The sequence below is a fragment of the Streptomyces sp. NPDC052701 genome, assembly GCF_040678355.1.
In the GTDB taxonomy this organism is placed as follows: domain Bacteria; phylum Actinomycetota; class Actinomycetes; order Streptomycetales; family Streptomycetaceae; genus Streptomyces.
The window spans coordinates 186508-288178 of record NZ_JBFATO010000006.1 but is presented as its reverse complement, the minus strand read 5'-3'; the positions used below and the strand labels follow the sequence as shown (position 1 = coordinate 288178).

Here is a 101671-nt window from a genome sequence, read left to right as displayed (position 1 = left end):
GGGGCCCGGGGCACCCGCCGGCCGGCGGGTGCCGCGGCGCAGGACGGAGGCAGCGGGCGCGCAAGAGGAGGCCGCCCGCGGGGCGGACGGCCTCCTCGGGGGCTCCGCGAGGGCTCCTCGGGAGTGTCAGTGGTTGCGCGGGAAGCCCAGGTCGACACCGGCCGGGGCGTCGGCCGGGTCGGGCCAGCGGGTGGTGACGACCTTGCCGCGGGTGTAGAAGTGCGTGCCGTCGTTGCCGTAGATGTGATGGTCGCCGAAGAGCGAGTCCTTCCAGCCGCCGAAGGAGTGGTAGCCCACGGGGACCGGGATCGGCACGTTCACGCCGACCATGCCGGCCTCGACCTCCAGCTGGAAGCGGCGGGCCGCGCCGCCGTCCCGGGTGAAGATCGCGGTGCCGTTGCCGAACGGCGAGGCGTTGATCAGGTCGACCGCCTCCTCGTACGTCTCGGCGCGCAGCACGCACAGCACCGGGCCGAAGATCTCGTCCTGGTACGCCTTCGCGCTGGTCGGCACCTTGTCCAGCAGGGAGATGCCGATCCAGTGGCCGTCCTCGTGGCCGTCGACGGTGTAGCCGGTGCCGTCCAGGACGACCTCGCAGCCCTCGGCCGCCGCGCCGGTCACGTAGGAGGCCACCTTGTCGCGGTGGGCCCTGGTGATCAGCGGGCCCATCTCGGAGGCCGGGTCGTCGCCGGGACCGATCTTGATCTTCTCGGCGCGCTCGCGGATCTTCTCCACCAGCTCGTCGCCGATCGCGCCGACCGCGACCACGGCCGAGATGGCCATGCAGCGCTCGCCCGCCGAGCCGTAGGCCGCCGAGACGGCCGCGTCGGCCGCCGCGTCGAGGTCGGCGTCGGGCAGCACCAGCATGTGGTTCTTGGCGCCGCCGAGAGCCTGGACGCGCTTGCCGTTCGCGGAGGCGGTGGTGTGGATATAGCGGGCGATCGGGGTGGAGCCGACGAAGGAGACCGCCTTGACGTCCGGGTGGGCCAGCAGGCGGTCGACGGCCACCTTGTCGCCGTGGACGACGTTGAACACGCCGTCCGGCAGCCCGGCCTCCGCCAGCAGCTCGGCGAGGCGGACCGAGGCCGACGGGTCCTTCTCGCTCGGCTTGAGCACGAAGGTGTTGCCGCACGCGATGGCGATCGGGAACATCCACATCGGCACCATCGCCGGGAAGTTGAACGGCGTGATGCCCGCGACGACGCCGAGCGGCTGGCGGATCGCGGCCACGTCGACCCGGCTGGCGACCTGGGTGGACAGCTCGCCCTTCAGCTGCACGGTGATGCCGCACGCCAGGTCGACGATCTCCAGGCCGCGCGCCACCTCGCCGAGGGCGTCGGAGTGCACCTTGCCGTGCTCGGCGGTGATCAGCTCGGCGATCTCGTCACGGTGGGCGTCGAGCAGCGCGCGGAACCGGAACAGGATGGACGTGCGCTGGGCCAGCGAGGACTGGCCCCAGGTCAGGTACGCCTCCTTGGCGGCGGCGACGGCCGCGTCCACCTCCGCCACGGAGGCGAAGGCGACCTTCGCGGTGACCGCGCCGGTCGCCGGGTTCGTCACCGGGCCGTACGTGCCCGAGGCGCCTTCGACGGTCCTGCCGCCGATCCAGTGATTGACGATCTTCGTCATGACCGAGTACTCCTTCACAGATGGCGGCGTCGGGTCGAGACATGCCGTTCGTACAGCTCACGTGCCGTGACCGCGGGCCGGGTGGTCGTGGTCCCGGCCACGGGTACATCCCACCAGGGCCGGGCGCGGGGCGCGCCCGACACTGTGTCTGCCGTTCGGGTCCCCGCGTAGACACATGTGGGGGTGCCGGCGGCCGGGCGGTCCGGGCGGGAACGGCCGCGCCGCCCCGGTGCTGCCCGGCCGCCCACTGCGCCCCGGCGGACCGTGCCCCCACTCCAGTGTGTTCCCTCCGGCACCGGACGGCCTCGGACGGACGGACCTCCGGCGCGGGACCGAAGCGGGCGGGGAGTCGTCGCCCGCGCTTCGCTCCTGCCAGGGCGAAGCGGTCTTCCGCGCCGGAGGCGCTGTGGGCCCGGGCGGGGCGGTGCCTGCCCGGGGAAACGGACCGGGATGACGGGGGCGCCGCCGGCGCCGGGGCGGGACGGGGCCGGGCGGGAACGTCCGGGGAGGCCGGCGCGCGGCGGGCCGCCGGAGGGCGTGACCCGGCGCGGCGGGACGCCCGTCCGGAGCGGGCGCGGGCCCCCTCCGGTCCGTCCCGCGGTGATCAGGTCGTACGCCATCGGCTCCCTTTCGGTGTCGGCTCCCCCGGCTTTGTAGTCCCGTACGCGAAGCCCTGTCAATATTTTGTCCGGACATACTGACGAGTTATGACCGTGTTCCCCCGATGTGCCGGTCCGGCTCACCTGCCGGTCACGGCGGGTCGAGCCCGCCGTCGGCGGTGAGCCGCGCGGCGCGGTGCGGTGCGGCGAGTGCACACGGCACCGCCCGCCGCCCGGCCCCGCGGCCCGTGTGCGGACCGGACACGCCCGTACGGCACCCCGGCCGCCCCCGAGTGGGCTTCGCGCCCCGCGGTCAACGCGCCCCGCCGACGGACCGGCGCACACCTTTGCTTCACCTGTGTCACAAACGCCCCCGCCGTGTCACATATGTCGCGCGTACGCGGCCCTTCCGTCACACCGGCGCACGGCCCCTGCCCCGCGGTCCCTCCGCCTCGTTCACCCGGCACAGGCTTGGTGATCGCCGACGCAGCGCCCGGCTCCCCCGGACGGCCGCCCCCGGCCGCCCCGGCCGCCGCCGCGGCGCTCGCAGGGAGGTACGACGCATGACCGACCGAAGGCTCTGGTCCTACAAGGAGATCGCGGCACACATCAAGGTGCAGCCGGACACCGTGCGGTCCTACCGCAAGCACGGGCTGCTGCCCCCGCCCGACCACGTGGAGGGCGGCAAACCCTACTGGTACGTGGACACGGTCCGGTCCTGGGTGGCCTCCCGGCCCGGCAACCGCGGCCGCCGGGAGGGCTGAACGCGCCCGCGGTTTCCCGTGCGCCCGTCCCGCTCCCGAGGAGTGGGGCGCGGTCGCGCGGCGAGGCCGGCCGCCGACACCACGGGCCGGCGGCCGGCCGTCAGCCCCACGGCTCGACGACCGTCACCCCGCCCGCCGGTGCCCACGGGGCCCCGGCGGGCGGAACCGTGGCGGTGACGACCAGGAGGTCGGGCCGCAGCACGCCCGCCCGGACCGGCACTAACACCGGAACCGGCACCGGCGGGTAGGTGTGGGCGGCCATGCCGTGGTTGTTGAGGAGTTTCGGACTCCAGGGCGATCAGGCGGGCCCTGTGGCCGGGGCGGTGCCGCTCGGCGAGGGCGGCGGGCCGACACGGACGTGCCGGCCGCGACGGCGCAGGCCGTTCACGGAGGCGGCACACCTGCCGGTCGCCCCCGCGCCCGCCCCGCCCTGTCCGGCCCGCGCCCGCCCCGCCCCGTCCGTCCCCGCCCCGTCCGGACCGGCGCGGGCCGGGTCCTCCCGGGCGATCGTCCGCATCCCGTGCCGCACGGCGACCGGACCGCCGGCCCCGGGGCCGGACCGGAGGCGGCCCTCGCCCACGAGGGCGCCGGGCGCGGGGCATACCGCGAGGCGTACGTACGGGCGCCGGAGAACGCCGTCCGCCGCCACCCCGCGCCCCCGTCGTGGATTAATACCCCCTAGGGGTATAAACTGAGCGGCAGGTCCCCAAGGGACCCCTCCGCCCCGCACACCTCGACGAGGAGTAACGCCATGACCGCCCAGACCGACCCCCAGGGCCCCGTCACCGCCGTCTACAAGGTGAGCGGGATGAGCTGCGGACACTGCGAGGGCGCCGTCTCCGGCGAGATCTCCCGGATCCCGGGGGTCAGTTCGGTGAAGGCCGTCGCCTCCAGCGGCGAGGTCACCGTCGTCTCCGCCGCGCCGCTCGACGAGGAGGCCGTCCGCACCGCCGTCGACGAGGCCGGCTTCGAGCTGGCGGGCAGGGCCTGAGGGCCTGGCACCGAGCCGCACCGCGCGGCACCGGGTCGTACCGGCCGACACCGGCCGGTACGACCCGGTGCCGCTTCCCCGACGCTCGCGGCAGGGGCGGCGTTCCCGGCGATTCCGGAGCACGGACCTGAGCGTCGACGCTCCTCGCCCCGCCCGTCGCCCTACCGGCGACGTCTCCCGCTCTTCATTTCGGCATCGACAACAGCCCGCGCCCACCCTTGCCATCCCCGCGGTCGGCTGCAACCGGGCCACTGAACCCGATGGCCGCGCCGCGGAAGTCGCGACGGTCTTCCGGCCGGCGTTCGCGGTACCGAACGGTCCGCGACCGCGGGCGTCCCACTGAGGCGGGATTCACTGCTTTTGAAGGGGGAGTCCCTCTGGAGTCCGGTACGACCCTCACATAAGCTCTTCACAAGCCTCGCGCATCATCCTTACGCTTGGGTCTCGTCCGCTACATCCGGGCTCTTGCGTACCTAACGGACAAATGCAAGAGACGCAGATCACAGTGATGTGAACGTAACCATCGAAGGGGTTCGAAGGTCTAAGTTGGCGATGTCGGGCAGCGTCTTGGGGGGCGCTTCCTGGCATCTGGGGATGTCTTGGGGGACTTCTCCAGAGGCGCGTTGCCGGGGCACGTACACCGGGAAGCTTTGAGCGGCCCTCCCGAAGTGCGCTGTCCCGGCAGACCGCACAGCACCACCACCCGAGCGCGGCGAGTTCTGCTCGTTTCGCTCACACAGCGATTCAGGCGCTGTCCTCTCAGACGCCCGGCCGGATCCCGTGGGGGGAATCCGCACCGGGACATGGGAAGGCGCCCTGGTCGCCGGCCCGTGGGGGGACCGGCGCCAGGGCGCCTTCTGCTGTGTACGGGCCTCAGGGCCCGCCCGGCGGGCGGGCCCTGAGGGTCACGAAGGGGTCAGCGCTCCTCGACCGGCACGAAGTCGCGCTCCACGACGCCCGTGTAGATCTGGCGCGGGCGGCCGATGCGGGAGCCCGGCTCCTTGATCATCTCGTGCCACTGGGCGATCCAGCCCGGCAGGCGGCCGAGGGCGAACAGGACCGTGAACATCTCGGTCGGGAAGCCCATGGCCCGGTAGATCAGACCGGTGTAGAAGTCGACGTTCGGGTAGAGGCTGCGCGAGACGAAGTAGTCGTCGGAGAGCGCGTGCTCCTCCAGCTTCAGCGCGATGTCCAGCAGCTCGTCGGACTTGCCGAGGGCGGACAGCACATCGTGCGCGGCGGCCTTGATGATCTTGGCGCGCGGGTCGAAGTTCTTGTAGACCCGGTGGCCGAAGCCCATCAGGCGAACGCCGTCCTCCTTGTTCTTCACCTTGCGGATGAAGGAGTCGACGTCGCCGCCGGAGTCGCGGATGCCCTCCAGCATCTCCAGCACGGACTGGTTGGCGCCGCCGTGCAGCGGGCCCCACAGGGCGTTGATGCCGGCGGAGATCGAGGCGAACATGTTCGCCTGCGAGGAGCCGACCAGGCGGACCGTGGAGGTCGAACAGTTCTGCTCGTGGTCCGCGTGCAGGATCAGCAGCTTGTCCAGGGCGGAGACCACGATCGGGTCGAGCTCGTACTCCTGCGCCGGGACCGAGAAGGTCATGCGCAGGAAGTTCTCCACATAGCCCAGGTCGTTGCGCGGGTAGACGAACGGGTGGCCGATCGACTTCTTGTACGCGTACGCCGCGATGGTCGGGAGCTTGGCGAGCAGGCGGATCGTGGAGAGGTTGCGCTGCCGCTCGTCGAAGGGGTTGTGGCTGTCCTGGTAGAAGGTGGACAGCGCCGAGACGACCGAGGACAGCATGGCCATCGGGTGGGCGTCGCGCGGGAAGCCCTTGTAGAAGTTCTTGACGTCCTCGTGCAGCAGGGTGTGCTGCGTGATGTCGTTCCTGAACGCGGTGAGCTGGTCGACGGTCGGCAGCTCGCCGTTGATGAGCAGGTAGGCGACCTCCAGGAAGGTGGAGCGCTCGGCCAGCTGCTCGATCGGGTAGCCGCGGTACCGCAGGATGCCCTTCTCACCGTCGAGATAGGTGATGGCGGATTTGTACGCGGCCGTGTTGCCGTAGCCGCTGTCCAGCGTCACCAGACCGGTCTGGGCGCGGAGCTTGCCGATGTCGAAGCCCTTGTCGCCGACGGTGCTGTCGATCACCGGGTAGGTGTACTCGTTGCCGTCGTACCGCAGTACTACAGAGTTGTCGCTCACGTCTTCCCTCACCGACGTTGTGCCTCATCTTCGAGGTGCCCTGACTGTCTCTACCATCCCCCACTTGGCTCAGGAGAGTGCACTCGGGGTCGACCATCGGGCCTATCGACGGCACTCAGTGCCGCCAACTTGCTCATCCTGCCCCTTGTGTTCCCCTTCTGGAAGTGCCTTGTGACCTTCGCGACTCATTTGATCGATCATTTTTCGCGGTATGTGGCCCGGGGGGCCGGTTCCGCCGGTGGAACGGCCGGAAGCGTGGTCAGGAGCCGGCGAGCCGGAAGTCCAGCGCCGTGCAGCGCCGGCCCGCCGACACCGTGCGCACCGCCTGCCCGATCGCCTTGCGCGAGCCCACCAGGACCACCAGCCGCTTGGCCCGCGTGACCGCCGTGTAGAGCAGGTTGCGCTGCAGCATCATCCAGGCGCCCGTGGTGACCGGGATGACGACCGCCGGGTACTCGCTGCCCTGGGAGCGGTGGATGGTCACGGCGTAGGCGTGGGCCAGCTCGTCCAGTTCGTCGAACTCGTACGGCACCTCCTCGTCCTCGTCCGTCAGCACCGTCAGGCGCTGCTCGACCGGGTCGAGCGAGGTGACCACGCCGACGGTGCCGTTGAAGACGCCGTTCTCGCCCTTCTCGTAATTGTTGCGAATCTGGGTGACCTTGTCGCCGACGCGGAAGACCCGGCCGCCGAACCGCTTCTCGGGCAGGTCGGGGCGGCCCGGGGTGATGGCCTGCTGGAGCAGGCCGTTGAGCGTGCCCGCGCCCGCGGGGCCCCGGTGCATGGGGGCCAGCACCTGGACGTCCCGGCGCGGGTCCAGGCCGAACTTGGCCGGAATGCGGCGGGCCGCCACGTCCACGGTGAGCCTTCCGGCGGCCTCCGTGTCGTCCTCGACGAAGAGGAAGAAGTCCTTCATGCCGTCGGTGACCGGGTGCTGTCCGGCGTTGATGCGGTGCGCGTTGGTGACCACCCCCGACTGCTGGGCCTGCCGGAAGACCCGGGTGAGGCGCACGGCCGGGATCGGGCCGCCGTCGGCCAGCAGGTCCCGCAGGACCTCGCCGGCGCCGACGCTGGGCAGCTGGTCCACGTCCCCGACGAACAGCAGGTGCGCTCCCGGGGGCACCGCCTTGACGAGCTTGTTGGCGAGCAGCAGGTCCAGCATGGACGCCTCGTCGACCACCACCAGGTCGGCGTCGAGCGGGCGGTCGCGGTCGTAGGCCGCGTCGCCGCCGGGCTTGAGCTCCAGCAGGCGGTGGACCGTGGAGGCCTCGGCGCCGGTGAGCTCGGACAGGCGCTTGGCGGCCCGGCCGGTCGGGGCGGCCAGCACCACCTTCGCCTTCTTGGCGCGGGCCAGCTCCACGATCGAGCGGACGGTGAAGGACTTGCCGCAGCCCGGGCCGCCGGTGAGGACCGCCACCTTCTCGGTGAGGGCGAGCTTCACGGCCGCCTCCTGCTCGGGGGCGAGGTCGGTCCCCGTGCGTCCCCTGAGCCAGCCCAGCGCCTTGGCCCAGTCCACCTGCCGGAAGCCCGGCATGCGGTCCTCCCCGGTGCGCAGCAGGCGCAGCAGCTGCGCGGACAGGGAGAGCTCGGCGCGGTGGAACGGCACGAGGTAGACGGCCGTCACCGGCTCCCCGCCGTCCGGGCCGGGCACCTTCTCCCGGACGACGCCGGGGTCCCCGCCCTCCTCCGGGGGCTCGGCCAGCTCGGCGAGGCACTCGATGACCAGGCCCGTGTCGACCTGGAGCAGCTTGACCGCGTCCTTGATCAGCTGCTCCTCGGGCAGGAAGCAGTTGCCCTGGTCGGCGGACTGGGACAGGGCGTACTGCAGGCCGGCCTTGACGCGCTCCGGGCTGTCGTGCGGGATGCCGACGGACTGGGCGATCTTGTCGGCGGTCAGGAAGCCGATGCCCCAGACGTCGGCGGCGAGCCGGTAGGGCTGGTTCTTCACGACGGAGATCGAGGCGTCGCCGTACTTCTTGTAGATGCGCACCGCGATCGACGTGGAGACCTCGACGGTCTGCAGGAAGAGCATGACCTCCTTGATCGCCTTCTGCTCCTCCCAGGCGTCGGCGATCCGCTTGGTGCGCTTGGGGCCCAGTCCGGGGACCTCGATCAGCCGCTCGGGCTCCTCCTCGATGATCCTCAGGGTGTCCAGGCCGAAGTGCTGCGTGATGCGGTCGGCGAAGACCGGCCCGATGCCCTTGACCAGGCCGGACCCCAGGTAGCGGCGGATGCCCTGGACGGTGGCCGGCAGCACCGTCGTGTAGTTCTCCACGTGGAACTGCTTGCCGTACTGCGGGTGCGAACCCCAGCGGCCCTCCATGCGCAGGGACTCGCCGACCTGGGCGCCGAGCAGCGCGCCGACGACCGTGAGCAGGTCGCCGGCGCCGCGTCCGGTGTCGACGCGGGCGACCGTGTAGCCGTTCTCCTCGTTGGCGTACGTGATCCTCTCCAGCACGCCTTCCAGCACGGCCAGCCGCCGCTCGCCCGTGGGGTTCCCCGACTGGTTGGTCATGATCCGACGGTACCGGTGAGGTGTGACAGGGGGCGGGGCTCAGGACCTCTTGAGGGCTTCGAGGAAGGGGGTGAAGACGGCGGTGGGGAAGGTGAGGACGGCTCGGGCGGGCACCTTCGAGTCGCGTATGGCTGTCCGAGTGGGGCCATGGGCGATCTCCACGCAGGAGTCGCCGTCACCGGGTCCGGAGTAGGACGACTTCCGCCAGTTCTCGGGGGTGTCCATGAGGACTCACAGCTCCTTCGCCAGCCTGTGGATGAAGTCGCGCGATCGCTCGGGAGGGAGCGACGCGACCTCCACTTTACGAAAGAGCGTTCGAAACACGGCAAGCTGGGCCTGGGAGTGAAGGAAGGTCGCACCGTGCGGGCCGTCCCGTACCACCGTGTCGAGCTCGGACACGGGGCCTCCCGCGTACGTCATCGCGCTCGCGGCACCGGCGAAGCCCTCCACCTCGAAGGGGATGACACGAACGGTGACATGCTCCCCTTCGGAGAATTCCAGGAGACGGGCGAGCTGGACCTGCGAGGCGGTCCGGTCGCTCACCATGATGCGCAGCGCCGCCTCGTGGACGACCGCTTCGTACGGCGTCGGCTCGGGCCCTTCGAAGATGGTCTTCCGCTGCATCCGGTGCCGGACCCGCGCCTCCAGCTCCTCTCGCGGGAGTTCGGGGATCCGGTAGGCGAAGACGGCACGGGCGTAGTCCTCCGTCTGGAGCAGGCCGGGGACGTAGAGGAACTGGACCTCACGCAGGAACGTGGCGTGGTGCTCCAGTTCGGCGAGGTCGAGGAACGGCGTGGGCAACAGTGTCCGGTACTCCTCCCACCACCCACGCGTCCGATCGGTCGCCATCGCCACGAGGGCGTCCACGAACGCCTCGTCCGAACAGGCGTAGTGAGCCGCGATGCGGCGCAGACGCTTCTCGCTCACGCCCGTGAGGCCCGTCTCGATCTGGCTGATCTGCGGGGCACTCACCCCGAGCAGCGCCGCCGCCTCACGAGCGGTGAGACCTGCCGCGTCACGGAGCCTGCGCAGTTCGGCCGCCAGGCGCATCTGACGCGCCGTCGGCTCGCTCCTCAGTACCATCGCCCGCTTCTCCCAACGCGCCCCCGTGACGCGACCCGTTCGAGGTCAGAGTACGCGACCGGCTTGCAGAACTTAAACATTAAGTCCTACCGTCAGTGACGCGACGCACACCGTGCGAAACGCCGGGCCACCGGAAGCGCACCGCCCCGTCCTGCCGCGACGGCTGCGGCAATGACACCGCCCGCTCTCATAACTCCCCTATCAAATAACGGAGTTGACGCATGCCCGAAAACGAGTCCTGGGAGTACTCCCTCCACATCCCCAACGACCTCCGCGCCGTCACCGTCAGCCGCCGCACCCTCCGTCTGATCCTGACCATGCACGGACTGATCGGCCTCGTCGACGTGGCCGAACTGCTGGCGGCCGAGCTGGTCGCCAACGCCGTACGGCACACCGGGGGGCCCGCCGCGATGCGGGTGCGCTGGTCACCGCCGGGGACGCTGCGGATCGGGGCGTGGGACGCGAGTCCGGAGCCGCCGGAGCCACCGGTGACCTCGGAGCGGGTCGAGGAGTTGGAGGAGGGGCGAGGGCTCGCGCTGGTGCGGGCCTGTTCCAGTCTGTGGGGGTGGCAGCCGTTGTCCCGGTACGGCAACCGCGGGAAGTACGTGTGGTGCGAGTTGGAGGCGGTGTGATGGTCGGCTCGTCGCACGAGGCGCTGCACCGGATCTTCCAGAAGGATCCGGCGTTGCTGACCCGGGCGTTACAGCGGGTGCTGCACGTGCCCTTCCCCGAGCCACGGGAGATCGCCGCGCTGAACGTGGACCTGACGGAGATCGAACCGGTCGAGCGCCGGGTGGACACGCTGCTGCGGGCGGAGACGGACGAGGGGACGTACCTCCTCGTGGTCGAGTCGCAGGGGAAGGCGGACGAGCGGAAGCGGGGCAGCTGGCCCTACTACCTGTCCTACCTCTACGAGAAGTACCGGTGCGAGCCGGTGCTCATCGTCATCACCCAGAGCAGCGCCACGGCGAAGTGGGCCTCGCGGCCGATCCGGCTCGGCTTCGCGGGCTGGGAGTCGCTGACGGTACGTCCGCTCGTGCTGGGCCCGGACAACGTCCCGGTGATCGCGGACGAGCAGCAGGCCGAGAAGGACGTGCCCCTGGCGGTCCTCTCGGCCATGACACACGGGCGTGGCCCGCAGGCCCCGGCCATACTGGAATCGCTGGCGTCCGCCCTGCGGACCATCGACTCCGACAGCGCCGCGGTCTTCGTGCAGTTCGTCGACTCGTGCCTGGCCGACCCCCAGGCGAAGCAGATGTGGAGGGACCTGATGACGGCGATCCAGTACTTCTGGCGGCACCCGCTGGCCGAGCAGGTACGCGCGGAAGGCCGGGAAGAGGGCCGTATCGAGGAATGCCGGCAGATGATCCTCCGCATCCTGGAGTGGCGCGGCGTCCCGGTGTCCGACGCCGTCCGGCAGCGCGTCGGCGCCTGTGCCGATCTCGGCCTGCTGGAAGCCTGGGCCCGGCGGGCCGTGCACGCCACGGACGCGGCCGAGGTGTTCGCCGGGGAGTGAGCGGTGAGGACGGGGCCGCCGGCGTTCCGCTCGCCGGCGGCCCCGTCCCCTTCGGTACCACGGCTCATCACGATCCGGTCTCGACGTCGCCCCGAGGCCTTGCTCTGTCCTCGTGTAATCGATTCCAATCCTTCGTGTCGTCGATGTAATCGATTCCACGAGGAGGTGGAGCGGCGATGGCGAGCATCAAGGACGTCGCCGCCGAGGCGGGCGTCTCCGTCGCCACGGTCTCGCGCGTCCTGAACGACCACCCGTCGGTCAGCGCCCGGGCACGCACGCGCGTGCTGGCCGCCGTCGAGGCCCTGGGCTACCGCCCGAACGCCGTCGCCCGCTCCCTGCGCACCGACCAGACCCGCACCCTCGGCCTGGTCATCAGCGACGTGCTGAACCCGTACTTCACCGAACTGGCCCGCGCGGTCGAGGAGGAGGCCCGCGCGCTCGGCTACAGCGTCGTCATCGGCAACGCCGACGAGCGGCCCGACCTGCAGGACCACCACGTACGGACCCTGCTGGACCGTCGTATCGACGGCCTGCTCGTCTCCCCCACCGACGGCGGCTCGCCGCTGATGCTGGAGGCCGCGCGCGCGGGGACGCCGATGGTGTTCGTCGACCGGTGGATCCCGGGCGTGGACGTGCCGGTGGTGAGGGCGGACGGGCGGGCCGCGGTGCGGGACCTCGTGGCGCATCTGCACGGGCTCGGGCACCGGCGGCTGGCCATCATCGCGGGCCCCGCGGCGACCACGACCGGACGGGAGCGCGTCGAGGCGTTCGGGGAGGCGCTCGGCGCGTACGGGCTCGCCCTGCCCGACGCCTACATCGGCCGGGGCGACTTCCAGGCCGAGAGCGGCCGCCGCGTCACCGAGGGCTTCCTCGACCTGCCCGAGCCGCCCGAGGTCGTCTTCGCCGCCGACAACCTGATGGCGCTGGGCGCACTGGACGCGATCCGCGCGCGCGGGCTGCGGGTTCCCGACGACGTCGCGCTGGCCGCGTTCGACGACATCCGGTGGTTCGTGCACACCGACCCGCCCGTCACCGCGATCGCCCAGCCCACCGGCGAGCTGGGGCGCGCCGCCGTGCGCGCGCTGGTCGACCGCATCGAGGGACGGCCCGGCGAGTCCGTCACCCTCCCCGCCCGGCTCGTCGTGCGCCGCTCGTGCGGCGCGCCGGGCCCCGCACAGTCCCCCGTACGAAGGAGTACGACGTGAGCGACCCGGACGAGTTGCTGCGCATCGAGGGCATCCGCAAGACCTTTCCCGGCGTGGTCGCGCTCGACGGCGTCGACTTCGACCTGCGCCGCGGTGAGGTGCACGTGCTGCTCGGCGAGAACGGCGCGGGCAAGAGCACCCTCATCAAGATGCTGTCGGGTGCCCACACGCCCGACGCCGGGCGGATCCTGGTCGGCGGGGAGGAGGTGCGCATCCAGGGCGCGCAGGACTCCGAACGGCTGGGGATCGCCACGATCCACCAGGAGTTCAACCTGGTCCCGGATCTGACGGTCGCCGAGAACATCTTCCTGGGGCGGCAGCCGCGCCGCTTCGGGATGATCGACCGCAAGCGGATGGAGGCCGAGGCCGCCGTCCTGCTGGAACGGGTCGGGGTGAGCGTGTCGCCCCGCGCGCGCGTGCGCAACCTGGGCATCGCGCGCCTGCAGATGGTCGAGATCGCCAAGGCGCTCAGCCTCGACGCGCGCGTGCTCGTCATGGACGAGCCGACCGCCGTGCTCACCTCCGGGGAGGTGGACAGGCTCTTCTCGATCGTGCGCCGGCTGCGCGCGGACGGCGTGGGCATCGTGTTCATCACCCACCACCTGGAGGAGATCGCCGCCCTGGGCGACCGGGTCACCGTCATCCGCGACGGCAGGAGCGTCGGCCAGGTGCCGGCCACCACGCCCGAGGGCGAGCTGGTGCGGCTCATGGTGGGGCGGCCGATCGAGCAGCAGTACCCGCGCGAACGGCCCGGGGCCGGCGAGGTGCTGCTCCGGGTCGAGGGGCTCACGCGCGACGGCGTCTTCCACGACGTCGGCTTCGAGGTGCGCGCGGGCGAGGTCGTCGGCGTCGCGGGCCTGGTCGGGGCCGGGCGTACGGAGGTGGCGCGGGCCGTGTTCGGCGCCGATCCGTACGATCGGGGCACCGTGGAGGTGGCGGGCACGCCGCTCAGGCGCCACGACGTGAACGCCGCCCTGGAGGCGGGCATCGGGCTGGTGCCCGAGGACCGCAAGGGCCAGGGGCTCGTCCTGGACGCCTCGGTGGCGGAGAACCTCGGCCTGGTGACGCTGCGGTCGGCCACCCGCGCGGGGCTGGTCGACCTCAAGGGGCAGCGGGCGGCCGCCGCCCGGATCGCCGGGCAGCTCGGCGTGCGCATGGCCGGGCTCGGCCAGCACGTGCGGACGCTGTCCGGCGGCAACCAGCAGAAGGTCGTCATCGGCAAATGGCTGCTGGCGAACACCCGGGTGCTGATCCTCGACGAGCCGACGCGCGGCGTCGACGTCGGCGCCAAGGTCGAGATCTACCAGCTCGTCAACGAACTCACCGCGCAGGGCGCCGCCGTCCTGATGATCTCCAGCGACCTGCCCGAGGTGCTCGGCATGAGCGACCGGGTGCTGGTGATGGCGCAGGGCCGGATCGCGGGCGAGCTCGCGGCCGGCGAGGCCACGCAGGACGCCGTGATGGCGCTCGCCGTCGGCGCGCCCGGTACCGAAGCCACGACCGAAGAGGAGGCCACCCGTGGCCACTGACACGCTCAAGAGCACGACGGGCGCGGGTGGCGCCCCCGGCGGCCTGCGCCGCCTGCTGCTCGACAACGGCGCGCTCACCGCGCTCATCGTCCTCGTCGTCGCCCTGTCGGCGCTGTCCGGCGACTTCCTGACGGCCGACAACCTCCTGAACGTCGGCGTCCAGGCGGCGGTCACCGCGATCCTCGCCTTCGGCGTCACCTTCGTGATCGTCTCGGCGGGCATCGACCTCTCGGTCGGTTCGGTGGCCGCCCTGTCGGCCACCGTCCTCGCCTGGAGCGCCACCTCGCAGGGCGTCCCGGTCGCCCTCGCCGTCCTCCTGGCCGTCGCGACCGGCATCGTGTGCGGCCTGGTCAACGGCTTCCTGGTCGCGTACGGCAAACTGCCGCCGTTCATCGCGACGCTGGCCATGCTGTCGGTGGCGCGCGGCCTGTCCCTGGTGATCTCGCAGGGCTCGCCCATCGCCCTGCCCGACCCGGTCTCGCGCCTCGGCGACACGCTGGGCGGCTGGCTGCCGGTGCCGGTGCTCGTGATGGTCGTCATGGGGCTGCTCACCGCGTTCGTGCTGGGCCGGACCTACCTCGGCCGTTCGATGTACGCGATCGGCGGCAACGAGGAGGCGGCCCGCCTGTCCGGCCTGCGGGTGAGGAAGCAGAAGCTCGCCGTCTACGCCCTGTCCGGCCTGTTCGCCGCCGCCGCGGGCGTCGTGCTCGCCGCCCGGCTGTCCTCCGCGCAGCCGCAGGCCGCGCAGGGCTACGAGCTCGACGCGATCGCCGCGGTCGTCATCGGCGGCGCCTCGCTCGCGGGCGGCACCGGCAAGGCGTCGGGAACGCTGATCGGCGCGCTGATCCTGGCGGTGCTCAGGAACGGCCTCAACCTGCTGTCCGTGTCGGCCTTCTGGCAGCAGGTCGTGATCGGCGTCGTCATCGCGCTGGCGGTGCTGCTGGACACGGTGCGGCGCAAGGCGGGGGCGACGCCGGCGGCGGCCGGCACGCCGAGCGGCGGCCGGGGCCGGCAGGCGGCGACGTACGTGCTGGCCGCCGTGGTCGCGGCGGCGGTCGTGGGCGCGATGTCCTTCCTGCACGACGGCTCCTCGTCGGCGAAGACGCAGAAGGTCGGCCTGTCCCTGTCGACGCTCAACAACCCGTTCTTCGTGCAGATCCGGGCCGGGGCCCAGGCCGAGGCGAGGAAGCGGGGCGTGGACCTGACCGTCACGGACGCGCAGAACGACGCCTCGCAGCAGGCCAACCAGCTGCAGAACTTCACCAGCGAGGGCCTCGGCTCGATCATCGTCAACCCGGTCGACTCGGACGCGGCGGGCCCGTCGGTCCGCTCCGCGAACCGGGCCGACATCCCCGTCGTCGCCGTCGACCGGGGCGTCAACCAGGCCGACACGGCCGCGCTGGTCGCCTCCGACAACGTCGAGGGCGGCAGGCTCGGCGCCAGGGCGCTCGCCGAGAAGCTCGGCGGCAAGGGCACCGTCGTCGTCCTGCAGGGCCAGGCCGGCACCTCCGCCAGCCGCGAGCGCGGCGCCGGCTTCGCCGAGGGCCTCAAGGCCTACCCGGGCATCGAGGTCGTCGCCCGGCAGCCCGCCGACTTCGACCGCGCCAAGGGCCTGGACGTCATGACCAACCTCCTCCAGGCCCACCCCGACGTCGACGGCGTCTTCGCCGAGAACGACGAGATGGCGCTCGGCGCGATCAAGGCGCTCGGCCCGAAGGCCGGGAAGTCCGTCCAGGTCGTCGGCTTCGACGGCACGCCTGACGGCCTCGAGGCGGTCCGGGCGGGCACGCTGTACGCGTCCGTGGCGCAGCAGCCGCGGGAACTGGGCAGGATCGCGGTGGACAACGCGCTGCGGGCGGCCGAGGGCAGGAAGACCGGCGAGCTGGTGAAGGTGCCGGTGAAGGTGGTCACCCGGCAGAACGTGGCCGGCTTCGGCGGCTGACGCCCCGACTCATCCCACAGGGAGACGCTTCATGTACGACTACGACCTCCTGGTCGTGGGGTCGGCCAACGCCGACCTGGTGATCGGTGTCGAGCGGCGGCCGGGTCCCGGCGAGACGGTGCTCGGCTCCGACCTGGCCGTCCACCCGGGCGGCAAGGGCGCGAACCAGGCGGTCGCGGCCGCCCGGCTCGGGGCCCGCACGGCGCTGCTGGCCCGGGTCGGCGACGACGCGTACGGCAGGCTGCTGCTGGACTCGCAGCGGGCGGCCGGGGTCGACACGGTGGGCGTCCTGGTCGGCGGTGCGCCGACCGGGGTCGCGCTGATCACGGTGGACCCGTCCGGCGACAACAGCATCGTGGTCTCGCCGGGTGCCAACGGCCGTCTGACGCCCCAGGACGTCCGCGCGGCCGGGAGCCTCTTCCAGGCCTCCCGGGTGGTCTCCGTCCAGCTGGAGATCCCGCTGGAGACGGTCGTGGAGGTCGTGCGGAACCTGGCGCCGGGCAGCCGTTTCGTGCTGAACCCCTCGCCGCCGCGCCCCCTGCCCCGGGAGGTGCTGGCCGCCTGCGACCCGCTGATCGTCAACGAGCACGAGGCGAAGGTGATCCTCGGCGACGCGGCCGTGGGGGACTCCCCCGAGGACTGGGCGCGGATCCTGCTGGCCAAGGGCCCGCGCTCGGTGGTGGTGACGCTGGGCGCGCAGGGCGCGCTGGCGGCCTCCCCGGAGGGTGTCTCCCGGGTGCCGTCCGTGAAGGTGGACGCCGTGGACACGACCGGCGCGGGCGACGCGTTCACCGCCGCGCTGGCCTTCCGGCTGGGCGCGGGCGCGCCGCTCGCCGAGGCGGCGGCGTACGCGGCCCGGGTGGGGGCGGCGGCCGTCACCAGGGAGGGCGCGCAGGCGTCCTTCCCGACGGCGCAGGAGGTCGCCGTGCCGTGAGGAAGGGCGGGACCCGGAACCGCACCTGTGCGGCGCGCAGGCCGAGCCGGGCCACGGACGCCCGGAGCCGGCGGGTACTTCGAGGGGGCCCGGTCCATGGACCGGGCCCCCTCGGCTTTCCTCCCCCATCAGAACCCCCGTGATCCCCCCGGATCCCCCTCCCAGAAGCCCTGATGCCACGTATGACCCGCCGGGTGGGGGAAGGGTTGCACGGTCTCCGGGAATTTTTTTCGCGGATCCCCGACGGGACGCCGCGGACGCGGGTGCGCCCTCCCTCCGGGGCCGGGCTCGTCCAGGGCGGCCTTTCAGGGACTGTCGCAGTCCTCCTTGCCGTCGCCGTACGCCAGGGCGGTCAGTTCCTTGGTCCGCCTCGGCTCGGCGAAGTACAGAAGGACGGCCTGCCGCACCGCCCCCTCGACCGGAGTCCGCCGCCCCACCACCCGGCGCGGCCGCCCCGTACGGCGCCGTGTCCCATGGGCGGCTCCTCGGTCTCGGGCGGAAGAGGCACAACTCCGAGCACGCTTTCGCCGGTCCCCGGAGGGTGGGAGTCAGGCTGAGGCGACTCGTAGGATGCGTGGAACACCAGTGAGCGTTGCCATCTGCTGTTGCGACGCCGTCGAGTTGAGGACTGGGGAGACGCGTCATGGGGGTGCCCGGCATACCGAGCAGTCAAGGCGGAAAAGCAGATCTTCGCGTGTCCAGCCACGACCTCACCAAACTTGCCGATGACCTGGGAGACATGCAGGATCACCTGGACGAGCAGGTCAAGCGCATGGACGCGGTCGTCGACCGTATCGAGGCAGGGTGGCGCGGCCCTGCCGCGTCCGCCTACCGCGAGTTCCACCGGGCGGCGGCCGAGGACGCCGTGCGCATTCGTGAAGTGATGAAACACCTTGAGAAGGCCGTGCGTCTGGGCAGGGACGGATTCACGCAGCACGACCTGGACGTGCTCGCCCGGCTACGGAGGATCCAAGTAGACGTCGACAGCGAGGTCGACAGACTGTCCGCGCCCGATCCGGACACCGCACCGCCTCGCGGCCACAGCAGCCTGGACTCGTTCTGACCGACCCGGCCCAATCAGCCCGACCTACATACACAGTCGCCGACATACGGGGGAAAAATGCCAGGCAAGGTCCCTGCCGACGACCGCATAACCGTCTCCTTCGCCACCCTTCACGAGCTCGCCATCGAGTTGGAGGACATCCTCAGAAAACTCAACGGCAAGCTGGACGACCTCTATGACCGTGTCGTCCCGGTCGTCCTGTCCTGGGAGGGCGAGGCCCGCGAGGTCTTCGTCGACAAGCTCGACGAATGGGACCGTTCGGCCCAGGATCTCCAGGCCGCCCAGAAATGGCTGCACGACATCGTCACCACCGGGCACACGAACTACGCGGCAGCGCACCAGGCGGTGCTGCGCGGCTGGGGGGCGGCCTGATGAGCACGCCGCAGCCGGCCGCGGGCCCTCAAAACGGCACGGTCGACGTCACTCCCTCGGTGCTCTATGGAGTCTCGTCGAGAGTCGCCGACCAACAGGATTTCCTCCACCGGGGAGCCAAGGCATTCCTGGACGAGTTGGCACGCTATCCGGACGGCGGAGGCAGAGGAACGGCCGTCAAGGGCTTCACCACCGCCTACAAGGAAGTCAGCGAACGCTTTCTCGAGGTATGGGCCAAGGCGGTGGTCAGCGTAGGCGGTGCCGCAGTCGGTTTCACGTCCACGGGAAACAATTACGCCGCGGCCGATGCCGCCACCAATCCGTCCTCCACCGCTCGGCCACAACAGCAGCCGGTTCCGGTCGTCATCGACAGCCCTCCCTCGTACGGGCCCGTCACGGACTTCAAATGGGGAGATGCCGACGACGGCCAGGACTTCGTACAGCGCGCGCTGGAGGGCTTGGAGGCCGCGGTCCTGACCGTGCTGCGCCCGTTACTGGAAGACGCCTGCCGCTGGGGCAAGGCGGCCGAGATACTGCCGTTGCCGAACCATCACCGCGTCAACTCGATCTCCGAGGCCTGGCGGATGCCGCAGGTGACCCTGTCCACGGTCGAAGACACGCTGACCGCTCTTCTGAGCAGCATCACCGATCAGCACAACAGCGAGTGGTACAGCGCCATGCGTACGTTCTGCAGCACGCTGTGGGGTACTTCCGCCTGGGGAAAAGACCGGCACGGTTACAGCTGGAAGAACGACACCGCCGGTAGCCCCGGGGTGAATCATCCGGTCTTCGCTGTACTGTTCGACACCTGTGAAGTAATGGTCGATGCCGTCCATCACTTCGCCAAGGCCGCCGAAGACGTCCGCGAGGACCTCCACCGGATCTATCGCAAAGCAGTCATCGACACTTTGCCTCAAATCGACCTGAGCGACGGTGTCGACCTGAAGGACGTCAAGAACCTGGGCAAAGGGCTATGGAACCTCGGCAGGGGATTGGCCACCGACCTCTCGGCCGGAATCGTCCTCAATATCGACGAGGAGGCAATGAACAACGCGGTGGCGGAGTACAACAACCGAATAAGCCGCCAAACGCACCGCATCAAGGATCTGTTGGAAGCTCTGGAAGAGGCTTCCAAGAGTGCACCGTCCTTCAACGCAGAGGAGGCCCGGGCCGAGGCGTTCGGCGCTCGGGCGCTCACCGATTTCAAGGGGGACCCGCTCTATACGGTTCGAGGGGACGACGAGTCACGACACAGGTACCCGGTCGACCTGGCCAACCAGGAAGGCGTTTCAGGCGCTCATGTCATCGACAAACACGTCGGCAAGACGGACGAACAACTGGAACAGCGGCTCCGGGATCAGGCGAGGCTCTATCCGGACGGGGTCACGAGACCCATCGCGGTTTCCACCTTCAACAACCTCAACGAAGCACAGCGTTACACGCAGGCCGTACTGGACGATCCTAACAACCAGCGCAAGATCGAGAGATGGCTGAGCAGAAATCCCACCCAGTCCAATCAGACCAGGAACATCGGCCTTGATTTCAACCACCCTGTCGGCCGCTCCTGGACACGAGGAGATACCCAGGCACACGACTCCGATAAGGTGCTCGTGACTCTTCGCCCCGCCCCGGGAGGCCGGCCCCCGTACGTCGTCCTCACTGCGATGCCCAGTGACACTCTTCCGCAGTCATGAACAGGAATTTCGTGCCACAACAAGAACCCGCCGTTGATGCCGCTTCCTGGAAAGCAGCCGTGCTCGACCTCTTCGGAGGCGGCTGGACATTTGCGCGTGTGGGACCGAGGCGCCATGCCGACTGGCGCCGTGACGCGGCAGCGGTCATGGCGCTCGAAGCGACCGATCCAAGACGCTGGCTTTCCATCAACTACGCCCCGGAAGTCGGCGAGGACCGCAGCGGTACAGGATCCCCGTTCATGCCGTGGAGCCTTGATGAGCTCGGAAACTGCTTGTACGAAATCAGAAGGAGGCCGGCCGGCCAACTACTGGTCGCACTCAAGGGGGATTCATACCAGGCAGCCGGAATTCCGGACTTCGCGAAACGAAAGGACGGGCTGTTCACGAGCTCTCGAACAGTCTTGTCGCGCTTCGGTCCGGACGGGCGCTTCTTCACCAACGCGTCAGACGCCCGGGAGAACCCTGATGCCGATCTACTGAATCCCGATACCGCATGGGAGTGCCTTTCCGTCTACACCACCGACTGTGGTCTCGTTGCCGTGTCCGACACCGAGGTCGGTGTCTTCTGGGCGTTCTGGGAAGACTGAGAGGATCTCGACATTGCGTACGCGCTCCGCCACCTACCCCGACCGCGAAACTGCCCAGTGGGCCACCCAGCGGGTCGTTGATGCCAACGAACAGCTGATTCACCGCTGGCTGGCCCAGTCCACACGGGCCCGGCTGACAATCGAGGCGTCCTGGCCCTCGCGTCCCGACCCGGTGGGACGCGTGTTGCTACAGGCGATGATGCTGGCCGGGCGGGAACCCGTGGATGTACGCGCGGCCCGGGTGATCCTCAAACGGGACGCTACCCGTCCGCACGGTTTCGCCGTCCACGCCACCTTCCCCGTCTACCTCTAGAAGGCGGATCGCCATGCCCATGAGTCCCCTCGACCACGACCGCCGCTACGGCGAACTCGACCAAGTGGTCCGCGCTTATGCCGGGCAGCCCGCCGACGATACCCCTGAGCAGGCCGGTCGGGCCCTGACCGCGTACCTTCGGCATACCTGGCACACCCGTCCGTGGGCACTGGCCACGGCCGAGCGGCAGCTGCGTGAGTACGCCGAGCATCCGCCGGGGCGGTTGCGACTGAAGCTGGGCGAGTACTACGCGATCCCGGATGTCGGCCTTGCCGACGGTGAGATCCAGCAATGGCTGCGCTGCCTGGCCGACCACGTCAGGCGCAGCATCGAGGAAGGTGACGCGCCACCCCCGGCCATGCCCGTCACCCATTGGGAGTGGCATGCCCGCTTCCCGGAGACCGGGCAGTTCCTGGCGGGCTGGTTCTCGCAGGACATGCCGGACGAGTTCGCCGACCATGACGCGGCCGTCGAGGACTACCGGGCCTCCACCGACCCGCAGCTCGTGGCACGCCTCGTCGGTGAGCTGCGGGAGTTGCTCACCCTTGGTCTGGAGGAGTCCGACTACGCCCTGGCCGTGGCCGAACTGGGCATGGAGGTCGACCCGCCGGCACCGTACGGCCCGAGCGCGTGGTTGTCACTGGTCGCCGACCGGCTCAGCAACCCGCGGGCCGAATACGGGCCCGCCCCCCAAGAAAGTCCGTAACGATCCCCGGAAGGGCGAGCCCGGAGTGGGGCCGGGCCCGCCCCCCGCGGTCACGCCGCGTGTTCCAGGAACCGCGACGCCGTCTCGGCCAGTACCTCCCGGCCGTCCCGGGCCCACAGGCCGTCGTTGAAGAGTTCCACCTCGATGGGGCCGGTGTAGCCCGCCGCCTCCACGTGGTCCTTCCACGCCCGCAGGTCGATCGAGCCGTCGCCGAGCTGGCCGCGGCCGTTGAGCACGCCCTCGGGCAGCGGGGTCGTCCAGTCGGCGAGCTGGAAGGTGTGGATCCGGCCGGCGGCGCCGGCCCGGGCGATCTGCGCCGGGGCCGTGTCGTCCCACCAGACGTGGTAGGTGTCCACGGCCACCCCCACCTGGTGGGCCGGGAAGCGTTCGGCCAGGTCGAGGGCCTGGGCGAGGGTGGAGACCACGCAGCGGTCGGCGGCGAACATGGGGTGGAGGGGTTCGACGGCCAGGCGCACGCCGTGGGACGCGGCGTACGGCCCCAGGTCCGCCAGCGCGTCCGCGACGCGCTCCCGCGCGCCGCGCAGGTCCCTGGAGCCGGGCGGCAGGCCGCCCGAGACCAGGACCAGGGTGTCCGTGCCCAGCGTCGCGGCCTCGTCGATCGCGCGGCGGTTGTCGGCCAGGGCCCCGGCCCGCTCCCCGGGGTCGACGGCGGTGAGGAAGCCGCCCCGGCACAGCGTCGACACCGCCAGGCCCGCGTCGCGGACCAGTTTCGCCGTCGCCTCCAGGCCGTGGGAGCGGACCGGCTCGCGCCACAGGCCCACGTGGCGCACGCCCAGCCGGCCGCAGGCGTCCACCAGTTCCGGTACGGACAGCTGCCTCACCGTCATCTGGTTGACGGAGAAGCGCTCCAGCCCGGTGCCGCTCACTGCTCCACCCCGTACAGGTTCAGCAGGGTCCGCATCCGCTCCTCCGCCAGCTTCGGGTCCGGGAACAGGCCCAGGCCGTCGGCGAGTTCGTAGGCGCGGGCGAGGTGCGGCAGGGAGCGGGCCGACTGCAGGCCGCCGACCATCGTGAAGTGGGACTGGTGGCCCGCCAGCCAGGCCAGGAACACGACCCCCGTCTTGTAGAAGCGGGTGGGGGCCTGGAAGAGGTGGCGGGACAGCTCGACCGTGGGGTCGAGCAGGGCGCGGAAGCCCCGCACGTCGCCGGTGTCCAGGACCCGTACCGCCCGGGCCGCCAGCGGGCCCAGCGGGTCGAAGACGCCCAGCAGGGCGTGGCTGAAGCCCTGCTCGTCGCCCGCGATCAGCCCGGGGTAGTGGAAGTCGTCGCCCGTGTAGCAGCGGACGCCCTCGGGGAGGCGGCGGCGCAGGTCGCTCTCGCGCCGCGCGTCCAGCAGGGAGATCTTCACGCCGTCCACCTTGCCGGGGTGGGCGGCGACGACCTCCAGGAAGGTGTCCGTGGCCGCGTCGAGGTCCGCCGAGCCCCAGTAGCCCTCCAGCGCCGGGTCGAACATCGGGCCGAGCCAGTGCAGGATCACCGGCTGGGACGCCTGGCGCAGGAGGTGGCCGTAGGTCTCCAGGTAGTCCTCCGGGCCCCGCGCCGTGGCGGCCAGGGCGCGGGAGGCCATCAGGACGGCCTGGGCGCCGGCCTCCTCGACGAGGGCGAGCTGTTCCTCGTAGGCCGCGCGGACCTCGGCCGGGGAGGCCGCGGTGGTGAGCTGGTCGGTGCCGGCCCCGCAGGCGATCCGGCCGCCGGCCGCCCTGGCCTCGGCGGCGGACCGGCGGATCAGTTCCGCCGCGCCCGCCCAGTCCAGGCCCATGCCGCGCTGGGCGGTGTCCATGGCCTCGGCGACGCCCAGCCCGTGGGACCACAGGTGGCGGCGGAAGGCGAGGGTGGCGTCCCAGTCGACGGCGGCCGGCGAGTCGGGCGACACGTCCGCGCGGGGGTCGGCGACGACGTGCGCCGCGGCGAAGACGGTGCGGGAGGTGAAGGGCGCCGCGGGGGTGAGGGCGAGGGGCTCCGTGCGGGGCTCGTACGTCCTCAGCCCGCCGTCCGCGCCGGGCAGGTGGAGGGTCACAGGGCGATCTCCGGCACGTCGAGGCGGCGGCCCTCGGCCGAGGACCTCAGGCCCAGCTCGGCGAGCTGGACGCCGCGGGCGCCGGCCAGCAGGTCCCAGTGGTAGGGGGCGTCGGCGTAGACGTGCCTGAGGAACAGCTCCCACTGCGCCTTGAAGCCGTTGTCGAACTCGCCGTTGTCCGGGACCTCCTGCCACTGGTCGCGGAAGACCTCGGTGGCGGGGACGTCCGGGTTCCAGACGGGTTTGGGGGTGGCGCTGCGGTGCTGGACCCGGCAGGTGCGCAGGCCCGCCACGGCCGAGCCCTCGGTGCCGTCGACCTGGAACTCGACCAGTTCGTCGCGGTGGACGCGGACGGTCCAGGAGGAGTTGATCTGGGCGATCGCGCCGCCCTCGAGTTCGAAGACGCCGTAGGCGGCGTCGTCGGCGGTGGCGTCGTAGGGCTTGCCGTTCTCGTCCCAGCGCTGCGGGATGTGGGTGACGGCCAGGGCCTGGACGGACTTCACACGGCCGAACAGCTCGTGCAGGACGTACTCCCAGTGCGGGAACATGTCGACGACGATGCCGCCGCCGTCCTCGGCGCGGTAGTTCCAGGACGGGCGCTGGGCGGGCTGCCAGTCGCCCTCGAAGACCCAGTAGCCGAACTCGCCGCGCACGGACAGGACCCGGCCGAAGAAGCCGCCGTCGACCAGGCGCTTCAGCTTGAGCAGGCCCGGCAGGAAGATCTTGTCCTGGACGACGCCGTGCCTGATGCCCGCCTCGTTCGCGAGGCGGGCGAGTTCCAGGGCGCCGTCCAGGCCGGTGGCCGTCGGTTTCTCGGTGTAGACGTGCTTGCCCGCGGCGATCGCCTTCCGGAGGGCCTCCTCGCGGGCGGAGGTGACCTGGGAGTCGAAGTAGACGTCGACCGCCGGGTCGGCGAGGACGGCGTCCACGTCGGTCGAGACGTGCTCCAGGCCGTGCCGGCCGGCAAGCGCCTTCAGCGCGTGCTCGCGGCGGCCGACCAGGACCGGCTCCGGCCACAGCACGGTGCCGTCGCCGAGGTCGAGGCCGCCCTGCTCGCGGATGGCCAGGATGGAGCGGACCAGGTGCTGGCGGTAGCCCATGCGCCCGGTCACGCCGTTCATGGCGATACGCACCGTCTTGCGTGTCACGTCATTCCCTTCGTACGCGGTCCGCGCGCCGCGTACGCCCCACCCGTCACCGGGTTGACCGCGAGCGGTGCAGCAAGCGCTTTCTACATGGTGAGAAGCTAGCCTCTGCACAGCGGTCCGGACAAGACCGCGGCAAGGACGAGCTTTGTTCGAGGGGGCGAACAACCGGGGCCGGGGGCCATAGGGTCTGCTCGGAACCGTGGCCTCGGACCCGTGTGTGTCCGAGGGCGTACGACGAGATGCGCGACCGGAGGACGACGAGATGACGGTGACCCTGGCGGACGTGGCGGCCCGCGCACAGGTCTCCCCCGCGACGGTGTCGCGCGTGCTGAACGGGAACTACCCCGTGGCGGCCTCCACCCGCGAACGGGTGCTGAAGGCCGTGGACGAGCTGGACTACGTGCTCAACGGTCCCGCCAGCGCCCTGGCCGCCGCCACGTCCGACCTGGTCGGGATCCTGGTGAACGACATCGCCGACCCGTTCTTCGGGATCATGGCGAGCGCGATCCAGTCCGAGATCGGCGGGCCGGGCGGCCGGGCGGGCGGGGAGAGGCTCGCGGTCGTCTGCAACACGGGCGGTTCGCCGGAGCGGGAGCTGACCTACCTCACGCTGCTGCAGCGGCAGCGGGCGGCGGCCGTCGTCCTGACCGGCGGCGCCGTCGAGGACGCGGCGCACCAGGCGGCGATGGCGGCGAAGCTGCGGAAGCTGGCGGACGCCGGGACGAGAGTGGTGCTGTGCGGACGGCCGCCCGCGCCGGACACCGGGGCGATCGCGCTGACCTTCGACAACCGCGGGGGCGGGCAGGAGCTCACCGAGCACCTGCTCGGGCTCGGGCACCGGCGGCTCGGCTACATCGCGGGGCCCGAGGAGCGCACCACCACCCGGCACCGGCTGGAGGGCCACCGGGCCGCGCTGGCCGCGCACGGCATCGAGGAGGACCCGCGCCGGACGGTCCACGGCCGCTACGACCGCCGGTCCGGCTACGAGGCCACGCTGGAGCTGCTGCGCCGCGACCCGTCGCTGACGGCCGTCGTCGCCGCGAACGACTCCGTCGCGCTCGGCGCCTGCGCGGCGCTGCGGGACTCCGGGCTGCGGATCCCGGAGGACGTCTCGGTGGCCGGCTTCGACGACCTGCCGTTCAGCATCGACGCGGTGCCGTCCCTCACGACGGTCCGGCTGCCGCTGGCCGAGGCGGGCGCGCGGGCCGGCCGCATCGCGATGGGCCGCGAGGAGCCGCCGCCCGGCGGGATCGCCTCGGTGCGGGGGGAGTTGATGGTGCGGGGGTCCACGGCGGTGCCGCGGGGCTGACCGCGAGGGGCGGCGGGGGAAGGCCGTCCGCGGCGTGGTGTCCGCCCTGCCGCGCGCGGCACCGGGGCCCCTGCCGGACGCGGCTCCTTTCCCGTCCCGGACGATCCCGGGGCGGGGCGCCCCCGGGATCCGCCTGGGGAATCCGCCCGGGGATCTTTTCTCCCCGGCGGCGATGAGTTCTCGGGCCGCCGCCGGTCTTCCATGCCGTACCGACCGTGCCGTACCGACCGTGCCGTACCGACCGTGCCGTACCGACCGGCCAGAAAAGCGGAGTGAGTCCCATGCGCATCGTGATCAGCGAGTTCATCAGCCTCGACGGCGTCGTGCAGGCCCCCGGCGGCCCTCAGGAGGACACCGACGGCGGCTTCGCGCACGGCGGCTGGACCCACGCCTTCTTCGACCCGGAGGTCGTCGGCGGCGCCTTCGACGCGGCGCTGGGCGAGGCCGACGCGCTGCTGTTCGGCCGGCGCACCTGGCAGAACATGGCGGCGGCGTGGCCGGAGCGGGCCGGGGACCCGTTCGCCGACCGGATGAACGCCATCCGGAAGTACGTGGTGACCAGCACGCTCGGCGACTCCGACCTGACCTGGGAGAACACCGTCCGCGTCCCCGGCGACGACGCCGTGGCCCACCTGCGCAAGCTGCACGGGAGCGAGGGCGGCAACCTGCTGGTCATGGGCAGCCCCGCCCTCGCCCGCCTGCTCCTCACCGAAGGCCTGGTCGACGAGTTGCGGCTGATCGTGATGCCGGTGATCCTCGGCGGCGGCAAGTCGATCTTCCCGGACGACGGCACGAAGGCCGCCTTCGAGCTGGTCTCCACGGCCCAGGCTCCGACGGGCGCGCAGGTGTGCGTATACCGGGCGGCGACCCCGGGCTCCTGAACCGGACCACGCGAGGGGCCGTCCCGCGGGAGGGCCGGCCCCGCCTCGCCGAGGCGATGGGCACGGTCCGCGCGTTCCTCTCCGCCGGGCGCCCGCCCCGCGCCGAGGACGTCGTCCTGCGCGGGCCCGGCCCCGGCGACCTCGGCTGGATCGTGCAGCGCAACGCCGCCCTCTACGCCGCCGAGTACGGCCGGAACGCCGACCACGAGGGGCTGGTCGCCCGGATCGTCGCCGACTTCGCCGAGGACCACGTCCCGCGTAAGGACCTGGTCGGCCGGGACCGGAGGCTGGACCCGTGCGCAACGCCCGGATGACGAGGAGCAGGAATGGCCTGCGAGGTGCCGGGTAGGGTCCGTGCACATGAAGCTGGCGTTCTCCACTCTCGGTGTCCCCGGCCTGCCCCTGACCGATGTCCTGGGGCTCGCGACCGCGCACGGCTACCACGGCGTCGAACTGCGCGCACACCCCGAGGAGCCGGTGCACCCCGGCCTCGGCCCCGGCGAACGGGCCGGCGTGGCCGCCGAGTTCAAGGCGGCCGGCGTCGAGATCCTGGGCCTGGCGGGATACACGCGGGTCGCCGCGCCGGGCGACGACGGCCCCGTGCTCACCGAGCTCCGTGCCCTCCTCGACCTCGCCCGCGACCTGGGCGCCCCGTACGTCCGGGTCCTCCCCGGCGGTGACCCGTCCCAGAGCCCCGAGGAGGCCGACGCGACGGCCGCCCGGCGCCTCGGCACGGCCGCCGAGTACGCCACCGACGCGGGCGTCCGCATCCTCCTGGAGACCCACGACTCGCACCGCACGGCCGCCGACGCCATCCGCGTCCTCGGCCTGGTCGGCCACCGCCAGGTCGGCGCCCTGTGGGACGTGATGCACACCTGGCTCGGCGGCGAGCAGCCCTCGGAGAGCTTCGCGGCGCTCTCCCCGTACCTCGGATACGTCCAGGTCAAGGACATCGCCTCCGCCGAGGACAGCACCCCGCTGCCGCTCGGCACCGGTGTGCTGCCGCTGGCCGAGTCCGTGGAGGTCCTCTCCCGGCACGGCTGGGACGGCTGGCTGTGCTGGGAGTACGAGAAGCGGTGGTACGAGTCCGCCGCCCCGCTGCCCGGCCTGCTGGACGCCGGGCGCGAGCACCTGTCCCGGCTGCTCAACGACTCGGCGTAGCGGCGCGGGGCCCCGGCACGGCGGGGCGTGGCACGGCGGAGCGGCGGGAGCGCGGCACGGCGGGGGCGGTCGTGAGCGGGGGCATGGCACGGCGGGGCGGTCGTGAGCGAGGGCGTGGCGCCGCGGGGGCGGTCGTAAATCGCTGGCCCGGGCCGCGCGGGGCCGGATAGCGTTCCGCCCCGTGCCCCAGCCCGTCTTCCCGCCCGCCGTCCCCTCATGAGCCTCACCCGCGCGCTGATCGACGTGGGCCCGCTGCGCACGTCGCCGGCCTTCCGGCGGCTGCTGGTCGGGCGGACCGTGTCCACGCTGGGCGGCTTCATGACCATGGTCACCGTGCTGTACCAGGTCTGGGACATGACCCACAGCGCGGTGTGGAGCGGGGCGGTGGGTCTCGCGCAGGCGCTGCCGCTGGTGGTCTTCGGCCTGTTCGCCGGTTCGTGGGCCGACCGGGGCGACCGGCGGCGCATCTACCTGCGTGCCACGGCCGGCCAGGCCGTCTGCTCGCTGCTGCTGGCGGTGCAGGGCTTCACCGGGCACGTCCCGGTGGCCGGAGTGCTCGCCCTGGTCGCCGCCCAGTCGTCCTTCGCCGCGGTCGCCGGCCCGGCGGCCGGGGTGTTCGTCCCCCGGCTGCTGCCCAAGGACCAGGTGGCCCCCGGCCTCGCGCTCCTCCAGGCGACCGCGCAGTCGTCGATGCTGGTGGGGCCCGCGCTGGGCGGGCTGTTCCTCGGCTGGTTCGGCATCGGCGTCTGCTACCTGCTGGACGCCCTCAGTTTCCTGGCCGCCTGCTACGGCGCCTTCGGCCTGCCCGCCCTGCCCCCGGAGGGCGAACCGTCCCGGGCCGGCCTGCACGGCGTCCTGGACGGGCTGCGCTTCCTGGCCGGCCACCGGGTGGTGCGCGGGGCGCTCGTCACCGACCTCGCCGCCACGCTGCTGTCCATGCCGGTCAGCCTGTTCCCGCTGGTCAACGAGGAACGCTTCGGCGGCGACCCGCGCACCCTCGGCCTGTTCCTGTCGGCCCTGGCGGTCGGCGGGGTCGCGGCGACCGCGCTGTCCGGCCCGGTGACCCGGCTCGCCCGCCCCGGCCCGGTGATGCTGTGCGGGGCGGGGACCTGGGGCGTGGCCCTCGCCCTGTTCGGCCTCGTGAGCAGCCCCTGGGCGGGCCTCGGGCTGCTCGCCCTGGCGGGCGCCGCCGACGCCCTGTCGGTCCTGTCCCGCACCACGCTCGTGCAGACCCGCACCCCGGACGCCCTGCTGGGCCGGGTGAGCGCCGCCGAGCAGATCGTCGGCCAGGCCGGCCCCCACCTCGGCAACCTGCGCGCGGGCCTGGTGGCCGGCTGGACCTCGGGCGCGACGGCCCTGGTGACGGGAGGCGTGCTGTGCCTGCTGGCGGTGGTGTACGTCGGCACGAACGCGCCCGAACTGCGCTCCGGCGCGCCCGGGGCGGACGGGCGGTGAACCCCCCGTCACGGCACGGGCGGCGGTGACCCCACCGCCGCCCCCTCCTCCGCCCTCTCCTTGCGGCCCCGCTCCCGCCCGCGACCCGCCGGTGCCGCCGTCCCCGCCCCCGAGGCCGTCGCCACCCCGCCCACCAGCAGCGCCGTACGGACCCTGCGGGCGCACTGGCCCCGGGTGTCGGTCCACGCATCTCACCGGCCCCCGCACCACCGGCTCGGGGAAACCGGGCCGGACGCGGGAACCCGGTCCGGCCCCCGCCCGTCCAATGCGCGGACTGCCGGATGAGTCCCCGTGGCGCGGTGTCGGCTCTCGCTGCCGGCTGCGATCGCCGACCACCCTCTCCGCCGCGCCCCGGCCGGCAGCACGCCGTCATCGGCGCGCCCCTCCCACTGCGCCGATGGCGGCCCTCCGGGCGACAGCCGCCGTCCTTCCCGGGCCCCGGCCGCGTGCCGGGTTACTGTGCATTCCCTTGACCGGCAAAAACTTCCCGGTTATTGGTGACTCCCTGGAAGTTTCCTTCAGCGGTTCCCCTCCGGAAGGAGCGCACGTGCCCGACACCAGCACGGCCAGCACAGGAAACACCGCGATCCCCTCCAGACGCACGGTCCTCGCCGCCACGGCGGGCCTGTCCGCCGCCCTGGCGGCCGGCGGCACCGCCCACGCCGGCGCCGCCCCCGGCGACGCCGCGCTCCGCGCCCTCGTCTCCCGGATGACCCTTGCGGAGAAGGTCGGCCAGCTCTTCGTCATGCGGGTCTACGGCCACTCCGCCACCGCCCCCGACCAGGCCGACGTCGACGCCAACCTCAAGGAGATCGGCGTGCGCACCGCCGCCGAGCTGATCGCCAAGTACCGGGTCGGCGGCGTCATCTACTTCACCTGGGCGCACAACACCCGCGACCCCCACCAGATCGCCGACCTGTCCGACGGCATCCAGAAGGCCTCCCTGGAGCTGCCGCGCGGACTGCCCGTGCTGATCTCCACCGACCAGGAGCACGGGGCGGTCGCGCGCGTGGGCGAGCCCGCCACCCTGTTCCCGGGCGCGATGGCGGTCGGGGCCGGCGGTTCGCGGTCCGACGCCCGCAGGCTCGGCCGGATCGCGGGCCGCGAGCTGCGCGCGATGGGCATCCGGCAGAACTACTCCCCCGTCGCCGACGTGAACGTGAACCCGGCCAACCCGGTCATCGGCGTACGGTCCTTCGGCGCCGACCCGCGGGCGGTGGCCCGGCTGGTGGCCGCCGAGGTCGCCGGGTACCAGCGCTCGGGGGTCGCGGCGACCGCGAAGCACTTCCCCGGGCACGGCGACACCGCCGTCGACAGCCACACCGGCTTCCCCGTCATCACGCACAGCCGTGCGCAGTGGGAGACGCTGGACGCGCCGCCCTTCCGCGCCGCGATCGCGGCGGGCATCGACTCGATCATGACCGCCCACCTGATGGTCCCGGCGCTCGACGACTCCGGCGACCCGGCCACCCTCTCCCGCGCGATCATCACCGGCATCCTGCGCGAGGAACTCGGCTACGACGGGGTCGTGGTCACCGACTCCCTCGGCATGGAGGGCGTGCGGACGAAGTACGGCGACGACCGGGTGCCGGTGCTCGCCCTGAAGGCGGGCGTGGACCAGCTCCTCAACCCGCCCGACCTGGACCTGGCCTGGAACGCCGTCCTGGAGGCCGTGCGGGGCGGCGAGCTGACCGAGGCACGGCTCGACGCGTCGGTCCTGCGCGTCCTGCGGCTCAAGGCGAGGCTCGGACTGTTCCGCGACCCGTACGCCGGCCACGGCGGCGTCGACCGCGCGGTGGGCGTCGCGCCGCACCGGGCGGCGGCGGACCGGATCGCCGAACGGACGACCACGCTGCTGGTCAACGAGGGGCGGCTGCTGCCGTTGTCGCGGCGCACGCACGCCAGGGTCCTGGTCGTCGGCGCCGATCCGGCCTCGCCGTCGGGCACCACCGGGCCGCCGACGGGCGTGCTCGCGGGCGCGCTGGGCGAACTGGGCTTCACCGCGACCGCGCTGCCGACCGGCACGGCACCCTCCGCGGCGACCGTCGCCAGGGCGGTCGCGGCGGCCCGGGAGGCGGACGCGGTGGTGGTCGGGACGTACAACGTGACGGCGGGCAGCGGCCAGCGGACGCTGGTCGAGCAGCTCGTGGCGACCGGGAGGCCGGTGGTGGCGGTCGCGATCCGCAACCCCTACGACGTGGCCCTGCTGCCCTCCGTCCGCGCCTTCCTGGCGGCCTACTCCTGGACCGACGTCGAACTGCGGGCCGCCGCACGCGTGATCGCGGGCCGGGTCGGGCCGCGCGGGAAGCTGCCGGTGCCGGTGCCCCGGGCGGAGGACCCCGCGCAGGTGCTGTACCCCCTCGGGCACGGACTGTCGTACTAGGCGTACGCCGCGGGCCGGGCGCACCGCCCCCACCGTGCGCAAAACCTCCCGTATGTCTGGCGTGCGCCCGCCGCGGCGGGTCACGCTGGAGCGGGTACTCGGGGGGACGGCAATGCGTAAGAGATGGTCCGTGGGGATGGCGTGCGGGCTGCTGGGTCTGCTCGGAGCCCTGCTGACAGGCTGTCAGAGTCCGCCGGGGACCGGCGGGACGGACGCCCGGCCGGCCGGGCGGGCGACGGCGGCCGCGGCACCGCCGCCGGCCCGGACGGCCGGACACGGGGCGGTCTTCCTCGCGGTGGGCGAGTGCAGTTCCTTCGGCAGGACGAGCTTCACCGAGGTGTCGTGCGACGGGGAGCGGGCGGCGGCGCGGGTGGCGGCCCGGCACGACGGCACGGTGGACGACGGGCCGCGCTGCCCGGCGACCACGGACTTCGTGCTGCACATCGGCGAGCAGCGCCCCGCGTCCGGCGAGGACGGCGGCGGGAGGGTGCCGCGGGGCTACGCCTGCATGCGCAACCTGCAGCCGCCGCATCCGGGCGACCCGGGCGGCGGGGGCGGTCCCCGCACCATCGTCGGCGACTGCGTCCACCGCGTCGGCGACGGGCGGGTCCGTGAGACGGCCTGCGACGGCACGGGCGAGCGGAAGCCGGAGTACCGGGTGACCGAGGCGGTGACCGCCCGCTCCCGTTGCCCGGCCGCCACCGCCCTGTACGTCCGGCTCGGCGGCGGGACCCCGGTGGGCTGCGCCCGGCCGGTGTGAGCGGCGGCCGGGCGCGGCACCGGGGTCAGGGACGCGGGGTCACGGGCGCAGCGCCGGCTCGCGCTGCACGTCCCGCTTGTCCAGCTTCGCGTCGAACTTCGCCAGCGGCCTCGCCGCCGACGGGTCCGCCTGGACCGAGGCCGGGGCGACGCCCGCCCAGTCGAGGATGCGGGCCGTGGCGAGGGCCCTCTCCTCGGGGACGAGACCGGCCACGTTCGCGCCGTGGTTCATGCCGGGGGCCGTGAGGACGTAGGAGTCCTCGGCGCCCCTGCCCAGCCGGAAGGGCTCGGCGCCCCACGGGTCGTTCTCGCCGTAGACGAAGAGCATGTGGCGGGCGTTGTGCCGCACCCAGGTGTCGACGTCCCGCATCGCCCACGGCTGGAACCGCATCGGGATCTCCCGCGGGACGAAGTTGCGCGGCGGCTGGTAGCCGTAGCGGACGTACTTCTTCTCGATGTGCGGGAAGCGGATCGTCGGCGCGCCCAGCTGGGTGCCGGCCTGGTAGTAGTACGGCGTGTACGGCGCCAGGCCCTGGTCGGTGTAGAAGGAGAAGCCGGAGATCGTGTCGATCGACGTCCAGATCTCCTCGTCGGTGGCCTTCTCGGCGTCGGCCGGGATCTGGTCGCAGTCCTGCAGCAGGCTGTACTGCCAGAAGCCCCACACGTAGTCCAGGACGACGGCCTCGAAGGCCCGGTCCAGGCTGCCGATGGTCTCGAAGGTGTAGCCGTTCTCGGCCGCGTACGCCGCGTACCTCTCCTCCAGCGGCTCCCGGCGCACCAGCGCCTCGCGCTGCACGGCGTTCAGCCGGTCGCGGCACTCCTGGGTGCCGACGGTGGCGAAGAAGCGGTCGTAGGCCGAGTCCTCCTTGTTCACCACGTCGTTGGGGGCGACGTAGGCGACGACGCCGTCCATGTCACGCGGGTAGAAGCGCTCGTAGTACGTGGCGGTCATGCCGCCCTTCGAACCGCCCGTGGAGATCCACTTCTTGGGGTAGATGCGCTTCAGGGCCGTGAAGATGCGGTGCTGGTCGCTGGCGGCCTGCCAGATGTCCAGCTTGGACCAGTTCGCCGGGTCGGGCCGGGAGGGGGTGAAGAAGCGGTACTCCATGGAGACCTGGTTGCCGTCCACGATCTGGGTCGGCTCCCGGCGGCCGGGGCTGGTGGAGACGTTGTAGCCGCCGGTGTAGAAGACGGTCGGCCGTGCGACGTCCTTGTGCAGCACGGTGATGCGCTGCTGGAACGTGCCCGCCGCGGGGCGGCGGTGGTCGACCGGCTGGGCGTAGGTGAGGACGAAGAAGCGGTAGCCGGGGTACGGCTTCTCCTCGACCAGGCTCATGCCCGGTACGGAGAGCAGTCTCTCCTTGATGTCGGTGGTGCCGGCCGGGCCGGTGGCTCCCGGCTCGGCGGCGGTGGCCGCTCCCGCCGTGCTCAACGTGCCTATGAGCACCGTGAGCGCCAGCAGCCATCTGAGCGCCTTGCGCATGCGCACTCCCCTGTGAGACAGATGTGCGCCGGAAGCTATCGGACCAACTCACCGGCGCACCAGGGGAATAGGGGAATCCCTCTACCGGGGCCTGTCGTCGAACTCCCGTCGTCCGCCCGGAGGGCGGGCCCCGCGGCGTCGGGTGCGTGCTCCCGGTGTGCCGGGCGCCGGCCCTCGTACGGGATGTACTCGGGTCTGCGCCCGGTGCGGCGAGAGTGCGTGCAGGGCGTCGCGGGGCAGGCGGGAGTCCGCCGACAGGCCCTGGGGCGGGGCGGTCAGCACAGGATCCAGCCCGAGCTGACCGACCCCCGGCCCACCCGGCCCTTGACCCACACGCAGCGCTGCCCGGCGTACACGGTCACCGGGCCGGCCCGGTACCTGTACCGTCCCTCGTCCACGACCGGCCGCCCGCCGCGCGCCCGCACGCTGACCGACATGACGCGCTTCGTCCCGGCCTCGTGGGGTAGGGTGACGGCACAGACGTAGCCGTCCCGCTTGTAGACGAACACCGAGCCGGTGGAGAACGGAAGCGTCCTGACCTTGCGTCCGGCACAGTGCGCGGCGGCCTGCGCCTCACCGGGCGCGGCGACGGCGAGCAGCCCCGACGCGGTCAGCACGGCCAGGCCGGCCGCGAGCCGCCGGCGTATCGCTCCACTGTCCACTTCAGCCCCTCCGTACCACGACTACGGCGAATCGACGTACGGATGTACGGACGCACGGCGTATGCCGGATGGTTGCACGACCGTCACGGGGACACCGCCGGACGGCCGGTGTCACGGGGGTGCGCAACGGCGCCCCGCCGTGGGGCGGTTGCCGCAGCGCCCCCGCCGTGGAGCGGTTGCCGCAGCGCCCCCGCCGTGGAGCGGTTGCCGCAGCGCCCCCGCCGTGGAGCGGTTGCCGCAGCGCCGCACCGCGGGCGCCGCGGCCCGCCTCACCGGGACGCGCCCACCGGCTCCTCCGGTCCGGTCCGGCCGACGAACGTGCGCCACAGCCGGGCGTACCGGCCGCCGCGTGCCAGCAGCTCCTCGTGCGTGCCGTCCTCCACGACCCGGCCGTGGTCCATGACGACGACCCGGTCCGCGCGGGCGGCGGTGGTGAGGCGGTGGGCGACGACCAGGGTCGTGCGGCGGCCCGCCAGACGGTCCGTCGCCCGGTTCACCTGCGCCTCGGTGGCCAGGTCCAGCGCGGCCGTGGCCTCGTCGAGGAGCAGGATGTCCGGGTCGACCAGCTCGGCGCGGGCCAGGGCGATCAACTGCCGTTGCCCGGCGGAGAGGTTGCGGCCGCGTTCGGCGACCTCGTGGAGGTAGCCGCCCTCCAGCCCGGCGATCATCTCGTGCGCGCCGACCGCCCGGGCCGCCGCCTCCACCTCGGCGTCGGTGGCGTCGGGGCGGCCGTAGGCGATGGCGTCGCGGACGGTGCCCGGGAAGAGGTACGCCTCCTGCGGGACCACGCCCAGACGGTGCCGGTAGGAGGCGAGGTCGAGGTCGCGCAGGTCCGTGCCGTCGACGGTGACCCGCCCGCCGGTCGGGTCGTAGAACCGGGCCACCAGCTTCACCAGGGTCGACTTGCCGGCGCCGGTCTCGCCGACGAACGCGACGGTCTGCCCGGCCGGGACGCGCAGGTCGACTCCGCTCAGCGCCTCCTCGCCGTCGCCGTAGGCGAAGTGCACGTCCTCGAAGGCGATCTCGCCGCGCAGGGAGAGCACTTCGAGCGGCTCGGCGGCGCTCTTCGTCGACGTCGGCTCCCGCAGCAGCTCCTGGATGCGGCCCAGTGAGACCGACGCCTGCTGGTAGCCGTCGAAGACCTGCGAGAGCTGCTGCACCGGCGCGAAGAACAGGTCGATGTACAGCAGGTAGGCGACCAGCGCGCCGACCGTCAGCGTGCCCTCGTCGACCCGGGCGCCGCCCACCACCAGCACGGCCACCGCCGCGATCGACGACAGGAACTGCACGAACGGGAAGTACACCGAGATCAGCCACTGGCCGCGGATCCGGGCGCGCCGGTAGTCGTCGCTGCGCTCGGCGAACCGCCGCCCGCCGTCCCGCTCGCGCCGGAAGGCCTGCACGATCCGCAGCCCGGCGACCGACTCCTGCAGGTCGGCGTTGACCACCGAGACCCGCTCGCGGGCCAGTTCGTACGCCTTCACGCTGGCCCGGCGGAAGAAGAAGGTGGCGACGGCCAGCGGGGGCAGGGTCGCGAAGACGACGAGCGCGAGCTGCACGTCGATGACGAGCAGGGCGGCCATGATGCCGAAGAAGGTGACCACCGAGACGAAGGCCGTGACCAGGCCCGTCTGCAGGAACGTCGACAGCGCGTCGACGTCGGTGGTCATCCGGGTCATGATCCGGCCGGTCAGCTCCCGCTCGTAGTAGTCGAGGCCGAGCCGCTGGAGCTGGGCGAAGATCTTCAGCCGGAGCGCGTACAGGACGCGTTCGCCGGTGCGCCCGGTCATGCGGATCTCACCGCTCTGCGCCGCCCACTGGACGATCACCGTCAGCAGCGCGAGCAGCGAGGCCGACCAGACGGCGCCCAGGGCGAGCCGGGTGACGCCGTCGTCGATGCCGTTGCGGATCAGGAGGGGCAGCAGCAGGCCCATGCCTGCGTCCACGGCGACCAGCCCGAGGCTGACCAGCAGCGGGACGCCGAAACCGCGCAGGAGGCGCCGCAGCCCGTACGACTCCTCCGGCTGCACGGCACGCGCCTCGTCGACGTCCGGGGTGTCGGTGGCCGGCGGCAGCGCCTCGACCTGGGCGAGGAGCTCGGGGGTGGCGGGACTGCCGGACATCGCCGTGTCCCTGGGCTCGCGCTCCCCGGCCCACAGCCGCGGTGTGATGCCGCGCTCGGCGTCGAACTCGGCGTCCAGCTCCTCGCGTACGGAGGTGTCCTCCCGCGGGGCCGCGGGCGGGGTGCGGCCCGGGGAGACGGCGCCCAGCTCGTCGGGGTCGGTGAGGAGGTGCCGGTACAGGGCGGACCGCTCCTGGAGCTCCTCGTGGGTGCCGATGTCGGCGAGGCGTCCGCCGTCGAGGACGGCGATGCGGTCGGCGAGGTTCAGGGTGGAGCGGCGGTGGGCGATCAGCAGGGTGGTGCGGCCCCGCATGACCTCCTTGAGCGCCTCGTGGATCTCGTGCTCGACGCGGGCGTCCACGGCGGAGGTCGCGTCGTCCAGGACCAGCAGGCGCGGATCGGCGAGGATCGCGCGGGCGAGCGCGATGCGCTGGCGCTGGCCGCCGGAGAGGGTCAGGCCGTGCTCGCCGACCTTGGTGTCGTAGCCGTCGGGCAGCTCGGCGATGAACCGGTCGGCCTGGGCGGTCCGGGCGGCGGCCTCGATCTGCTCCTGGGTGGCGTCCGGACGGCCGTAGGCGATGTTGTTGCGGACGGTGTCGGAGAAGAGGAAGGAGTCCTCGGGGACCAGCCCGATCGCGGCCCGCAGCGACTCGAGCGTCAGTTCGCGCACGTCGTGGCCGCCGACCAGGACGGCGCCGTGCGTGACGTCGTAGAAGCGCGGCAGCAGGAGGGAGACCGTGGACTTGCCGGAGCCGGAGGAGCCGACGACGGCGAGGGTCTCGCCGGGACGGATCTCGAAGGAGAGCCCGTCCAGGACGGGGCGGGCGGGGTCGTAGCCGAAGGAGACGTCGTCGAACTCGACGGTGGCGGGCGCGTCGGCGGGCAGTTCCCTGGTGCCGTCGGCCAGGGACGGTTCGGTGTCGATCAGCTCCAGGACCCGCTCGGTGCCCGCCCGGGCCTGCTGGCCGACGGTGAGGACCATGGCGAGCATGCGGACCGGGCCGACGAGCTGGGCGAGGTAGGTCGAGAAGGCGACGAACGTGCCGAGCGTGATCTCCCCGCGCACCGCGAGCCAGCCGCCGAGCGCCAGCATGGCGACCTGGCCGAGGGCGGGGACCGCCTGGAGGGCCGGGGTGTACCGGGCGTTCAGCCGGATGGTGCGCAGCCGCCCGGCGAACAGCCGCCGGCCGACCTCCCTCAGCTTCCCGGTCTCCTGCTCCTCCTGCCCGAAGCCCTTGACCACGCGTACGCCGCCGACGGCGCCGTCGACCACGCCCGCGACGGCGGCGGCCTGGGCCTGGGCGTACCAGGTGGCGGGGTGCAGCCGGGTGCGGCTGCGCCGGGCGATCCACCACAGGGCGGGGGCTACGGCGAGCGCCACGAGCGTGAGCGGCGGCGACAGCCACGCCATGATCACCAGGGAGATCAGGAACAGCAGGACGTTGCCGATGGTCATCGGCAGCATGAAGAGCAGGCCCTGGATCAGCTGCAGGTCGCTGGTGGCCCGGCCGACGACCTGCCCGGTGGACAGTTCGTCCTGGCGGCGCCCGTCGAGCCGGGTGATCGTCGCGTACATCGCCGTGCGCAGGTCGTGCTGGACGTCGAGGGCGACCCGTCCGCCGTAGTAGCGGCGGACGTAGGTCAGGACGTAGACCAGCAGCGCGGCGCCGATCAGGGCGGCCGCCCAGGGGGTCATCGCGCGGCTGTGGTCGCCGACCACGTCGTCGACGATCACCTTGGTGATCAGCGGGATCAGCGCCATGACCGCCATGCCGGCCAGGGAGGAGCCGAGGGCGAGGACCACGTCCCTGGGGTAGCGCCAGGCGTGGCTCCACAGTCGCCGCGCCCAGCCGGGTTTCCCCTGCCCGCTCCCGCCCCGTTGCGATGCCACGCCGGTGCCCTCCGATCGTCCTGATCTTCCGGAAGGCACCAACACGGGCGGAAGCGGATTTCATCCCTCCGCAACAAATCCGGGACCGCGGTCGCAGCGGTCTCCGGCCGGGGTCCTACGACCCCGGCCGGGACCGGTCGGAGGCGGACGCGCAGGTGCAGGAAGCGGGCCGTCCGGACGGCGTTCCGGTCGCCGACGCCGACCAGGGGCATCTTCAGCCGACCCCTGGCGCGGCCCGTGACCGCCCTGCCCTCGATGTCGTCCAGGAGCGGGCCGGGCTGCGACTGCCTGGCGACGGGCCCCGGGTCCGGGCAGACGGCGAGGTCGGCGAGCAGGGTCCTGCGCACCGGCCGCACCCCACCCCACCCTGCCCGGTCAGGCACCCGACACCGCCGGCGTCCGTGGCGCGGCGCGGGCCGGCGAGGCGGAGGCAGATGCGGAGGCGGACCGTGGTGCCGACGCCGGCGGTGAAGCCGCGCTCCAGGGCGAGGAGGCGGCCACCGGGCGTCGCGGCGACCTCGGTGATCCCGGAGGGCACTGCGCACAGCGCGCCCCGGCGCTGCGGCGGGATCGCTGCGGGTGATATCGGGAGCGACGGTTTCGCCGGCCACAGGAACAGGACGAGCCATCACCCTGTCCAGCCGGTGAGCCTATGTGTAGATGCCACCCTCAAGATTGTCGAACATTTCCACCCATTCACTGTACTCGTGGGCGAACGGCAGCGGATCGACGCTTTGGATCTCGTCCATCAATGCGCCCACTTCACGCTTGCGCCGTGCATACTCGGCATCGTCGTCCTCACCGTCCACACGAGCATAGGCCTGGATGTATCCGAGGAAGGACGCCATGGTCTTCGCCAGCGAGGAAAGATCCCGATGCACCGGAATCAACGACTTCGTGGCATCCGTGTACTGATAGACGATTCCACTGACCGGATCGACGGTCACGGCGTTGACAGGAAAGTTGCCGACCGGGACGACGTGTTCCACTCCGTCCGGGAACTGCCAACCTCGCTCCTCGCGTGAAGCACGGTCCCAGACCAGATCGGCGTCGAACTCGACGGGGAGAGCGAACGACAACTCGAACTCCTCGGCATCGGGAAGCCCCACTTCGGCGAGGAACTCCACCGCCTCCCCGGTGAAGCCGTATCGTGCCGCGGTCTCGGCCGGCAGAAGGTGCACGTTGTCCTCGCCCACCACCGCGGCCAAAAGTTCGTGATCCACATCGAAGAGCATGTGTCAGCCTCGCCTGTTCTTCCTCGCCGCCTGCTCAACCTTCGCGGGTCCACGACACCGCCGTGCTTCACGAGGCCGCCGGCCGCACCTCTCATCCCGGGCCCCACAGGCCCGCGCCGATGGACATGACGATCTCCAGCCACTCGCTGTGCTCGTCACCGAAGGGACGCGGGTCACGGGCGGTGATCTCCCGCTTCAGCCCGTCGAGCACCCCCTCGAGTTCCTCGAGGGCCTCGTCGTCGTCCTCGTAGCCCTCGGGCAGCCCCCGGACCACCTGCGTCAGCCGCGTGACGGTGTGGACGAGGGAGGAGACGTCACCGTGCAGCGGAACGGGCCGCATCACGCCTTCCGCCATCTGGTGCAGCTCCCCCGATGCCGCGTCAAGGACGATGGCGCTGATCTCGAAGTTCCCGGCGAAGAGCCAGTCCGAGGCCGCCGACGGAAGATCCCACGTATCACCGAGCTCCTCCACCGACACCTTCCTGAGCGAGTTGCGCGAGTCGTCGAGCCCCGCAAAGGAAACGAAGTCGTTGTCCGGCAGTCCGACTTCGGTGAGAAACCTCAGGGTCTCTCCTGTGATACCGCTCGCGCCTGCCGCCTCGTACGGGACGCACCTGATGTTCCCCGCTCCGAAGACATCGGCGAGGTCGTCGTGGGTGATGTCGAAGATCATCCGGTTCCTGTTCGTGTCGCGGTGCGCAATCAGCCCGTTCAAGGAGTCACCGGAGGGTTTTCACCGGAGTGCTTCCCGGTCCACCGGTCGTAGCAGGAGGGCAGCTTCCGGCAGGGTTCTCACTCGGTGTGGCGACTGTACAGGTGGTTCCCTTGTGCCGATTTCGGGGCGCGCCCCGGCGCAACCGGGCCAAAGGGGGACTGCACGACTTCCCGGCTTGAGGGGAAGTTCACCGCTCGACGTCCGACAGAGCGTCGACGACCACCTCCCGTCCCGCCTCGCGATTCGTTCACCACATCTCGTCGAGGAATTCCTCCAAAATGGTGTTCCACTCCGATTCCTCATGCCGCAGGGGGGTGGGATCAAAGGCCGTCACCGCCTGACGGAACCGGTGGGCAATCCCCTCCCGGCCGCCTCCCTGCGCCGAGGAGTCCTGGAGCTTGCGCAGCTCGTTCAGACAGAAGGCCAGCGACTCCACGTCGCGGTGCAGGGGAATGCAGTCCTCCTCGCCTTCCGGGTAGCCGTACACGGCACCGGTCGCCGGATCGACGACGATCAGGGTCGTCCTGAGGTAGCCCAGGGTCTGCCAGTGCCGACGCTCGGCCGGGCACTTGTCCCCCACTAACTCAAACAGCGCGCCGAGCTCCACCGGGTCCGCCTCGTCGACGGCATCGTCCGCCCGCACCGTGCAGAGACGGTTCACCGGGAGTCCCACGCTGCTGAGAAACCTCGCCGTATCAGGCTCGAAAACCCCGCCGGGCGGCTGCGGGAAGAAGATGACAGCATCCAGCCCGTGGAGGCGCACGAGCTGTTCACCGTCGAGAACCTTCTTCATGGAGGATTCCTCTGATTCCTTCCGTGCGCCTTCTTGAGTCGGTCCATGCAGGCGTCGTGTTCCTTGTTCTGGGTCGACTTGTCACTCTGATCACAGTTCGCGGCGTGCGTCACCGCCAGGTCCGGGTTCGCTGGCTTGAAGAAGCAGTCCGACCATTCATTGCGTCTGGGATTCTTCTGGCATGGCTCACGTTCCGTGACATCTCTCGGGCAGCTTCTTGCCCACGCGCCGCATCCCCCTCGTAGATCAACTCCCTTCACCCTTGCAATCGATCATGCATTCTTCAACACGGCGTATGGCCGACAGCGGGGAGCCGAGGAGTCGTCAGCGCGGTCGCAGGCGGATCAGTGACCCGTCCGTGCCGATCAGCCATTCCTCCGTGCCGGACAGGGCGAGCGCGTCGACCGGTGCGCCGGGGCGGAAGGCGCGCTCCTCGTGCGCGTCCGGGCGGCGGTACGGGACGAGGCCGTCCGCCCGGACGACGGCCAGGGCGAGGCCGGTCGTCGTCATCGCCGCCGCCAACGCGCTGATAGGACAACGACGTTCACCCATCGGCACGGTCAGCGGGTCGTTGCCGGGGCGCCACGCCCGGACCCGGCCGTCCGCTCCCCCGCTGTGGACCAGCGGGACGCTCTCCCCCGCCGCCGGGCCGGGTTCCCCCACCGGCACGTCCACCGAGGCCAGGGCCGTGCCGGCCCCCTCCCCGGGCGGCCCCTGACATGCCGTCGGGTCCCGTCGGCCCGTTTCGGCGTGTTCGCCGGTTGCCGTCACCCGATGGACACACCGATTTCCTTTACACGGCTGCATGTCCATGCCACTCTCCCGGTGCCGCCCCCCCCTCAACCCGCGTAGAACGGACCCCACATGCCGCGCACACGCATACGCCCCCGCAAGCCGGTGGCGCTGGCCACCGCCGCCGTCCTGGCCGCTCTCACCACCCCCGCCCTGACCGCCGCCCCGGCCGCCGCGACCAGCACCGCCGCGACCACCACCGCGTACGACACGACGTACTACAGGACCGCGGTCGGCAAGACGGGCACGGCGCTGAAGTCGTCCCTGCACACCATCATCAGCAGCCAGACCAGGCTGTCGTACTCGGCGCTGTGGGAGGCCCTCAAGGTCACCGACCAGGACCCGGCCAACAGCGCCAACGTCATCCTGCTGTACTCCGGCAAGTCCCGCAGCAAGAGCCTCAACGGCGGTGACGTCGGCGACTGGAACCGCGAGCACGTCTGGGCGATCTCCCACGGCGACCTCACCACCTCGACCGGCCCGGGCACCGATCTGCACCACATCCGCCCCGAGGACGTGACCGTCAACTCCGTGCGCGGCAACAAGGACTTCGACGAGGGCGGCAGCCCGGTCGGTGGCACGTCGACCAGCTACACCGACTCCGACTCCTTCGAGCCCCGCGACGCCGTCAAGGGCGACGTGGCCCGCATGATCCTCTACATGGCCGTCCGCTACGAGGGCGACGACGCCTGGGCCGACCTGGAGCCCAACGACCGGGTGGGCAACGGCAGTGCGCCCTACACCGGCAAGCTGTCCGTCCTGAAGCGGTGGAACGAGCAGGACCCGCCGGACGCCTTCGAGGAGCGCCGCAACCAGGTCATCTACGACAGCTACCAGAAGAACCGCAACCCGTTCGTCGACCACCCGGAGTGGGTCGAGGCGATCTGGTGACACCGGGCGCCGGTGCTGCGCGGGCCCGCACGCCCCGCGCGTCAGCGCCCGCCGCCCGGCGGAGAACTATCCCGCCGGGCCTCCGGTTCACTCCATGAGGTGGTGTGGACGACCGCCCCGGGCGGCCCGCCCCACCCCGCCGGGACCATGGCATCACCCCGGCACGTCCGCCGGGGCGATCCGATTCCCCGACACCTCACCGGAGAGTGCCGTGAAGACTCGTTCCTGGTCCCTTGCCGCCGTCCTCGCCCTGACCGCGCTCCTGCTGCCGGCCCACGCGGCGTCCGCCGCGCCGGCCGCACCCCCGTCCTGTCCCGACGGCTCGGTGTGCTTCTGGAGCGGCGAGGGCTTCGGCGGCGACTACTGGGAGTGGACCGCGCGCAGCGGCTACCGCGACATGCCGCCCCGCCTCCACGACCGCGTCGGCTCGTTCGTGGCCAGCACCCGGGCCTGCTTCATCAACTGGCAGCCGGTCGAGAAGCGGGACGTGTTCAACGGCGACTGGCGCTCCCGCTACCGCGGCGACTTCGGCGGCCGCATCGACGGGGTCGGACCGGGCGGCTGCTGACCCGCCGGACTCAGCCCAGGTGCGTCGGCGCGAACATCCGCAGCACGGCGGGGAGGACGACCACCGACGGCCCCGGTGAGGCGAGTGCCTTCGCCAGGTCCGTCTCCAGGGCGTCCGGGGTCGTCCGCACCCCCGGCACCCCGAACGACTCCGCCAGCGCCACGTAGTCCGGCCGGGCCAGTTCCGTCGCCGTCGCCTGCCCGAACGCGTCCGTCATGTACTCGCGCAGGATGCCGTAGCCGCCGTCGTCGACGATCAGCCAGGTGACGTTCAGATCGTGCTGCCGCGCGGTCGCGAGTTCGGCGACGGAGTACAGCGCCCCTCCGTCGCCGGAGACCGCCAGCACCGGCTGGGAGGGGTCGGCGACCGCCGCGCCGAGGGCCGCCGGGAAGGCGTAGCCGAGGCCGCCGGCGCCCTGGGCGGAGTGCATGGTGTTCGGCTTCTTCGGGTCGAAGGCCGACCACGCCCAGTACGCCAGGATCGTCATGTCCCAGAAGGAGGGGGCGCTCGCGGGCAGGGCCCGGCGGACCGACGCCAGCAGCTCCTGTTCCAGGGTGAGTTCCTGGGACGCGATGCGCTCGCCCACCCGGGAGAGCAGCGCCCGTACGCGTTCCGGGGCGGCCGGGTCCCGGCGCTCGCGGACCGTCTCCAGCAGCGCCTGCAGCGCCAGGCGCGCGTCCGCGTGGATGCCGAGGGCCGGGTGGTTGGACTCCAGCTTGCCGAGGTCCGCCTCGATCTGGACGACGCGGCCGCGCGGCCTGAACGTGTGGTAGTTCGAGGAGAGTTCGCCGAGGCCGGAGCCGACGACCAGCAGGACGTCGGCGTCCTCCAGGAAGTCGGTGGTGTGGCGGTCCTCCAGCCAGGACTGCAGGGACAGCGGGTGGTTCCAGGGGAAGGCGCCCTTGCCGCCGAAGGTGGTGACGACGGGGGCCTGGAGCCGTTCCGCCAGCTCCCTCAGCTTGCCCGAGGCGTCCGAACGAACCACTCCCCCGCCCGCGATGATCGCCGGGCGGGCGGCGCGCGACAGCAGGTCGGCGGCCACGGCGGTCAGTTCGGGGCGCGGCGGCAGGTCCTCCGGAGCGGCGTCCAGGCCGGTCACCACCGGCAGGGAGGCCGGCGCCAGCAGCACGTCCTGCGGGATCTCCACCCACACCGGGCCGTGCGGGGCGGTCAGCGCCGACTGCCAGGCCGCGGCGATCGCGGAGGGGATCTGCGACTGGGTGCGGACCGTGTGCACGGACTTCACCACGCCCCGGAACGAGGCTGCCTGGTCGGGGAGTTCGTGCAGGTAGCCGTGGCGTCCGCCGCCCAGGCCCGCCGTCGGGACCTGGCTGCCGATCGCCAGCACGGGGGCCGAGGCCGCCGCCGCCTCCTGCAGCGCGGCCAGCGACATCAGCGCGCCGGGACCGGTCGACAGCAGCAGCGGGGCCGCCTCGCCCGTGATCCGGCCGTACGCGTCCGCCGCGAAGCCGGCGTTGTTCTCCACCCGCAGGCCGACGTACCTGAGGTCCGAGCGGCGCAGGGCGTCGAACATGCCGAGGGCGTGCTGGCCGGGCAGGCCGAAGACGGTCGTCGCGCCGAGCCCGGCCAGCGTCTCCACGACCAGGTCTCCGCCGTTGCGGCCGGGGGGAGGGTTCAGGGCGGCCTCCGTCTGGGCGGCCATCGGACGGAGTACCAGGTCGTGGTCGTGGGTCACTGCGCTGCCTTCTCCTGGGCGATCCGGCGGGACATGAGCGTCGTCAGTTCGTACGCCGTGTGGGACGCGGCCACCGACGTGATCTCGGCGTGGTCGTAGGCGGGCGCCACCTCGACGACGTCCGCGGAGACCAGGTTGCACGACGCCAGCCCGCGCAGGATCTCCAGCAGTTCGCGGGAGGTCATGCCGCCCGCCTCCGGGGTGCCCGTGCCGGGCGCGTGGGCCGGGTCGAGGCAGTCGATGTCGATGGAGATGTACAGCGGGCGGTCGCCGATGCGCTGGCGCAGCTGGTCGGCCACCTCGTCGGCGCCCCGGCGGTAGACGTCCGCCGAGGTGACGATGCCGAAGCCCATCTTCTCGTCGTCGGTCAGGTCCTGCTTGCCGTACAGCGGGCCGCGGGTGCCGACGTGGGAGAGCGCCTCGGTGTCGAGGATGCCCTCCTCCACCGCGCGCCGGAACGGGGTGCCGTGGGTGTACTCGGCGCCGAAGTAGGTGTCCCAGGTGTCGAGGTGGGCGTCGAAGTGGAGCAGGGCGACCGGGCCGTGCTTCCTGGCGACGGACCTCAGCAGCGGCAGGGCGATGGTGTGGTCGCCGCCCAGCGTCATCAGGCGGGCGCCGGTGCCGAGCAGTTCGTCGGCCGCCGCCTCGATCGTCTCCACGGCCTCGTTGATGTTGAACGGGTTCACCGCGATGTCGCCGCCGTCGGCGACCTGGGCGAGGGCGAAGGGGGAGGCGTCCTGCGCCGGGTTGTAGGGGCGCAGCAGCCGGGACGCCTCGCGGATCGCGTTGCCGCCGAAGCGGGCGCCCGGCCGGTAGGAGACGCCCGAGTCGAACGGCACGCCCACCACGGCGACGTCGGCGCGGCCGACCTCGTCGAGGCGGGGCAGCCGGGCGAAGGTCGCGGGACCGGCGTACCGCGGGACGCGGGAGGAGTCGACGGGGCCGCGGGGCGTCTCGGTGCTGCTCATGGGAACTGCCTTCTTTCTTAAGCTTTCTTACGCTTCGTCGCGTATGTGCTGCTTGCTTCCCGACTCTACCGGGGAGCCGGGACCGGTTCGGACAGGGGTTCGGGAGACCGGCCGGCCAGGCGTTCGCGCCAGGCGGCGAGCACGGCGGCGTCGGTGGCCGGGGTGGCCAGGGAGACGACCAGGTAGGCGGCCAGGGAGGACAGCAGGCCGTAGTAGACGGGCTCGTTGGCGAGGATGCCGTAGCCGGCCATCAGGCCGATGACCGCGAGGCCGCCGACCACGACGGAGGCCAGGGCGCCCTGCACGGTGCCGCGCTTCCACAGCAGCCCGCCGAGGATGGGGACGAGGAGACCGCCGACCAGGAGGTTGTAGGCGACGGTCAGCGCCTCGACGACGTCGTCGATCGCGATGGCGGTGCCGATGACGGCGATGCCCATGATCAGGATGAACGCTCGGTTGCCCCTGACCTCGTCGTGCTGTTGCCCGCCGGAGGACGTCACGACGCCCCGCAGCCGCGCCCAGATGTCGTTGTTGGCGACGGTCGCGCAGGCGATCAGCGCGCCGGAGGAGGTCGACATCACGGCCGCGAGCGCCGCCGCGAGCACCAGGCCCCGCACCCCGGCCGGGAGTTCGTCCTTCACGATGGTCGCGAAGGCGTCGTCGGCACTGGACAGCTTCGGGTAGAGCACCTTGGCCGCCGTGCCGATGACCGCGCCGGCGAGGGCGTACGCGAGGCAGTAGGTGCCCGCGACGGTTCCGCCCCACCGGGCCGTGCGGTCGCTGCGGGCGGTGAAGACGCGCTGCCAGATGTCCTGTCCGATGAGCATGCCGAAGGTGTAGATCAGCACGTAGGTGAAGATCGTCTCGCCGCCGATGCCCAGCGGGTCGAAGTACTCGGTCGGCAGCTGCGCCCGCATCTCGGAGAAACCGCCCGCCCTGACGACGGCGATGGGCAGCAGGAGCAGCAGCACGCCGACCGTCTTGACCACGAACTGCACCATGTCGGTGAGCGTGATCGACCACATGCCGCCGAGCGTGGAGTACGCGACGACGATCGAGCCGCCGAGGACGATCGCCGCGGTCCGGTCCATGTCGAACAGGACGTCGAAGATGGTGGCGTAGGCGATGGTGGACGTCACGGCGAGCATGAGGGTGTACGCCCACATCACGACGCCGGAGATGACGCCCGCGCGGCCGCCGTAGCGCAGGTCCAGCATCTCGGAGACGGTGTAGACCCTCAGCCGGGCGATGCGGGCGGAGAAGAACACCGACAGCGCGAGCAGGCCGAGGCCGATGGTGAGGACCATCCAGGCGCCGGACAGGCCGTACTGGTAGCCGAGGCCGACGCCGCCGATGGTGGAGGCGCCGCCGAGCACGATCGCCGCCATGGTGCCGGAGTACATCGCGGGCCCGAGGCGGCGGCCGGCCACCAGGAACTCGCTCTTGGACCCGGCGCGGCGCATGCCCCACCAGCCCATGGCCAGCATGCCGGCCAGGTAGACGACGATGACGGTGTAGTCGACGGCCATGTGGGGCCTCCTTCACGCACTCTCGGTGGCGTGTCGTGCGGTTGCCGGGGAAGCCGGCAGCGGCTCGCGGGGACATCCGCCCGTACCCGTGGCTGCCGGTCTGGGTCGACCCTAGGTGGCCGGAAAGCGACTGCGAAGTGTACTTTTCCTCCATTCGGATCCCGGTGGACGGAGGAAACGCACACCATGCCGGATCCCGCGGTCCCGCCCGCTCCCCCGGTGCCCCTGGCGGCTCTGCTGGCCCGCGAGGACCTGGCCCTGCGCCGGATCGCCGGACCGCGGGACCCGGACACCGTGATCCACTGGGTGCACACCTCGGAGATGGCGGACCCGTATCCGTACCTGCTGGGCGGGGAGCTGCTGCTGACGGCGGGCGTCCACATCCCGCAGGAGGCGGACCCGGCCGGGAGCGCCCAGGGCCCGCGGGACTACTTCGACGCCTACGTCTCCCGGATCGTGGCCGCGGGCGGCGCGGCGCTCGGCTTCGGTCTCGCGCCGGTGCACGACACCGTGCCGCACGCCCTGGCCGCGGCCTGCGAGGCGTACGGACTCCCCCTGCTGGAGGTCCCGCCGCACACCACCTTCTCGGGCGTGGCCCGCGCGGTCTGGCAGCTGATGGCCCAGGCCCGCCTGGCCGAGCTGCGCCGGGTGACCGAGGCCCAGCAGAGCCTGGCCGCCGCCGCGGCCCGGCCCGACCCGGTGCCGGCCGTGCTGCGGCAGCTCGCCGGGCGGCTGGGCGGCCGGGCGGTGCTGTACGGACCGGAGGGGGCCCCTCTGGCGGCGGCCGGGCGGGAAGTGCCGGCCGAGGTCGCCGAGGCGATGGCGGCCCTGGCCCGGGAGGTCACCCGCCGCGCCTCCTCCACCGCCACCGACACCCTGGCCGGCACCCACCTCGCCGCCTACGCCCTCGGCACCGGGCAGGGCTTCGTCCTCGGGGTCGCGGCCCCGCAGCGCGCCGCCGGCGACCACACCGTGGCCTCCGTCGCCGCCGTCCTCCTCTCCCTGCTCACCGGCGAACACCAGAGCACCGCGGGCGCGGCCCGCTCCTCCGCCCTGGTACGGCTCCTGCTGGGCGCCCCGCCCGAGGAGGTGGCCCCGCTGCTCGGCGCCGGGACGTGGCGCGTCGTGCACGCCCGCCCGGACACCGGCGCCCCGGACGCCGTCGCCGCCTCCGCGCTGGGCGCCGCCCTGGGCTCCCCCCTGGTCGACGCGGCCGGGGACGTCGTACGCGTCCTCGTCCCCGCCGGCCGGGCACCCGCCCCGCTGCCCGGCTGGACCCTGGGCGTCAGCGCCGCCGCCGGCCCGCCGGACTGGCCGGCCGCCGACACGCAGGCCGCCCGCGCCCTGGCCCGGGCCCGCGCCACCCGCGCCCCCCTGGTCCGGCACGGCGACCGCCCGGTCCTCGCCGACCTGGTCCCGCCCGACGAGGCGGCGGCCCACGCCCGCGCCCTGCTCGCCCCGCTCGCCGGGCGGCCCGCCCTGGCCGAGACCCTGCGCACCTGGCTGTCCCTGCACGGCAGCTGGGACCGCACCGCGGTCGCCCTGTCGGTGCACCGCAACACCGTGCGGCAGCGCATCGCCCGCTGCGCCGCGCTGCTGGAGGCCGACCTGGACGACCCGGACGTACGGATGGAACTGTGGTTCGCGCTGCGCCGGGCCTGAGTACGTGACGCGCGTCCCAGCGTCCGATACGCCAAGGACGGCCCCCGGCCGCTGCCTCACAATGGATGCCATGCCGATACCCGGGACACCCAGCCGCGCCGAACTCGTCGAGCACCTCGTGAAGACCCGTATCGCGGGGAAGGTGGCCACACCGCGCGAGAACAACCTCTCCCACTACCGGAAACTGGCCAACGGCGACCGCCACTACTGGCTCGGACTGGAACTCGGCGACCGCTGGACCGACGAGCAGGACGTGCTCGCGGTGATGGCGGAGCGGTGCGGCGTCAGCGACGACCCCGGGCACCGGTACGGCCAGGACACCATCGACCCCGAGCTGACCGTCGCCGCGCTGGAGCGGATGGCCGGGCGGCTGCGCAAGGCGGCCGACGGCGGGCAGCGGGTGCTGTTCGCCACCGGGCACCCCGGCGGCCTGCTGGACGTGCACCGCGCCACGGCCGCCGCCCTGCGCGCGGCGGGCTGCGAGATCGTCGTCATCCCGGACGGGCTGCAGACGGACGAGGGGTACGTCATGCAGTTCGCTGACGTGGCGGTGCTGGAGCACGGCGCCACGCTGTGGCACACCCACTCCGGCGAGCCGATGAAGGCGATCCTGACCGGCCTGGAGCGCGCGGGCCGCCCGCTGCCCGACCTGGTCGTCGCCGACCACGGCTGGGCGGGGTACGCCGGCCAGCACGGCGTGGACTCGGTCGGCTACGCCGACTGCAACGATCCGGCGCTGTTCCTCGCGGAGGCCGAGGGCACCGTGCAGGTGACGGTCCCTCTCGACGACCACGTGGTCAGTCCGCGCTTCTACGACCCGATGACGCGGTACCTGCTGACGGAGGCGGGCCTGCTCTGAGGAGGAGCCAGGCCCTGTCGTCCGGATCTTCCCGGCGTCGCGGCGCCCGGCACGCACATCCGCGGCGTCGTCGCCGGCCTCCGACGCTCCGCGTCGGCTCCCTCCTCCGCCTTGCAGCCGCACGCACCAGGCCCCGCCCGGGTCGGCTGAAAGGTGCCGCACCTCACAGCCGGCCCGATCCGGACAACAGGCCCTAGGTCCGCGGCACGCGGACCACGCCCTCCTGGACGACCGAGATCGCCAGTCGCCCGTCCTGCGTGTAGATGCGGGCCTGGCCCAGGCCGCGCCCGCCGTACGCGGACGGCGACTCCTGGTCGTACAGCAGCCACTCGTCGGCGCGGAACGGCCGGTGGAACCACATCGCGTGGTCCAGCGACGCCCCGACCACGTCGCCGACGGCCCAGCCGCCGCGGCCGTGCGCGAGCAGCACCGAGTCCAGCAGGGTCATGTCGGAGACGTAGGTGGCGAGGACGACGTGCAGCAGCGGGTCGTCGACCTCGCGGTCCAGCTTGCCGTCGGTGCGGAACCAGACCTGGGAGCGCGGCTCGCGCGGCTCGCCGAACCGGCCGAACGGCGGCTCGCCGACGTAGCGCAGGTCGACCGCGGCCCGCGCCTCGACAAACCGCTCCACGATCTCCGGGTCGAGGTGGGCGTAGCCGCGCAGCCGCTCCTCGGAGGTGGGCAGCGTGGCCGGGTCCGGCGCGGGCGGCATCGGCGCCTGGTGGTCCAGGCCCTCCTCGTACGCCTGGAAGGACGCCGAGAGGTGGAAGATCGGCTTGCCGTGCTGGACCGCGACCACCCGGCGGGTGGTGAAGGAGCGGCCGTCGCGGATCCGGTCGACCGTGTAGACGATGGGGGCGCCCGGGTCGCCGGGGCGCAGGAAGTACGCGTGCAGGGAGTGCGCCGGCCGGTCCGCGGGGACCGTGCGCCCGGCGGCGAGGAGCGCCTGGGCCGCGACCTGTCCGCCGAAGACGCGCGGGACGACGGCGGAGCGGGACCGGCCGCGGAAGACGTCCTCCTCGACCCGCTCCAGGTCGAGCAGGTCGAGGAGGCCCTGAAGTGCCTGGCTCATGGGGGCGGTGGTGTGCGGCGGGGGTTCCGGCGGCCCTACAGCCCCATGTCCTTGGCGATGATCGTCTTCATGATCTCGCTGGTGCCGCCGTAGATGCGGTTGACGCGGTTGTCGGCGTACAGGCGGGCGATCGGGTACTCGTTCATGTAGCCGTAGCCGCCGTGCAGCTGGAGGCAGCGGTCGATGACGCGGTGCGCGACCTCGGTGCAGAACAGCTTGGCGCTGGCGGCCTCGGCGGGGGTGAGCTCGCCGGCGTCGAGGGCCTCCAGCGCGCGGTCGGCGACGGCCTCGGCCGCGTCCACCTCGGCCTGGCAGGCGGCCAGTTCGAACTTGGTGTTCTGGAAGTGGGCGACCGGCTTGCCGAAGACGGTGCGCTCCTGCACGTACTGCTTGGCGAACCGGACGGCGGCCTTGGCCTGCGCGTAGGCGCCGTAGGCGATGCCCCAGCGCTCGGAGGGCAGGTTGGCGCCGAGGTAGGAGAAGCCCTTGTTCTCCTCGCCGAGCAGGTCCTCGACGGGCACCTTGACGTCGACGAAGGCGAGTTCGGCGGTGTCGGAGGTCTTCAGGCCGAGCTTGTCGAGCTTGCGGCCGACGGAGTAGCCCTCGGACTTGGTGTCGACGGCGAACAGGGAGATGCCGTGGCGGCGGTCCTCGGCCGTGGGCGCGGCCGTGCGGGCGCAGACGATGACCTTGTCGGCGTGGACGCCGCCGGTGATGAAGGTCTTGGCGCCGTTGAGGACGTAGTGGGTGCCGTCCTCGCTCAGCTTGGCGGTGGTCTTCATGCCCGCGAGGTCGGAGCCGGTGCCCGGCTCGGTCATCGCGATGGCCCACATCTCCTCGCCGGAGACGAACTTGGGCAGGAACCGCTTCTTCTGCTCGTCGGTGGCGAGCATCTTGATGTACGGCAGGGCGAGCAGGACGTGCACGCCGGAGCCGCCGAAGGTGACGCCCGCGCGGGCGGTCTCCTCGTACTGGATGGCCTCGAACTTGTGGGTCTCCAGGCCGGCGCCGCCGTACTCCTCGGGGACGTTGATGCCGAAGACGCCCAGCTCGCCGAGCTTGTAGTAGAAGTCGCGGGGCGCCTGACCCGCCGCGAACCACTCGTCGTAGACCGGGACGACCTCGGCCTCGATGAAGGCGCGGATGGTCTCCCGGAACGCCTCGTGATCCTCGTTGAACACCGTACGGCGCACGCCGCCACCTCCACGGACTCTGGGCATGTCTAAGCGCTTGCTCAGACTCAAGGTACCGGCGAGTACGAAGCCCGTCCAGGGTGACCTTGCCCACCTCGCGCCCGCGGCGGGCCGGCGTCGGCCACGGCCCGTCCCGTGCCCCGCGCGGGGCACGGGACGGGCCGCGCCGCTCAGCCCGCCAGCCCCAACTCCCGTGCGATCAGCATCCGCTGGACCTCGCTCGTGCCCTCGCCGATCTCCAGGATCTTGGAGTCGCGCCACATGCGGGCGACCGGGTACTCGTTCATGAAGCCGTAGCCGCCGTGGATCTGGGTGGCGTCGCGGGCGTTGTCGACCGCGACGGTGGAGCAGTAGAGCTTCGCCAGCGCCGCCTCCTTCTTGAAGGGTTCGCCGGCGACCAGGCGGCTGGCCGCGTCCCGCCAGGCCAGCCGGGCCGTGTGGGCCTTCATCTCCATGTCGGCGATCTTGAACTGGACGGCCTGGTTGGCGCCGATGGGCCGGCCGAAGGCGTGACGTTCCTTCGCGTAGGCCAGCGACTCGTCCACGCAGCCCTGCGCCAGGCCCGTCGCGAGCGCCGCGATGGCGATGCGGCCCTCGTCGAGGATGCGCAGGAACTGGGCGTAGCCGCGGCCCTCCTCGCCCAGCAGGTTGGCGGCCGGGACCCGGACGTCCGCGAAGGAGAGTTCGCGGGTGTCCGAGGCGTTCCAGCCGACCTTGGAGTACGGGGCCGCGACCGTGAAGCCGGGGGTGCCCGACGGGACGATGATCGCCGAGATCTCGGGCCTTCCGTCCGGCTTGCGGCCCGTGACCGCCGTGACCGTCACCAGGCCCGTGATGTCCGTGCCCGAGTTGGTGATGAAGCACTTGGTGCCGTTGATGACCCACTCGTCGGTCGAGGGGTCCAGGCGGGCCGTGGTGCGGGTCGCGCCCGCGTCCGAGCCGCCGTCCGGTTCCGTCAGGCCGAAGGCGCCCAGCATCTCGCCGGAGCACATGCGCGGGAGCCACCGGCGCTTCTGCTCCTCGGTGCCGAAGAGGTGGATGGGCATCGCACCCAGGGAGACCCCGGCCTCGAGCGTGATGGCGACCGAGGAGTCGACCCGGGCCAGTTCCTCCAGCGCCACCCCGAGGGCCAGGTAGTCCCCGCCCATGCCGCCGTACTCCTCGGGGAACGGCAGCCCGAACAGGCCCATGCGGCCCATCTCGCGGACGATCTCGTAGGGGAACTCGTGCCGCTCGTAGAAGTCGCCGATCTTGGGCGCCACGATGTCGTGCGCGAACGCCTCGACGGTGCGCCGCAGTTCCTCCAGCTCGGGGGAGAGACGGTGGTCCATGGTGATCACTGCTCCTCGGAGTCCTCGTGGGACAGGGCTCGGACGGTGCGGGACGGGCTGGGCCGGCCCAGGTGATCGGCCATCCACACGCTTGTGGCGACGAGACGGCCGAGGTCGACCCCGGTGTCGATGCCGAGGCCCCGCAGCATCCACACGAGGTCTTCGGTGGCGAGGTTGCCGGTGGCGGACTTGGCGTAGGGGCAGCCGCCGAGTCCGCCGGCGGAGGCGTCGACGGTGGTGACGCCGTGCCGGAGCGCGGCCAGGGTGTTGGCGAGGGCCTGGCCGTAGGTGTCGTGGAAGTGGACGCCCAGGGCCGGGGTCGGGACGCCGGCCTCGTTCAGCGCCGTCAGCAGCGCGGTGACGTGGCCCGGGGTCGCCACCCCGATGGTGTCGCCGAGGCTCAGCTCGTCGCAGCCCATGTCGAGCAGCGCCCGGCATACCCGGACGACCCGGGGGACCGGGACCGCGCCCTCCCACGGGTCGCCGAAGCACATCGACAGGTAGCCGCGGACATGGCCGCCCGCCGCCTTCGCGCGCGCCACCACCGGCTCGAACATGGCCAGGGCCTCGTCCACCGTGCGGTTGAGGTTGGCCCTGGCGAAGGACTCGGTGGCGCTGGCGAAGACGGCCACGCGGCGGGCGCCGAGCGCCAGCGCCCGGTCCAGGCCGCGTTCGTTGGGGACGAGGACCGGGAGCGCCACCGGCAGGCCGGCGACCATCGGGTACAGCCGCTCGGCGTCCGCCAGTTGGGGCACCCACTTGGGGTGCACGAAGCTGGTCGCCTCGATCGTGGTCAGTCCGGCGCCGGCCAGGCGGCGGACGAACTCCGCCTTGACCTCCGTCGGGACGGTCGCCGGCTCGTTCTGCAGGCCGTCGCGCGCGCCGACCTCGTGGATCCGGACGCGGGCGGGCAGGCCCTCGGCCGGTACGGCCATGGGAAGGCCCTCGGCTGTCATTCCGTCTCCTCCCCACGGGGTGCGATGACGGCCAGCACCTGGTCCATGGCGACCGTCGTGCCCGGCGCCACGTCCAGTTCGGTGACCGTGCCGGCGTGCGGGGCGGAGATGACGTGCTCCATCTTCATCGCCTCCACCACCAGCAGGCTCTGACCGGCCGCGACCTCGTCGCCGACGGCGACCTTCACGACCGTGACCGTCCCCGGCATGGGCGCGGTGAGGGAGTCGGCGCCCGCGTGGGCCGCGCGGGTCAGGGACGCGGCGACCGGGTCGTGGTCGCGCACCTGCCAGGCGTCGCCGTCGCGGCCGAGCCAGTCGGCGGCGCGGTGGAAGGTGTGGCGGACGCCGTCCAGGGTCACGGACACCCGGTCGCCGGTGACGGTGTGGGTGCCGCGCGGGACGTACGCCACGGGGTCGCCGAGGGCCCGCAGGTGGAAGGTGACGGGCTTCGGCTCGCCGCCCAGCCGCCAGCCGCTCGGCACGGAGAAGGGGTCGGTCCAGCCGTCGTCCTCCGGCTTCAGCGCCTCCAGCCGTACGGCCGCCGCCGCCTCGTACACCTCCTCCGGTACGCCGGCGGGGACGAGCCCCGCCACCTCCCGCTCCACCAGCCCGGTGTCCAGCTCCCCGGCGACCACCGCCGGATGCGCCAGCAGCCGGCGCAGGAACCCGGCGTTGGTCTGCACGCCCAGCGTCACCGTCCGCGCGAGGGCCGCGCGGAGCCTGCGCAGGGCCGTGGCGCGGTCGGGTCCGTAGGCGATCACCTTGGAGAGCATGGGGTCGTACAGGCTGCCGACCTCGGTGCCCTCGCTGAGCCCGGAGTCGGTGCGGACCCCCTCGCCCTGCGGCTCGTGCAGCCGCAGCACCGTGCCGCCGGAGGGCAGGAATCCGCGGGCGGGGTCCTCGGCGCAGATGCGGGCCTCGATCGCGTGCCCGGTGAGGCGGACGTCGTCCTGCCCGAACAGCAGCGGCTCGCCCGCCGCCACCCGCAGCTGCCACTCCACCAGGTCCAGGCCGGTGATCAGCTCGGTGACCGGGTGCTCCACCTGCAGACGGGTGTTCATCTCCATGAAGTAGTACGACGTCGGGTCGCCGCCGGACACGATGAACTCCACCGTGCCCGCGCCCCGGTAGCCGCAGGAGCGGGCCGCCTGGACCGCCGCCTCGCCCATCGCCGCGCGGGTGCGCTCGTCCAGGAGGACGGAGGGCGCCTCTTCGATGATCTTCTGGTGGCGGCGCTGCAGGGAGCACTCGCGCTCGCCCAGGTGGACGACGTTGCCGTGGCCGTCGGCCAGGACCTGGATCTCGATGTGCCGGGGGCGGTCGATCCACCGCTCGACCAGGAGGGTGTCGTCGCCGAAGGAGACGCGGGCCTCGCGGCGGGCCGCGGCGATCTCCTCCTCCAGCAGGGCCAGGTCCCGCACCAGGCGCATGCCCTTGCCGCCGCCGCCCGCCGAGGGCTTCAGCAGCACGGGCGCGCCCAGCTCGCGGGCCGCCTCGGCCAGCTCGGGGTCGCGTCCGCCGGGGACGACCGGGACCCCGGCGGCCCGCACGGTCTCCTTGGCGCGGATCTTGTCGCCCATGAGGGAGATCGCGTCGGCCGGAGGGCCGATGAAGACCAGCCCCGCCGCGGCGCAGGCGCGCGCGAAGCCGGCGTTCTCGGCGAGGAAGCCGTAGCCGGGGTGGACGGCCTGGGCGCCGCTGCGGGCGGCGGCGTCGAGGATCCGCTCGACGCAGAGGTAGCTCTCGGCCGCCGGCGCCGGTCCGATCCGGACCGCCGTGTCGGCCTCGCGCACGTGCCGGGCGTCGGCGTCCGCGTCGGAGAAGACGGCCACCGAGCGCACGCCCATCGCCCGCAGGGTGCGGATGACGCGGACGGCGATCTCGCCCCGGTTGGCCACGAGTACGGTGTCGAACATCTGTCCAAGTCCCCCTGTCACATCCGGAAGACGCCGAACTGGGGGTCACCCAGCGGGGCGTTGGCGCACGCGGTCAGGGCCAGTCCCAGCACCTGCCGGGTCTCCAGCGGGTCGATCACGCCGTCGTCCCACAGGCGTGCGGTGGCGTAGTAGGCGTTGCCCTGGCGCTCGTACTGGGCGCGGATCGGCGCCTTGAAGGCCTCTTCCTCCTCCGGGGGCCACTGCTCGCCCCGGGCCTCCAGCTGGTCCCGCTTGACGGTGGCGAGGACCGAGGCGGCCTGCTCGCCGCCCATCACGGAGATCTTGGCGTTGGGCCACATCCACAGGAAGCGGGGCGAGTACGCCCGCCCGCACATGGAGTAGTTCCCGGCGCCGTACGAGCCGCCGACCACCACCGTCAGCTTCGGCACGCGCGTGCAGGCGACGGCCGTGACCATCTTGGCGCCGTGCTTGGCGATGCCGCCCGCCTCGTAGTCGCGCCCCACCATGAAGCCGGAGATGTTCTGCAGGAAGACCAGCGGGATCCCGCGCTGGTCGCACAGCTCGACGAAGTGGGCGCCCTTCTGGGCGGACTCGGCGAACAGGATGCCGTTGTTGGCGACGATGCCGACCGGGTGGCCGTGGATCCGGGCGAAGCCGGTGACCAGGGTCTGCCCGAACTCGGACTTGAACTCGGCGAAGCGCGAGCCGTCGACCACGCGCGCGATGACCTCGCGGACGTCGTAGGGGGTGCGGGGGTCGACGGGGACCGCGCCGTAGAGCCCGTACGGATCGACCTTCGGTTCGGCCGGCCGGGTGACCTCCCACGGCGGCGTCCCGCGCGCGGGGAGGGTCGAGACGATGGTCCGGACGATCCGCAGCGCGTGGGCGTCGTCCTCGGCGAGGTGGTCGGTGACGCCGGAGATCCGGGAGTGGACCTCGCCGCCGCCGAGCTCCTCCGCGGTGACGACCTCCCCGGTGGCCGCCTTCACCAGCGGGGGGCCGCCGAGGAAGATCGTGCCCTGGTTGCGGACGATCACGGCCTCGTCGCTCATGGCCGGGACGTACGCCCCGCCGGCCGTGCAGGAGCCGAGCACGGCCGCGATCTGCGGGATGCCGGCGCCGGACATGCGGGCCTGGTTGTAGAAGATCCGGCCGAAGTGGTCGCGGTCCGGGAAGACCTCGTCCTGCAGGGGCAGGAACGCTCCCCCGGAGTCGACGAGGTACAGACAGGGAAGCCGGTTCTCCAGGGCCACCTCCTGGGCCCTCAGGTGCTTCTTCACGGTCATCGGGTAGTACGTGCCGCCCTTGACGGTCGCGTCGTTGGCGACGATCACGCACTCGCGCCCCGAGACCCGCCCGATGCCCGCGATGACGCCCGCGGCCGGGGCCTGCCCGTCGTACATCCCGTCCGCCGCGAGCGGGGCCAGCTCCAGGAACGGCGAGCCGGGGTCGAGGAGGGCGTCGACCCGGTCGCGCGGGAGCAGCTTTCCGCGCGCGGTGTGCCGCGCCCGGGCCTTCTCCCCGCCCCCCAGTCGCGCCGCCGCCAGTTTGGCGCGCAGCTCCTCGACGAGGGCGCGGTGCGCCTCCTCGTTGGCCCGAAAGGCCTCCGACGCGGGATCTGCCGCGCTGTGAAGCTCCGGTGCCTCGTGCATCCTGCGGTCCCCTCACCTTGTTAATGAGCGTTAACGCATTTCCTTCAGGTTAACGACCGCTAACCTCGCTGTCTAGAATTACCTCCATGGCCACCAGAACCGACGCCCCCACCCGCCGCGAGCAGATCCTGAAGGAGGCCGCCCGACTGTTCGCCGAGCGCGGCTTCCACGGCGTCGGGGTCGACGAGATAGGCGCCGCGGTCGGCATCAGCGGACCCGGGCTGTACCGGCACTTCGCGGGCAAGGACGCGATGCTCGCGGAGCTGCTGGTCGGGATCAGCGGGCAGCTGCTGACCGGTGCGAAGCGACGCCTGGCGGAGGCCGACGGGGCGGCCCCGGAGGCGGTCCTCGACTCGCTGATCGAGGGGCACATCGACTTCGCGCTCGACGACCGTCCCCTCATCACCCTGCACGACCGCGAGCTGGACCGCCTCCGGGACAGCGACCGCAAGCTGGTGCGCCAGTTCCAGCGGCAGTACGTCGAGCTGTGGGTGGGGGTGGTGCGCAGGGTCTACCCGGCCCTCGCCGAGCCGCCCGCCCGTTCGGCGGTCCACTCGGTCTTCGGCCTGCTGAACTCGACACCCCACCTGGGCCGGCCGGGGTCGCTGCCGGGGCGGGACGCGACGGCGGAGCTGCTGCACCGGATGGCGCGGGGGGCACTCGCGGCAGCGGCGGCCCAGTCGTGACGACGGGCCCGCCGGCGGGCCTCCGGCTCACTGCCTTGGGGCCATGGGCATGGACTACGCGAAGATGCGCGCGATCGCCGAGCAGCTCGGGGCCTACGCCGAGCAGCTCGAAGGCGCCTGGAGCGTCGAGATCGGCCCGTCCGGCCCGATACTGGCCATGACGTGTCCGTCGAAGCGTCACGAGGGCACGGTCCGCCGCATCTGCAAGCAGCTGGACGACCAGCTCCTCGGCACTCACCCCGGCTGCATCTGCGCCAGCGGTCCCGAGATCGAGCACCCGGCGATCGGCCGCATGCGCCTGCCCGACGCGGTCGTCATCCCGGAGGCGACCCTCGACGAGGAGGGCCTCGCCGTCGATGCGGCGGAGGTCCTGGCGGTCGTCGAGATCGTCCCCCCGTCCAACCCCCACAACGACTACGTCGAGAAGCTCGCCGACTACCCGGCCATGGGCATCGCCCACTACCTGATCGTCGATCCGCGCACCGGCACGATCGAGGTGCACTCCGATCCGTGCAAGGGGCGCTACACCCGCAAGGACTCCTACATCTACGGCGATCCGGTGCCGTTCGGCCCGTGGACGGTGGAGACGTCCGCGTTCCGCCGCTACGGCAGGAACGCGGACGGGGACGGGGCGGCCTGAGGGCCCGCCCCCGGCCGCCCCGCGCGAAGCCCCGGGAACGCGGGCGGCGCCGGCGGGAGCGGCGCCGCCCGCGTCCGGCGTGTGACGGGGACGACCGCACGCCGGCGCATCACCGGTCCGTCACCGGGGCACTGTGTACCGGACGCCCTCTGGACAAGACGTGAGGTTAGGCTAACCTAAGGCTGCTCAGCCACATGGCCCAATCGGCGCGCACGCCGTGGCCCCGTACGCACGAAAGCAGATCCACCCATGTCGAATGCCAGAACCGCCCGCTTCTCCCGTCGCGGACTCCTCGCCTCCGGCGGCGCCCTCGGCCTCGGCGCCCTCGTGACCGCGTGCGGCGGCAGCGACAAGAAGGACGGCGGCTCGGACTCGACGGCGGCGGGCAAGGCCAAGTCCGGCCCCTGGACCTTCAAGGACGACCGCGGCACCACCGTGAAGCTCGACAAGGTCCCCGCGAACATCGTGGCCTTCACGGGTGTCGCCGCGGCCCTCCACGACTACGGCGTCCAGGTCAAGGGCGTCTTCGGCCCGACCAGGACCGCGGACGGCAAGGCCGACGTCCAGGCCGGCGACATGGACGTCAGCAAGGTGACCGTCCTCGGCAACGCCTGGGACCAGTTCAACGTCGAGAAGTACGCGACCCTCGCGCCCGACGTCCTGATCAGCACGATGTTCGACGACGCCGGCACCCTCTGGTACGTCCCCGAGGCCTCCAAGGAGAAGATCGCCAAGCTCGCCCCGAGCGTGGGCATCTCCGTCTACGACCGCCAGCTGACCGCGCCCCTGCAGCGCGTGTGGGAGCTGGCCGAGTCGCTCGGCGCGGACATGAAGGCCGCCAAGGCCACCGACGCCAAGAAGCGCTTCGAGGAGGCCTCGGAGCGGCTGCGCAAGGCCGCCAAGGCGCACCCCGACATCAAGGTGATGGCCGGTTCCGCCAGCCAGGAGCTGTTCTACGTCTCCGGCACCAACCTTTCCGTCGACCTGGAGTACTTCAAGGCGCTCGGCGTGAACTTCGTCGAGCCGCCGGAGAAGGCCAAGTCCGAGGGCGGCGGCTGGTTCGAGTCCCTGAGCTGGGAGAACGTCGACAAGTACCGGGCCGACATCATCATGATGGACGACCGCTCCTCGGCCATCCAGCCCGCCGACATCACCGAGGCGACCTGGAAGAAACTGCCCGCGGTCAAGGCCGGCCAGGTCATTCCCCGCTCCGCCGAGCCGATCCTGTCCTACGACAAGTGCGCCCCACTGGTCGAGAACCTCGCCAAGGCCATCGAGACGGCCAAGAAGGTCAGCTGACCCCCACCCCCTCAGCCCCCTGACGAAGCATCGGGAGCACCCATGACGACGGCCGTGGCCGCCCCGTTCCGTTTCTTCTCCCTCCAGGTCGTGCGGACGAGGCGGCTCGGCCCGTCGCTGCTCCGGGTCACCTTCGCGGGACCGGATCTGCACGCCTTCCACTCCGACGGGCGCGACCAGTCGCTGTCGCTGTTCCTGCCGCATCCGGGGCAGAGCGAGCCGGTCGTCCCGCTGGAGCTCGGCGACGGATGGTGGCAGGGCTGGCGGGAACTCCCGGACGACGTACGGGCCGTGATGCGCTCGTACACGCTGCGGGCCCTGCGGCGGAACCCCGACGAGATCGACATCGACTTCGCGCTGCACGGCGTGGAGCCGGGCTCCGGCACCCTGGCCGGTCCCGCCTCCCGGTGGGCCGCCGGGGCCGCCGCCGGCGACCGGGTGCTGCTGCTCGGTCCGGCGGTCGCGGACAACCGGGCGATCCGCTTCCGGCCGCCGGAGGGAACCGACCTGGTGCTCGTGTGGGGCGACGAGACCGCCGTCCCGGCCGTCTCGGCCATCGTCGAGTCGCTGCCGGCCGGCACCCGCGCCCGGGTCTGGCTGGAGGTCCCCCGCGCCGGGGACATCCAGGACCTCGCCACCGAGGCCGACGCCGAGATCACCTGGCTGGTGCGGGACGAGCACCGCGCCGGGAGCTCCCCCGCGGCCCTCGACGTGCTGCGCGCCGCCGAACTGCCGCGCGCCGAGCGGCCGTACGTCTGGATCGCGGGCGAGTCGGGCTGCGTGAAGCAGCTGCGCCGGCACTTCGTGGGCGAGCGCGGGATCGACCGCCGGTCGGTCACGTTCGTGGGCTACTGGCGCCAGGGCCTGACGGAGGAACAACTGCGCGAGCAGGGCGAGTAGTTGCCCTCCGCGCCTGTCCGTCGCCCCTGAGGCCGCAGTGATCGCGGTCACGGCGGGGACGGGGTCTGGCAAGGGTTACTTAGGTTAGGCTAACCTAAGTCGAACTTGTGGCTCGACCCCGTTTCCGTCCCGCACCGGACTGTCCCCACCGGAGGACCCCCACATGCGCTCGCACCTGCTCAACGACACCACCGCGGAGCAGTACCGCCGCTCCGTGACCCAAGGAGTCGAGCGGGTGGCCGCAAAACTCGCCACCACCGACCGGCCGTTCACCGGCGTCACGGTCGACGCCCTCGCTCCCCGCATCGACGAGATCGACCTCGACCAGCCGCTGCACGACACCACCGCGGTGCTCGACGAACTGGAGGACGTCTACCTCCGGGACGCGGTCTACTTCCACCACCCCCGCTACCTGGCCCACCTCAACTGCCCGGTCGTCATCCCGGCCGTGCTCGGCGAGGCCGTCCTGTCCGCCGTCAACTCCTCCCTGGACACCTGGGACCAGTCGGCCGGCGGCACCCTCATCGAGCGCAAACTGATCGACTGGACGGCCGGCCGCATCGGCCTCGGCCCGGCCGCCGACGGCGTGTTCACCTCCGGCGGCACCCAGTCCAACCTCCAGGCGCTGCTGCTGGCCCGCGAGGAGGCCAAGACCGACGACCTGGCGAGACTGCGCGTCTTCGCCTCCGAGGTCAGCCACTTCAGCGTGCAGAAGTCGGCGAAACTGCTCGGCCTCGGCCAGGACGCCGTGGTCTCGGTCCCCGTCGACCACGACAAGCGGATGCAGACCGTCGCGCTCGCCCGCGAGCTGGAGCGCTGCAGGCGGGACGGCCTCGTCCCGATGGCCGTCGTCGCCACCGCCGGCACCACCGACTTCGGCTCCATCGACCCGCTGCCCGAGATCGCCGGGCTGTGCGAGCAGTTCGACGCCTGGATGCACGTCGACGCCGCCTACGGCTGCGGTCTGCTCGCCTCCCTGAAGTACCGGGACCGCCTGGCCGGCATCGAGCACGCCGACTCCGTCACCGTCGACTACCACAAGTCCTTCTTCCAGCCGGTGAGTTCGTCGGCCGTGCTCGTCAAGGACGCCTCGACGCTCCGTCACGCCACCTACCACGCCGAGTACCTCAACCCGCGCCGCATGGTGCAGGAACGCATCCCCAACCAGGTGGACAAGTCCCTGCAGACCACCCGCCGCTTCGACGCGCTCAAGCTGTGGGTGACCCTGCGCGTGATGGGCGCCGACGGCATCGGGCAGCTCTTCGACGAGGTGTGCGACCTCGCGCGGGAGGGCTGGGAGCTGCTGGCCGCCGACCCGCGCTTCGACGTGGTCGTCGAGCCGAGCCTGTCCACCCTGGTCTTCCGCTACGTCCCGGCGTCCGTCACCGACCCCGCCGAGATCGACCGGGCCAACCTCCACGCCCGCAAGGCCCTGTTCGCCTCGGGCGACGCCGTCGTCGCGGGCACCAAGGTCGCCGGGCGCCACTACCTGAAGTTCACCCTGCTCAACCCCGAGACCACGACGGCCGACATCACCGCCGTCCTCGATCTGATCGCCGGCCACGCCGAGCAGTACCTGGGAGAATCCCTTGACCGCGCTTCCTGAAGCCGCTGCGTCCACCGACAAGACCTACGACTTCGTGGGGATCGGGCTCGGCCCCTTCAACCTCGGACTGGCGTGCCTGACCGAGCCCATCGCCGAACTGGACGGTCTCTTCCTGGAGTCGAAGCCCGACTTCGCGTGGCACGCCGGCATGTTCCTCGACGGCGCCCACCTCCAGACGCCGTTCATGTCGGACCTGGTCACCCTCGCCGACCCGACGTCCCCCTACTCCTTCCTCAACTACCTGAAGGAGAAGGGCCGGCTGTACTCGTTCTACATCCGCGAGAACTTCTACCCGCTGCGGGTGGAGTACGACGACTACTGCCGCTGGGCCGCCTCCAAGCTGAGCAGCGTCCGCTTCGGCACGACCGTCACCGAGGTGACGTACGACGAGGCCGACGGGCTGTACGCGGTGCGGACGGCCGCCGGTGACACCCACCGCGCCCGCCACCTGGTCCTGGGCACCGGCACCGTGCCCTTCGTCCCGGAGCCGTGCCGCGGCCTGGAGGGCGACCTGTTCCACAACGCGCAGTACATGCACCGCAAGGCGGAGCTGCTCACCAAGAAGTCGATCACCATCGTCGGCAGCGGCCAGAGCGCGGCGGAGATCTACCACGAGCTGCTCTCCGGGATCGACGTCCACGGCTACCGGCTCAACTGGGTCACCCGCTCCCCGCGGTTCTTCCCGCTGGAGTACACCAAGCTGACGCTGGAGATGACGTCCCCGGACTACATCGACTACTTCCGCGCGCTGCCCGAGGAGACCCGCTACCGGCTGGAGAAGCAGCAGAAGGGCCTGTTCAAGGGCATCAACTCGGACCTGATCGACGCGATCTTCGACCTGCTGTACCAGAAGAACGTCGAGAGCGGCGGCCGCGGCGTCCCCACCCGGCTGCTCACCAACTCCTCCCTGACCTCGGCCCGGTACGAGGACGGCGGTTACACGCTCGGCTTCCACCAGGACGAGCAGGACAAGGACTTCGAGATCCGCACCGAGGGCCTGGTGCTGGCCACCGGCTACCACTACGAGCCGCCGGCCTTCCTCGACCCGATCCGCGACCGCCTCCGCTTCGACGGCCACGGCCGCTTCGACGTCGCCCGCAACTACGCCGTCGACGTCACCGGCAGAGGGGTGTTCCTGCAGAACGCCGGCGTCCACACCCACAGCATCACCAGCCCCGACCTGGGCATGGGCGCGTACCGGAACGCGTACATCATCCGTGAGCTGCTGGGCAGCGAGTACTACCCGGTCGAGAAGAGCATCGCCTTCCAGGAGTTCGCCGTATGAGCGCCACCACCGTCGGCACCCTCGCCCTGCGCCCCCTCGACCCCCTGAAGGACGCCGGGCTGCTGCACGGCTGGGTCACCCACCCCAAGGCCGCGTTCTGGATGATGCAGGACGCGCGGCTCCAGGACGTCGAGCGCGCCTACCTGGAGATCGCCGCCGACGAGCACCACCACGCCTACCTCGGGCTGCACGACGGCGAGCCGGCCTTCCTGATGGAGAAGTACGACCCCGCCCACCGCGAGCTGGTCGGCCTGTACGAGCCGCAGCCCGGCGACGTCGGCATGCACTTCCTGGTCGCGCCGACGGACCGGCCGGTCCACGGGTTCACCAGGGCCGTCATCACCGCCGTGATGGAGTTCCTGTTCCAGGACCCGGCGACCCGGCGCGTGGTCGTCGAGCCGGACGTGGACAACAAGGCGGTGCACGCCCTGAACGAGGCCGTCGGCTTCGTTCCCGAGCGCGAGATCCAGAAACCGGAGAAGAAGGCGTTGCTGAGTTTCTGCACCCGCGAGCAGTTCGAGAGGGCGGTGCGCGCATGACCCTCGCCGACGCGGTCGCCCACCTCTCCCCCGAGCGCTGGGAGCAGGCCAACCGGCTCCTGCTCCGCAAGGCGCTCGCCGAGTTCGCGCACGAGCGGCTGATCACGCCGGAGCGGGACGGGCAGGAGTACGTCGTCCGCAGCGACGACGGCCTGACCTCGTACCGCTTCCGCGCCGTCCGCCGCGCCCTGGACCACTGGCAGGTGGACGCCGGCTCGATCACCCGGCACCGGGACGGCGCCGGACTCCCGCTCGCCGCCCTGGACTTCTTCGTCGAACTGAAGGAGTCCCTGGGCCTGAGCGACGAGATCCTCCCCGTCTACCTGGAGGAGATCTCCTCCACGCTCTCCGGCACCTGCTACAAGCTCACCAAGCCGAAGGTGACCTCCGCCGAGCTGGCCAGGAGCGGCTTCCAGGACGTCGAGACCGGCATGACCGAGGGCCACCCCTGCTTCGTCGCCAACAACGGGCGGCTCGGCTTCGGCGTCCACGAGTACCTGTCGTACGCGCCGGAGACCGCGAGCCCCGTCCGCCTGGTCTGGCTGGCCGCCCACCGCTCCCGGGCCGCCTTCACGGCCGGCGCCGGCATCGAGTACGAGTCGTTCGTGCGGCAGGAGCTGGGCGAGGAGACCGTCGAGCGCTTCCACGGCGTCCTGCGCGGCCAGGGCCTGGACCCGGCCGACTACCTCCTCGTCCCCGTCCACCCCTGGCAGTGGTGGAACAAGCTCACCGTCACCTTCGCCGCCGAGGTCGCCCGCAGGCACCTGGTCTGCCTGGGCGAGGGCGACGACGAGTACCTGGCCCAGCAGTCCATCCGGACCTTCTTCAACACCTCGCACCCCGAGAAGCACTACGTGAAGACGGCCCTGTCCGTCCTCAACATGGGCTTCATGCGCGGGCTGTCGGCCGCCTACATGGAGGCCACCCCGGCGATCAACGACTGGCTGGCCCAGCTCATCGAGGGCGACCCGGTGCTGAAGGCGACGGGCCTGTCGATCATCCGGGAGCGGGCGGCCGTCGGCTACCGGCACCTGGAGTACGAGAAGGCGACCGACCGCTACTCGCCGTACCGCAAGATGCTCGCCGCGCTGTGGCGGGAGAGCCCGGTGCCCTCGCTGCGGGAGGGCGAGACGCTGGCGACCATGGCCTCCCTGCTGCACGTCGACCACGAGGGGGCGTCCTTCGCGGGCGCGCTGATCGAGCGGTCGGGACTGGCCCCGAAGGAGTGGCTGCGCCGCTACCTGCGGGCGTACTACACCCCGCTGCTGCACAGCTTCTACGCCTACGACCTGGTCTACATGCCGCACGGCGAGAACGTCATCCTGGTGCTGGAGGACGGGGTCGTGCGGCGCGCGATCTACAAGGACATCGCCGAGGAGATCGCGGTCATGGACCCGGACGCCGTGCTGCCGCCCGAGGTCGCCCGGATCCGGGTCGAGGTCCCCGACGACACGAAGCTCCTGTCGATCTTCACGGACGTCTTCGACTGCTTCTTCCGCTTCCTCGCCGCGAACCTCGCCGCCGAGGGGATCCTCCCCGAGGACGACTTCTGGCGCACGGTCGCGGAGGTCACCCGCGAGTACCAGGAGTCGGTGCCCGAACTCGCCGACAAGTTCGCGCAGTACGACATGTTCGCGCCCGAGTTCGCGCTGTCCTGCCTCAACCGCCTCCAGCTGCGCAACAACCGGCAGATGGTGGACCTGGCCGACCCGTCCGGCGCGCTCCAGCTGGTCGGCACGCTGAAGAACCCGATCGCGGGCCGGTAGGCCCTCCGCAAACGGGCGGGCACCCCGGAGTACGGTCCTCCGGGGTGCCCGTCGCGCGTTGCCCGGGCCGTCGGCCGGGGCACTCAGGCCGTCGGCCAGGGCACCTGGGGCGACCGGTAGTACCCGATGCCCAGCGCGTCCCAGCGCGGCCCCTGCGCCGCGAGCCGCACCCGGTACTCCTCCCAGTCGTGCGTGGCCGCCGGCGACCAGCCCAGCTCGGCGACGCCGGGCAGCCGGGGGAAGGCCATCTGCTCGACGTGGGCGGAATTCTCGATCGTCTCCGTCCACAGCGGCGCCTCGACCCCGCGGACCGCCGAGGCGGGCACGCCCGGCAGATAGGCGCCCGGGTCCCAGTCGTAGGACCGCCGCACCTCCACGTATCCGGCCCAGGACAGGCCCAGCGGGGTGTCCTCGGTGTACTTCATGTCGAGGTAGACCCGGTCGGCCGGGGACAGGATCAGCCCCGTGCCGCCGCGCGCGGCCCTCGCCACCTGCTCCTTCTCCCCGGCGCCGGTGCCGTCCAGGCCCCAGTACTGGGCGAGCGCGCCCTTCGCGGGGGTGGCGCCGGTCAGCTGGTGCCAGCCGACGACCGTCTTGCCGTACTTCGCGACGACCGGCTGCACCCGGTCCATGAACCTCACGTAGTCGGCGTGGCTGGTGGAGTGCGCCTCGTCGCCGCCGATGTGGAGGTAGCGGCCGGGGGTGAGCGCGGCGAGTTCGCGGACCACGTCGTCCACGAAGTCGTAGGTGATCTCCTTGTCCACGCACAGCGAGCTGAAGCCGACCGCGGTGCCGGTGTAGAGCGGGGGTGCCACGCCGTCGCAGTTCAGCTCGGCGTAGGAGGCGAGGGCCGCGTTGGTGTGGCCCGGCATGTCGATCTCGGGGACGACCTCCAGGTACCGGGAGGCGGCGTACCGGACGATCTCCCGGTAGTCGGCCTTGGTGTAGTGGCCGCCGGGGCCGCCGCCGACCTCGGTCGAGCCGCCGTGGGCGGCCAGGCGCGGCCAGGAGTCGACGGCGATGCGCCAGCCCTGGTCGTCGCTGAGGTGCAGGTGCAGCTTGTTGAACTTGTAGAGGGCGAGCTGGTCGATGTAGCGCTTGACCTCCTCGACGGTGAGGAAGTGGCGGGAGACGTCGAGCATGGCGCCGCGCCAGCCGTAGCGCGGGGCGTCCTCGACGGTGCCGCCCGCGACCAGCCAGGGGCCCGGCTGCACGGAGTCCTTCTCGACGGCCGCCGGCAGGAGCTGACGCAGGGTCTGCACGCCGTGGAACAGGCCGGCGGGCGAGCCGGCGCTGATCGTGACGCTCCGGCGGTCGCTGTCCAGGCGGTAGCCCTCGGCCGGGAACCCGCCCTTCACCAGCCGCAGCCGGATGCCTCCCGGGCCGTGGGCGGTGACCGGCAGGCGGTAGCCGGTGGAGGGGCGCAGGAGGTCCGCGAGGTAGGCGCCGATGCGGCGGACCTCGCGCGAGTCGTCGACGCGGATGCGCGTGCCGCGCGTGATGCGGTACGGGGACCCGCCGGGGTCGGCCGAGGCGGGGGCCGGGACGACCCGGTCGAGCGGGGTGGGGGCCGCGGCCCGCGCGGGGGCGGCCCCGGTGACGCCGACACCCGCCGCGACGAGCAGCAGGGAACCGAGAAGGCGCAACGTTCTGTGGTGCTGTCTCACAAAACCGTTCCTTCCGTGAGCCGTTGAGCTCCAAGAGGTCTGGACCACTCTCTCGTGGGACTGGTGGAACAATCCACCCCATGGCGGAAATCATCCAGAAGGACGGCACCTGGGCCTTCGACGGCGACACCCTGCGCCTGACTCCCGGACGGGACAAGAACGTCGGCCTGTTGCGCAGGACCCTGGGCGAACTCGTCGTCCCGCTCCGGGCGTTGGCGGGCATCTCCTTCGAGCAGGGCAAGAAGGCCGGGCGGCTGCGGCTGCGGCTGCGGGACGGCGCCGACCCGCTGCTGCACGCGACCGGCGGCCGGCTCACCGAGCCCCACGACCCGTACCGGCTGATCGTCGAGCCCGACCGCTACGGCGTCGCCGAGTACTTCACCGACGAGGTGCGCAACGCCCTGCTGCTGGACGAGGTGCCGTCCGGCCCGGTGGGCGAGTACCTGCTGCCGGGCCCGTCCGTGCCGCTGTCCGCGTCGGCCGGGGACGGCACCGCGAGCTTCGACGGGGAGCGCGTCCGCCTGGAGTGGAACTGGAAGACGGAGGACGCCAAGGCCGCCGCCGGCACCCGCACCCTGGCGCTGGGCGACATCGCCGCCGTGGAGTGGCACCCGGCGGTCGGTCTGGAGAACGGCTGCCTCCGCTTCACCGTGCGGAACGCGCCCACCGAGGCGCCGCCCAAGTACGACCCGAACGCCGTCGAGCTGTGGGGCTTCCGGAAGGACCCGCTGATGGCCCTGGTCGCCGCCGCCGTGCAGGCCCGGCTGCCCCATCCGGCCGCCGCCGGGGATCCGGCCCCGCGGGAGATCGAAGCCCAGGAGCGCGTCGCATCCGCGGGCGCGGAGGACCACGACGCACTGCTGCGGCGGCTGCGCGAACTGGGCGAGCTGCACCGCGACGGCGTCCTGACGGAGGAGGAGTTCACCCTGGCCAAGCAGGCGGTCCTGAAGCGGATGCAGTGAGGTGATGCGACGCCCGCACAGGGATCACACCCAGCCCCTGCCCGGAATCGGGCAGGATTCTTGCAAAACCATGCCCCTTACCTCAGGATCTACCGGGTGCACGACGAACTCGTTGATCATCTGACGCGGTCCACGCCCCTCAGCCGGGGCGAGGCGCTGCGCGTGGTCCAGGACGTGCTCGCCTACTTCGACGAGACGACCGAGGAGTACGTCCGTCGCCGCCACCGCGAGCTCCAGGCCCAGGGCCTGGTCAACGCGGCGATCTTCGAACGGATCGAGGCGGATCTCAGGTACCGCGCCGTGGCACCGCCGGAGCTCACGCTCCGGCAGCTGCGGCGGATCGTCTACGGCTAGGAATACCCATACATGTGCGGAATCGTCGGATACATCGGTAAGCGGGACGTGGCACCGCTGCTCCTCGAAGGCCTGCAGCGCCTGGAGTACCGCGGCTACGACTCCGCGGGCATCGCCGTCACGTCCCCGAAGGCCGCCGGCCTGAGGACGGTCAAGGCCAAGGGCCGGGTCCGCGACCTGGAGGCCAAGGTGCCCGCCCGCTTCAAGGGCACCACCGGCATAGCCCACACCCGCTGGGCCACCCACGGCGCTCCCTCCGACGTCAACGCCCACCCGCACCTGGACGCCGAGGGCAAGGTCGCCGTCGTCCACAACGGCATCATCGACAACGCCGCCGACCTGCGCCGCAAGCTGGAGGCGGACGGCGTGGAGTTCCTCTCCGAGACCGACACCGAGGTCCTCGTCCACCTCATCGCCCGCTCGCAGGCGGAGAAGCTGGAGGACAAGGTCCGCGAGACCCTCCGGCTCATCGAGGGCACGTACGGCATCGCCGTGCTGCACGCCGACTTCCCCGACCGGATCGTCGTCGCCCGCAACGGCTCCCCGGTCGTGCTCGGCATCGGCGAGAAGGAGATGTTCGTCGCCTCCGACATCGCCGCCCTGGTCGCCCACACGCGCCAGATCGTCACCCTCGACGACGGCGAGATGGCCACCCTCAAGGCGGACGACTTCCGCACCTACACCACCGAGGGCACCCGCACCACGTCCGAGCCGACCACCGTGGAGTGGGAGGCGGCCTCCTACGACATGGGCGGCCACGACACCTACATGCACAAGGAGATCCACGAGCAGGCCGACGCCGTGGACCGCGTGCTGCGCGGCCGCATCGACGACCGCTTCTCCACCGTGCACCTCGGCGGCCTGAACCTGGACGCCCGCGAGGCGCGCCGGATCCGCCGGGTGAAGATCCTCGGCTGCGGCACCTCGTACCACGCGGGCATGATCGGCGCCCAGATGATCGAGGAGCTGGCCCGCATCCCCGCCGACGCCGAGCCGGCCTCCGAGTTCCGCTACCGCAACGCCGTCGTCGACCCCGACACCCTCTACATCGCGGTCTCCCAGTCCGGTGAGACGTACGACGTGCTGGCGGCCGTGCAGGAGCTCAAGCGCAAGGGCGCCCGGGTGCTGGGCGTGGTCAACGTGGTCGGCTCCGCGATCGCCCGCGAGGCGGACGGCGGCATCTACGTCCACGCCGGCCCGGAGGTCTGCGTGGTGTCCACCAAGTGCTTCACCAACACCACCGTCGCCTTCGCCCTGCTCGCCCTGCACCTGGGCCGCACCCGCGACCTGTCCGTGCGGGACGGCAAGCGGATCATCGAGGGCCTGCGCAGGCTGCCGGGGCAGATCGCCGAGATCCTGGAGCAGGAGGAGGAGATCAGGAAGCTGGCCCTGCAGTACGCCGAGGCCCGCTCGATGCTCTTCATCGGCCGCGTGCGGGGCTACCCGGTGGCCCGCGAGGCCTCCCTGAAGCTCAAGGAGGTCTCGTACATCCACGCCGAGGCCTACCCGGCCTCCGAGCTCAAGCACGGCCCGCTGGCACTGATCGAGCCCGCCCTGCCGACGGTCGCGATCGTCCCGGACGACGACCTGCTGGAGAAGAACCGCGCGGCCATGGAGGAGATCAAGGCCCGTCAGGGCCGGATCCTGGCCGTCGCCCACCAGGAGCAGGAGAAGGCCGACCACACCGTCGTCGTCCCGAAGAACGAGGACGAGCTCGACCCGATCCTCATGGGCATCCCGCTGCAACTCCTCGCGTACCACACGGCCCTGGCCCTGGGCCGGGACATCGACAAGCCGCGGAACCTGGCGAAGTCCGTGACGGTGGAGTAACGCGGGCCGGAAGGAGCGGACCCCCGCGTGTCACCACCGGACACGCGGGGGTCCGCTCCGCCGTGCCGGGGCCGCCCGCGCCCCGCGGCCGGTGCGCGAGCACCGCGGGTCCCTCCCCCGCGTGGGCGCGGTGACACGGGGACGCGGGGACCGGCCCGGCCTCGTCACGCCCAGGAGGGCGGGCGGGTCACGGAATGACGACGACGGGCCGCTGCGCCCGCTTGGCCAGCCGCCCGGCGACGGAGCCGAAGATCCGGCCGGCGATGCCGTGCGTGGAGCCGACGACGATCGCGTCGGCCTCGTACTCCCGGCCCACCTCTTCGAGTTCGTGGCAGATGTCACCGCCGCGCTCGACCAGGATCCAGGGCACCTCGGCGAGGTAGTCCGCGCACGCGAGCTCCAGTCCCAGCACCTCGGTGCGGTGGTCGGGGACGTCGACGAAGACCGGCGGCTCGCAGCCGGCCCACACCGTGGTGGGCAGCCGGTTGGCGACGTGGACGATGATCAGGCCCGAACCGGAGCGCTGTGCCATGCCGATGGCGTACGCGAGGGCGCGTTCACTGGAGGTGGAGCCGTCGAAGCCGACGACCACGCCGTGCCTGAAGGCGGGGTCGCACGCGTGGCGCGGCTCTTCCGCCGCCAGGGGATCGGCCGCCGTCGGGTCGGCGACCGGCCGCTTGCGGTCCGCGGGTTCGAAGAATTCGTGACCGGCCATGGCTGTCTCGGCGTTGTGATCCTTGTCGGGTGGGACGACCGGGTGCGGCGGAGCCGTGTCCGGGAATCATCTTCCCGACCCCATACCCCCAAGGGTACGGCGGCACGCCTCCTTCGCCCAGGGCCCGCGCGCCCACCGCGCGGGTTCCCCGGAGCATGCACGAGGGGGCGCCCGCAACGCAATGGTTGCTGCGCCGTACAGCGGTTCGCGCGGGATCCGCCCCTCCCCGGCAGGGAGGCAGCGACCTGCGGGCGGACGGTGACCGACGGTCCGGCCGCGCGTTGAACCCCGTGAGCCACGCCACAGGGAGCACGCATGTCCGGACCCCGCCCGGCCCCGGGGCCGGCCGCGCGGCCCCACCGTCCCGGGGCACCGCGACCGGCGTGATCCGCCGGGCGGCCTCCGGCTGCCTCCTCGTGCCGGCCGCGCTGCTCCGGTGCGGCGCGTCCCCGGCCGGCGCCGCCGGCACGGCCCCCGGTCTCGCGGCCGTCACGGGCGCCTGCCGCGTCCTGCTGCGCCGCTCCGCGCACGGCGGAGGAGATACACCGGTCAGCTGACCGGTTTCCGCGCCCACGCCCGTATCTTTTCAGCCAACTTCTGATTCCTGTCCCTCACCCTCGGGAAGCACCCCCCAACCCCCGTTCGACCTGCACGGAAAGGGCCTCGGGGGCCCTGCGCACCCTACGGGGATTGGCCACCGCGACGAGGCGCACTTCTCCGCCCCCTCCCCGAGCGCAACGCTTCGTGATCGAATGCTTCACGCCAAGTTGCCAAGTCGACAATGTGCCGAGTGCCGAACCGGCCACCTCGGCACGACGGGACACAGTAGATTCGATCTTGACTGTCTACGGCGGGGGACTCGTGCAGGACCGAGGGGAAACGTGCAGGAGCGACACAACCGAGGAGCCGCGACCACCGAGGGGGGCTTAGCAGTATGAGCCACGACTCCACTGCCGCGCCGGAGGGCGCAGTCCGGAAACTGTCCGGGCGACGCCGCAAGGAGATCGTCGCGGTGCTGCTGTTCAGCGGCGGCCCCATCTTCGAGAGTTCCATACCGCTGTCGGTGTTCGGGATCGACCGCCAGGACGCCGGCGTGCCGCGCTACCGCCTGCTGGTGTGTGCCGGCGAGGAAGGCCCGCTGCGGACCACGGGGGCCTGGAACTCACCGCACCGCATGGCCTGGAAGCGATCTCGCGCGCGGGCACGGTCGTCGTGCCGGCCTGGCGCTCGATCACTTCGCCACCGCCGGAGGAGGCGCTCGACGCGCTGCGCCGGGCCCACGAGGAGGGCGCCCGCATCGTCGGGCTGTGCACGGGCGCCTTCGTCCTCGCGGCGGCGGGCCTGCTGGACGGCCGTCCCGCGACCACACACTGGATGTACGCGCCGACGCTGGCCAAGCGCTACCCGTCGGTGCACGTCGATCCACGGGAACTCTTCGTCGACGACGGAGACGTACTGACGTCGGCGGGCACGGCGGCCGGGATCGACCTGTGCCTGCACATCGTGCGCACGGACCACGGCAACGAGGCGGCCGGCGCGCTCGCCCGCCGCCTGGTGGTCCCGCCGCGCCGCAGCGGAGGCCAGGAGCGCTATCTCGACAGGTCTTTACCCGAGGAGATCGGCGCCGACCCGCTCGCCGAGGTCGTCGCCTGGGCGCTGGAGCACCTCCACGAGCAGTTCGACGTGGAGACGCTGGCGGCCCGCGCGTACATGAGCCGGCGTACGTTCGACCGCCGGTTCCGCTCGCTCACCGGGAGCGCGCCGCTGCAGTGGCTGATCACGCAGCGGGTGCTGCAGGCGCAGCGGCTGCTGGAGACGTCGGACTACTCGGTGGACGAGGTGGCGGGCCGCTGCGGCTTCCGCTCGCCGGTGGCGCTGCGCGGGCACTTCCGGCGCCAGCTGGGTTCGTCCCCGGCCGCGTACCGGGCCGCCTACCGGGCCCGGCGCCCGCAGGGCGAGCGCGCGCCGGACACCGACGGGTCCCCGACCCCGCCGCCGTCCGGCGCGCAGGGCCACGCCGGCCAGCCCGCCCACGCCGGCCAGCCGGGGCAGTCACCCGCCGCCCCGCACCCGGAAAGTCCGGTTCCGCTCCAGTCCCGCCGCACGGCGGCCGCGAGCGCCGTCGGATCGCCGGCCGCCCTGTCCGCCCCGGCGCCGTCCGAGAACGGACGCGAGGCGTACGCGGGAAGCCGGGCGAGCCTGCCGGGGCAGCGCAGCGCGACCTGAGCCGGCCCGCCGCGCGGACACCACCGGGCCCGTGAGGGGAGTCCCCCCACGGGCCCGGTGCCGTGCGCGGCCGCCGGTCACCGCACGGGCGGCTCACCTCGCACCGCGCGCGCCGTATGGTGAGACACATGAACGATCGCATGGTGTGGATCGACTGCGAGATGACCGGCCTCTCGCTGTCGGACGACGCGCTCATCGAGGTGGCCGCCCTCGTCACCGACTCCGAGCTGAACGTGCTCGGCGAGGGTGTGGACATCGTCATCCGCCCGCCGGAGCGGGCGCTGGAGACGATGCCGGAGGTGGTGCGTCAGATGCACACCGCGTCCGGGCTGCTCGCGGAGCTCCCGAACGGCACGACCCTGCAGGACGCCGAGGAGCAGGTCCTGGCGTACGTGAGGGAGTACGTCAAGGAGCCCGGCAAGGCCCCGCTGTGCGGCAACTCGGTCGGCACCGACCGCGGCTTCCTGCTGCGGGACATGCCCACCCTGGAGAGCTACCTCCACTACCGGATCGTCGACGTCTCCTCCATCAAGGAGCTGGCCCGCCGCTGGTACCCGCGGGCGTACTTCAACAGCCCCGAGAAGAACGGCAACCACCGCGCCCTCGCCGACATCCGCGAGTCCATCGCGGAGCTGCGCTACTACCGCGAGGCCGTCTTCGTCCCGCAGCCCGGCCCCGACTCCGACACCGCCAAGGCGATCGCCGCGAAGCACGTCCTGCCCGCCCAGCAGGCGTGACGGGGCCGTTCGGGGGGGGCGCCGCGAAAGCCGGGCGCGAGCACCCCTTCGGACCCTGTACACTTTTTCTCGGCCGGTCGGGGAGAACACTGATTCCCACGCCGGTCATGGTGGGTGTAGCTCAGCTGGTAGAGCACCTGGTTGTGGTCCAGGATGCCGCGGGTTCGAGTCCCGTCACTCACCCTGAGCAGTCGGCCGGTGACCTTGCGTGAAGGTCACCGGCCGACTGGCGTTCCCGGGGCTCCACGCCCTTGCCGCCGGGGCCGAGGACGGCGCCACAGCGGTGCGGCGCGCCTCCGCGGTGGCCGGCTCCCCCGCCGTGCGGGGAGGTCACCCGTTTGCCGGCCGCTCACGAGGACGTGCGGTGCACCAGTTCCGTGGCCAGCACCACCTGCCGCCGCTCCAGCCCCCGGGACGCCGACGGGCGGCGGTCGGCGATCTCGGCCAGCAGGAGGTCGATCATCCGGCGGCCCATCTCCTCTATGGGCTGGCGGACGCTGGTGAGCGGCGGGTCCATGTGGCGGGCGATGGCGGAGTCGTCGTAGCCGACCAGCGCCACGTCGTCGGGGATGCGGCGGCCCGCCTCGCGCAGCGCCTGGCGGGCGCCGGCCGCGGTCACGTCGGAGGCGGCGAAGACGGCGTCCAGGGCGGGGCGGCGCTGCAGCAGGGCCGCCATCGCCCGGCGACCGCCCTCCTCCGTGAAGTCGCCCGCCTCGATGAGCAGTTCGTCCACCTCGTGGCCCGCGTCGCGCAGGGCGCCGCGGTAGCCGTCGACGCGGCGCTGGGCGCCGTACACGTCGAGGCGGCCGGTGATGTGGGCTATGCGGCGGCGGCCCCGCTGGAGCAGGTGCTCGACGGCCTGGCGGGCGCCGCCGTAGTTGTCCGAGTCCACCGAGGTCAGGGTCTCCGCGGCCGATCTCGGGCCGCTGATCACCGCCGGGATCTCCAGCTGGGACAGCAGGTCGGGCAGCGGGTCGTCGGCGTGCACCGAGACCAGCAGGACGCCGTCCACGCGGTGCGCCGCCAGGTACTGGGCCAGCCTGCGCCGCTCCCGGTCGCTGCCCGCGAAGATCAGCAGCAGCTGCATCTCCGTCTCCGACAGCTCGGACCCGACGCCCCTCAGCATGTCCGAGAAGTACGGCTCCGCGAAGAACCGGGTCTCCGGCTCGGGCACGACCAGGGCGATCGCGTCCGTGCGGTTGGCGGCCAGGGCGCGGGCCGCGGTGTTCGGGACGTAGCCGAGCTCCGCGACCGCCGCTTCGACGGCCGCGCGGGTCGCGTCGCTGACCCGGGGTGAGCCGTTGATCACCCGGGAGACGGTTCCGCGGCCGACGCCCGCACGCGCCGCCACCTCTTCGAGGGTGGGCCGGCCTCCGCCGCGGCCCCGCGCTCCGTGGCCTGCCATGGGCTCCGCCTTCCGTCGTGTGTCACGCTGGCCTGGAATCTAACAGCCCCGTCGGGGGTGGTGACCGTCGCCGGGAGCCGTCCCGTCCGGACCTCCATCCGGGTCCGGGCGGGACGGTTCCCGGATGCCGGACCGGCTGAAACGAGTCAGTCCGGGCCGTGGGCGCACCGCCCCCGGCGTCCAGTTAACAGCCCGATAACTGAACACATCTCGCGGTGTCCGGTCCCTTGACACCCCCGCCGCAACCGGGGACTCTTCAACACATCACCGGTGGGAGCGCTCCCACGGTACCTGACACATACACATCCCGCACGTTCCCCGCCCGAGCCGCAGCGACTGAAGCAAGACAACTAACGGGCCCAACAATGCCGTTGGCCGGGGGGTCGGCACGTCAGGGCAACAGGAGGACGCAATGCGAGCAGCACGCACTCGATCCGCCCGCAAGGCGCTGGCCCTCGCGGCCGTCGCGTCGCTGGGCACCGGGCTGCTGGCCGGCTGTGCCGACGACGGCGGAGACGACGGCTCGTCGTCCGGCGACGGCAAGGGCAAGACCACGATCACGCTCGGCCTGTTCGGCACCATGGGCTTCAAGGAAGCGGGCCTGTACGCCGAGTACGAGAAGCTCAACCCGAACATCAAGATCGCCGAGAACGTCGTCGAGCGGAACGAGAACTACTACCCGTCGCTGCTGAACCACCTGACCACCAACAGCGGCCTGCAGGACGTCCAGGCCGTCGAGGTCGGCAACATCGCCGAGATCGTGAACACCCAGGCCGCCAAGCTGGAGGACCTGTCCAAGGTCTCCGGCGTGAACAAGGGCGACTGGCTGGACTGGAAGTGGCAGCAGGCCACCACCAAGGACGGCCAGACCATCGGCCTGGGCACCGACATCGGCCCGATGGCGATCTGCTACCGCAAGGACATGTTCGAGAAGGCCGGGCTGCCCACCGACCGCGCGGAGGTCGCCAAGCTGTGGGCGGGCGACTGGGCCAAGTTCGTCGACGTCGGTGAGCGCTACCAGAAGAACGGGCCCAAGGGCACCACCTTCCTGGACTCCCCCGGCGGTCTGATCAACGCCATCCTGAGCAGTGAGGAGGAGAAGTTCTACGACGCCTCCGGCAAGGTCGTCTACAAGACCAACCCGGCCGTCCGCAACGCCTTCGACCTGACCGCTGAGGCCGCGGAGAAGGGCCTGGTCGGCGCCCAGACGCAGTTCCAGCCGGCCTGGGACCAGACGATCGCCAACAACAAGTTCGCCGCGATGGCCTGCCCGCCGTGGATGCTCGGCTACATCAAGGGCAAGTCGCAGCCCGACGCCAAGGGCAAGTGGGACGTGGCCGTGGCGCCCAAGTCCGGCAACTGGGGCGGCTCCTTCCTGACCGTGCCCAAGAGCGGCAAGAACGTCGAGGAGGCCAAGAAGCTGGTCGCCTGGCTGACCGCGCCGCAGCAGCAGGCGAAGCTGTTCAAGGTGCAGGGCAGCTTCCCGAGCGCGCAGGCCGCCTACGACAGCCCCGAGGTGACGGGCGCGAAGAACGACATGACCGGGGACGCCCCGATCGGTGAGATCTTCGCCGAGGCCGCGAAGCAGATCCCGGTCCAGGTGATCGGCCCGAAGGACCAGATCATCCAGCAGGGCCTGACGGACAACGGCGTCATCCTCGTCACCAAGGGCAAGTCGGCGGAGGAGGCCTGGAAGACGGCGACGAAGACCATCGACAACAACCTGGACCAGTGACCCGCATGGCCACCCGTCACGACACCGCCGCGCCCCCCGCCAAGGAGGGGGGCGCGGCCCCGGGCCGCCCGCCCGCCGACGCCGCCTTCGAGCAGGAGCAGCGGCGCCGGGCCAAGCTGTCCCGCCGCTGGCAGCGGGACGTGCGCTGGAGCCCGTACACCTTCGTCTCGCCGTTCTTCCTGCTGTTCGTGGCCTTCGGCCTGTTCCCGCTGATCTACACGGGCTGGGCCTCGCTGCACCAGGTGGAGCTGACCGCGCCCACCGACATGAACTGGGTGGGGCTGCGCAACTACACCCGCATCTTCGACGACGACTTCTTCTGGAACGCGGCGAAGAACACCCTGACCATCGGCATCATCTCCACCGTCCCGCAGCTGCTGATGGCGATGGGCATCGCCCACATCCTCAACTACAAGCTGCGCGCCTCGACCTTCTACCGGGTCGCGATGCTCGCGCCGTACGCGACGTCGATCGCGGCGGCCTCGCTGGTGTTCGTGCTGCTCTTCGGGCGCGACTACGGAATGATCAACTGGGCGCTCGACACCGTCGGCATCGACCCGGTGGACTGGCAGAACGACAAGTGGCCCTCGCAGATCGCCGTCTCGTCGATCATCATCTGGCGGTGGACCGGCTACAACGCGCTGATCTACCTGGCCGCGATGCAGGCGATCCCGCAGGACCTGTACGAGTCGGCGGCGCTGGACGGCGCCAGCCGCTGGCAGCAGTTCCTGCACGTGACCCTGCCGTCGCTGCGTCCGACGATCCTGTTCACGACCGTGGTGTCGACGATCGGCGCGAGCCAGGTCTTCGGCGAGCCGCTGCTGTTCGACGCCAACAAGGGCGCCTCCGGCGGCGCGGAGCACCAGTTCCAGACGCTCGGCCTGTACCTGTACGAGCAGGGCTGGGTGAACCAGCACCTGGGCCGCGCCTCGGCGATCGCCTGGACGATGTTCCTGATCCTGATCGTCATCGGCATCGTCAACTACGTCATCTCGCGCCGGCTGCGCGCCAGTAGTTAAGGAGTTGTGGCCGTGACGACGACTGTGACGCCCCCCGAGACCGCACCCGCCCAGCAGACCAGGCGTTCGCGCCTGCCGAAGTCGGCGCGGGCCGGCGGGACCCTGCACGGCGGCCCGATCGCGTACGCGATCCTGATCCTGTTCACGATCGTGTCGCTGTTCCCGCTGGTGTGGACGGCGATCGCCGCCTCCCGCGACAACCAGCGCCTGGCGCAGACCCCGCCGCCGTTCTGGTTCGGCTCCAACCTGTTCAAGAACCTGGAGATCGCCTGGACGGACGCCAACCTCGGCGAGGCGTTCCTCAACACCACGATCGTGGCGGGCATCTCCGCGGCGACCATCGTGGTGCTGTCGACGATCGCCGGGTTCGCCTTCGCCAAGCTGCGCTTCAAGGGCCGCAACGCGCTGATGCTGATCGTCATCGGCACGATGATGGTGCCGCCGCAGCTGAGTGTGATCCCGCTGTACATGATGGTCGCCAAGCTCGACTGGACCGACCAGCTCCAGGCGGTGATCTTCCCGTCGCTGGTGAGCGCGTTCGGTGTGTTCTTCATGCGGCAGTACCTGATCCAGGCGCTGCCGGACGAGATCATCGAGGCCGCCCGGGTCGACGGCGCGAGCAGCTGGCGGGTGGTGTGGCACGTGGTGTTCCCCGCCGCCCGGCCGGCGATGGCCGTGCTCGGCATGCTGATGTTCGTGCAGACCTGGAACGACTTCCTGTGGCCGTTCCTGGTGCTGACCCAGACCGGCAACCCGACCGTGCAGGTCGCGGTCGCGGGTCTGGGCCGCGGCTACACGCCCGACCAGTCCCTGATCATGGCGGGCGCGCTGCTGGGCACGCTGCCGCTGCTGCTGGTCTTCGCGATCTTCGGCAAGCAGATCGTGGGCGGCATCATGCAGGGCGCGGTCAAGGGCTGAGGCCCCGCGCCTCCCCACGTCCCGGGGGCCGGGCCGTCGCCGCCTCGGCCCCCTTCCCTCCCTTCCCGCCCTCCCCCCCATCCCTCCTCCCCTCCTACCCGCCGGTCTCCACGACCTCAAATGGGAGCGCTTCCATGCCTGACTCCGAAAAGCCGGTGACCCCGGCGACGTTTCCTCCCGCCTTCCTCTGGGGCGCCGCGACCTCCGCGTACCAGATCGAGGGAGCGGTGCGGGAGGACGGCCGTACGCCGTCGATCTGGGACACCTTCAGCCACACGCCGGGCAAGACGGCCGGCGGCGAGACCGGTGACATCGCCGTGGACCACTACCACCGCTACCGCGAGGACGTGGCGATGATGGCGGAGCTGGGCCTGAACGCCTACCGCTTCTCCGTCTCCTGGTCCCGGGTGCAGCCGACGGGCCGCGGCCCGGCCGTCCAGAAGGGCCTGGACTTCTACCGCCGTCTGGTCGACGAACTGCTCGCGCACGGCATCAAGCCGGCCCTCACCCTCTACCACTGGGACCTCCCGCAGGAGCTGGAGGACGCGGGCGGCTGGCCCGAGCGCGACACGGCGCACCGGTTCGCCGAGTACGCGCAGCTGGTCGGCGAGGCGCTCGGCGACCGCGTGGAGCAGTGGATCACGCTCAACGAGCCCTGGTGCAGCGCCTTCCTGGGGTACGCCTCCGGGGTGCACGCGCCCGGCCGCACGGACGCCGCGGCCTCGCTCCGGGCCGCCCACCACCTCAACCTCGCGCACGGCCTGGGCGTCTCGGCCCTGCGCTCGGTGATGCCGGCCCGCAACTCGGTGGCGGTGAGCCTCAACTCCTCGGTGGTGCGGCCCCTGTCGCAGGACCCGGCGGACCTCGCGGCGGCCCGCCGGATCGACGACCTGGCCAGCGGCGTCTTCCACGGCCCGATGCTGCGGGGCGCCTACCCCGAGTCGCTGTTCGCGGCGACGGCGTCGGTCACGGACTGGTCGTACGTCCTCGACGGCGACCTGGAGCTGATCAACCAGCCGCTGGACGCGCTGGGCCTCAACTACTACACGCCCACCCTGGTGTCGGCGGCCGACGCGGCGCCGAAGGGGCCGCGGGCGGACGGGCACGGGACGAGCGACCACTCGCCGTGGCCGGCCGCGGACGACGTGCTGTTCCACCAGACGCCGGGCGAGCGCACCGAGATGGGCTGGACCATCGACCCGACGGGCCTGTACGACCTGATCATGCGGTACACGCGGGAGGCCCCGGGCCTGCCGCTGTACATCACGGAGAACGGCGCGGCCTACGACGACAAGGTCGACGACGACGGCCGCGTCCACGACCCCGAGCGCATCTCCTACCTCCACGCCCACCTGTCGGAGGTCCGCCGCGCCCTCACCCACGGCGCGGACGTGCGCGGCTACTTCCTGTGGTCCCTGATGGACAACTTCGAGTGGGCGTACGGCTACGGCAAGCGCTTCGGCGCGGTGTACGTCGACTACGCCACGCTGGAGCGGACCCCGAAGTCCAGCGCCCACTGGTACGCCCGGGCGGCCCGCAGCGGGACGCTGCCGGAGGTGGAGGCCGTCTAGCCACCGGGGGAAACGGGGGGACGGGGCGCGGCGCCCGAGGTGCCGCGCCCCGTGGCCGTCGCGCGGGGCCGGATCCCCGCGCGGTCACGGGCCTACCGGTAGGCCGCGAACGCCTTGGTGAAGGCGAAGGCGTCCTGGAGGACCGAGCTGCAGGTGGCGTCCGCCGCGGGCTTCTCGCCGCCGGGGCACTGCTTGTCGCGGGTGGCGGACCACATCGACAGCCAGCCCAGCCCCTTGGCCTTGGCGAAGTCGACCAGCTGCCTGGCGTCGTCGACCTTGAAGATCTCGGACGTGACGTCGTTGACGCCGATCATGGGGGTGACGGCGACCGTCTTCCAGGCGGCGCTGTCGGACAGCCCGAGGACGCCCTTGACCTGGGCCTGGGTGGCGGTGGCGGCCTGCTCGGCGTAGGTGCCCATGTCACCGCTGTAGGCGGGGCCGTAGTCCATCGCCATGATGTTGACGGCGTCGATCCTCACGCCGTTCTTCTTCGCGTCCGCCAGCAGGTTGACGCCGTCCTGGGTCAGGCCCTCCGGCATGACCGGGAGGGTGAAGGAGACGTCGAGGCCGGGGTGCTGCTGCTGGAGCTTGGCGATGGCCTGCGCGCGGCGGGTGTTGGCCGCCGCGTTCGGCAGCGCGCCGCCCTCCACGTCGAAGTCGACCTTGGTCAGCTTGTACGCGTCCACGACCTTGCCGTACGCCGCCGCCAGCGCGTCCGCCGACGAGCACGTCGTGCCCAGCTCGGAGCCGGCCGCGCCGCCGAAGGAGACGCGGACGTCGCCGCCCTTGGCGCGCAGGGCGCCTATCTGGGCGGCCACCGCGTCGTTCGCCAGGTCGGTCACACCGCCCCACTTGGGCGTGCAGCCGCCGCCGTCCGTGACGAAGGCCAGGTTGTACTGCTTCACGCCGGTCGCCTCCGCGCTCGCGACCAGGTCGAAGGCCGGGTAGAGGGAGGTGTCGACGTACGGGGCGAAGCCGGCGGTGGCGGGGGTGCCGCTGCCGGTGGTCTCGGAGGGCTTCGCGGTGGGGGCGGGGCTCTGCGAGGGCTGCTGCGTGGCCGGCGCGGTCGGGGTCGGCGCGTCGGTGGGGCGGCCGGAGGGCTCGGGGACCGGGCCGCCGTCCGCGGAGCACGCCTCGCCGTCGATGCGGCAGCCGGCCGGGGCGCCGCTGCCGGTGACGACGAATCCGACGGTGACCGACTCGCCGGCGGCCAGCCCGTCCGTGTCCCACTTCGGCGGCTTCACGGTGACGTGCCGCCCGCTGACGTCCGACGTGCCGTTCCACACCGAGCCGAGCGTCGATCCGGACGGCAGGTCGAACTCCAGCGTCCAGTCGCTCTTGGTCTGCCCGCTGTTGTTGGTGACGACGTACTGCGCGGTGTACCCCGTGCCCCAGTCACTGGTCTTCGTGTACGCCGCGCCGATCCCGGCCGCCTGAGCGGTACCGGTGACCAGGAGCGCGCCGCCGCCGGCCACGGCCGTGGCCACGACGGCGCCGATCACCTTGTTTCTCCCGCTCACCTTGCGCCGGTGCGTGCTCATCGCGTGCCTGCCTTCGTCGTTCGGGGGTTTCGGGGGGTGCGGCAGCACGCTAGCGACGCCGATCCAGGCAAAGCGCCTGATCCGGGCGGGCACCGGTGATCTTAGGGTGCGCTTAAGGAAGGGATCGGGACCGATTAAAGGTGGGGACCAGCACCGGCCGCCGCCGGCGCCGTACGGCTCCCCGGTGCCCCTTGCGCACCGGCTTGCGCCCGTCCAGCTGGATCCACACCCGCACCTCGGTCCCGCCGAGCACCGACGACCCGATCCGCACGTCCCCGCCGGTCGACTCCGCGAGCCTGCGCACGATGTCCAGGCCGAGTCCGGTCGACCCGTCGGTGCCCGAGCCCCGGCCGCGCGCCATCGCCGCCTCCGGGTCGGATATGCCGGGGCCCGCGTCGGACACCAGCACGATCACCGCGTCCTCGCCGTTGTGCACGTCGACCGCGAAGGCCGTGCCCTCGGGCGTGTGGCGGAAGACGTTGCCGAGCAGCGCGTCGAGCGCGGCGGCCAGGTCGGCGCGGGCCACGGGGATGCGCACCGGCCGGTCGGCCCCGGCCACCCGCCACTTGCGGCCCTCGTCCTCCGCGAGCGCCGACCAGAACGCCATCCGTTCGCGCACCACCTCGGCCGCGTCGCACCCGGCGCCGGGGCCGGCCGCGGCCGTCTGCGGCTTGGCCTCCCGGGCGGTGCGGATGATCGTGTCGACCTCGCGCTCGAGCTGCTCGACCGCGGTCCGCGTCTGCTCGGCGGCCGGCCCGTCCCCGAGCGAGGCGGCGTTCAGCCGCAGCACGGTCAGGGGCGTACGCAGCCGGTGCGACAGATCGGCCGCCAGTTCCCGCTCGTTCGCCAGCAGTTGCACCACCTGGTCGGCCATGGAGTTGAACGCCACGGCCGCCAGCCGCAGTTCGGTCGGGCCCTCCTCCGGGACGCGGGCGCCCAGCTTGCCCTCCCCCAGCTCGTGCGCCCCCTCGACCAGGCGCTGCGCGGGCCGCACCATCCGCACGCCCAGCCGGTCGGCCACCGCCACCGAGCCGACGACGAGCGCGGCACCGACGGCGGCGAGCACCGCCCAGGCCGTGCCGACGCCGTTGGTGACCTCGGACTCGGGCACGTACACCTCGACGACGGCGATGCCGGAGCCCAGCGCCACCGGCTGGAGCAGCGTGGAACCGCCGGGCACCATGCTGGTGGAGGCCCGGCCCAGCTCCCGTACGGCCGCGATGTCCTCGTCGGCGGCCCGCTGGCGCCCCAGGTCGAAGGCGGCCTCGCCGTCGCCCGCCGGTATGTGCACGGCCATGTCGGCGTCGGAGCCGGCCGAGGCGACGACGCGTTCGAGCTGGTCGCGGTCGGTGGTGATGGACAGGGCCGGGGCGAGGGCCGCGGCCTGGCGTTCGGCGCTGGAGAAGGCGCGGTCGCGGGCCATCTCCCGGATGACGAGTCCGAGCGGCACCGCGAAGGCGACCACCACCATGGTGGTCACCGCCAGCGACACCTTCACCAGGGCCCACCTCATCGCGGCGGCTCCGCTCCGGAGAACTCCGGGGCGGGCGGCTCGAGTTTCACGCCGACGCCCCGCAGGGTGTGCAGATAACGGGGGTTGGCGGCCGTCTCCCCCAGCTTCCGGCGCAGCCAGGACAGATGGACGTCTATGGTCTGGTCGTCGCCGTACGACTGCTGCCACACCTCGGCGAGCAGCTCCCGGCGGGGCACGACGACTCCGGGCCGGCGCGCCAGGAAGGCGAGCAGGTCGAACTCGCGCCGGGTCAGGTCGAGCCGTACGCCGTCCAGTTCGGCCTGGCGGCGCAGCGGGTCGACGGTCAGGCCGCCGACGCGCAGCACGCTCGACGGCTGGGCGTCGGGGGCGCCGGACCGGGCCCGCCGCAGCACGGCCGCCATGCGCGCCGACAGGTGTTCGACCGAGAACGGCTTGGTGAGGTAGTCGTCGGCCCCGGCGTTCAGCAGCCGGACGACTTCCGTCTCGTCGTCCCGGGCGGTGGCGACGATCACCGGTACGTCCGTGATGCCGCGCAGCATCTTCAAGGCCTCGGACCCGTCGAGATCGGGCAGTCCGAGGTCCAAAATCACCACGTCGAAGCGGAGATGGGCGACCTCGCGCAGCGCCTCCAGCGCCGTCCCGACGCTGCGCACGGTGTGCGAGGCGTCGGTCAGGTGCCGGATGAGCGCCGAGCGCACGAACTGGTCGTCCTCGACCACGAGCACACTTGCCATGCGCCGCACCGTACGCCATTCGGCGGACCCCGGCGCGAGCCTGTGGACAACTTCCGGTGGGCGACACCCGTGGGACGCGTGAGGCAGTATGGCCCACGATGCGCAGAGGACTCGTACATGTACTGGCCTGGCTGCTCGCCACGGGCGCGGCGGTCACGCTGTCGTGGTGGGGCGTCCACACGGTGATGGCGGGCACCGCCTACGACCCGCCGCGGGCCCTGCCCGTCACGGCGGTCGACGCGGCCGCGCGGGAGTCGGAGCCGCTGGCGTCCTCGACCCGCCGGCCGGCGCCCTCGCGCAGCCCGTCGCACCGCCCGTCGCGCAGTCCCTCGCCGGAGCCGTCGCCGAGCGCGGACGTGCCGAGCAGCCCCGCTCCCGCTCCGTCCGGGACGCCGGTGCATAGCCCGAGCCCGTCCCCCACCGCCTCGGGCCGGATCAAGAGCTATGACACCAAGGGCGGGCGCGCGGTCTTCGACCTCGGCACCGCGTCCGCGTCCCTCGTCTCCGCCACGCCCGGTGCGGGCTGGTCGATGCAGGTGTGGAAGACGCAGACGTGGATCCGGGTGGACTTCGCCTCCGGTGCGGACCGGGTGTCGGTGTTCTGCACCTGGCACGACGGCCCGCCCCGGGTGGAGATCGGCACCTACTGAGTGCGGTGCGGGGTCACCCTCAGCGGGATCGCCCTCAGCGAGGTCGCCCTCAGCGGGGACGCCCTCACCCGAAGACGGACGGGGGCGGCGCCGGGGACGCCACCGCCGCGCCGTCCGTGACCGGTGCGGCCCCTCCGGCGAGGTCCGTGAGCGCCTTGCCGTGCTCGACCCGGCCGGGATGCGGGTCGCAGGCGGCGCGGCGGGTCAGTTCGGCGACCGGCAGGGGGCGGTCGGAGGCGACGAGGACGGCGTTGCCGAAGCGTCTGCCGCGCAGTACCGCCGGATCGGCGACCAGCGCGAGCTCGGCGAAACGGGCGGCGGCGGTGGCGATCTGGCCGCGCAGATGGGCCAGCGGCGGCCCGTCGGCGAGGTTGGCGGCGTAGACGCCGCCGGGTGCCAGCGCCCTGCGCACGTCGTCGAGGAACTCGGCCGAGGTCAGATGGGCCGGTGTGCGGGCCCCGCTGAACACGTCGGCGACGACGAGGTCGGCCCACCCGTCGGGCACCTTGGCGAGTCCGGCACGCGCGTCGGCCGAGCGCACCCGGATCCGGGCGTTCGGATCCAGCGGCAGCTCCCGGCGGACCAGCTGGACGAGGGCCGCGTCCCGCTCGACGACCTGCTGGGTGGAGCGGGGGCGGGTGGCGGCGACGTAGCGGGCGAGCGTGAAGGCGCCACCGCCGAGGTGCACGGCGCGGACGGGCCTGCCCGGCGGGGCGAGGAGGTCGACGACGTGCCCGAGGCGCCGCTGGTACTCGAAGGACAGGTGCGCCGGGTCGTCGAGGTCGACGTGCGACTGCGGCGCCCCGTCGATCAGCAGGGTCCAGGCCCGCGCCCGCTCCCGGTCGGGCACCAGCTCGGCGCGGCCGCCGTCGACGTTCTCGACGACGGTCTCGGGGGCGGCCCGGCGGCGCCGGGGGTTCCTGGACTTTCCCATGGGGTCATTATCGGCGGGCGGACCGGGCGCCCACGGGGTCCCGCCGTCCGGGCCGGGCAGCGGGAGGCCGCGGGACCGGCGGGGCGTCCGCCGGGGCCGGCCGGGCCGCGCGCCCCGCTCCGGCGCCGTTCGCGGCCCCGGGGCGCCTTCCCGCCCGTCCTCACCGGCAGTTGTCCGCCGCCTCGATCGTCCGTGCCGCCTCCCCCAGCGCCGCCCGCAGCACCACGGGATCCGTCGCCGGCTCCGCCTCCCCGGGCGGCAGCAGCCAGTCCGCGCCCTCCACCGGGGGCTCCGGCACCGGACACGGTCCGCGCCCCTCGGTCCGCGTGCACGTGCTGCCCGGCAGGTCCCATCCCGCGGCGGTGCCCGGTGGCACCAGGAACGCCAGCGTGCCACCGCAGCCGTCGTGCATCACCGGCCCCACCGCGTCCCCGGCCCCGCGCCGCAGGATGTCGACCGCCTCCAGTCCCTGCCGCTCCGGGACCGTGACGACATCGCACCCGCCCGGAGCGGGCGGCGACGTACGTGGATCGTTGCTCTGGCTGGTCTTCATCCCGGCCTCCACCGCGAGAACCCCTGCTTGGACGAGCGGGTCGGGAGTCGGGGGCAGCCTCCCGGTCCACGGGGTTCAACGCGCCGGACCGTCAACGGCTACGGCACGGGTCCGCCGCAAAGGATGGCACTTCATGGCAGATCGTGGGAGAGATATCCGGTTTACTCCCAAACCCCGCGTGGCGGCTGCGGCACAGCAGGTACGTTCTTGCCCGCCGGACACAGGACGGGCCATACGGACGAAACGTATAACCCGCCTTCTGGTCCGGCATGGTTCGACGGTTCGCACGAGAGGACCCGGCCATGGCGTCGTCAACGGTGACCTCGTCCCAGCCCGACCGGCCGCCGCAGCCGAACCTCGTCTTCCGGCGTCTGCGCGGACAGCGCTCGCCGGCCGAGTTCGCCGCGGCGATCCGGCGGGCCGCCCGCGAGATCGGCGAGCGGGTCAGCTGCGACGCGCGCTACATCGGCCGGGTCGAGGCGGGCGAGATCCGCTGCCCCAACTACGCCTACGAACGGGTGTTCCTGCACATGTTCCCCGGCCGCACGCTCACCGACCTGGGGTTCGCGCCCCGCTCGTCCGTACGCGGGCGCCGGGCGCGCGCCGCCGGGGACACGTCCGCGCAGCGCACCACGAACCCGGCGCGTGCCGGGAGTGAGACCAGCGGGGCGTACGAGCCGTATGACACGCAGGACCCGTACGACCCGCACGACACCCACGAGGAGAGCGACGTGCTGCGTCGCGCATTCATGACCGGCGGGGGCGCCACGGTGGCCGCCGCCTCCCTGTGCCCCCTGGGACTCGCCCACGACGCCGCGGCGGCGCAGCGCCCCGTGCGCCACGCCGGGGCGAGCGACGCGGACGCCCTGGAAGAGGCCGTCCGCCGCATCCGGCTGCTCGACGACCGGCACGGCGCGGACGGCCTCTACCGGCGCGCGGCGGCCCCACTGCGCGCCGCCTACGCGCTGCTGGAGGCCGGCACGACCCGGCGGACGACGGCGGACCGGCTGTACGCGGGCGCCGGTGAACTGGCCATCTCGGTGGGCTGGCTGGCGCACGACTCGGGGCGTTTCGACGACGCCCGCTCCCACTACGCCGAGGCGCTGGCGACCGCCCGCATGACCGGGGACGCCGCCGTGGAGGCGCACGCCTTCTGCAACACGGCGTTCCTCGCGCGGGACGCGGGACGGCCGCGGGAGGCGGTCCGGGCGGCGCAGGCGGCGCAACGGGTCGCGCGCCCGCTGGGGTCCGCCCGTCTGATGTCCCTGCTCGCGCTGCGCGAGGCGGGCGGCTGGGCGGGGCTGGCCGACCGCGTCGGCTGCGAGCAGGCCCTGGTCCGTGCGCAGGTCCTGTACGAGCGGGGTCCTTCGGACGCCGACCCCGAGTGGATGAGCTTCTACGGCGAGGCCGAGCTGGAGGGCCTGGAGGCGCAGTGCTGGTCGGCGCTGGGCGACTGGTCCCGGGCGGCGCGGCACGCGCGGCGGGCGGCGCAGCTGCAGGATCCGCACTTCACCCGCAACATCGCGCTGTACACCGCCGAGTTGGCGGACGATCTCGCGCGGGGCGGGCAGCCGGACGAGGCGGCGGCGGCGGGCATGCGGGTGCTGGACCTGCTGGCGGAGGTGCAGTCGTCGCGGATCCACACGATGCTGGCGGGGACGGCGCGCGTACTGCTGCCGCACCGGCGGGCCTCGGAGGTGTCGGCGTTCCTGGAGCGGCACGCGGGCCTGCCCCGTCCGGCGTGACCGGCGCGGCCCGCGGGGGAAGGCGAGGCGTTCCGGAAGGCCGCGGCCGCACCGCCTACGGCGTCAGGTGCCCCAGGTCGTTCCAGCTCTCGATCGCCGGCTCCCCGTAGGCCCAGCCCAGCACCGACAGCGACGTCGGGTTCAGGCGTATGCGGGCCGCGAAGTCCAGGGGCAGCCCCAGCCACCTCGCCCCGATCGAGCGCAGGACGTGCCCGTGGGCGAAGACCAGCACGTCGCGGTCGCGCGAGCGCGCCCAGGACACCACCTCGTCCGCGCGGGCCGCCACCTCCGCCGGGGTCTCGCCCCCGGGCACCCCGTCCCGCCAGATCAGCCACCCCGGCCGGGCGGCCTGGATCTCCTGCGGGGTCATGCCCTCGTACGCCCCGTAGTCCCACTCCATCAACACGTCCCAGGCACGCGCGCGTTCCCCGAAGCCCGCGAGGTCGCAGGTCTCACGCGCGCGGACCAGCGGGCTGGTGCGCACCTCGACGCCGGGCAGGCCGTCGTACGGCGCCCGGTGCAGGCGCTCGCCGAGCAGCTTGGCGCCCCGCCGGCCCTCCTCCAGGAGCGGTACGTCGGTCCTGCCGGTGTGCTTGCCGGACAGCGACCACTCGGTCTGTCCGTGCCGGGCCAGCAGGATGCGCGGTGCCATGGGAGACCTTTCCGGAAGAAGAACGCAAGCCGAACTCCTCCATCATCGCGCACGCCCCCCGGGGGCAACCCGGCGGGCGATCCCGGCGTCTATCAGGGCCGGGGCGCTCACGGGGGCGCACGCGCGCCGTACAGTGGCACGACCGGTCGGCCGGGCGCACGAGGAGAAGGGGGAGGGCGATCGGATGCCGCACACCGAGACACCGGGCACCGAGGCGGGCCCGGCGGCCCGGCTGCGCTGGTGGTCCGAACTGCCGCTCATCCTGCTGGTGTACGCCTGCTACTCGGCGGGCCGGCTCCTCGCCCGGGGCGACGTCACCACCGCCGTCGACCACGGCCTGGCGATCCTGCGGATCGAGAAGGCGCTGCACCTCGACGCCGAGCACCCGCTCAACCGCCTGTTCACCCGCGAGCCCTGGCTCGGGGTGCCGGCCGACTTCTGGTACGCCTCGCTGCACTACCTGGTCACGCCCGCGCTCCTGGTCTGGCTGTTCCGCTCGCGCGCCCCGCACTACCGCGCCGCGCGCACCTGGCTGATGACGTCCACCTTCATCGGCCTGATCGGCTTCACGCTGCTGCCGACGTGCCCGCCCCGCCTCCTCGACGCCGGCCACGGCTTCGTGGACACCATGGCCCACTACAGCGCGTACGGCTGGTGGGGCGGCGAGGCGAGCGCGCCGAAGGGTCTGGGCGGGATGACCAACCAGTACGCGGCCATGCCGAGTCTGCACGTGGGCTGGGCCCTGTGGTGCGGCGTGATGCTGTGGCGCCACGGCGGCACGCGTACGGCGAAGGCGGCGGGCGTCGTGTACCCGCTGGTGACGACGATCGTGGTGATGGGTACCGCGAACCACTACTTCCTGGACGCGGTCGCGGGCGCGGCCGTGATGGGCGCCGGGCTGCTGCTGGCGCCGGTGGTGATGCGGACCGCGGACCGCGCCAGGGCACGGTTCGCGCCGCGCGTCGCGCCCGCCGCGGCGGACTCCCGCGCCACGGGTTCCTCAATTGTCAGTGCAGGATGCCAGACTTCCGCGGGTGAGCGAATTCCACGGCAGCGCGAGTCACGGTTCGCAGCGAGCGCCGAGCCGAGTGCCTCCCCCTCGGACGCGGGAGAAGGCGCTCCGGCACCGGCTCGCTGAACTGCGCGGTCCCGAGGTCCCGGCCAAGGCGCTGGACGCGCGCGCCCTGGCCGCGCTGGCCGCCAACCCGGGCTGCAGGCGGCGCGCGATCCTCGACGGCGCCGGGGTGGACAAGGCGGCGCTGGCGGGCGCGTTGGGCGCGCCGTCGGCCTTCGGGCAGTCGCAGTTCGCGTTCATGCGGGGCAACGCGTTCGAGGCGAAGGTCAAGGCGGACGGTGGCGCGGAGCTGCTGCGGCTGGTGCGCGAGAAGCTGGACCGGGCCGCCGAGCCGCCCGCCGACGTGCGCGTGCCCGACCTGACCGCGACCGGCCCCGAGGGGCGGACGGCCCGTACGGCGCTGGCGCTGCGCGAGGCCACCGCGGCGCCGGGGACCTGGACGCTGCTGGACCACCCGATGCTGGCGCTGCGGGTCGCGGGTTCCGCCGCGTTCCTGGAGCCGGACGCGGTGGTGGTGCACCCGGACGGCAGCTGGACGGTCGTCGAGATCAAGTCCTTCCCGATGCTGGACGGCGCCGCGGACCCGGCGAAGGTCGGCGCGGCGGCCCGGCAGGCGGCGGTGTACGTGCTGGCGCTGGAGGAGGTCGCCGCCCGGCTCGGCGCGGAACCGGAGACCCTGCCGGGCGCGGAGCCGGAGGCTGCCCTCGGCGCGGAGACCGAGGCGCCCCTCGGCGCGGAGACCGAGGCGCCCCTCGGCGCGGAGGCCGGGGCGTCCCGGGGGCCGGGCGCCCGGGACGGCGCCCCCGCACCGCGCGTGCGCCACCGGATCCTGCTCGTGTGCCCCAAGGACTTCTCCAACCAGCCCACCGCGTCGGTCGTCGACGTGCGCAAGCAGCGCGCGGTGACCGCCCGTCAGCTGGCGCGGCTGGTCCGCGTCGAGGACATCGCCGACACGCTGCCCGAGGGCACCTGCTTCTCGCCGGCCCTGCCCGCCGCCGAACTGACGGCGGCCGTCGAGTCGGTCCCGGCGGCGTACGCGCCCGAGTGCCTGTCCGCCTGCGAGCTGGCCTTCCACTGCCGTGCCCGCTCCCGGCAGGCCGGGGCCGTCACCGTACTCGGCCGCCCGGTGCGCGCCGAACTGGGCGGCCTGACGACGGTCGACGACGTCCTGGCGGCGGCCCGCGGGGAGGCCGGGGACCCGGACGACCCGACGGTGGCGGCGCTGCGGCGCGCGGCGCGGCTGCGCGCGGAGGCACTGCGCGCGGGCGCCGGGGCGGCGGCGGGAGGCAGCGTCCGATGACCGTGCGCCCGTCCCGCGCCGGCCGGCCCGCGTCCGCCGCCGCACCGGAGGTGGCCCCTTGTCGCTGATCTCCACCCTCGCCCGCCTCGAAGCCGTCCGCACCGGCCGCGCCCAGCCCGCCTCCACCGTCCGGCACCGGCACCTGTCCGAACGGCCCCTGGTCTTCGTGCCGCTCATCACCGCCGGTGAGGCGGGCGCCCCGCTGGGCGCGCTGGTGGGCACGGACCGGGACGCGCCGCACCTGCTGGTCGTCCCCCAGCCGCGCGACCGTGACCTGCGCTTCGCGTTCCTGGCCGAACTGGCCGACGTGGTGCTGCCGTACGTCGACGCGTACGCCGACGCGGTGGAGAGCGCCGAGCGCACCGAGACCGACCCGGAGACCGGCAAACGGGTCAAGGTCGAGGTCGGCCTGTGCGCGGACGCGCCGCAGCTGATCGTGCCGAGCCGCGCGGGCGTCGACTTCGTCCGGCTGCTGGGGCGCTCGATGCGCTTCCGGCGCACGGCCGAGCAGGACCCGCAGGCCCCCTATCCGGCGCCGCCGAGGGTGCCGCTGCTCGGGCGGTGGCTGACGCACTTCGGGGAGCGGGCCCGGGTGCCGGGCTCGTCGCTGCTGCTGGCCATGACGGACGTCCTGAGCCGGCACTGGGCGACCGGCCAGTCCACGCTGGAGGACCAGCACCTGGGCGCGCTGCTCGCCTGGATCGACCCGCCCCGGGGCCTGTCGGGCGCCCAGGCCGCGCTCCGGGCGGAACTGGAGCGGGACGCCGAGGGCCAGTTGGTCTGTCCGCCCGCCGGTCCCGCCACCGACCCGGCCTTCGACAACAAGCTGCTCGCCCCGGCCGTCGAGCGCTACGACCGGGCCCGCACCGCGCTCGCCGCCGCCGAGGACGGCCTGGAGGCCGACGACCGGCTCGCCGCCCTGACCGCCGCCGAGCGGGAGATCCGCGCCCTGGTGGCGAGCCGTACGCGGCCGACCTGGGACGCGGTGTGGCGGGGCCTGGACCTGCTGCGGGAGCTGCCCGAGGGCGCGCACGTCGAGGAGCGCTGGACACGCGACCGCTGGTCGTTCACGGGCCACCGCGACCGGGTCCTGGCCGGCGAGCCCCCGCAGCCGCGCCGCGACGACGCGGTCACCGCCGCGAACAAGCTCGCCGCCCGCGAGCGGGAGCAGGCCCGCCTGGAGGCCCACGAGGCGCTGGACGACCCGCTGGTGATGGCGGCCCGGCGGCTGGCCGGGGAGGCGTTCGCGGGCGAGGTGACCGATGTCGTCATGGCGTACGGCGAGGGCAGGCGGCCGAGCCCGCGCCCGCTGGTCACGGTCCGCACGGACGACCGGCCGCACCTCGCGGAGCGGGCCAAGGTGTACCGGTCGCTGGGCGGCAGGCCGCAGTCCGCCGAGTTCGTGGGCCAGGAGGACGACGGCGCCCTGATCGTGCTGCGGATCCTGGACAAGATGGGCCGGGGCAAGGAGCCCGAGGAAGGGTCCGTGCCGGACAAGGGCGACCTCGTCTGCTTCACGCTGTTCGAGCACGAGCCGCGCGGCGGGGCGAAGCTGCCCGACCCGGAGGACACCCCCTGGACGCACGGCGGGCCGCCCGGCGAGGCGACGCAGGAGGCCGCCGACCCGGTGACCGAGGAGGACCTGCTGTGACGACCGAGGCGGCCTTCGATCCCGGCGCGGCGGCCGGCCGCGCCACCGACGCGATCCTCCACGACACCCTGCACGGCGCCGCGCGCGGTGTGGTCGTCGACTCCCCGCCCGGCGCCGGCAAGTCCACGCTGGTCGTGCGGGCCGCGCTGGAGCTGGCCGACGCGGGCCGTCCGCTGATGGTCGTGGCGCAGACCAACGCCCAGGTCGACGACCTCGTCCTGCGGCTCGCCGAGAGGAATCCCGAGCTGCCGGTCGGCCGTCTGCACAGCAGCGACGCCGACCCGTACGACAAGGCGCTCGACGGCCTGCCGCAGGTCCGCAAGTCGGCGAAGGCCGGCGACCTGGCCGGCCTGCCCGTGGTGATCTCGACGGCGGCGAAGTGGGCGCACGTCAGGACCGACGAGCCGTGGCCGCACGCGATCGTCGACGAGGCGTACCAGATGCGCTCGGACGCGCTGCTGGCGGTGGCCGGGCTGTTCGAGCGGGCGCTGTTCGTGGGCGACCCGGGGCAGCTGGACCCGTTCGCGATCGTGGGCAGCGAGCAGTGGGCGGGCCTGGCGTACGACCCGTCCGGCTCCGCCGTCACCACCCTGCTCGCCCACAACCCGGACCTGCCGCAGCACCGCCTGCCGGTGTCCTGGCGGCTCCCGGCCTCGGCGGCGCCCCTGGTGTCGGACGCGTTCTACCCGTACACCCCCTTCCGCAGCGGCACGGACCACCACGACCGCCGCCTCGCCTTCGCGGTGCCCTCGGACGGCTCCGGCCCGGACCGTGTGATCGACGAGGCGGCCGCGTCCGGCTGGGGCCTGCTGGAGCTGCCCCCGCGGCACACCCCGCGGACGGACCCCGAGGCGGTGCGCGCGGTGGCGACGGTGGTGCGGCGGCTGCTGGACCGGGGCGGCGCGGCCACCTCGGAACGCGCCCCCGCCCCCGTCCCCCTGACCGCCGGCCGGATCGCCGTCGGCACGGCCCACCGCGACCAGGCGGCGGCGGTGCGGGCGGCACTGGCCGAGCTGGGCGTCACGGACGTCACGGTCGACACGGCGAACCGCCTCCAGGGCCGGGAGTACGACGTGACGGTGGTGCTGCACCCGCTGTCCGGCCGCCCCGACGCCACCGCGTTCCACCTGGAGACCGGCCGCCTGTGCGTGCTGGCCTCCCGGCACCGGCACGCGTGCATCGTGGTCTGCCGGGCGGGCGTGGACGAGCTCCTGGACGAGTACCCCTCGGCGGAACCGGTCCAGCTGGGCACGGTCGTGAAGTTCCCGGACGGCTGGGAGGCGAACCACGCCGTGCTGGCCCACCTGGCCGGACACCGGGTGAGGTGGCGGCCGTGAACGCCCCCTGGGTCCCTCTCGCCCTCTCGTCCCACCCGTCCCATGGGCCCGGGTCCGGCGTCCCGAACGCGCTCCTGGGCCCTCTTGCACGGCCGCGAGACAATGGACGGTGGCCCACTCCACCGGGGGTCATCCGCGACGTACGAGGAGGAGAAGACATGGCGGAGCCCACGCCGCGTCACAACGAACCGCGGCTACGCCCCGCGCCCCTGCTCTTCGAGCCCGCGGAGGCGGCCTCCGACCCCGAGCACTTCTTCGACCTGGAGTCGATCGACGATCCGCGGGCGCTGCTGGACCGGGCGACGGAACTGACGCAGGCGTTCCGCGCCGCGGCGGACCGGGCCGTGGAGTTCCAGGCGATGGCGGCCGCGCAGCTCGCGGACCCCCGGCGCTTCGACCGGCTGACGACCGCGGACATCGCGCAGCGGGCCGAGTGGACCGAGGACTACGCGAAGAAGATGGTCGAGTTCGGGCGGGACCTGCTGCGGGGCGGTGAGGGCGGCCCGGGGCACGCGGACCCCGTCTGACCCGTCCCCGGCATATGCCAGGCGGGCACGATACCCGCTCCCCCGCCCTCCTGTCCCGATTTCCGGCAACCGGCTGGAGTCGAGCACTCACGGCCGGTAGACCTGGACGGCATGAGCGGCACATGGAACGTCTCGGACGTCACCTCGGACGGCGCCGACTGGCTCGCCTCGGCAGGAACGTATCCGCGCAGCATGCTCGCGTACTGGGAGGAGCGGCCGGACGCGCCGGTCGTGCTGCCCTGCGGCACCGTCTTCGACGTGGTCAGCGCCCCCGCGATGTTCGGGCGGCGGATGCTCGACCGGCTGTGGGACGAGGGGCCGGGCTCCGGGCCGGTGGCCGAGTTCCGCGGGCGGATGCTGCTGTTCGCCGCGCCCGGCACGGCCCAGCGGCTGCCGTCGCTGCTGGAGTGGGAGGAGTGGGGCGCGGACGGCCGACAGGGCGGGCGGGCGGCGGCGGTCCCGCCGCTGCTGTGCCACGGCACGGGCGACGCGGTGACCGTCCCGGCCCCGCGCGGCGGCGCCCGCGCCGCCCGGCCGGACTCGCGCTGGCTCGTCGCCCCGGACACGCGTCGTCCCTGGCTGCCGGGCCCGGAGGTGCTGCTGTGGGCGGCCGTGCGGGCGGCCCGGGCGGCCGTGCGGATATCGATTTTTCCTCCCGCCGAACAGGGTGCTAAGGTCTACGACGTCAGCAGGCGCCGCTAGCTCAGTTGGTTAGAGCAGCTGACTCTTAATCAGCGGGTCCGGGGTTCGAGTCCCTGGCGGCGCACGACGGCGATGGCGAGGTGGTCCGCGGAAAGCGCGGACCACCTCGCCGTTCCTGTTTCGGCGCCGGGCGGACCTCGCCCCGCACCGCCCACGCGCACCACCGCCCCCACATCGCTCCGTACACACCACCGCCCCCGCACCGCCTCCGGGCCGGTCCCGGCGGCCGTGGGCCGAGGGGTCAGGCCGTCGTGATCCTCACCGTCCAGGCCCCCGACGCGGTACGCCCCTCCACCTCCACCCGTACGGCCTCCCCGGGCACGGTGAAGCTCTCGCCGAGCGCGACCGGGGCGTCCGCGAGGGGCGGGTAGACCGAATCCTGCCAGCATGCCTCGGTGCCCGGATGGGCGTCGATCACCTCGATCGGCCCGGTGCCCGACTGCGCCGCGCTGCGCACCCGGTACACCAGCACGCCCTGCCGGCAGGCGGTCACGTCGTTGCCGACGGGCCCGCGCGCCTCGAAGGCGAGCACGCTGTCGGCGCCGGTGCGCACGACCGCCAGCTTGGTGCCCCGCCCGAGGCCGAAGGCCGGCGCCCCGGCGGCGCCCGCCACCGGCGCGCCCGGACCCGCCTCCAGCGGCTCCAGCGTCAGCCGCGCGGGCTCGGTGCCCCGTACGCACGCCACCTGGTGCGGCTCCAGCCAGCCCAGCTTCCACTTGTGCCAGCCGAACAGGTCGGGGGCCAGCCCGAACTGGCTGCCCATCAGGTCCCAGTCGCCGACGTGGGTGTCCCAGTCGCCCTTGCCGTCGACGGGCCGGCGGTACAGGTCCGGCAGGTCGAAGACGTGCCCGGTCTCGTGGGCGAGGACCAGGCGGTCCGGTGGATGCCGCTCGAACACCGTGACGATCCGCCTCAGGTCGGTGCCGTCGGCGCGCAGCGGTGCGTCCAGGTTGACGACCTTCGTGGCGTCCGAGTCCACGCCGGGCGCGTCCGGGTCGGCGACGAAGTAGACGACGTCGTACCGGGAGAAGTCGACCCGTCCGTCGGCGGCGGAGAGGGCGTCCTGCAGGTAGGCGGCCCGGTGCTCGAGCTTCCAGTCGCGCCGTATGGCGTACGCCGTCGAGGGCCGCGGCATCCGGATCCAGTGCCGCAGGGCGTGCGGGCGCAGGGTGAACCTGCCGTAGGAGGCGCGTTCGAAGAAGCGGGCGGTGCCCGGGAAGTGGTCGGCGGCCAGGTCGCGCGGCCGGGTCAGCGGGTGGGAGTCGGGGAAGGACAGGAAGACCAGCACCGCGTCCAGGCTGCGGGCCGGGCGCGGGTAGGCGGCGTTCCAGGTGTCCAGGCCCTCCGAGTGGTGGGCGTCGGTGCGGGTCAGGACGCAGGGCGCGGCCGGGTGGGACCCGGTGTCCGAGGGGCCGGCCGCCAGGGAGGTGGCGGCCAGTGCCGACAGGGTGGTGCACACGGCCGCGGTGCCGCGCAGCCGGGGTCGTGCCCTCGGCAGACCGGGGAGCTGACGCGGCACGGGGACCTCCGGATGCGGTTCACGGAACACCGCATCCAGGTTGTGTGCGTTTATCGCACTGCGTCCTGTTTGCCTGCACCAGTCGGGTGAGAGTGCCCGGAACGGGCGCGGGCCGACACCCGGAACCACTCACGGAACGTCACAACTGGTCGGAGGCCTTAAGAAGCCGTCCAGAGGCGGGCAGAAACGATCTGCCGGAGGGGCGGGTCACCCCCGGAGAGTGCCGAGCGGCTGGAAGGGCCTGGGGACAGCCTCTATGATCGGCACACTTTCCTGAGACTTTCCTGCACGGACAGAATCGAGTGCACTGCGGGAGCGAGCGGTGAGCGGAACGTCCGAAGGGCCGGCGCCCGCGGCACACCCCGACCGGCCGGTCGTCACAGAGAGTGAGAATGATACGCCTCCCCGTACTGAGCCCCCGTCGTCCCCGCCGCCGTACCGCTCCGTCTTCACGGCCGCTCCGCTCGCCATGGCCGTCGTCGACCGCGAAGGACGGGTCGTCAGCGCCAACGACACCCTCGCCGCGCTGCTCGGCAGCACGCCCGACGGGCTGTCCGGTGCCGTGGCGGCCGAGTTGGTGGAGTTGACCTCCGACGCCCGTACCTGGCACGCCTACCGGGAAGTGCTGCGCGGCCGGCAGGCCAGGCTGCGCTGCACCCGGCGCCTGAAGCACCCCGACGGGCACGCGGTGTGGGCGCAGGTGACGGTCGCCCCGCTGCCCGCCGAGGACGGCGGCGTGCTGCTGTCCGTGACCGACATCAGCGCCCGCCACGAACTGCAGGCCAGACTGCGCCACTTGCAGATGCACGATCCGGTGACCCGGCTGCCCAACCGCGCGCTGTTCTTCGAGCGCCTGTCGGCCGCGCTGGAGGCGGAGTCGTACGAACAGAGCGGCACCGGCCGGATCGGCCTGTGCTACCTGGACCTGGACGGCTTCAAGGCCGTCAACGACACCCTCGGCCACCGGATCGGGGACCGGCTGCTGGCCGCCGTCGCCGAACGCCTCACGCGCTGCGCGGACGAGGCGGGCCACGCCCGCACCAGCACCCCGCTGGTGGCCCGGCTCGGCGGCGACGAGTTCGCGCTGCTGGTCGAGGACTCCACCGGCACCGAGCAGCTCGCCGAGCTCGCCGAGTCGGTCCTGCGGGCCGTCCAGGCCCCTTTCGACATCTCCGGCCAGCGGCTGTCGGTGTCGGCGTCGATCGGCGTGGTCGAGCGGCACGCCGCCGGGACGACCCCCACCGCCCTGATGCAGGCGGCGGACACGACGCTGTACTGGGCCAAGGCCGACGGCAAGGCGCGCTGGACGCTGTTCGACCCGGAGCGCAACGCGCACCGCATGACCCGTCAGGCGCTCGCCTCCACGCTCCGGCCGGCCATCGAGCGCGGCGAGTTCACGCTCGAGTACCAGCCGCTCGTCGGCATGGAGGACGACCGTGTGCACGGCGTCGAGGCGCTCGTCCGCTGGAACCATCCGCAGTTCGGCGTGCTGACGCCGAATCGGTTCATCGGACTTGCGGAGGAGGACGGTTCGATCGTCCCCCTGGGCCGCTGGGTGCTGCGGACGGCCTGCCGCCAGGCCCGCCGGTGGCAGCTGGACCACCCCGACGAGCCGCCGATCTTCGTGAGCGTGAACGTGGCGGTCCGCCAGGTCTGGGACTCCGACCTGGTGGCGGACGTGGCCCAGACCCTCGCCGAGACGGGCCTGGAACCGCGCCTGCTGCAACTGGAACTGACCGAGTCGGCCGTGATGGGCTCAGCGGGCCGCCCGCTCCAGACGCTCCAGGCGCTGAGCGACATGGGCGTGCGCATCGCCATCGACGACTTCGGCACGGGCTACTCCAACCTCGCCTACCTGAGCCGGCTGCCGGTGTCCGTCCTGAAGCTGGACGGCTCCTTCGTCCGCGGCTTCCAGTACGAGGACCGCGAGACGGGGGCCGGGCCGAGCCCGGCCGACGAGGTCATCGTGGAGGCGATGATCCAGCTCGCCCACCGGCTCGGCCTGACCGTCACCGCGGAGTGCGTGGAGACCTCGGCCCAGGCGGCGCGGCTGCGCCGCATCGGCTGCGACACCGGGCAGGGGTGGCTGTACTCGCGTCCGGTGCCGCCGGATCGTATCTCCGGTCTGCTGGGACCGTCGGGGGTGCAGGCGGGATGCGCCAAGCCGTAGGGCTTGTCGTCGAACTCCCGTCGTCCGCCCGGAGGGCGGGCCCCGCGGCGTCGGGTGCGTGCTCCCGGCGTGCCGGGCGCCGGCCCTCGTACCCGGATGTACTCGGGTCCGTGCCCGGTGCGGCGAGAGGGCGTGCAGGGCGTCGCGGGGCGGGCGGGAGTTCGACGACAGGCCCCAGGCCCGGCCCCGGCGTCCCGCCCGCGGATCAGGCCGGGGCCGGCAGCCCGTAGGCGTCCGCGATGAGTTCGTAGGAGCGCAGGCGCACGTCGCTGCCGTGGGCGTTGGCCGTGAGCATCAGCTCGTCGGCGCCCGTGCGCTTGTGGAGGTCGTCGAGGCCGGCGCGGACCTCGTCGGGGGTGCCGTGGATGACGTTGGCGTTCCAGGAGTCGGCGAACTCGCGCTCCATCGGGCTCCAGTCGTACGCCTCCGCCTCCTCCGGCGTCGGGATCAGACCGGGGCGGCCGGTGCGCAGCCGGACC

Annotated in this window: 84 protein-coding genes, 2 tRNA genes and 4 pseudogenes (1 of these 90 cut by a window edge); 53 read left to right on the top strand and 37 right to left on the bottom strand. The window is 72.6% G+C overall.

Going from position 1 to position 101671, the window contains the following annotated elements:
* Positions 1 to 126: 126 nt before the first annotated feature.
* Both mmsA and AB0L29_RS10965 read right to left on the bottom strand, forming a co-directional pair.
* Positions 127 to 1629: a CoA-acylating methylmalonate-semialdehyde dehydrogenase gene (gene mmsA / locus AB0L29_RS10970; RefSeq protein ID WP_365825588.1), complete on the bottom strand. Its 1503-nt coding sequence runs from the start codon at positions 1627 to 1629 to the stop codon at positions 127 to 129.
* Between the two features lie 14 nt (positions 1630 to 1643).
* Positions 1644 to 1823 (bottom strand): annotated as a pseudogene (locus tag AB0L29_RS10965) (hypothetical protein); the annotation flags it as partial.
* A 968-nt stretch (positions 1824 to 2791) separates the two neighbouring features.
* On the opposite strand from AB0L29_RS10965, the gene AB0L29_RS10960 reads away from it, so the two are divergent.
* Positions 2792 to 2992 carry a MerR family transcriptional regulator gene (locus tag AB0L29_RS10960; RefSeq protein WP_365825586.1) on the top strand — a complete coding sequence of 67 codons (201 nt, stop codon included), beginning with the start codon at positions 2792 to 2794 and terminating at the stop codon, positions 2990 to 2992.
* A gap of 100 nt (positions 2993 to 3092) precedes the next feature.
* Here the strand turns inward: AB0L29_RS10960 and AB0L29_RS10955 are convergent.
* Positions 3093 to 3392, bottom strand: a pseudogene (locus AB0L29_RS10955) (alcohol dehydrogenase); the annotation flags it as partial.
* Between the two features lie 351 nt (positions 3393 to 3743).
* Between AB0L29_RS10955 and AB0L29_RS10950 the strand changes: the two are divergent.
* The gene (locus tag AB0L29_RS10950) at positions 3744 to 3983 is read left to right on the top strand and encodes a heavy-metal-associated domain-containing protein (RefSeq protein ID WP_365825584.1); all 240 of its coding nucleotides are present in this window, start codon (positions 3744 to 3746) and stop codon (positions 3981 to 3983) included.
* A gap of 916 nt (positions 3984 to 4899) precedes the next feature.
* Here the strand turns inward: AB0L29_RS10950 and AB0L29_RS10945 are convergent.
* The 4 genes from AB0L29_RS10945 to AB0L29_RS10930 all read right to left on the bottom strand — a co-directional run bounded on the left by AB0L29_RS10945 (position 4900) and on the right by AB0L29_RS10930 (position 9784).
* On the bottom strand, positions 4900 to 6189 hold the full coding sequence (locus AB0L29_RS10945; RefSeq protein ID WP_365825582.1) for a citrate synthase: 1290 nt from the start codon (positions 6187 to 6189) through the stop codon (positions 4900 to 4902).
* Positions 6190 to 6448: 259 nt separating this feature from the next.
* Complete coding sequence (locus AB0L29_RS10940; protein WP_365825580.1) at positions 6449 to 8701, bottom strand: ATP-dependent RecD-like DNA helicase; 2253 nt, start codon at positions 8699 to 8701, stop codon at positions 6449 to 6451.
* Between the two features lie 39 nt (positions 8702 to 8740).
* A complete protein-coding gene (locus AB0L29_RS10935; RefSeq protein WP_365825578.1) occupies positions 8741 to 8926 on the bottom strand; it encodes a DUF397 domain-containing protein in 186 nt (61 codons plus the stop codon).
* A gap of 6 nt (positions 8927 to 8932) precedes the next feature.
* Complete coding sequence (locus AB0L29_RS10930; protein ID WP_365825576.1) at positions 8933 to 9784, bottom strand: helix-turn-helix transcriptional regulator; 852 nt, start codon at positions 9782 to 9784, stop codon at positions 8933 to 8935.
* Between the two features lie 221 nt (positions 9785 to 10005).
* Between AB0L29_RS10930 and AB0L29_RS10925 the strand changes: the two genes are divergently transcribed.
* From AB0L29_RS10925 to AB0L29_RS10870, 12 genes are all read left to right on the top strand, one after another.
* Positions 10006 to 10416: an ATP-binding protein gene (locus AB0L29_RS10925; protein WP_365825574.1), complete on the top strand. Its 411-nt coding sequence runs from the start codon at positions 10006 to 10008 to the stop codon at positions 10414 to 10416.
* Complete coding sequence (locus AB0L29_RS10920; protein ID WP_365825615.1) at positions 10416 to 11300, top strand: hypothetical protein; 885 nt, start codon at positions 10416 to 10418, stop codon at positions 11298 to 11300. The genes AB0L29_RS10925 and AB0L29_RS10920 overlap by 1 nt, the downstream gene beginning before the upstream one ends.
* A 176-nt stretch (positions 11301 to 11476) precedes the next feature.
* Positions 11477 to 12505, top strand: a complete 1029-nt coding sequence (locus AB0L29_RS10915) for a LacI family DNA-binding transcriptional regulator (RefSeq protein ID WP_365825572.1) — start codon at positions 11477 to 11479, stop codon at positions 12503 to 12505.
* Positions 12502 to 14034, top strand: a complete 1533-nt coding sequence (locus tag AB0L29_RS10910; RefSeq protein ID WP_365825570.1) for a sugar ABC transporter ATP-binding protein — start codon at positions 12502 to 12504, stop codon at positions 14032 to 14034. Before AB0L29_RS10915 ends, AB0L29_RS10910 begins: the two co-directional genes overlap by 4 nt.
* Complete coding sequence (locus AB0L29_RS10905) at positions 14024 to 15976, top strand: substrate-binding domain-containing protein (RefSeq protein WP_365825568.1); 1953 nt, start codon at positions 14024 to 14026, stop codon at positions 15974 to 15976. The genes AB0L29_RS10910 and AB0L29_RS10905 overlap by 11 nt, the downstream gene beginning before the upstream one ends.
* A gap of 31 nt (positions 15977 to 16007) precedes the next feature.
* Complete coding sequence (locus AB0L29_RS10900; RefSeq protein WP_365825566.1) at positions 16008 to 16910, top strand: ribokinase; 903 nt, start codon at positions 16008 to 16010, stop codon at positions 16908 to 16910.
* A 643-nt stretch (positions 16911 to 17553) separates the two neighbouring features.
* Complete coding sequence (locus AB0L29_RS10895) at positions 17554 to 17973, top strand: WXG100 family type VII secretion target (RefSeq protein WP_365825564.1); 420 nt, start codon at positions 17554 to 17556, stop codon at positions 17971 to 17973.
* A gap of 57 nt (positions 17974 to 18030) precedes the next feature.
* Positions 18031 to 18345: a WXG100 family type VII secretion target gene (locus AB0L29_RS10890; RefSeq protein ID WP_365825562.1), complete on the top strand. Its 315-nt coding sequence runs from the start codon at positions 18031 to 18033 to the stop codon at positions 18343 to 18345.
* A complete protein-coding gene (locus AB0L29_RS10885; RefSeq protein ID WP_365825560.1) occupies positions 18345 to 20039 on the top strand; it encodes an RNase A-like domain-containing protein in 1695 nt (564 codons plus the stop codon). Before AB0L29_RS10890 ends, AB0L29_RS10885 begins: the two co-directional genes overlap by 1 nt.
* A complete protein-coding gene (locus AB0L29_RS10880) occupies positions 20036 to 20626 on the top strand; it encodes a hypothetical protein (protein ID WP_365825558.1) in 591 nt (196 codons plus the stop codon). Before AB0L29_RS10885 ends, AB0L29_RS10880 begins: the two co-directional genes overlap by 4 nt.
* A gap of 13 nt (positions 20627 to 20639) precedes the next feature.
* On the top strand, positions 20640 to 20939 hold the full coding sequence (locus AB0L29_RS10875; protein ID WP_365825556.1) for an RNase A-like domain-containing protein: 300 nt from the start codon (positions 20640 to 20642) through the stop codon (positions 20937 to 20939).
* Positions 20940 to 20952: 13 nt separating this feature from the next.
* The gene (locus tag AB0L29_RS10870) at positions 20953 to 21645 is read left to right on the top strand and encodes a contact-dependent growth inhibition system immunity protein (RefSeq protein ID WP_365825554.1); all 693 of its coding nucleotides are present in this window, start codon (positions 20953 to 20955) and stop codon (positions 21643 to 21645) included.
* Positions 21646 to 21695: 50 nt separating this feature from the next.
* Here AB0L29_RS10870 and AB0L29_RS10865 read toward each other — a convergent pair whose 3' ends face one another.
* The 3 genes from AB0L29_RS10865 to AB0L29_RS10855 are packed head-to-tail and all read right to left on the bottom strand — an operon-like array spanning position 21696 to position 24831.
* Positions 21696 to 22493 carry a sugar phosphate isomerase/epimerase family protein gene (locus AB0L29_RS10865; protein WP_365825613.1) on the bottom strand — a complete coding sequence of 266 codons (798 nt, stop codon included), beginning with the start codon at positions 22491 to 22493 and terminating at the stop codon, positions 21696 to 21698.
* Between the two features lie 35 nt (positions 22494 to 22528).
* Positions 22529 to 23683: a dihydrodipicolinate synthase family protein gene (locus tag AB0L29_RS10860; RefSeq protein ID WP_365825552.1), complete on the bottom strand. Its 1155-nt coding sequence runs from the start codon at positions 23681 to 23683 to the stop codon at positions 22529 to 22531.
* The gene (locus AB0L29_RS10855; RefSeq protein WP_365825550.1) at positions 23680 to 24831 is read right to left on the bottom strand and encodes a Gfo/Idh/MocA family oxidoreductase; all 1152 of its coding nucleotides are present in this window, start codon (positions 24829 to 24831) and stop codon (positions 23680 to 23682) included. Before AB0L29_RS10855 ends, AB0L29_RS10860 begins: the two co-directional genes overlap by 4 nt.
* 262 nt (positions 24832 to 25093) lie before the next feature.
* On the opposite strand from AB0L29_RS10855, the gene AB0L29_RS10850 reads away from it, so the two are divergent.
* The 7 genes and pseudogenes from AB0L29_RS10850 to AB0L29_RS10820 all read left to right on the top strand — a co-directional run bounded on the left by AB0L29_RS10850 (position 25094) and on the right by AB0L29_RS10820 (position 32780).
* Positions 25094 to 26140 (top strand): LacI family DNA-binding transcriptional regulator, encoded by a 1047-nt coding sequence (locus AB0L29_RS10850; RefSeq protein ID WP_365825548.1) that lies wholly within the window; start codon positions 25094 to 25096, stop codon positions 26138 to 26140.
* 281 nt (positions 26141 to 26421) lie between these two features.
* On the top strand, positions 26422 to 27021 hold the full coding sequence (locus tag AB0L29_RS10845; protein ID WP_365825546.1) for a dihydrofolate reductase family protein: 600 nt from the start codon (positions 26422 to 26424) through the stop codon (positions 27019 to 27021).
* Positions 27022 to 27056: 35 nt separating this feature from the next.
* Positions 27057 to 27272: pseudogene (locus AB0L29_RS10840) on the top strand (MarR family transcriptional regulator); the annotation flags it as partial.
* Between the two features lie 109 nt (positions 27273 to 27381).
* Complete coding sequence (locus tag AB0L29_RS10835; protein ID WP_365825544.1) at positions 27382 to 28182, top strand: sugar phosphate isomerase/epimerase family protein; 801 nt, start codon at positions 27382 to 27384, stop codon at positions 28180 to 28182.
* A gap of 216 nt (positions 28183 to 28398) precedes the next feature.
* Positions 28399 to 29637 carry an MFS transporter gene (locus tag AB0L29_RS10830; RefSeq protein WP_365825542.1) on the top strand — a complete coding sequence of 413 codons (1239 nt, stop codon included), beginning with the start codon at positions 28399 to 28401 and terminating at the stop codon, positions 29635 to 29637.
* Between the two features lie 547 nt (positions 29638 to 30184).
* Positions 30185 to 32020 carry a glycoside hydrolase family 3 protein gene (locus AB0L29_RS10825; RefSeq protein WP_365825540.1) on the top strand — a complete coding sequence of 612 codons (1836 nt, stop codon included), beginning with the start codon at positions 30185 to 30187 and terminating at the stop codon, positions 32018 to 32020.
* 112 nt (positions 32021 to 32132) lie between these two features.
* Complete coding sequence (locus AB0L29_RS10820) at positions 32133 to 32780, top strand: hypothetical protein (RefSeq protein ID WP_365825538.1); 648 nt, start codon at positions 32133 to 32135, stop codon at positions 32778 to 32780.
* Positions 32781 to 32819: 39 nt separating this feature from the next.
* On the opposite strand, the gene AB0L29_RS10815 is transcribed toward AB0L29_RS10820, so the two are convergent.
* The 7 genes from AB0L29_RS10815 to AB0L29_RS10785 form a co-directional block, all read right to left on the bottom strand.
* Positions 32820 to 34262 carry a S28 family serine protease gene (locus AB0L29_RS10815; RefSeq protein ID WP_365825536.1) on the bottom strand — a complete coding sequence of 481 codons (1443 nt, stop codon included), beginning with the start codon at positions 34260 to 34262 and terminating at the stop codon, positions 32820 to 32822.
* 275 nt (positions 34263 to 34537) lie between these two features.
* The gene (locus AB0L29_RS10810; protein ID WP_365825534.1) at positions 34538 to 34924 is read right to left on the bottom strand and encodes a hypothetical protein; all 387 of its coding nucleotides are present in this window, start codon (positions 34922 to 34924) and stop codon (positions 34538 to 34540) included.
* A gap of 269 nt (positions 34925 to 35193) precedes the next feature.
* Positions 35194 to 38937 (bottom strand): ABC transporter ATP-binding protein, encoded by a 3744-nt coding sequence (locus tag AB0L29_RS10805; RefSeq protein WP_365825532.1) that lies wholly within the window; start codon positions 38935 to 38937, stop codon positions 35194 to 35196.
* 650 nt (positions 38938 to 39587) lie between these two features.
* Complete coding sequence (locus tag AB0L29_RS10800; protein WP_365825530.1) at positions 39588 to 40172, bottom strand: SUKH-4 family immunity protein; 585 nt, start codon at positions 40170 to 40172, stop codon at positions 39588 to 39590.
* A gap of 91 nt (positions 40173 to 40263) precedes the next feature.
* Complete coding sequence (locus tag AB0L29_RS10795; protein ID WP_365825528.1) at positions 40264 to 40887, bottom strand: SUKH-4 family immunity protein; 624 nt, start codon at positions 40885 to 40887, stop codon at positions 40264 to 40266.
* A gap of 247 nt (positions 40888 to 41134) precedes the next feature.
* Positions 41135 to 41680 carry an SUKH-4 family immunity protein gene (locus AB0L29_RS10790; protein ID WP_365825526.1) on the bottom strand — a complete coding sequence of 182 codons (546 nt, stop codon included), beginning with the start codon at positions 41678 to 41680 and terminating at the stop codon, positions 41135 to 41137.
* 324 nt (positions 41681 to 42004) lie between these two features.
* Positions 42005 to 42343, bottom strand: coding sequence for a hypothetical protein (locus AB0L29_RS10785; protein WP_365825524.1), 339 nt, complete (start codon positions 42341 to 42343; stop codon positions 42005 to 42007).
* Between the two features lie 201 nt (positions 42344 to 42544).
* Here AB0L29_RS10785 and AB0L29_RS10780 point away from each other — a divergent pair, with 201 nt between their 5' ends.
* Together AB0L29_RS10780 and AB0L29_RS10775 are read left to right on the top strand one after the other, a co-directional pair.
* Positions 42545 to 43363, top strand: a complete 819-nt coding sequence (locus AB0L29_RS10780) for an endonuclease (RefSeq protein ID WP_365825522.1) — start codon at positions 42545 to 42547, stop codon at positions 43361 to 43363.
* Between the two features lie 211 nt (positions 43364 to 43574).
* Entirely contained in the window at positions 43575 to 43931 is a 357-nt protein-coding gene (locus AB0L29_RS10775; RefSeq protein ID WP_365825520.1) for a peptidase inhibitor family I36 protein, read from the top strand.
* A gap of 10 nt (positions 43932 to 43941) precedes the next feature.
* Here the strand turns inward: AB0L29_RS10775 and AB0L29_RS10770 are convergent, their stop codons facing one another.
* The 3 genes from AB0L29_RS10770 to AB0L29_RS10760 form a co-directional block, all read right to left on the bottom strand.
* Positions 43942 to 45627 carry a thiamine pyrophosphate-binding protein gene (locus AB0L29_RS10770; protein WP_365825518.1) on the bottom strand — a complete coding sequence of 562 codons (1686 nt, stop codon included), beginning with the start codon at positions 45625 to 45627 and terminating at the stop codon, positions 43942 to 43944.
* Positions 45624 to 46595, bottom strand: coding sequence for an agmatinase (speB, locus tag AB0L29_RS10765; protein ID WP_365825516.1), 972 nt, complete (start codon positions 46593 to 46595; stop codon positions 45624 to 45626). The genes AB0L29_RS10770 and speB overlap by 4 nt, the downstream gene beginning before the upstream one ends.
* Positions 46596 to 46660: 65 nt before the next feature.
* Positions 46661 to 48124 (bottom strand): sodium:solute symporter, encoded by a 1464-nt coding sequence (locus AB0L29_RS10760; protein ID WP_365825514.1) that lies wholly within the window; start codon positions 48122 to 48124, stop codon positions 46661 to 46663.
* Positions 48125 to 48310: 186 nt separating this feature from the next.
* Here AB0L29_RS10760 and AB0L29_RS10755 point away from each other — a divergent pair, with 186 nt between their 5' ends.
* Both AB0L29_RS10755 and AB0L29_RS10750 read left to right on the top strand, forming a co-directional pair.
* Positions 48311 to 49786, top strand: a complete 1476-nt coding sequence (locus tag AB0L29_RS10755; RefSeq protein WP_365825512.1) for a PucR family transcriptional regulator ligand-binding domain-containing protein — start codon at positions 48311 to 48313, stop codon at positions 49784 to 49786.
* 70 nt (positions 49787 to 49856) lie between these two features.
* On the top strand, positions 49857 to 50645 hold the full coding sequence (locus AB0L29_RS10750) for a phosphatase (RefSeq protein ID WP_365825510.1): 789 nt from the start codon (positions 49857 to 49859) through the stop codon (positions 50643 to 50645).
* 193 nt (positions 50646 to 50838) lie between these two features.
* Here the strand turns inward: AB0L29_RS10750 and AB0L29_RS10745 are convergent, their stop codons facing one another.
* From AB0L29_RS10745 to AB0L29_RS10720, 6 genes are all read right to left on the bottom strand, one after another.
* The gene (locus tag AB0L29_RS10745) at positions 50839 to 51717 is read right to left on the bottom strand and encodes an acyl-CoA thioesterase II (protein ID WP_365825508.1); all 879 of its coding nucleotides are present in this window, start codon (positions 51715 to 51717) and stop codon (positions 50839 to 50841) included.
* Positions 51718 to 51752: 35 nt separating this feature from the next.
* Positions 51753 to 52910, bottom strand: coding sequence for an acyl-CoA dehydrogenase family protein (locus AB0L29_RS10740; RefSeq protein ID WP_365825506.1), 1158 nt, complete (start codon positions 52908 to 52910; stop codon positions 51753 to 51755).
* A gap of 170 nt (positions 52911 to 53080) precedes the next feature.
* Complete coding sequence (locus AB0L29_RS10735) at positions 53081 to 54241, bottom strand: acyl-CoA dehydrogenase family protein (protein WP_365825504.1); 1161 nt, start codon at positions 54239 to 54241, stop codon at positions 53081 to 53083.
* 5 nt (positions 54242 to 54246) lie between these two features.
* Positions 54247 to 55197, bottom strand: coding sequence for a hydroxymethylglutaryl-CoA lyase (locus AB0L29_RS10730; protein WP_365825502.1), 951 nt, complete (start codon positions 55195 to 55197; stop codon positions 54247 to 54249).
* Positions 55194 to 57113, bottom strand: a complete 1920-nt coding sequence (locus AB0L29_RS10725; RefSeq protein WP_365825500.1) for a biotin carboxylase N-terminal domain-containing protein — start codon at positions 57111 to 57113, stop codon at positions 55194 to 55196. Before AB0L29_RS10725 ends, AB0L29_RS10730 begins: the two co-directional genes overlap by 4 nt.
* A gap of 17 nt (positions 57114 to 57130) precedes the next feature.
* Entirely contained in the window at positions 57131 to 58747 is a 1617-nt protein-coding gene (locus tag AB0L29_RS10720; RefSeq protein ID WP_365825498.1) for a carboxyl transferase domain-containing protein, read from the bottom strand.
* An 86-nt stretch (positions 58748 to 58833) separates the two neighbouring features.
* On the opposite strand from AB0L29_RS10720, the gene AB0L29_RS10715 reads away from it, so the two are divergent.
* The 8 genes from AB0L29_RS10715 to AB0L29_RS10680 all read left to right on the top strand — a co-directional run bounded on the left by AB0L29_RS10715 (position 58834) and on the right by AB0L29_RS10680 (position 67468).
* Positions 58834 to 59433 (top strand): TetR/AcrR family transcriptional regulator, encoded by a 600-nt coding sequence (locus tag AB0L29_RS10715; RefSeq protein WP_365825496.1) that lies wholly within the window; start codon positions 58834 to 58836, stop codon positions 59431 to 59433.
* Positions 59434 to 59482: 49 nt separating this feature from the next.
* Positions 59483 to 60073, top strand: coding sequence for a Uma2 family endonuclease (locus AB0L29_RS10710; protein ID WP_365825611.1), 591 nt, complete (start codon positions 59483 to 59485; stop codon positions 60071 to 60073).
* A 249-nt stretch (positions 60074 to 60322) separates the two neighbouring features.
* On the top strand, positions 60323 to 61372 hold the full coding sequence (locus AB0L29_RS10705) for an ABC transporter substrate-binding protein (RefSeq protein ID WP_365825494.1): 1050 nt from the start codon (positions 60323 to 60325) through the stop codon (positions 61370 to 61372).
* Between the two features lie 42 nt (positions 61373 to 61414).
* Complete coding sequence (locus tag AB0L29_RS10700; protein WP_365825492.1) at positions 61415 to 62272, top strand: siderophore-interacting protein; 858 nt, start codon at positions 61415 to 61417, stop codon at positions 62270 to 62272.
* 163 nt (positions 62273 to 62435) lie between these two features.
* Positions 62436 to 63878, top strand: coding sequence for a lysine decarboxylase DesA (gene desA, locus AB0L29_RS10695; RefSeq protein ID WP_365825491.1), 1443 nt, complete (start codon positions 62436 to 62438; stop codon positions 63876 to 63878).
* The gene (locus tag AB0L29_RS10690; RefSeq protein WP_365825489.1) at positions 63862 to 65163 is read left to right on the top strand and encodes a lysine N(6)-hydroxylase/L-ornithine N(5)-oxygenase family protein; all 1302 of its coding nucleotides are present in this window, start codon (positions 63862 to 63864) and stop codon (positions 65161 to 65163) included. Before desA ends, AB0L29_RS10690 begins: the two co-directional genes overlap by 17 nt.
* Positions 65160 to 65702: a GNAT family N-acetyltransferase gene (locus AB0L29_RS10685; protein ID WP_365825487.1), complete on the top strand. Its 543-nt coding sequence runs from the start codon at positions 65160 to 65162 to the stop codon at positions 65700 to 65702. The genes AB0L29_RS10690 and AB0L29_RS10685 overlap by 4 nt, the downstream gene beginning before the upstream one ends.
* Complete coding sequence (locus AB0L29_RS10680; protein WP_365825485.1) at positions 65699 to 67468, top strand: IucA/IucC family siderophore biosynthesis protein; 1770 nt, start codon at positions 65699 to 65701, stop codon at positions 67466 to 67468. The genes AB0L29_RS10685 and AB0L29_RS10680 overlap by 4 nt, the downstream gene beginning before the upstream one ends.
* An 83-nt stretch (positions 67469 to 67551) precedes the next feature.
* On the opposite strand, the gene AB0L29_RS10675 is transcribed toward AB0L29_RS10680, so the two are convergent.
* Complete coding sequence (locus AB0L29_RS10675; RefSeq protein WP_365825483.1) at positions 67552 to 69135, bottom strand: beta-N-acetylhexosaminidase; 1584 nt, start codon at positions 69133 to 69135, stop codon at positions 67552 to 67554.
* A gap of 80 nt (positions 69136 to 69215) precedes the next feature.
* Here AB0L29_RS10675 and AB0L29_RS10670 point away from each other — a divergent pair, with 80 nt between their 5' ends.
* The 3 genes from AB0L29_RS10670 to glmS all read left to right on the top strand — a co-directional run bounded on the left by AB0L29_RS10670 (position 69216) and on the right by glmS (position 72281).
* Entirely contained in the window at positions 69216 to 70097 is an 882-nt protein-coding gene (locus tag AB0L29_RS10670; RefSeq protein WP_365825481.1) for a DUF4429 domain-containing protein, read from the top strand.
* 96 nt (positions 70098 to 70193) lie between these two features.
* Positions 70194 to 70451 (top strand): hypothetical protein, encoded by a 258-nt coding sequence (locus tag AB0L29_RS10665; RefSeq protein ID WP_365825609.1) that lies wholly within the window; start codon positions 70194 to 70196, stop codon positions 70449 to 70451.
* A 12-nt stretch (positions 70452 to 70463) separates the two neighbouring features.
* A complete protein-coding gene (gene glmS / locus AB0L29_RS10660; protein WP_365825479.1) occupies positions 70464 to 72281 on the top strand; it encodes a glutamine--fructose-6-phosphate transaminase (isomerizing) in 1818 nt (605 codons plus the stop codon).
* 187 nt (positions 72282 to 72468) lie between these two features.
* Here the strand turns inward: glmS and AB0L29_RS10655 are convergent, their stop codons facing one another.
* Positions 72469 to 72996: a universal stress protein gene (locus tag AB0L29_RS10655; protein WP_365825477.1), complete on the bottom strand. Its 528-nt coding sequence runs from the start codon at positions 72994 to 72996 to the stop codon at positions 72469 to 72471.
* Positions 72997 to 73930: 934 nt separating this feature from the next.
* Between AB0L29_RS10655 and AB0L29_RS10650 the strand changes: the two are divergent.
* From AB0L29_RS10650 to AB0L29_RS10640, 3 genes and pseudogenes are all read left to right on the top strand, one after another.
* Positions 73931 to 75222: pseudogene (locus tag AB0L29_RS10650) on the top strand (helix-turn-helix domain-containing protein).
* A 128-nt stretch (positions 75223 to 75350) separates the two neighbouring features.
* The gene (gene orn / locus AB0L29_RS10645) at positions 75351 to 75959 is read left to right on the top strand and encodes an oligoribonuclease (protein WP_365825475.1); all 609 of its coding nucleotides are present in this window, start codon (positions 75351 to 75353) and stop codon (positions 75957 to 75959) included.
* Positions 75960 to 76069: 110 nt separating this feature from the next.
* Positions 76070 to 76142: transfer RNA gene (locus AB0L29_RS10640), tRNA-His, on the top strand.
* Positions 76143 to 76308: 166 nt separating this feature from the next.
* Here the strand turns inward: AB0L29_RS10640 and AB0L29_RS10635 are convergent.
* Positions 76309 to 77364, bottom strand: coding sequence for a LacI family DNA-binding transcriptional regulator (locus AB0L29_RS10635; protein WP_365825473.1), 1056 nt, complete (start codon positions 77362 to 77364; stop codon positions 76309 to 76311).
* A 412-nt stretch (positions 77365 to 77776) separates the two neighbouring features.
* On the opposite strand from AB0L29_RS10635, the gene AB0L29_RS10630 reads away from it, so the two are divergent.
* The 4 genes from AB0L29_RS10630 to AB0L29_RS10615 all read left to right on the top strand — a co-directional run bounded on the left by AB0L29_RS10630 (position 77777) and on the right by AB0L29_RS10615 (position 82607).
* Complete coding sequence (locus tag AB0L29_RS10630; protein ID WP_365825471.1) at positions 77777 to 79099, top strand: extracellular solute-binding protein; 1323 nt, start codon at positions 77777 to 77779, stop codon at positions 79097 to 79099.
* 5 nt (positions 79100 to 79104) lie between these two features.
* Entirely contained in the window at positions 79105 to 80118 is a 1014-nt protein-coding gene (locus tag AB0L29_RS10625) for a sugar ABC transporter permease (RefSeq protein WP_365825607.1), read from the top strand.
* A 12-nt stretch (positions 80119 to 80130) separates the two neighbouring features.
* Positions 80131 to 81036: a carbohydrate ABC transporter permease gene (locus tag AB0L29_RS10620; protein ID WP_365825469.1), complete on the top strand. Its 906-nt coding sequence runs from the start codon at positions 80131 to 80133 to the stop codon at positions 81034 to 81036.
* A gap of 134 nt (positions 81037 to 81170) precedes the next feature.
* On the top strand, positions 81171 to 82607 hold the full coding sequence (locus tag AB0L29_RS10615; RefSeq protein ID WP_365825467.1) for a GH1 family beta-glucosidase: 1437 nt from the start codon (positions 81171 to 81173) through the stop codon (positions 82605 to 82607).
* A 92-nt stretch (positions 82608 to 82699) separates the two neighbouring features.
* Here the strand turns inward: AB0L29_RS10615 and AB0L29_RS10610 are convergent, their stop codons facing one another.
* From AB0L29_RS10610 to AB0L29_RS10600, 3 genes are all read right to left on the bottom strand, one after another.
* Entirely contained in the window at positions 82700 to 84148 is a 1449-nt protein-coding gene (locus AB0L29_RS10610; protein WP_365825465.1) for a cellulose binding domain-containing protein, read from the bottom strand.
* A 112-nt stretch (positions 84149 to 84260) separates the two neighbouring features.
* The gene (locus tag AB0L29_RS10605; protein ID WP_365825463.1) at positions 84261 to 85661 is read right to left on the bottom strand and encodes a HAMP domain-containing sensor histidine kinase; all 1401 of its coding nucleotides are present in this window, start codon (positions 85659 to 85661) and stop codon (positions 84261 to 84263) included.
* Positions 85658 to 86377: a response regulator transcription factor gene (locus tag AB0L29_RS10600; protein ID WP_365825461.1), complete on the bottom strand. Its 720-nt coding sequence runs from the start codon at positions 86375 to 86377 to the stop codon at positions 85658 to 85660. The genes AB0L29_RS10605 and AB0L29_RS10600 overlap by 4 nt, the downstream gene beginning before the upstream one ends.
* A 98-nt stretch (positions 86378 to 86475) precedes the next feature.
* Between AB0L29_RS10600 and AB0L29_RS10595 the strand changes: the two genes are divergently transcribed.
* Positions 86476 to 87027: a hypothetical protein gene (locus AB0L29_RS10595; RefSeq protein ID WP_365825459.1), complete on the top strand. Its 552-nt coding sequence runs from the start codon at positions 86476 to 86478 to the stop codon at positions 87025 to 87027.
* Between the two features lie 64 nt (positions 87028 to 87091).
* Here the strand turns inward: AB0L29_RS10595 and AB0L29_RS10590 are convergent, their stop codons facing one another.
* On the bottom strand, positions 87092 to 87961 hold the full coding sequence (locus AB0L29_RS10590) for a fused MFS/spermidine synthase (protein ID WP_365825457.1): 870 nt from the start codon (positions 87959 to 87961) through the stop codon (positions 87092 to 87094).
* Between the two features lie 160 nt (positions 87962 to 88121).
* The gene (locus AB0L29_RS10585; RefSeq protein WP_365825455.1) at positions 88122 to 88514 is read right to left on the bottom strand and encodes a hypothetical protein; all 393 of its coding nucleotides are present in this window, start codon (positions 88512 to 88514) and stop codon (positions 88122 to 88124) included.
* Between the two features lie 302 nt (positions 88515 to 88816).
* Here AB0L29_RS10585 and AB0L29_RS10580 point away from each other — a divergent pair, with 302 nt between their 5' ends.
* Positions 88817 to 90259, top strand: coding sequence for a hypothetical protein (locus AB0L29_RS10580; RefSeq protein ID WP_365825453.1), 1443 nt, complete (start codon positions 88817 to 88819; stop codon positions 90257 to 90259).
* A 55-nt stretch (positions 90260 to 90314) separates the two neighbouring features.
* Here AB0L29_RS10580 and AB0L29_RS10575 read toward each other — a convergent pair whose 3' ends face one another.
* Positions 90315 to 90911: a histidine phosphatase family protein gene (locus AB0L29_RS10575; protein ID WP_365825451.1), complete on the bottom strand. Its 597-nt coding sequence runs from the start codon at positions 90909 to 90911 to the stop codon at positions 90315 to 90317.
* A gap of 184 nt (positions 90912 to 91095) precedes the next feature.
* Between AB0L29_RS10575 and AB0L29_RS10570 the strand changes: the two genes are divergently transcribed.
* The 7 genes from AB0L29_RS10570 (at position 91096) to AB0L29_RS10540 (ending at position 97567) form a co-directional block, all read left to right on the top strand.
* On the top strand, positions 91096 to 92049 hold the full coding sequence (locus AB0L29_RS10570) for a phosphatase PAP2 family protein (protein ID WP_365825449.1): 954 nt from the start codon (positions 91096 to 91098) through the stop codon (positions 92047 to 92049).
* Positions 92000 to 93286 (top strand): hypothetical protein, encoded by a 1287-nt coding sequence (locus AB0L29_RS10565; protein WP_365825447.1) that lies wholly within the window; start codon positions 92000 to 92002, stop codon positions 93284 to 93286. The genes AB0L29_RS10570 and AB0L29_RS10565 overlap by 50 nt, the downstream gene beginning before the upstream one ends.
* A 58-nt stretch (positions 93287 to 93344) precedes the next feature.
* The gene (locus tag AB0L29_RS10560; protein ID WP_365825445.1) at positions 93345 to 94937 is read left to right on the top strand and encodes a hypothetical protein; all 1593 of its coding nucleotides are present in this window, start codon (positions 93345 to 93347) and stop codon (positions 94935 to 94937) included.
* Positions 94934 to 96274 carry an AAA domain-containing protein gene (locus AB0L29_RS10555; RefSeq protein WP_365825443.1) on the top strand — a complete coding sequence of 447 codons (1341 nt, stop codon included), beginning with the start codon at positions 94934 to 94936 and terminating at the stop codon, positions 96272 to 96274. Before AB0L29_RS10560 ends, AB0L29_RS10555 begins: the two co-directional genes overlap by 4 nt.
* 158 nt (positions 96275 to 96432) lie before the next feature.
* Positions 96433 to 96801: a hypothetical protein gene (locus AB0L29_RS10550; RefSeq protein WP_365825441.1), complete on the top strand. Its 369-nt coding sequence runs from the start codon at positions 96433 to 96435 to the stop codon at positions 96799 to 96801.
* A gap of 111 nt (positions 96802 to 96912) precedes the next feature.
* Positions 96913 to 97503 carry a bifunctional DNA primase/polymerase gene (locus AB0L29_RS10545; RefSeq protein WP_365825439.1) on the top strand — a complete coding sequence of 197 codons (591 nt, stop codon included), beginning with the start codon at positions 96913 to 96915 and terminating at the stop codon, positions 97501 to 97503.
* A tRNA-Lys gene (locus tag AB0L29_RS10540) sits at positions 97494 to 97567 on the top strand. Before AB0L29_RS10545 ends, AB0L29_RS10540 begins: the two co-directional genes overlap by 10 nt.
* 177 nt (positions 97568 to 97744) lie before the next feature.
* Here AB0L29_RS10540 and AB0L29_RS10535 read toward each other — a convergent pair.
* Positions 97745 to 99022, bottom strand: a complete 1278-nt coding sequence (locus AB0L29_RS10535; RefSeq protein WP_365825437.1) for a M6 family metalloprotease domain-containing protein — start codon at positions 99020 to 99022, stop codon at positions 97745 to 97747.
* Positions 99023 to 99344: 322 nt separating this feature from the next.
* Here AB0L29_RS10535 and AB0L29_RS10530 point away from each other — a divergent pair, with 322 nt between their 5' ends.
* Positions 99345 to 101192 carry an EAL domain-containing protein gene (locus AB0L29_RS10530; protein ID WP_365825435.1) on the top strand — a complete coding sequence of 616 codons (1848 nt, stop codon included), beginning with the start codon at positions 99345 to 99347 and terminating at the stop codon, positions 101190 to 101192.
* Positions 101193 to 101397: 205 nt separating this feature from the next.
* Here AB0L29_RS10530 and AB0L29_RS10525 read toward each other — a convergent pair whose 3' ends face one another.
* Positions 101398 to 101671, bottom strand: the 3' portion of a protein-coding gene (locus AB0L29_RS10525; protein ID WP_365825433.1) for an LLM class flavin-dependent oxidoreductase. It continues 818 nt past the right edge of the window; 274 of the gene's 1092 nt are visible here — the last part of the coding sequence; its start codon lies off the right edge, out of view; its stop codon occupies positions 101398 to 101400.

What these genes read in the sequence shown, in the direction of transcription:
- AB0L29_RS10550 (WP_365825441.1), top strand. Translation starts at nt 96,433, where the DNA reads ATGGCGGAGCCCACGCCGCGTCACAACGAACCGCGGCTACGCCCCGCG.
- AB0L29_RS10800 (WP_365825530.1), bottom strand. Translation starts at nt 40,172, where the DNA reads ATGCTCTTCGATGTGGATCACGAACTTTTGGCCGCGGTGGTGGGCGAG.
- AB0L29_RS10570 (WP_365825449.1), top strand. Translation starts at nt 91,096, where the DNA reads ATGCCGCACACCGAGACACCGGGCACCGAGGCGGGCCCGGCGGCCCGG.
- AB0L29_RS10890 (WP_365825562.1), top strand. Translation starts at nt 18,031, where the DNA reads ATGCCAGGCAAGGTCCCTGCCGACGACCGCATAACCGTCTCCTTCGCC.
- AB0L29_RS10605 (WP_365825463.1), bottom strand. Translation starts at nt 85,661, where the DNA reads ATGAGGTGGGCCCTGGTGAAGGTGTCGCTGGCGGTGACCACCATGGTG.
- AB0L29_RS10925 (WP_365825574.1), top strand. Translation starts at nt 10,006, where the DNA reads ATGCCCGAAAACGAGTCCTGGGAGTACTCCCTCCACATCCCCAACGAC.
- glmS (WP_365825479.1), top strand. Translation starts at nt 70,464, where the DNA reads ATGTGCGGAATCGTCGGATACATCGGTAAGCGGGACGTGGCACCGCTG.
- desA (WP_365825491.1), top strand. Translation starts at nt 62,436, where the DNA reads ATGCGCTCGCACCTGCTCAACGACACCACCGCGGAGCAGTACCGCCGC.
- AB0L29_RS10600 (WP_365825461.1), bottom strand. Translation starts at nt 86,377, where the DNA reads ATGGCAAGTGTGCTCGTGGTCGAGGACGACCAGTTCGTGCGCTCGGCG.
- AB0L29_RS10735 (WP_365825504.1), bottom strand. Translation starts at nt 54,241, where the DNA reads ATGGACCACCGTCTCTCCCCCGAGCTGGAGGAACTGCGGCGCACCGTC.
- AB0L29_RS10715 (WP_365825496.1), top strand. Translation starts at nt 58,834, where the DNA reads ATGGCCACCAGAACCGACGCCCCCACCCGCCGCGAGCAGATCCTGAAG.
- AB0L29_RS10685 (WP_365825487.1), top strand. Translation starts at nt 65,160, where the DNA reads ATGAGCGCCACCACCGTCGGCACCCTCGCCCTGCGCCCCCTCGACCCC.
- AB0L29_RS10935 (WP_365825578.1), bottom strand. Translation starts at nt 8,926, where the DNA reads ATGGACACCCCCGAGAACTGGCGGAAGTCGTCCTACTCCGGACCCGGT.
- AB0L29_RS10885 (WP_365825560.1), top strand. Translation starts at nt 18,345, where the DNA reads ATGAGCACGCCGCAGCCGGCCGCGGGCCCTCAAAACGGCACGGTCGAC.
- AB0L29_RS10585 (WP_365825455.1), bottom strand. Translation starts at nt 88,514, where the DNA reads ATGAAGACCAGCCAGAGCAACGATCCACGTACGTCGCCGCCCGCTCCG.
- AB0L29_RS10835 (WP_365825544.1), top strand. Translation starts at nt 27,382, where the DNA reads ATGAAGCTGGCGTTCTCCACTCTCGGTGTCCCCGGCCTGCCCCTGACC.
- speB (WP_365825516.1), bottom strand. Translation starts at nt 46,595, where the DNA reads ATGAGCAGCACCGAGACGCCCCGCGGCCCCGTCGACTCCTCCCGCGTC.
- AB0L29_RS10960 (WP_365825586.1), top strand. Translation starts at nt 2,792, where the DNA reads ATGACCGACCGAAGGCTCTGGTCCTACAAGGAGATCGCGGCACACATC.
- AB0L29_RS10545 (WP_365825439.1), top strand. Translation starts at nt 96,913, where the DNA reads ATGAGCGGCACATGGAACGTCTCGGACGTCACCTCGGACGGCGCCGAC.
- AB0L29_RS10900 (WP_365825566.1), top strand. Translation starts at nt 16,008, where the DNA reads ATGTACGACTACGACCTCCTGGTCGTGGGGTCGGCCAACGCCGACCTG.
- AB0L29_RS10830 (WP_365825542.1), top strand. Translation starts at nt 28,399, where the DNA reads ATGAGCCTCACCCGCGCGCTGATCGACGTGGGCCCGCTGCGCACGTCG.
- AB0L29_RS10760 (WP_365825514.1), bottom strand. Translation starts at nt 48,124, where the DNA reads ATGGCCGTCGACTACACCGTCATCGTCGTCTACCTGGCCGGCATGCTG.
- AB0L29_RS10705 (WP_365825494.1), top strand. Translation starts at nt 60,323, where the DNA reads ATGTCGAATGCCAGAACCGCCCGCTTCTCCCGTCGCGGACTCCTCGCC.
- AB0L29_RS10820 (WP_365825538.1), top strand. Translation starts at nt 32,133, where the DNA reads ATGCGTAAGAGATGGTCCGTGGGGATGGCGTGCGGGCTGCTGGGTCTG.
- AB0L29_RS10635 (WP_365825473.1), bottom strand. Translation starts at nt 77,364, where the DNA reads ATGGCAGGCCACGGAGCGCGGGGCCGCGGCGGAGGCCGGCCCACCCTC.
- AB0L29_RS10920 (WP_365825615.1), top strand. Translation starts at nt 10,416, where the DNA reads ATGGTCGGCTCGTCGCACGAGGCGCTGCACCGGATCTTCCAGAAGGAT.
- AB0L29_RS10755 (WP_365825512.1), top strand. Translation starts at nt 48,311, where the DNA reads ATGCCGGATCCCGCGGTCCCGCCCGCTCCCCCGGTGCCCCTGGCGGCT.
- AB0L29_RS10615 (WP_365825467.1), top strand. Translation starts at nt 81,171, where the DNA reads ATGCCTGACTCCGAAAAGCCGGTGACCCCGGCGACGTTTCCTCCCGCC.
- AB0L29_RS10950 (WP_365825584.1), top strand. Translation starts at nt 3,744, where the DNA reads ATGACCGCCCAGACCGACCCCCAGGGCCCCGTCACCGCCGTCTACAAG.
- AB0L29_RS10865 (WP_365825613.1), bottom strand. Translation starts at nt 22,493, where the DNA reads ATGACGGTGAGGCAGCTGTCCGTACCGGAACTGGTGGACGCCTGCGGC.
- AB0L29_RS10790 (WP_365825526.1), bottom strand. Translation starts at nt 41,680, where the DNA reads ATGAAGAAGGTTCTCGACGGTGAACAGCTCGTGCGCCTCCACGGGCTG.
- AB0L29_RS10880 (WP_365825558.1), top strand. Translation starts at nt 20,036, where the DNA reads ATGAACAGGAATTTCGTGCCACAACAAGAACCCGCCGTTGATGCCGCT.
- AB0L29_RS10940 (WP_365825580.1), bottom strand. Translation starts at nt 8,701, where the DNA reads ATGACCAACCAGTCGGGGAACCCCACGGGCGAGCGGCGGCTGGCCGTG.
- AB0L29_RS10780 (WP_365825522.1), top strand. Translation starts at nt 42,545, where the DNA reads ATGCCGCGCACACGCATACGCCCCCGCAAGCCGGTGGCGCTGGCCACC.
- AB0L29_RS10700 (WP_365825492.1), top strand. Translation starts at nt 61,415, where the DNA reads ATGACGACGGCCGTGGCCGCCCCGTTCCGTTTCTTCTCCCTCCAGGTC.
- AB0L29_RS10670 (WP_365825481.1), top strand. Translation starts at nt 69,216, where the DNA reads ATGGCGGAAATCATCCAGAAGGACGGCACCTGGGCCTTCGACGGCGAC.
- AB0L29_RS10730 (WP_365825502.1), bottom strand. Translation starts at nt 55,197, where the DNA reads ATGACAGCCGAGGGCCTTCCCATGGCCGTACCGGCCGAGGGCCTGCCC.
- mmsA (WP_365825588.1), bottom strand. Translation starts at nt 1,629, where the DNA reads ATGACGAAGATCGTCAATCACTGGATCGGCGGCAGGACCGTCGAAGGC.
- orn (WP_365825475.1), top strand. Translation starts at nt 75,351, where the DNA reads ATGAACGATCGCATGGTGTGGATCGACTGCGAGATGACCGGCCTCTCG.
- AB0L29_RS10720 (WP_365825498.1), bottom strand. Translation starts at nt 58,747, where the DNA reads ATGCACGAGGCACCGGAGCTTCACAGCGCGGCAGATCCCGCGTCGGAG.
- AB0L29_RS10930 (WP_365825576.1), bottom strand. Translation starts at nt 9,784, where the DNA reads ATGGTACTGAGGAGCGAGCCGACGGCGCGTCAGATGCGCCTGGCGGCC.
- AB0L29_RS10595 (WP_365825459.1), top strand. Translation starts at nt 86,476, where the DNA reads ATGCGCAGAGGACTCGTACATGTACTGGCCTGGCTGCTCGCCACGGGC.
- AB0L29_RS10815 (WP_365825536.1), bottom strand. Translation starts at nt 34,262, where the DNA reads ATGCGCAAGGCGCTCAGATGGCTGCTGGCGCTCACGGTGCTCATAGGC.
- AB0L29_RS10580 (WP_365825453.1), top strand. Translation starts at nt 88,817, where the DNA reads ATGGCGTCGTCAACGGTGACCTCGTCCCAGCCCGACCGGCCGCCGCAG.
- AB0L29_RS10625 (WP_365825607.1), top strand. Translation starts at nt 79,105, where the DNA reads ATGGCCACCCGTCACGACACCGCCGCGCCCCCCGCCAAGGAGGGGGGC.
- AB0L29_RS10750 (WP_365825510.1), top strand. Translation starts at nt 49,857, where the DNA reads ATGCCGATACCCGGGACACCCAGCCGCGCCGAACTCGTCGAGCACCTC.
- AB0L29_RS10870 (WP_365825554.1), top strand. Translation starts at nt 20,953, where the DNA reads ATGCCCATGAGTCCCCTCGACCACGACCGCCGCTACGGCGAACTCGAC.
- AB0L29_RS10575 (WP_365825451.1), bottom strand. Translation starts at nt 90,911, where the DNA reads ATGGCACCGCGCATCCTGCTGGCCCGGCACGGACAGACCGAGTGGTCG.
- AB0L29_RS10590 (WP_365825457.1), bottom strand. Translation starts at nt 87,961, where the DNA reads ATGGGAAAGTCCAGGAACCCCCGGCGCCGCCGGGCCGCCCCCGAGACC.
- AB0L29_RS10845 (WP_365825546.1), top strand. Translation starts at nt 26,422, where the DNA reads ATGCGCATCGTGATCAGCGAGTTCATCAGCCTCGACGGCGTCGTGCAG.
- AB0L29_RS10745 (WP_365825508.1), bottom strand. Translation starts at nt 51,717, where the DNA reads ATGAGCCAGGCACTTCAGGGCCTCCTCGACCTGCTCGACCTGGAGCGG.
- AB0L29_RS10850 (WP_365825548.1), top strand. Translation starts at nt 25,094, where the DNA reads ATGACGGTGACCCTGGCGGACGTGGCGGCCCGCGCACAGGTCTCCCCC.
- AB0L29_RS10710 (WP_365825611.1), top strand. Translation starts at nt 59,483, where the DNA reads ATGGACTACGCGAAGATGCGCGCGATCGCCGAGCAGCTCGGGGCCTAC.
- AB0L29_RS10725 (WP_365825500.1), bottom strand. Translation starts at nt 57,113, where the DNA reads ATGTTCGACACCGTACTCGTGGCCAACCGGGGCGAGATCGCCGTCCGC.
- AB0L29_RS10915 (WP_365825572.1), top strand. Translation starts at nt 11,477, where the DNA reads ATGGCGAGCATCAAGGACGTCGCCGCCGAGGCGGGCGTCTCCGTCGCC.
- AB0L29_RS10610 (WP_365825465.1), bottom strand. Translation starts at nt 84,148, where the DNA reads ATGAGCACGCACCGGCGCAAGGTGAGCGGGAGAAACAAGGTGATCGGC.
- AB0L29_RS10680 (WP_365825485.1), top strand. Translation starts at nt 65,699, where the DNA reads ATGACCCTCGCCGACGCGGTCGCCCACCTCTCCCCCGAGCGCTGGGAG.
- AB0L29_RS10630 (WP_365825471.1), top strand. Translation starts at nt 77,777, where the DNA reads ATGCGAGCAGCACGCACTCGATCCGCCCGCAAGGCGCTGGCCCTCGCG.
- AB0L29_RS10655 (WP_365825477.1), bottom strand. Translation starts at nt 72,996, where the DNA reads ATGGCCGGTCACGAATTCTTCGAACCCGCGGACCGCAAGCGGCCGGTC.
- AB0L29_RS10895 (WP_365825564.1), top strand. Translation starts at nt 17,554, where the DNA reads ATGGGGGTGCCCGGCATACCGAGCAGTCAAGGCGGAAAAGCAGATCTT.